Origin of the sequence: Paenibacillus sp. 2KB_22 (assembly GCF_052115745.1) — a bacterium.
GTDB lineage: Bacteria > Bacillota > Bacilli > Paenibacillales > Paenibacillaceae > Paenibacillus.
The window spans coordinates 922,742-1,038,084 of sequence record NZ_JBFRHG010000001.1; the positions used below are offsets into that span (position 1 = coordinate 922,742).

99 protein-coding genes (2 of these 99 running past the window's edge) are annotated in these 115,343 nt (G+C 46.2%); 19 read left to right on the top strand and 80 right to left on the bottom strand.

Going from position 1 to position 115,343, the window contains the following annotated elements:
* The 10 genes from treP to AB4111_RS03785 form a co-directional block, all read right to left on the bottom strand.
* A protein-coding gene (treP, locus tag AB4111_RS03740; protein WP_253434519.1) for a PTS system trehalose-specific EIIBC component crosses the window boundary here: on the bottom strand, nt 1-1,864 show its 5' portion. It extends 158 nt beyond the left edge of the window; only the first 1,864 of its 2,022 coding nucleotides appear in the window; it begins with the start codon at nt 1,862-1,864; the stop codon falls past the left edge of the window.
* 28 nt (nt 1,865-1,892) lie between these two features.
* Nucleotides 1,893-3,614, bottom strand: coding sequence for an alpha,alpha-phosphotrehalase (treC, locus tag AB4111_RS03745; RefSeq protein WP_442030524.1), 1,722 nt, complete (start codon nt 3,612-3,614; stop codon nt 1,893-1,895).
* Between the two features lie 324 nt (nt 3,615-3,938).
* Nucleotides 3,939-5,294 (bottom strand): C4-dicarboxylate transporter DctA, encoded by a 1,356-nt coding sequence (gene dctA / locus AB4111_RS03750; protein ID WP_339260736.1) that lies wholly within the window; start codon nt 5,292-5,294, stop codon nt 3,939-3,941.
* Nucleotides 5,295-5,532: 238 nt separating this feature from the next.
* Nucleotides 5,533-6,225, bottom strand: a complete 693-nt coding sequence (locus AB4111_RS03755; protein WP_339242027.1) for a metal-dependent hydrolase — start codon at nt 6,223-6,225, stop codon at nt 5,533-5,535.
* Between the two features lie 93 nt (nt 6,226-6,318).
* Nucleotides 6,319-8,010, bottom strand: a complete 1,692-nt coding sequence (locus AB4111_RS03760; RefSeq protein ID WP_442030525.1) for a glycoside hydrolase family 13 protein — start codon at nt 8,008-8,010, stop codon at nt 6,319-6,321.
* A gap of 366 nt (nt 8,011-8,376) precedes the next feature.
* Nucleotides 8,377-8,835, bottom strand: coding sequence for a VanZ family protein (locus tag AB4111_RS03765; protein ID WP_442030526.1), 459 nt, complete (start codon nt 8,833-8,835; stop codon nt 8,377-8,379).
* Nucleotides 8,836-8,876: 41 nt separating this feature from the next.
* A complete protein-coding gene (locus tag AB4111_RS03770) occupies nt 8,877-9,746 on the bottom strand; it encodes an effector binding domain-containing protein (RefSeq protein ID WP_442030527.1) in 870 nt (289 codons plus the stop codon).
* Between the two features lie 265 nt (nt 9,747-10,011).
* Nucleotides 10,012-12,444 (bottom strand): glycogen/starch/alpha-glucan phosphorylase, encoded by a 2,433-nt coding sequence (locus tag AB4111_RS03775; protein ID WP_442030528.1) that lies wholly within the window; start codon nt 12,442-12,444, stop codon nt 10,012-10,014.
* Nucleotides 12,445-12,758: 314 nt separating this feature from the next.
* A complete protein-coding gene (glgD, locus tag AB4111_RS03780) occupies nt 12,759-13,862 on the bottom strand; it encodes a glucose-1-phosphate adenylyltransferase subunit GlgD (protein WP_339242018.1) in 1,104 nt (367 codons plus the stop codon).
* Between the two features lie 26 nt (nt 13,863-13,888).
* Entirely contained in the window at nt 13,889-15,058 is a 1,170-nt protein-coding gene (locus AB4111_RS03785; protein ID WP_442031569.1) for a glucose-1-phosphate adenylyltransferase, read from the bottom strand.
* 626 nt (nt 15,059-15,684) lie between these two features.
* Between AB4111_RS03785 and AB4111_RS03790 the strand changes: the two genes are divergently transcribed.
* A complete protein-coding gene (locus tag AB4111_RS03790; protein ID WP_442030529.1) occupies nt 15,685-17,133 on the top strand; it encodes a pentapeptide repeat-containing protein in 1,449 nt (482 codons plus the stop codon).
* Here AB4111_RS03790 and AB4111_RS03795 read toward each other — a convergent pair.
* The 4 genes from AB4111_RS03795 to AB4111_RS03810 form a co-directional block, all read right to left on the bottom strand.
* Nucleotides 17,112-18,332 (bottom strand): aminotransferase class I/II-fold pyridoxal phosphate-dependent enzyme, encoded by a 1,221-nt coding sequence (locus AB4111_RS03795; RefSeq protein WP_442030530.1) that lies wholly within the window; start codon nt 18,330-18,332, stop codon nt 17,112-17,114. The two genes, AB4111_RS03790 and AB4111_RS03795, sit on opposite strands and share 22 nt — an antisense overlap.
* 43 nt (nt 18,333-18,375) lie before the next feature.
* The gene (locus tag AB4111_RS03800) at nt 18,376-19,314 is read right to left on the bottom strand and encodes a tyrosine-type recombinase/integrase (protein WP_442030531.1); all 939 of its coding nucleotides are present in this window, start codon (nt 19,312-19,314) and stop codon (nt 18,376-18,378) included.
* Nucleotides 19,315-19,475: 161 nt separating this feature from the next.
* A complete protein-coding gene (locus AB4111_RS03805) occupies nt 19,476-20,627 on the bottom strand; it encodes an iron-containing alcohol dehydrogenase (RefSeq protein WP_442030532.1) in 1,152 nt (383 codons plus the stop codon).
* 249 nt (nt 20,628-20,876) lie between these two features.
* A complete protein-coding gene (locus AB4111_RS03810) occupies nt 20,877-22,571 on the bottom strand; it encodes a M3 family oligoendopeptidase (RefSeq protein ID WP_442030533.1) in 1,695 nt (564 codons plus the stop codon).
* 606 nt (nt 22,572-23,177) lie between these two features.
* Between AB4111_RS03810 and AB4111_RS03815 the strand changes: the two genes are divergently transcribed.
* Nucleotides 23,178-23,933, top strand: a complete 756-nt coding sequence (locus AB4111_RS03815) for a hypothetical protein (protein ID WP_442030534.1) — start codon at nt 23,178-23,180, stop codon at nt 23,931-23,933.
* Nucleotides 23,934-24,052: 119 nt separating this feature from the next.
* Entirely contained in the window at nt 24,053-24,265 is a 213-nt protein-coding gene (locus tag AB4111_RS03820; RefSeq protein WP_017688899.1) for a hypothetical protein, read from the top strand.
* 50 nt (nt 24,266-24,315) lie between these two features.
* Here the strand turns inward: AB4111_RS03820 and AB4111_RS03825 are convergent, their stop codons facing one another.
* Entirely contained in the window at nt 24,316-27,063 is a 2,748-nt protein-coding gene (locus AB4111_RS03825) for a PAS domain S-box protein (protein WP_442030535.1), read from the bottom strand.
* Nucleotides 27,064-27,334: 271 nt separating this feature from the next.
* Between AB4111_RS03825 and AB4111_RS03830 the strand changes: the two genes are divergently transcribed.
* On the top strand, nt 27,335-28,159 hold the full coding sequence (locus AB4111_RS03830) for a protein-glutamine gamma-glutamyltransferase (protein WP_442030536.1): 825 nt from the start codon (nt 27,335-27,337) through the stop codon (nt 28,157-28,159).
* Between the two features lie 187 nt (nt 28,160-28,346).
* On the opposite strand, the gene infC is transcribed toward AB4111_RS03830, so the two are convergent.
* The 18 genes from infC to AB4111_RS03920 all read right to left on the bottom strand — a co-directional run bounded on the left by infC (nt 28,347) and on the right by AB4111_RS03920 (nt 47,452).
* Complete coding sequence (gene infC, locus AB4111_RS03835) at nt 28,347-28,838, bottom strand: translation initiation factor IF-3 (protein WP_442030537.1); 492 nt, start codon at nt 28,836-28,838, stop codon at nt 28,347-28,349.
* Between the two features lie 119 nt (nt 28,839-28,957).
* Entirely contained in the window at nt 28,958-29,890 is a 933-nt protein-coding gene (locus AB4111_RS03840; protein ID WP_442030538.1) for a manganese-dependent inorganic pyrophosphatase, read from the bottom strand.
* Between the two features lie 170 nt (nt 29,891-30,060).
* Nucleotides 30,061-30,384: a (2Fe-2S) ferredoxin domain-containing protein gene (locus tag AB4111_RS03845; RefSeq protein ID WP_253434464.1), complete on the bottom strand. Its 324-nt coding sequence runs from the start codon at nt 30,382-30,384 to the stop codon at nt 30,061-30,063.
* A gap of 125 nt (nt 30,385-30,509) precedes the next feature.
* Complete coding sequence (locus AB4111_RS03850) at nt 30,510-31,238, bottom strand: metallophosphoesterase family protein (protein ID WP_442030539.1); 729 nt, start codon at nt 31,236-31,238, stop codon at nt 30,510-30,512.
* Nucleotides 31,239-31,337: 99 nt separating this feature from the next.
* A complete protein-coding gene (locus AB4111_RS03855) occupies nt 31,338-32,345 on the bottom strand; it encodes an LLM class flavin-dependent oxidoreductase (protein WP_442030540.1) in 1,008 nt (335 codons plus the stop codon).
* Between the two features lie 248 nt (nt 32,346-32,593).
* On the bottom strand, nt 32,594-34,531 hold the full coding sequence (locus AB4111_RS03860) for an LTA synthase family protein (RefSeq protein WP_442030541.1): 1,938 nt from the start codon (nt 34,529-34,531) through the stop codon (nt 32,594-32,596).
* Between the two features lie 115 nt (nt 34,532-34,646).
* The gene (locus AB4111_RS03865; protein WP_442030542.1) at nt 34,647-37,013 is read right to left on the bottom strand and encodes a putative PEP-binding protein; all 2,367 of its coding nucleotides are present in this window, start codon (nt 37,011-37,013) and stop codon (nt 34,647-34,649) included.
* A gap of 292 nt (nt 37,014-37,305) precedes the next feature.
* The gene (locus AB4111_RS03870; RefSeq protein WP_442030543.1) at nt 37,306-37,623 is read right to left on the bottom strand and encodes a hypothetical protein; all 318 of its coding nucleotides are present in this window, start codon (nt 37,621-37,623) and stop codon (nt 37,306-37,308) included.
* Between the two features lie 132 nt (nt 37,624-37,755).
* The gene (locus AB4111_RS03875) at nt 37,756-39,222 is read right to left on the bottom strand and encodes a helix-turn-helix domain-containing protein (protein WP_442030544.1); all 1,467 of its coding nucleotides are present in this window, start codon (nt 39,220-39,222) and stop codon (nt 37,756-37,758) included.
* A 306-nt stretch (nt 39,223-39,528) separates the two neighbouring features.
* Complete coding sequence (locus tag AB4111_RS03880) at nt 39,529-40,527, bottom strand: ABC transporter substrate-binding protein (RefSeq protein ID WP_442030545.1); 999 nt, start codon at nt 40,525-40,527, stop codon at nt 39,529-39,531.
* A gap of 186 nt (nt 40,528-40,713) precedes the next feature.
* The gene (locus AB4111_RS03885) at nt 40,714-41,088 is read right to left on the bottom strand and encodes a hypothetical protein (RefSeq protein WP_442030546.1); all 375 of its coding nucleotides are present in this window, start codon (nt 41,086-41,088) and stop codon (nt 40,714-40,716) included.
* Nucleotides 41,089-41,110: 22 nt separating this feature from the next.
* Nucleotides 41,111-41,773 carry a 3'-5' exonuclease gene (locus AB4111_RS03890; RefSeq protein WP_442030547.1) on the bottom strand — a complete coding sequence of 221 codons (663 nt, stop codon included), beginning with the start codon at nt 41,771-41,773 and terminating at the stop codon, nt 41,111-41,113.
* 61 nt (nt 41,774-41,834) lie between these two features.
* A complete protein-coding gene (locus AB4111_RS03895) occupies nt 41,835-42,413 on the bottom strand; it encodes a histidine phosphatase family protein (protein ID WP_442030548.1) in 579 nt (192 codons plus the stop codon).
* Nucleotides 42,410-44,632 (bottom strand): class I SAM-dependent methyltransferase, encoded by a 2,223-nt coding sequence (locus AB4111_RS03900; RefSeq protein ID WP_442030549.1) that lies wholly within the window; start codon nt 44,630-44,632, stop codon nt 42,410-42,412. The genes AB4111_RS03895 and AB4111_RS03900 overlap by 4 nt, the downstream gene beginning before the upstream one ends.
* A 42-nt stretch (nt 44,633-44,674) precedes the next feature.
* Nucleotides 44,675-45,493 carry a phosphotransferase family protein gene (locus AB4111_RS03905; RefSeq protein WP_442030550.1) on the bottom strand — a complete coding sequence of 273 codons (819 nt, stop codon included), beginning with the start codon at nt 45,491-45,493 and terminating at the stop codon, nt 44,675-44,677.
* A 14-nt stretch (nt 45,494-45,507) separates the two neighbouring features.
* On the bottom strand, nt 45,508-46,098 hold the full coding sequence (locus AB4111_RS03910; protein WP_442030551.1) for a GNAT family N-acetyltransferase: 591 nt from the start codon (nt 46,096-46,098) through the stop codon (nt 45,508-45,510).
* 8 nt (nt 46,099-46,106) lie between these two features.
* Nucleotides 46,107-46,553 carry a RidA family protein gene (locus tag AB4111_RS03915; protein WP_442030552.1) on the bottom strand — a complete coding sequence of 149 codons (447 nt, stop codon included), beginning with the start codon at nt 46,551-46,553 and terminating at the stop codon, nt 46,107-46,109.
* Nucleotides 46,550-47,452 carry a helix-turn-helix domain-containing protein gene (locus AB4111_RS03920; protein ID WP_442030553.1) on the bottom strand — a complete coding sequence of 301 codons (903 nt, stop codon included), beginning with the start codon at nt 47,450-47,452 and terminating at the stop codon, nt 46,550-46,552. The genes AB4111_RS03915 and AB4111_RS03920 overlap by 4 nt, the downstream gene beginning before the upstream one ends.
* Nucleotides 47,453-47,579: 127 nt before the next feature.
* On the opposite strand from AB4111_RS03920, the gene AB4111_RS03925 reads away from it, so the two are divergent.
* From AB4111_RS03925 to AB4111_RS03955, 7 genes are all read left to right on the top strand, one after another.
* Complete coding sequence (locus AB4111_RS03925; RefSeq protein ID WP_442030554.1) at nt 47,580-48,869, top strand: Gfo/Idh/MocA family oxidoreductase; 1,290 nt, start codon at nt 47,580-47,582, stop codon at nt 48,867-48,869.
* 120 nt (nt 48,870-48,989) lie between these two features.
* Nucleotides 48,990-50,807, top strand: a complete 1,818-nt coding sequence (locus AB4111_RS03930) for a sensor histidine kinase (protein WP_442030555.1) — start codon at nt 48,990-48,992, stop codon at nt 50,805-50,807.
* Nucleotides 50,782-52,338, top strand: coding sequence for a response regulator transcription factor (locus AB4111_RS03935; RefSeq protein WP_442030556.1), 1,557 nt, complete (start codon nt 50,782-50,784; stop codon nt 52,336-52,338). Before AB4111_RS03930 ends, AB4111_RS03935 begins: the two co-directional genes overlap by 26 nt.
* A gap of 116 nt (nt 52,339-52,454) precedes the next feature.
* On the top strand, nt 52,455-53,369 hold the full coding sequence (locus tag AB4111_RS03940) for a carbohydrate ABC transporter permease (protein ID WP_091016954.1): 915 nt from the start codon (nt 52,455-52,457) through the stop codon (nt 53,367-53,369).
* A 5-nt stretch (nt 53,370-53,374) separates the two neighbouring features.
* The gene (locus tag AB4111_RS03945; RefSeq protein ID WP_442030557.1) at nt 53,375-54,214 is read left to right on the top strand and encodes a carbohydrate ABC transporter permease; all 840 of its coding nucleotides are present in this window, start codon (nt 53,375-53,377) and stop codon (nt 54,212-54,214) included.
* Nucleotides 54,215-54,253: 39 nt separating this feature from the next.
* Nucleotides 54,254-55,582 (top strand): ABC transporter substrate-binding protein, encoded by a 1,329-nt coding sequence (locus AB4111_RS03950; protein WP_442030558.1) that lies wholly within the window; start codon nt 54,254-54,256, stop codon nt 55,580-55,582.
* A gap of 23 nt (nt 55,583-55,605) precedes the next feature.
* Entirely contained in the window at nt 55,606-57,261 is a 1,656-nt protein-coding gene (locus AB4111_RS03955) for an MGH1-like glycoside hydrolase domain-containing protein (protein WP_442030559.1), read from the top strand.
* Nucleotides 57,262-57,333: 72 nt separating this feature from the next.
* Here AB4111_RS03955 and AB4111_RS03960 read toward each other — a convergent pair whose 3' ends face one another.
* A complete protein-coding gene (locus AB4111_RS03960; RefSeq protein ID WP_442030560.1) occupies nt 57,334-57,678 on the bottom strand; it encodes a hypothetical protein in 345 nt (114 codons plus the stop codon).
* A 124-nt stretch (nt 57,679-57,802) separates the two neighbouring features.
* Between AB4111_RS03960 and AB4111_RS03965 the strand changes: the two genes are divergently transcribed.
* Nucleotides 57,803-58,225, top strand: a complete 423-nt coding sequence (locus AB4111_RS03965; RefSeq protein ID WP_442030561.1) for a hypothetical protein — start codon at nt 57,803-57,805, stop codon at nt 58,223-58,225.
* Nucleotides 58,226-58,424: 199 nt separating this feature from the next.
* On the opposite strand, the gene AB4111_RS03970 is transcribed toward AB4111_RS03965, so the two are convergent.
* The 13 genes from AB4111_RS03970 to AB4111_RS04030 all read right to left on the bottom strand — a co-directional run bounded on the left by AB4111_RS03970 (nt 58,425) and on the right by AB4111_RS04030 (nt 74,424).
* Complete coding sequence (locus AB4111_RS03970; RefSeq protein WP_442030562.1) at nt 58,425-61,598, bottom strand: bifunctional cytochrome P450/NADPH--P450 reductase; 3,174 nt, start codon at nt 61,596-61,598, stop codon at nt 58,425-58,427.
* Nucleotides 61,599-61,898: 300 nt separating this feature from the next.
* Complete coding sequence (locus AB4111_RS03975; RefSeq protein ID WP_442030563.1) at nt 61,899-62,453, bottom strand: glutathione peroxidase; 555 nt, start codon at nt 62,451-62,453, stop codon at nt 61,899-61,901.
* A 212-nt stretch (nt 62,454-62,665) separates the two neighbouring features.
* Nucleotides 62,666-63,391 (bottom strand): LutC/YkgG family protein, encoded by a 726-nt coding sequence (locus AB4111_RS03980; RefSeq protein WP_442030564.1) that lies wholly within the window; start codon nt 63,389-63,391, stop codon nt 62,666-62,668.
* Nucleotides 63,381-64,901: a LutB/LldF family L-lactate oxidation iron-sulfur protein gene (locus AB4111_RS03985; protein ID WP_442030565.1), complete on the bottom strand. Its 1,521-nt coding sequence runs from the start codon at nt 64,899-64,901 to the stop codon at nt 63,381-63,383. Before AB4111_RS03985 ends, AB4111_RS03980 begins: the two co-directional genes overlap by 11 nt.
* The gene (locus AB4111_RS03990; RefSeq protein ID WP_091031478.1) at nt 64,898-65,626 is read right to left on the bottom strand and encodes a (Fe-S)-binding protein; all 729 of its coding nucleotides are present in this window, start codon (nt 65,624-65,626) and stop codon (nt 64,898-64,900) included. Before AB4111_RS03990 ends, AB4111_RS03985 begins: the two co-directional genes overlap by 4 nt.
* Before the next feature lie 93 nt (nt 65,627-65,719).
* The gene (locus tag AB4111_RS03995; protein WP_442030566.1) at nt 65,720-66,481 is read right to left on the bottom strand and encodes a DeoR/GlpR family DNA-binding transcription regulator; all 762 of its coding nucleotides are present in this window, start codon (nt 66,479-66,481) and stop codon (nt 65,720-65,722) included.
* A gap of 1 nt (nt 66,482) precedes the next feature.
* Nucleotides 66,483-67,976: a rhamnulokinase gene (locus tag AB4111_RS04000; protein ID WP_442030567.1), complete on the bottom strand. Its 1,494-nt coding sequence runs from the start codon at nt 67,974-67,976 to the stop codon at nt 66,483-66,485.
* A 235-nt stretch (nt 67,977-68,211) separates the two neighbouring features.
* Nucleotides 68,212-68,727: a DUF2500 family protein gene (locus AB4111_RS04005; RefSeq protein WP_442030568.1), complete on the bottom strand. Its 516-nt coding sequence runs from the start codon at nt 68,725-68,727 to the stop codon at nt 68,212-68,214.
* A gap of 109 nt (nt 68,728-68,836) precedes the next feature.
* On the bottom strand, nt 68,837-70,639 hold the full coding sequence (gene pepF / locus AB4111_RS04010; RefSeq protein WP_442030569.1) for an oligoendopeptidase F: 1,803 nt from the start codon (nt 70,637-70,639) through the stop codon (nt 68,837-68,839).
* Between the two features lie 501 nt (nt 70,640-71,140).
* Nucleotides 71,141-71,500, bottom strand: coding sequence for a winged helix-turn-helix transcriptional regulator (locus AB4111_RS04015; RefSeq protein ID WP_062833989.1), 360 nt, complete (start codon nt 71,498-71,500; stop codon nt 71,141-71,143).
* Nucleotides 71,501-71,766: 266 nt separating this feature from the next.
* Complete coding sequence (gene hxlB / locus AB4111_RS04020; RefSeq protein WP_339241951.1) at nt 71,767-72,330, bottom strand: 6-phospho-3-hexuloisomerase; 564 nt, start codon at nt 72,328-72,330, stop codon at nt 71,767-71,769.
* Nucleotides 72,331-72,334: 4 nt separating this feature from the next.
* The gene (gene hxlA / locus AB4111_RS04025) at nt 72,335-72,967 is read right to left on the bottom strand and encodes a 3-hexulose-6-phosphate synthase (RefSeq protein ID WP_036670570.1); all 633 of its coding nucleotides are present in this window, start codon (nt 72,965-72,967) and stop codon (nt 72,335-72,337) included.
* A gap of 374 nt (nt 72,968-73,341) precedes the next feature.
* The gene (locus AB4111_RS04030) at nt 73,342-74,424 is read right to left on the bottom strand and encodes a lactonase family protein (protein ID WP_442030570.1); all 1,083 of its coding nucleotides are present in this window, start codon (nt 74,422-74,424) and stop codon (nt 73,342-73,344) included.
* Between the two features lie 217 nt (nt 74,425-74,641).
* Here AB4111_RS04030 and AB4111_RS04035 point away from each other — a divergent pair, with 217 nt between their 5' ends.
* Nucleotides 74,642-75,571 (top strand): AEC family transporter, encoded by a 930-nt coding sequence (locus tag AB4111_RS04035; RefSeq protein WP_442030571.1) that lies wholly within the window; start codon nt 74,642-74,644, stop codon nt 75,569-75,571.
* Here AB4111_RS04035 and AB4111_RS04040 read toward each other — a convergent pair.
* The 5 genes from AB4111_RS04040 to AB4111_RS04060 all read right to left on the bottom strand — a co-directional run bounded on the left by AB4111_RS04040 (nt 75,549) and on the right by AB4111_RS04060 (nt 79,596).
* Nucleotides 75,549-76,139 carry a DUF2062 domain-containing protein gene (locus AB4111_RS04040; RefSeq protein WP_442030572.1) on the bottom strand — a complete coding sequence of 197 codons (591 nt, stop codon included), beginning with the start codon at nt 76,137-76,139 and terminating at the stop codon, nt 75,549-75,551. The genes AB4111_RS04035 and AB4111_RS04040 overlap by 23 nt on opposite strands.
* A 58-nt stretch (nt 76,140-76,197) precedes the next feature.
* Nucleotides 76,198-76,656: an OsmC family protein gene (locus tag AB4111_RS04045; protein ID WP_342572702.1), complete on the bottom strand. Its 459-nt coding sequence runs from the start codon at nt 76,654-76,656 to the stop codon at nt 76,198-76,200.
* A gap of 21 nt (nt 76,657-76,677) precedes the next feature.
* Complete coding sequence (locus AB4111_RS04050) at nt 76,678-77,445, bottom strand: DeoR/GlpR family DNA-binding transcription regulator (protein WP_442030573.1); 768 nt, start codon at nt 77,443-77,445, stop codon at nt 76,678-76,680.
* Nucleotides 77,446-77,582: 137 nt separating this feature from the next.
* Entirely contained in the window at nt 77,583-78,713 is a 1,131-nt protein-coding gene (locus tag AB4111_RS04055; protein WP_442030574.1) for an NADH-dependent flavin oxidoreductase, read from the bottom strand.
* Between the two features lie 205 nt (nt 78,714-78,918).
* A complete protein-coding gene (locus AB4111_RS04060; protein WP_091016984.1) occupies nt 78,919-79,596 on the bottom strand; it encodes an SOS response-associated peptidase in 678 nt (225 codons plus the stop codon).
* A 228-nt stretch (nt 79,597-79,824) separates the two neighbouring features.
* Here AB4111_RS04060 and AB4111_RS04065 point away from each other — a divergent pair, with 228 nt between their 5' ends.
* On the top strand, nt 79,825-80,346 hold the full coding sequence (locus AB4111_RS04065) for a hypothetical protein (protein WP_442030575.1): 522 nt from the start codon (nt 79,825-79,827) through the stop codon (nt 80,344-80,346).
* A gap of 43 nt (nt 80,347-80,389) precedes the next feature.
* Nucleotides 80,390-81,061, top strand: coding sequence for a hypothetical protein (locus AB4111_RS04070; protein ID WP_442030576.1), 672 nt, complete (start codon nt 80,390-80,392; stop codon nt 81,059-81,061).
* Between the two features lie 137 nt (nt 81,062-81,198).
* Here AB4111_RS04070 and AB4111_RS04075 read toward each other — a convergent pair whose 3' ends face one another.
* Entirely contained in the window at nt 81,199-82,062 is an 864-nt protein-coding gene (locus AB4111_RS04075) for an AraC family transcriptional regulator (protein WP_442030577.1), read from the bottom strand.
* 170 nt (nt 82,063-82,232) lie between these two features.
* Here AB4111_RS04075 and AB4111_RS04080 point away from each other — a divergent pair, with 170 nt between their 5' ends.
* A complete protein-coding gene (locus tag AB4111_RS04080) occupies nt 82,233-84,227 on the top strand; it encodes a beta-galactosidase (RefSeq protein WP_442030578.1) in 1,995 nt (664 codons plus the stop codon).
* 122 nt (nt 84,228-84,349) lie between these two features.
* Here the strand turns inward: AB4111_RS04080 and AB4111_RS04085 are convergent, their stop codons facing one another.
* From AB4111_RS04085 to AB4111_RS04130, 10 genes are all read right to left on the bottom strand, one after another.
* A complete protein-coding gene (locus tag AB4111_RS04085; RefSeq protein WP_442030579.1) occupies nt 84,350-86,260 on the bottom strand; it encodes an AraC family transcriptional regulator in 1,911 nt (636 codons plus the stop codon).
* Between the two features lie 287 nt (nt 86,261-86,547).
* The gene (gene msrB, locus AB4111_RS04090; protein WP_442030580.1) at nt 86,548-87,636 is read right to left on the bottom strand and encodes a peptide-methionine (R)-S-oxide reductase MsrB; all 1,089 of its coding nucleotides are present in this window, start codon (nt 87,634-87,636) and stop codon (nt 86,548-86,550) included.
* Between the two features lie 16 nt (nt 87,637-87,652).
* Complete coding sequence (locus AB4111_RS04095; RefSeq protein WP_442031570.1) at nt 87,653-88,228, bottom strand: redoxin family protein; 576 nt, start codon at nt 88,226-88,228, stop codon at nt 87,653-87,655.
* 24 nt (nt 88,229-88,252) lie between these two features.
* Nucleotides 88,253-88,978, bottom strand: coding sequence for a cytochrome c biogenesis CcdA family protein (locus AB4111_RS04100; RefSeq protein ID WP_442031571.1), 726 nt, complete (start codon nt 88,976-88,978; stop codon nt 88,253-88,255).
* A 33-nt stretch (nt 88,979-89,011) separates the two neighbouring features.
* Nucleotides 89,012-90,052 carry a HAMP domain-containing sensor histidine kinase gene (locus AB4111_RS04105; protein ID WP_442030581.1) on the bottom strand — a complete coding sequence of 347 codons (1,041 nt, stop codon included), beginning with the start codon at nt 90,050-90,052 and terminating at the stop codon, nt 89,012-89,014.
* On the bottom strand, nt 90,049-90,753 hold the full coding sequence (locus tag AB4111_RS04110) for a response regulator transcription factor (protein ID WP_442030582.1): 705 nt from the start codon (nt 90,751-90,753) through the stop codon (nt 90,049-90,051). The genes AB4111_RS04105 and AB4111_RS04110 overlap by 4 nt, the downstream gene beginning before the upstream one ends.
* 77 nt (nt 90,754-90,830) lie before the next feature.
* A complete protein-coding gene (locus AB4111_RS04115; protein ID WP_442030583.1) occupies nt 90,831-91,313 on the bottom strand; it encodes a hypothetical protein in 483 nt (160 codons plus the stop codon).
* A gap of 167 nt (nt 91,314-91,480) precedes the next feature.
* Entirely contained in the window at nt 91,481-94,030 is a 2,550-nt protein-coding gene (locus AB4111_RS04120) for a beta-mannosidase (protein ID WP_442030584.1), read from the bottom strand.
* Nucleotides 94,031-94,276: 246 nt separating this feature from the next.
* Nucleotides 94,277-95,308: a LacI family DNA-binding transcriptional regulator gene (locus AB4111_RS04125; protein WP_442030585.1), complete on the bottom strand. Its 1,032-nt coding sequence runs from the start codon at nt 95,306-95,308 to the stop codon at nt 94,277-94,279.
* Nucleotides 95,309-95,497: 189 nt separating this feature from the next.
* On the bottom strand, nt 95,498-96,445 hold the full coding sequence (locus AB4111_RS04130; protein WP_442030586.1) for a DMT family transporter: 948 nt from the start codon (nt 96,443-96,445) through the stop codon (nt 95,498-95,500).
* A 165-nt stretch (nt 96,446-96,610) separates the two neighbouring features.
* Here AB4111_RS04130 and AB4111_RS04135 point away from each other — a divergent pair, with 165 nt between their 5' ends.
* Complete coding sequence (locus AB4111_RS04135) at nt 96,611-97,486, top strand: LysR family transcriptional regulator (RefSeq protein ID WP_442030587.1); 876 nt, start codon at nt 96,611-96,613, stop codon at nt 97,484-97,486.
* A 40-nt stretch (nt 97,487-97,526) separates the two neighbouring features.
* Here AB4111_RS04135 and AB4111_RS04140 read toward each other — a convergent pair whose 3' ends face one another.
* The 5 genes from AB4111_RS04140 to AB4111_RS04160 all read right to left on the bottom strand — a co-directional run bounded on the left by AB4111_RS04140 (nt 97,527) and on the right by AB4111_RS04160 (nt 100,664).
* A complete protein-coding gene (locus AB4111_RS04140; protein ID WP_442030588.1) occupies nt 97,527-97,733 on the bottom strand; it encodes a hypothetical protein in 207 nt (68 codons plus the stop codon).
* Between the two features lie 31 nt (nt 97,734-97,764).
* Complete coding sequence (locus AB4111_RS04145) at nt 97,765-98,247, bottom strand: tetratricopeptide repeat protein (RefSeq protein WP_442030589.1); 483 nt, start codon at nt 98,245-98,247, stop codon at nt 97,765-97,767.
* A gap of 189 nt (nt 98,248-98,436) precedes the next feature.
* Nucleotides 98,437-99,294, bottom strand: a complete 858-nt coding sequence (cyoE, locus tag AB4111_RS04150; protein WP_442030590.1) for a heme o synthase — start codon at nt 99,292-99,294, stop codon at nt 98,437-98,439.
* 157 nt (nt 99,295-99,451) lie between these two features.
* On the bottom strand, nt 99,452-100,018 hold the full coding sequence (locus AB4111_RS04155) for a hypothetical protein (protein WP_442030591.1): 567 nt from the start codon (nt 100,016-100,018) through the stop codon (nt 99,452-99,454).
* 292 nt (nt 100,019-100,310) lie between these two features.
* Nucleotides 100,311-100,664 carry a DUF3243 domain-containing protein gene (locus AB4111_RS04160; protein ID WP_310334611.1) on the bottom strand — a complete coding sequence of 118 codons (354 nt, stop codon included), beginning with the start codon at nt 100,662-100,664 and terminating at the stop codon, nt 100,311-100,313.
* Between the two features lie 253 nt (nt 100,665-100,917).
* On the opposite strand from AB4111_RS04160, the gene AB4111_RS04165 reads away from it, so the two are divergent.
* On the top strand, nt 100,918-101,127 hold the full coding sequence (locus AB4111_RS04165; protein ID WP_442030592.1) for a hypothetical protein: 210 nt from the start codon (nt 100,918-100,920) through the stop codon (nt 101,125-101,127).
* 132 nt (nt 101,128-101,259) lie between these two features.
* On the opposite strand, the gene AB4111_RS04170 is transcribed toward AB4111_RS04165, so the two are convergent.
* From AB4111_RS04170 to AB4111_RS04225, 12 genes are all read right to left on the bottom strand, one after another.
* Nucleotides 101,260-102,171, bottom strand: a complete 912-nt coding sequence (locus tag AB4111_RS04170) for an NAD(P)/FAD-dependent oxidoreductase (RefSeq protein WP_442030593.1) — start codon at nt 102,169-102,171, stop codon at nt 101,260-101,262.
* Nucleotides 102,172-102,336: 165 nt separating this feature from the next.
* The gene (locus AB4111_RS04175; protein ID WP_442030594.1) at nt 102,337-103,968 is read right to left on the bottom strand and encodes an S-layer homology domain-containing protein; all 1,632 of its coding nucleotides are present in this window, start codon (nt 103,966-103,968) and stop codon (nt 102,337-102,339) included.
* Between the two features lie 94 nt (nt 103,969-104,062).
* Nucleotides 104,063-104,662, bottom strand: a complete 600-nt coding sequence (locus AB4111_RS04180; RefSeq protein ID WP_442030595.1) for a nitroreductase family protein — start codon at nt 104,660-104,662, stop codon at nt 104,063-104,065.
* A 152-nt stretch (nt 104,663-104,814) separates the two neighbouring features.
* Nucleotides 104,815-105,063, bottom strand: coding sequence for a hypothetical protein (locus tag AB4111_RS04185; protein WP_339260642.1), 249 nt, complete (start codon nt 105,061-105,063; stop codon nt 104,815-104,817).
* A 136-nt stretch (nt 105,064-105,199) separates the two neighbouring features.
* The gene (locus AB4111_RS04190) at nt 105,200-106,048 is read right to left on the bottom strand and encodes an AraC family transcriptional regulator (protein ID WP_442031572.1); all 849 of its coding nucleotides are present in this window, start codon (nt 106,046-106,048) and stop codon (nt 105,200-105,202) included.
* An 80-nt stretch (nt 106,049-106,128) separates the two neighbouring features.
* A complete protein-coding gene (locus AB4111_RS04195; RefSeq protein ID WP_091017021.1) occupies nt 106,129-106,677 on the bottom strand; it encodes a glutathione peroxidase in 549 nt (182 codons plus the stop codon).
* 186 nt (nt 106,678-106,863) lie between these two features.
* Nucleotides 106,864-107,760 (bottom strand): carbohydrate ABC transporter permease, encoded by an 897-nt coding sequence (locus AB4111_RS04200; protein WP_339241901.1) that lies wholly within the window; start codon nt 107,758-107,760, stop codon nt 106,864-106,866.
* Between the two features lie 17 nt (nt 107,761-107,777).
* The gene (locus AB4111_RS04205) at nt 107,778-108,659 is read right to left on the bottom strand and encodes a carbohydrate ABC transporter permease (RefSeq protein ID WP_442030596.1); all 882 of its coding nucleotides are present in this window, start codon (nt 108,657-108,659) and stop codon (nt 107,778-107,780) included.
* A 273-nt stretch (nt 108,660-108,932) separates the two neighbouring features.
* Nucleotides 108,933-110,249, bottom strand: a complete 1,317-nt coding sequence (locus AB4111_RS04210; RefSeq protein ID WP_442030597.1) for an ABC transporter substrate-binding protein — start codon at nt 110,247-110,249, stop codon at nt 108,933-108,935.
* Nucleotides 110,250-110,417: 168 nt separating this feature from the next.
* Entirely contained in the window at nt 110,418-111,260 is an 843-nt protein-coding gene (locus tag AB4111_RS04215) for a response regulator transcription factor (protein ID WP_442030598.1), read from the bottom strand.
* A 23-nt stretch (nt 111,261-111,283) separates the two neighbouring features.
* Nucleotides 111,284-113,104: a histidine kinase gene (locus AB4111_RS04220; RefSeq protein ID WP_442030599.1), complete on the bottom strand. Its 1,821-nt coding sequence runs from the start codon at nt 113,102-113,104 to the stop codon at nt 111,284-111,286.
* Nucleotides 113,105-113,294: 190 nt separating this feature from the next.
* Nucleotides 113,295-114,062, bottom strand: a complete 768-nt coding sequence (locus tag AB4111_RS04225; RefSeq protein WP_442030600.1) for a helix-turn-helix domain-containing protein — start codon at nt 114,060-114,062, stop codon at nt 113,295-113,297.
* Between the two features lie 152 nt (nt 114,063-114,214).
* On the opposite strand from AB4111_RS04225, the gene AB4111_RS04230 reads away from it, so the two are divergent.
* Nucleotides 114,215-115,343: the beginning of an FAD-dependent oxidoreductase gene (locus AB4111_RS04230; RefSeq protein ID WP_442030601.1), read on the top strand. 1,148 nt of this gene lie beyond the right edge of the window; the window shows 1,129 of its 2,277 coding nt (coding positions 1-1,129); it begins with the start codon at nt 114,215-114,217; the stop codon falls past the right edge of the window.

Here is a 115,343-nt window from a genome sequence, read left to right on the forward strand (position 1 = left end):
ACAGCTTTTGCCCAGCCTTAACATGCTCGCCAGCTTCGACATGCATATTGAAACCTTCACCCTTGAGGGATACCGTATTAATCCCGACATGGATCAGAACTTGTAGTCCACTCGCGTGTTCAAGAATTACCGCATGTTTACTTTTAATCACATGAGCTACCTGAGCATCAAACGGGGCAACAACAACGTTGCCGGAAGGCTCAATGGCTACACCCTCACCCATCTGTTTCTCGGCAAAAGCCGGATCAGGTACTTGCTCCAGTGACACGGCCTGGCCTGTTAATGGCGCCATGATTTCAAGCGTATTTACTGCTTCGTCCCCTACTTGAGCTGCACTACGTGTGCGCTGGTTTGGATCTGTTTTGCCAGTCGAAGAGGTAACACCCGAAGCAGCAGATTGCGATGTAGCCGCTGTAGGCTCAGCATCCGTTCCGTTGCTTGCACTCCGATCTTCTTTTCTCAGTTTGGCTCTGCCAAAAAGGACCGTCAATACAAACGGTACAACCAAGACGATCGCCATGCCGATGAAGAAGACGCCCCACTTGTTAGGGAAAATCGACAGGAATCCCGGTACGCCACCTACACCGATGGAGGTTGCCTGAACATTATTTATCGTCAGCAGCACACCACCAATTGCGGAACCGACCATACCGAAGATAAACGGATAACGGTAACGGATATTCACTCCGAAGATCGCCGGCTCAGTTACCCCGAGGAATGCTGATACCGAGGACGTTGCCGCAAGTCCTCTCATTTTCTTCTCACGCAGGACAAGCATCATCGCAAGTGCCGCTGAACCCTGTGCGATATTGGACAATGCCAGCATCGGCCACAGGAACGTACCGCCCTGACTACCAATGAGCTGAACATCCACCGCGAGGAATGTGTGATGCATACCGGTGATAACGAGCAGAGCATATAGACCACCGTATATCAGACCGCCCAGCGCCGCGTATGAATCGTATACATAGATCAAGCCGGATGTTATTGCATTCGCAATGGCGAATGTAACCGGTCCAATAATCGTAAATGCCAGGAATCCGGTAATCAGCAACGTGACTGGTGCAACGACCAGCAGTTTAATGGAATCATGAACTCTTTTGTTCAGGAAAATTTCCATCTTCGCAAGCAGATAGGCTGATACCAGTACCGGCAGTACCTGCCCTTGGTAACCGATCTTCTCAATCTCCCAGCCAAACAAATTCCATGTTGGTACTGTGCCATTATTCACGGCATCAGCATAACCGTATGCACTCAGCAGATCGGGATGTACCAGAATGAGACCAAGCACGATCCCGAGCAGCGGACTGCCGCCAAACCTTTTTACAGCTGCCCAACCAATTAGAGCTGGCAGGAACGTAAAGGCTGTACTCGCAATTGTATTAATAATGGACGCAAGATCCTTCCAGGCTGGGTAGACATCCACCAGTGATTTTCCATCAAAGAAAATGCCTGGACCTGTCAGAATATTGTTAATCCCGAGCAAAAGACCTGCAGTAATGATCGCTGGCAAGATTGGAATGAAAATATCCGAGAGTGTTTTAATCGCTCGCTGAATTGGATTTTGCTTTTTACCAGCGACCGCCTTCACATCATCCTTGGAAGAACGATCTCCCCCGGTAATCTGAATCATCTCATCATAGACCTTATCCACCAGACCAGGCCCAATAACGACCTGGAATTGTCCCTGGGAAGAGAACTGTCCTTTAACCAGGTCATTCTGATCCAGGCTTTCGGTATCCACTTTACTCTCATCATACAAGGCAAACCGGAGTCGTGTAACACAGTGTGTTGCAGCTTCAATATTCTCTTTGCCGCCGACTGCCCGGACGATCTCCTCAACCTGTTTTTTATCAATTGCCATAGTGTCACTTCCTATTTATAAAATATGATTAGTCCTGTTGTGGTACAAGCCACATATAGGATGCATACGGACTGAGGGAGATTTCCTGCGTCAGAGCAGGGGCCGCCTCTGTATTACCAATGAGTAATTCAGCTGATTTGCCTGCAATATGATCATTCCAGACTACTTCAGGAAGCGAGAATGTGACGTCCCGTTTACTGAAGTTGGATACCACAATCAGGGTTTCACTTCCATTGGTCCGTGCGTACGCAAATACATCCGGGTGTGCATCATCCAAGCGTTCATACAGACCGTCGATCAGCACGTTTACCTGTTTACGCAGGGCAATCAATCTGCGGTAATGGTAGTAGATCGAATCCGGGTCAGCCAGCTGCTGTTCCACGTGAATGGAAGGATACCGCTCATCCACCTTCAGCCAAGGTGTTCCCGTAGTGAAGCCGGCGTTCTGACTTCCATTCCACTGCATCGGTGTGCGGGAGTTATCCCGGGAACGCTCCTTCACGATTTCGAACGCTTCCTCCGCTGATTTCCCTCGTTCTTCCTGAAGCAAGCGGTACATGTTCGTCGATTCGATATCGCGGAACTCGCTAACGTCATTCCAGACTGGATTCGGCATTCCGATCTCTTCACCCTGATACACATAAGGCGTACCTTGCATTCCGTGTATCGTTGTCGCGAGCATCTTGGCACTCTCGGCACGATAGTCACCATCATCGGCGAATCGGGACAGTGCTCGCGGCTGATCGTGGTTATTCAGGAACAGTGCGTTCCAGCCTCCACCGGCCTGCATGCCTGTCTGCCACTCACTGAAGAGCTGCTTCATCGCTTCAAAATCATACGGCATCAGTTCCCACTTCTGACCATTCGGATAATCCACTTTCAGGTGATGGAAGTTAAACGTCATTGAAAACTCCCGGGAAGCCGGGTTCGAATATTGGATACAATGTTCCAGTGTTGTGGAGGACATTTCTCCTACGGTCACCATGTTGTACGGTCCGAATACTTCGTCGTACATCTCGGTGATATATTCATGTACACGCGGTCCATCTGTGTAGTACTTGCGTCCATCACCAGGCGATACGCTGCCATCGTCATCCGGGAAACGCTGATCTTTGGAGATTAGGTTGATCACGTCCATACGGAAACCGTCTACACCCTTTTCGGCCCAAAACTTAATCATATCCCGTACAGCTTTGCGTACTTCCTCATTCTCCCAATTCAGATCTGCCTGCGTTTTATCAAATAAAGTCAGGAAATATTGTCCCGTCTGTTCATCATACTGCCAAGCAGGTCCACCGAACTTGGATTGCCAGTTGTTCGGCACACCGCCATCCGGGGCAGGATCTTTCCAAATATAATAATCTCGATACGGATTATCCTTGGAAGAGCGGGATTGCTGGAACCACTCATGATCGGTCGAGGAGTGATTTACCACGATATCAATCATCAGTTTCATATCGCGAGCCTTCAGACCTTTCAACAGCTCGTCAAAATCCTCCATCGTCCCATAATCCGGATTAATCCGGTAATAGTCCGCTACGTCATATCCATTATCATGTTGCGGGGATACATATACCGGCTGCAACCACACAATATCGATACCCAGATGCTGCAAATAATCAAGCTTCTCGGTTAATCCACGAATATCTCCGGTACCCGATCCGGTTGTATCATTAAAACTCTTCGGATATACCTGATACACCGTTGATGTCTTCCACCAAGATGACGGAGTTGTATTGTTAGAACTCATGTTAACGCCTCCAATAAATTGTAATGCTCTCATGTGATGTTCTCGGTTAACTTCATATCTATATTACATAACTAAACATGTATATACAAGTTGAAACTATAATATGTATATTCTTCGCCTCTTCTACTCATTCCCCATAAACCTTTCCTCTGTAACATTTATTTTGGAATCAGCGTTCGTGAACTCCATGATATCTGTATTGGTACAACAAAAAACCGTCTGTTCTCCCCACAAGTGGTGTGGGCAACAGACGGTCTATCTTGGTTATACTTGGTTGGATATAATTAAATGGTTGTTGTACTGGTTTGTGGTAGGCACATCCTCTTATGACATCTCTGGTGAAACGGAAGCTTTCCCCTGTTTGTCCTGCAGATTCAACTTCAGTAAGGAGAGCGCAGCTTGTTCTTCCCTTTCCAGTTCAGCAGCACTGATCTCACCAGAGAGTACGGCACGCATTCTTTTCTGATCCAGCAAACCTTCCCATTTTGCAACCACAAATGCTGCAACACAGTTGCCCATCAGGTTTGTGAAAACACGCATTGTATCCATGAAACGGTCTGCACCAAGCAGCAGAGCAACCGCTGCTACCGGAAAAGCATTGACGGCTACTGCCGTTGCGGACAGGGCCAGAAATGCGGAGCCAGGTACTCCTGCCATACCTTTGGAACTTAACATCAACACCAGCAGAATCGTAATCTGCTGCATCAATGTCAGTTCAATCCCTACGGCTTGAGCAACAAATACCGTTGCCAATGATAAATAGATTGAAGCACCATCCAGATTGAACGAGTACCCCGTCGGCACCACAAGACCCACAACCGCACGATCGCATCCCGCCTTGGTTAGTTTGTCCATCATGCGTGGCATCACCACTTCCGATGATCCTGTTCCAATCGCCAGCATAACTTCAGCACGAGTATACTTCACAAATTGCAGGAAATTCAGCCCTGTGATCCACCAGGCAGCGAGTGCCAACATGATGAGAAACAACAGTGCTGCGCCGTAACAGGCCAGAATCAACAGACCAAAGGACGACAATGTGGAAGCCCCATAGGCACCTACCGTGTAGGCCATGGCTCCAAATGCACCAATCGGTGCAAGTTTCATGATATAACCGATGATGCGGAACACAATGCCGAGCAAGTTCTCAATCAGCGTCAGTACATTTTCTTTCGCCTTACTCTCCGTTGCTGCCAACGCAACCCCGAACAGGCAGGCTACGAGCAGTACTTGCAGAAGTGCATTCTGTGCGAAGGCATCCACAACACTTGTCGGAATAATATTCATGATAAAGTCTACCGTGTGCGGTAACTCGGAACCATTCGTTTTCGCTTCAATGCCACTTGCGTCTATGGTTGAAGGGTCTACGTTCATTCCGGCACCTGGGCGAAGCAGATTGGCTGTCCCCAGTCCAAGCACCAGCGCCACTGTAGTTGCAATCTCGAACCATACGATGGCTTTCAGTCCAATGCGACCTACCGACTTCAGATCCCCGATCTTGGCAATGCCTGTCACAATCACCATGAAAATCAGTGGTGCGATGATCATTTTGATCAATTTGATGAAACCTGTTCCGAGCGGCTGCAGCAAGCTACCCAGATCCGGCCACAGTATGCCTACCCCAATCCCGATGATTACCGCGACAATAATTTGAAAAAATAGTGATTTCACAAATGACATGAACGCTCCCCCTGTTTGCGGTCAATTCGGATTTCCGTTTGGTTTCCGTGTAACTTTTTATATCATTCCAGACGAGCGTTCAACAATGGAATTTCAATGTTTTTGTCATTTGTACCAAGTCTAACGGTGAAAATTGAACCTGAAACCGAAAAAAGACGAATATCGCGTCAGTTATCTTGACGTGATATTCGTCTTTATCCAAAAATACATTTATTATTGAACAGGGGTTAAATGTGGTTTATAGGGTAAGAGAATCTCCCGGAGCCAGCACACGCCCTTCCAACCCTTTTGCAGCCAGCTGTTGCACGAAATGTTCCGCATCCTGACGAATCACCGGGAATGTATCATAATGAACTGGAATTGTCAGTTTGGCATTGAACCATTCGGCCGCTTGCAGTGCATCCTCTGGTCCCATGGTGAAATGTCCACCGATCGGCAAGAAAGCTACATCAATATCATGACGATCACCAATCATTTTCATATCCCCGAAGAGACTCGTGTCTCCAGCATGCAAAATCGTTTTACCACCAATTGTAATGATATATCCAGCAGGCAAACCCGCATACATAATCCGTTGTTCTTCTTCCAACACAATCCCGGAAGTATGGAACGCCTGAATCATTTTGGCTTGAGCAAAGCCAAGATCCACCGTTCCGCCCATATTCATGCCGAGCGTATCCAGACCCTTCCAGGACATATATGTAGCCAATTCCACAATAGCCACAACTTTGGCGTTATTCGCTTTGGCAATAGGTTCAGCATCGAGGATGTGATCCATATGTGCATGTGTCAGCAACACAACATCGGTCTTGATATCTTCAGGCTTCGTGACGGCAAGCTCGTTGCCACGCAGGAAGGGATCAATGATCAGTGACTTTTCTTCTGTGCCCAGCTGTACACTGGAGTGACCATGGAACGTAATATTCAACAACTCGGATTCCTCCCGACATGTTTTATTATTTTGAAACCAATATTGATTATAAATCATAACTCTTCACCAACGCAAAATTGGATATCTTCCGCCTCACTGCTTCCTACGATATACCCTTGCTTCATACGGTTGAAGCTGAATGGCACCTTCATCGGTAGAATAACGTCTGCTTACATTGCTGATGATCAGCTTGGCATGCTCCGCATCCCACCCTTCAGGCCACTCCATCTCAGGCTCATGCCCACGGAAATTCAGAATGACCAACATCTTCTCATCATCCAGCGTTCGTGTATAGGCATAGATATCCGGATCATCCGGCAGCAGTAGTTCATACGCGCCATAGATAAGCACTTTATGTTGTTTGCGAAGCGCAATCAGCTTCCTGTAATAATGCAAAATGGATTGCGGATCACTTTCGGCATCAGCTACATTAATCTCGGGATAATTATCATTCACCTGTATCCAAGGCTGACCTTGGGTAAATCCAGCGTGTTCCGTATCATCCCATTGCATCGGCGTGCGGGCATTATCGCGACTCTTCAACCAAATCGCCTGCATGACTTCATGCTTCGACTTACCTTGACCAATGTAATGATTATAATAATTTTTCGTCTCAATATCCCGATATTGCTCGATATCCGGGAAAGCGACATTGGTCATGCCGATCTCTTCTCCCTGATAGATGTAGGGTGTTCCTTCAAGTGTAAGCATCCACGTCGCCAGCATCTGAGCAGAACGCACCCGATATTTACCATCATCACCAAAACGGGAAACCGGGCGTGGCTGATCATGGTTACCCATATAATTAGCGTTCCAACCTCTACCATGCAAAACCGTTTGCCACCGGCTCATGATTTCTTTGAGATCGGTCAATTTCCATTCCTTATAGTTCCACTTACCGATTCCGGAAGATTTGGCATCGATGAACATATGCTCAAACTGGAATACCATATTAAGCTCGTCACGATCCGTTCCCACATAAGCCAGCGCTTGCTCAGGCCCAAGTCCCGAAGTTTCGCCAACTGTCATGGGGCCGTAAGGTTTCAGGATCATGTTATTCAGCTTCTTCAGGATTGAGTGTACCTGTTCCAGGTTGGAAAAGAGCTGATAGGCTGGAACCACTGGCAGATTATTCGGATTGTGGGCACTTGGCAGACCCTCTGCCTTGGCGATATGCGCCACTGCATCGAAACGGAATCCGTCTACCCCTTTTTCCAGCCACCAATGCACCATCTCATACATTTCTTCTGCCATCTGTTCATTGTTCCAGTTGAGATCGGGCTGCTGTTCCGAATACAGATGCAGATAATATTCATTCGTCTCGGGATCATGCTTCCATACTGAACCTCCAAAATAGGATTCCCAATTATTTGGCACCTGCCCATTTTTGCCTGAACGCCAAATATAATAATCCCGCTTCGGATTCATCTTTGATGAACGCGATTCGGCAAACCACGCATGTTCATCCGACGTATGATTTAACACCAGATCCATCATGATCTTAAGACCACGTTTGTGTGCCTCTGCCAATAAGCGATCAAAATCCTCCATCGTGCCATACTTGCGCAGAATGGCGTAATAATCACGTATATCGTATCCGTTATCATGTCCTGGTGAATCATATATGGGACAGAGCCAGATCACATCCACGCCCAAATTCTCTAAATAATCGAGCTTCTCACAGATCCCCTGCAAGTCGCCATATCCGTCTCCGTCCGAATCCTTGAAGCTGTTCGGGTAAATCTGGTATACCACACTCTCTTTCCACCAAACTATATCGCCCACCTCGCTTTCATCTTTGTACTATATATAAATTGAACTAAAGGATATTTACACTGGACACTCCGATGACAGAACAACCTTCCAATCGCTGTTATCCCCAGATTTTATGAATTCCCCCTATAAGGGGAAAATCCGGTGATAGCCTATGCTTCCGATGCAGCTTTCTTTCAGAAAGCTTTTAGGCGAACGCGTTCGCTTCTTCAGGTTATTTCTGTCCTCTCCGTTTCGTGTAAATGTTTAGTTAAATTTATATATGATCTCTGTTCACTATATTAAGCCGTTAATATGTTTTATCCGAAATGATTCCCTTGTAAACATTAGTAAGGGTTCTTATGCAAAAAGACCCGGTCATGGACCGCGATCTGCGGCTCATTTACGAGTCTTTCTTGGTGAGAATAAGAATAGTTTAAATCCGGCGTAACCAATCCAGGCACCGACTGTGTTCAGAATAATGTCATCCACATCGAACGAACCTACACGTGTAATCAATTGGGTGACTTCAACACCAAGCAGAAGCAAAACAACTGTGGATGTAAAGGTCAGGAACGAACGACACCTCCGAAACAACCACGGAATCCAGATGCCCAGTGGAATGAACAATACGATATTGCCGAACAAATTCTTGACCCAGGCATCTGTATGGTACCTCTCCCTCTCCAATAGAAGTGGCCGAATGGTCTCAAAGGGGACGAGATTATATTGATAATACATGCCTGGTGTTCGTCCACTGACAAACAGTAAATTGCCCATGATCAATACGTATAACACTGCCATGAAACCAACCGTTGCAAGTATCCACTTGGAGTGGAGCCACGACTTTTCGTTCATTCCCTCTATCCTCCGACCTTGTTTTCCGCGAAGCGGTAGGTCTATTTTAACGGGATATAGATCTTCATGTCCAATTGTTCAGGAGTTGATTTCCAGACATCCGTCACTTCAAAGTCCGGTCCTTCCCTCCGTTCATAGTTCGACTGTGGCAGCCAACTGCCATAGATCATTTTCCTGATATCCTGCCCTGAGCCTTCCACGGTGAACTCTGCATACAAGCCTCCCGGAATTTCAATCGAGGTAAAACCGGGTTCAAGCACCTGAGATGCTCCACTGCTCTCTTCACCCACAATAAAAGAAAATGCTCCATCCTCTTCGAAATGACAAGCCACACCATAAGCCATATCAGGGCGTGTCCTCTCCGGGATCGCCATGAATCTCTGTTCCACACCAAAATCGTGATAAAATCCAGGTATTTCAGCATAATGCTGATTGTCATTCAGGTTGGTCTTATATTCATAGCCGGCAATCCAGTTCGGTTCCCGTGTGACCAGACGGGGTGTGTTCATATGGAATGTTCCATTAAGCGAAGTTCGATAATCATTAAAATCAATGCTCTGTTGCATCTTCAAAAGAGACAACTGATCCGCTTCCAACTTGCGCAGCTTCGCGGGTGTCTTTCCAAAGTAGGCTGAAAATGCACGGGTAAACGCCTCCTGGGATTGATAGCCAAAGTTCATCGCAATATCCAATATGCCTTCCGATGAGCCCCGCAGCATCCTGGCAGCCTCCGTTAATCTTCGTCTGCGCACATATTCCAGTACAGTGAATCCGGTGATCGCCTGAAATAAACGTTGAAAATGAAACGCCGAAAAGCTCGCAGCAGCAGACGTCTCTCTGATATTAAAATCATCCTGCAAATGCTGCTCCAGATACTCAATCGCAAGCTGAATTCGTGTGTAATGATCCATAACATCGTGTCCCCTATCTCATTCGAAATATCAAACGATTTCTTATGTAGTATGACTGAGATCCGTAACATTTTTTTGATTTTGTGTGCGAACTTGTATGAGTTAGGATAAGTGAAATCCGTTTCTCTTCATTCTGAATGTCACTATAATAAAATGTATGCCAAAATCCCCTTGTTCCACAAGGAGATGTTTATCTCTGCTGATTGATTAACCAGTAGAGATAACTCTTGTGAACAAGGGGACCTATTTGTCTAGAAATCTATGCTTAACCTTTCCAATTTCCGGACACGGGATGAATACCCCAGATATCTGTGGCATACTCACTAATGGTACGGTCACTGGAGAATATACCGGAATGCGCCGTATTTAATATCGCTTTTCGAGTCCAGCCAGGAATATCCCGATACGCTTGGTCAATGGCAGCATGCGCATCTGCATAAGCAGCAAAATCACGCAATACAAAGTATTCGTCACCATGAGCTAACAACGAGTCGTAAATATCCCAGAACTCCCCGTCACGATAACAGAATGCACCTGGATGCACCAGTTGCTCCACGACCTCGCGAATGCGTTCATCGTGCTGCACAATCTCATTCGGACGATAGCTGCCGGAACGATAATATTCCAGCACTTCGTCTGCACGCAGACCATAGATGAACATATTTTCTTCTCCGACTTGCTCTGCCATCTCCACGTTGGCTCCATCCATCGTGCCAATCGTTAAAGCACCGTTCATCATAAACTTCATGTTGCCCGTACCGGACGCTTCCTTACCTGCGGTTGAGATCTGTTCACTAACATCCGCAGCAGGAATGATTTTCTCTGCAAGAGAGACGGAATAGTTCTCGAGGAAAAATACCTTTAAGCGGTCATTCACGGCCGCATCCCGATTCACCGTATCAGCCACGGTATTGATCAGCTTGATAATTTTCTTGGCAAAATAATAACTCGGTGCTGCCTTGGCACCAAAGATGAATGTACGTGGTACCATATCAAACGAAGCATCATTCTTAAGCCGGTTATACAGATGCATGACATGCAGAATGTTCAACAGCTGCCTTTTGTACCCATGCAGCCTCTTCACCTGTACATCAAAAATGGAATCCGGATTCACTGATGTCCCGGTATGGTCCAGAATATACGCAGCAAGCCGCTCTTTGTTATCCCGCTTAATCAAACGGAACTGCTCCTGGAATGATGCATTATCCGCAAAGCCAGCCAACTGGTCCAGCTTGCCCGGCTCTGTTATCCATTCGTTACCGATGGTATCCGTAATCAGATCCGACAGTTTCGGATTGGCATGCATCAGCCAGCGGCGATGGGTAATACCATTGGTTTTGTTATTGAAACGCTCTGGATACAGTGCATAGAACGGAGCCATCTCGCGTTCTTTCAAAATCTCGGTATGCAATGCAGCAACACCATTCACGCTATGACTGCCTACAATCGCCAGATGCGCCATCCGTACCTGATCGTTCGCAACAATCGCCAGATGCCCTATACGATCCTGATCTCCCGGATACCGATCCAGCAGCATGCCACAGAAGCGTTTATTGATCTCTTCAATGATCATGTAGATCCGCGGCAGCAGCTTGCTGATCATGGCTACAGGCCATTTCTCAAGCGCCTCACTCAGCGTTGTATGATTGGTATACGATACAGTACGAGTTGTGATATCCCATGCTTCATCCCAGCCATAACCCTTCACATCAATCAGGATGCGCATCAGTTCTGGAATAACCAAGGTTGGATGCGTGTCGTTAATGTGGAAGGCCACTTTGTCAGGCAAACGATCATACGGCAGCTCCAGCTTGTTGAACGTGCGCAAGGCGCTCTGTACGCCTGCTGAACACATGAAGTATTGCTGCTTCAATCGCAGCAGCTTTCCTTCATACTGGGAGTCGTCCGGATACAGGAATTCGGAGATCGATTCAACGGAACGGCTATAATCCAGATAACCGTAGTAGTTCGATGGCGTGTCAAGTGAAGTCTCACGCTTCGGCTCGGCACTCCATAGGCGCAGTGTGTTCACATGAGTTTGACCATAACCGATGACAGGCACGTCATAGGGAATGGCTACAACCGATTCGGCATCTTTTGTAACAAACTGATATTCCCCATCTTGCTCGTGAGCTTCTACCCGGCCCCAGAACTGGACTTCCACTTTTTTGTCTGGACGGCGGACTTCCCATTCATTGCCCTTATCCAGCCAATTGTCGGGTAACTCTACCTGATTGCCATTGATGATTTTTTGCTCAAACAACCCGTATTTATATCGAATGCCACAACCATGTCCTGCATATCCGAGTGATGCGAGTGAATCCAGGAAACAGGCAGCGAGTCGTCCCAGACCTCCGTTACCGAGTCCTGCATCCGCCTCCTGTTCTTCTACCTCTTCCAAGGAGAAGCCCAGCTCAGCCAAACTATCCCGGACGAGTTCCAATTCATTTACATTCAGCAGATTGTTGCCGAGCAGACGTCCAATCAGGAATTCCAGCGAGAAGTAATAGACCTGTTTATCCTGGCGCTGCTTGAACCCCTGATTCGACGCTGCCCAATCCTGTCCTGCATATTCACGAATCATGCTTCCCAGTACGTGGTACACGTCTTCCTGTGTGGCTTCTTCAATCGGTTTGCCCAATTTGCTGACCAGATTCCGTGTAAAGATACTCTTGAACGTTTCTTTGTTGTCAAACAAAAGTAGGTTCCTCCCGGGGAAATCCTGCAGGATGATGGCGGTTCATACACTCAACATTTTGGTTTGAGCATGCGCACGTTACGGTTACGAATCGTTCTTTTGATCGCTGTTATCCCTGTATTTTCTTGAATTTATTATTTAGATGTGAAAATACAGGGATAAAGGCGACCGCTACGCTTCTTCAGAATCGATTTCGTCCCCTTCACTTACTACTACGCTCTTTACCAAACAACTTTCGTCTACGAACCTTAAATCCATCCTACAGGATTTTTATTTTATATATATTTATAGAAGATATCGGTTACGTGTGGGCTTTAGATAATAGTGCTTTTCGCTAAAATGTATGGATTTGACCGGTCACCGATCAACGTCTGTCCTCCGGTCAGCTTCACGTCTTTATCCAAAATGACGTTCTCAAGTACCGTCCCTTCACCAATGTAACATTTCTGCATGATGATGGAACCTTTGATTTTGGCACCTTTCGCCACCTGTACACCACGGAACAGAATACTGTCCTCCACCTCTCCACCCACAATGCAGCCATTGGCAAGGAGGGAGTGTTTAACATTCGCGGTATCCAGATATTTGGCGGGAGCTTCATATTTGATTTTGGTTTGGATCGGATCTTCCTTGAACAGTTGTTCATATTGCCCTGTGTTGAGCAGATCCATACTGTTGCGATAATAACTGTCAATGGAATTGATGACTGCGTGATAGCCATCATATGCGTACGCAGCGATATTCAATCCATCCGGATTTTTTTGAATCACATCCCGGAAGAAATGGCTCTCGCCATGATCAATGCAGCGCTGCACCTGGCGCAAGAACAATTCTTTTTCCATGATGAAAATTTCTGTATATATATTCGGGTGATTAGCGCTTTGGTGAATGTCCACCACGTTACCGTCCCCGTCATGGTCAACTTTGACACAGGCGTCATGCTCAGGCAGCAACTGATCTACTTTTTTGCAGACCAGTGTAACGTCCGCTCCTTTGCTGATGTGATACCTGTAGACATCCTGGAGGTCTGCTTTGGTCACATGGCGACTACCCGCATGCACAACATATTGCCCTGCACCTCTGTGGAAAAAGTCCAAATTGTTATGGAAATGCTGCAAGTCCCCCTGTGATGTGTCTGTTGGATCGTTCCAGTCTGGTGGCAAAATGAACATGCCCCCATGCTTGCGATCCAAATCCCAAGGTTTGCCGTCACCGAGATGGTCCATCAACGAGCGATATTTTCGCCTAACAAATACACCAATACTCTCAATTCCTGCATTCATCATGTTGGATAGAACAAAATCGATCAGACGGTAACGCCCGGCATAAGGCACCGCGGCTCCGCAGCGAAAGTACGTCAATTCCTTCAATTCCTCAAGTTCATGGTCAAGGTTAATAACTCCAATCAATTGTTTCATCGCATGCACCGTCCTTTTGACTTCAATTAGGCCTTGCTGGTTATTCCTTGGCGAAGCAGACGTTCCAGTTCTTCCTGATCCACGAGCAATATATCACTCTCATCTTCCGGTGCAGGCGAAATCTGTGTTCCATCGGGAATAACCAATCCTTCTGCGATAATAGCTCGGTAAATGCGCACATTCTGCCCGATTTTCACTCTTGGCATGATGACCGAATCGATAACAGCACTGTTCTCCCCAACTTCTACCCCGTAGAAGAGGACGGAATGGTTGACCTCGCCGTGCACAATACTACCTTCACTAATAATACAATTGCGAACCTTCGCCGAAGGCGAGATGTATTGTGCAGGTTGGTTCGGATTACGTGTAAAGATACGCCAGTCCGGATCATTCAGATTAAACGGTGTGTCTTCGTCCAACAGGTCCATATTGGATTCCCACAGACTGCGAATGGTACCTACGTCTTTCCAGTAACCTTCGAATGGATACGCATATAAGGATTTTTCGTTTTCAAGCAACAAAGGAATAATATCTTTACCAAAATCATAGGAGGTGGATGCCTGTTGTTCATCCTGGATCAGGAAACGTTTCAGTACATCCCACTTGAAGAGATAGATACCCATGGAAGCGAGTGTGCTCTTGGGCTCGGGAGGTTTTTCTTCAAATTCATAGATACTATAGTCCTCGTTGGTGTTCAGCACGCCGAATCGGCTGGCTTCTTCCAATGAGACATCAATGACCGATATGGTGCAATCCGCATCTTTATCTTTGTGATACTGGAGCATTTTTTCGTAGTCCATCTTATAGATATGATCCCCTGACAGAATGAGCACGTGCTCAGGATCGAATTGTTCAATAAAGTTCAGGTTACGGAAGATGGCATCTGCTGTACCACGGTACCAGTTGCTTCCGTCTTCACGTTCATGGGGAGGAAGTACGTATACTCCGCCATTTTTACGGTCCAGATCCCAGTCACTGCCAATACCAATATAGGAGTGCAGGACAAGTGGCTCATATTGAGTTAATACGCCCACTGTATCAATACCCGAATTAGAGCAATTACTCAGCGGAAAATCAATGATTCGGTACGTGCCGCCAAAATATACCGCTGGCTTAGCCAGTGATTTCGTTAATCCTTTTAACCTCTTCCCTTGCCCTCCGGCAAGTAGCATCGCTACAACTTCTTTTTTCGCCATCATTACAGCCTCCTCCACGTGCATTCGTTCTGATTCATTTCAGAGCCCATAATCGATATTCTGTTGTGTGGACACTGTTGTCATGATTAGGAGCATGCTGTACAGATGTGTAACTGGATGAGTTTTATTGCAGTAGAACTTGTTTGATTGTGAAGCCTGAAATAGAGATGATGCGGTGTAGAATTGCCTTGATTGTCTTACAGAGGTGAATGTTAAATGCAGAACTTAAGGTGTAGCTCGTGAACAATGTAATAGACTACTCCTATTTAACATTAAACACGAAACGGACTGGGGAATCTTACTGGAAAACATCGACATCAAGTTGCGGGTAAGATTACCCTTTCTCGTGCCGCTGTTATTCATATTGTATTCGATAATAGTTAATGAAACTCCTTTTGGAAAATTCATGGTAAAAGTGTGACACTACTAGACCCATAAACCTATAAAATCAACAATACAGGTCTTACGAATCAGAAAATGGCAATTTATTTGTAAATTTTTAGAGGATTATATAGAAATGTGTCGAATAGAGAGATGTAGTATGAAAGTAGTGTTTGAATTTCCTTTAAGCATGCAGTCTATCAAGGAGTTACATACTAATAACTATAAATTATTTGGAGGTCTCTATGAGTCGTATTATTAAGTATAACAGGTTTACTGATAACGGAAGTTTGTCACGTGAAAAGGAAGATCTAACATATACATTGTTTGAAAAGTTAGATTTTATTAATGAACTGCCTAAAATCTCATTTTTCAGAAGTGATTTTAGAGGATCAAGATTTGTAAATGTATCTTTTTATGAGAATAATTTTGATCGTGCAGATTTTATTTCAGCGATATTTGAAAAATGTTTATTCACTGAGATTGATATTGCAGCCTCTGAAATTAAAAATTGTTACTTTAATGAATGTAATTTCACTCTAAATAATTATGCAAACACGTCGATACAAGAATGTACTTTTGAAAACTGCACTTTTGAAGATGAAAAATTTTTAGTGAACATGAAAAATTGTAAGTTTATAAATTGCACTATGAGAAATTGTGATTTTGAACGTTCTACAACTGAAAAATTGGAGTTTAATGAATGCGAAATCTATAATACCGATTTGGCCACAATGCATGCTGAAAATTTTATTTTTAAATCATGTGTTTTAGAAAATGTGAGTTTAGGAAAAAGTTATATTTTCGGTTATTTATTTTATAAGACAGATATTTCGAGACTCGATGTGCTTTACAGAGGAAACACCGTGAAAATGAATGTTGATAACTTCTCAGAATATATCATTTCATTATTAACGCAACAAAGATTTTCTGAATTTATAAATGCAAATATATTCTTGTTTAGAAATTTTGAAGGAGTACCTGATCAAATCAGTAATGCATTAAGTGAATTATCAAAAATAAATAATACAACTCGCAAATTAGAAATGACCAATTTATTTGACATGTTTACATTCTATATCTTAAATAATCAATTACCCTATAAGCTTGTCTCCAAGGTATTAAATATTTTAGATGATTTTGATTGGACAGCATTCCCGTTTGAAGAGCAACTTGTGTATATTTCCATGCATAAAAAAATCGAAATGATAATGAATACTTTTCATTATGATGACAGTTTCATTGAGAGTGCGGCAGGAGAAACTCTTTTTGTAACGTTCAGATGCAAAACAGATGATTATCAGGAAGCTCTAAAATTAACCAGTGACCTATTGGATGACCTTCATTTGAAATTGGGATTAGATAAAAATTATAAATTAATACAAAAAGAAAAAGGCTCATGGATTTTAACTTTTGCAGTTGTTGGTGTAGTAGCATTGATGATGCCAAAAATGTTAAATGACTACTCCAAAACTTTCTTTGATTTTTCCTTAAAACGAAAAAAATTAAAAATTTTAGGAGTGTTGCTTGACAATATTCGTATAGACCCTGAAAACATACCTAAATCTTTAGAACAATTCAACTTAATTTTAGACACCTCTGAAAAATCAGGTCTGACAAATCCAACGTTTGATAATATTATTGTGACTGAAGCTTTCAAAGAAATAGTTAATCAAATAGATATTGGTGCATAAGGAGTTTTAGATCTACTATAGAACTCTACAATTTTTCTTAAAGCAGGTATTAGTATAGACTGTTCAATCGAAAGATTGACTCTGAAATAATAATGGGTTTGACTTTCAAAGAGATATCTATCATGGGGTATTGTTAGTATGTTAATATTCTCTATTAATTTGCTAGCAATATCCATGTTGTTTTTAGTACCTATTTCGCTATAAGGTACCCCTATTAAACAGAAGTATCCACTTTCACAAGCACTAATAACATATTCCGTGTCCATTAATAATGTTTTAATCAACTCAAAATTATTCATTGCAAATAAAATATTACTTTTAATTGTATTTAATACTGTGGATCTATTGTTGCTATCATAAAGTTGTTTAAATAGCGTGACCTGTGAGTAGACTAAAGAACCAAGGGAATGAACGGAAACTCTTTCAAATAGGCTTATATTTTCTTTACTACCATAAACTAAACAATTCTTGATTCCATTTAAGAACAGTCTCTTAGATATGGATTCAATGATAATAATTTCTGGATATATATCGAATAAACTAAGTAAAAATTCATCTATAACATTTAAATTCCCCAAATTCCACTCCATACCGCCATACATAAAATCAATCAACAATGTAACATCATGCTTTTTGCAAATGTTAACAATATCAATATACATATCTTTTGTAATTTTAATACCGCTTCCCAATAAAGGATCATTCATTATTAGTAAATTAATTCCATATTCAATAATGATGTCTTCTAATTTATGAAAATTTATAGTTACTTTTCCTTCCTCTAAAACCTCAATATAATATGTATCAACTTTTAAATCTTGCAAAACTTTTATATAAGTAAAATAAATTGGTGTAATTAACAATGCCTTCAGTTTCTTTTTCATATGAAATAGATTAATTAATAAATATGCACTCGAAGTTCCATTTGAAGATATTGAGAAGTCGAAATTATTTGAATTAACATTGGTATTGTCTAAAGCCTCGTGGATGAACCATTTCTTTGCTTCCTGTAACTCATCTAAAAAAAAGTAATTATTTTGACTTTGATCAAGGCTGCTGTTCACAGCATTTTTAATGATTTCAAGGGGAAAGTTTAGACTATTGTTTTCTTTATTCCAATTGGATAAGAAACATGTTTCACTATTAATTTTATGTAAAAGTGGTTCTATATTTGTATCATGATATAACGGCAATTTCATTACAAGACCTCCAAATAATTTATAGTTATTTGGAGGTTTTTCTCTACACGTTTAGGTTATTCCTCGGATTAAACCTCGACAGCACATCCTTCTTCCGTTCAACAGACACTTCTGTGTATATTTGCGTTGTGCTGACATTGGTATGTCCAAGAATCTCTTGCACTGAACGCAAATCTGCACCATTGTTCAAAAGATGTGTAGCAAAGCTATGCCTCAGATAGTGCGGTGTTGATTTTTTGCTAACCTTAGATAAGTCCCTGTATTTAGAGTAAATATCCTCAATGGAGTAGATGGAGAGTCGATCACCGTATTTATTGAGGAACAAGGCATCGGATTGAGGATCGAAATGTTCGCGGGCATGCAACCATGTTTTAATTTTATGGATGACCTCGCTACTTGAGATGTAGAGCAGACGTTCCTTACGACCTTTTCCAAAAATCAACACGGTTTTCTCTTCGAGATCGATGTGCTCCATATCAATATTCACCAGTTCACCAATACGAATTCCAATAACATAGAGAAGTTCAATAATTGCATCGTTGCGAAGATTAATTCTTCTTCTAAAACTCGTGTGTAATTGTTTCATGTGCTCTTGTGGTGCATTTAATAACTTTTCAACCTCACTTACAGAGAGTGTCTTAGGAATACGTCTTGCCGTTTTAAATTTTTTTCCGAAACCAATAATTGGGGACTCGACTATATCACCGTTTTGAACCAAATAATTAAAAAATGCTTTGAAACATATGTACTTTCTTTTAATAGTCGAATCTTTAAGTGTGTGTTCACTGTTTAATTGTTCAAGATACATACGCAAATTTTCTCTGGTCACATCATGGATATGTTTAGCATCAAGCCACTCTACAAGTCTGTTGAGATCAGACAGATAGGCTTTAATGGATTTAAGGGATAGATTCCGCTCTACGCTTAAATAAGTCTCGTATTGCTTAATATAGCTGTTTAGGTTACTTGTACTAAGTCTCATGATGCCTCCTGATGTCGATGTCATATGTTGCCAATGGCCCGACCTACATTATTACGCATTGAACTCCATTTGTGAAGATGCTCAAAGGCATATATACAATATTCGAGATTTGTGAAAAACAAAAAAAGAGCCGGATTCCCTCCGACTCGATACGTTCGCACTTATATAATTTTGCGGAACAGCTCCATCACTTCATCCTTGGACGGTTGATAGGGATTGCCTGGTGCACAGGCATCTTTCATTGCGTTATCCGCAAGCAATTCCACATCCGGATCTTCCACACCCAGTTCAGACAATTTCTCAGGGATCCCAACTTCCTTCGATAGCTGACGTATGGCCTCAATGACGTAATCGGAGCACTCCTCATCACTTCTACCCTTCACATCCATACCAATCGCTTTGGCAATATGACGGAATTTGCCGGGTACATGCTTGGCGTTTAACTCCTCCACATAAGGGAGTAACATTGCGTTGCACACACCGTGCGGCAGATCATATACGCCACCCAGTTGATGCGCCATCGCGTGGACATAACCTAGACCCGCATTATTAAATGCAATCCCGCCAAGGAAACATGCGTACGTCATATGTTCCCGCGCTTCCAGATCACTGCCGTCTCTCACGGCTCTTGGCAAATATTCAAAGATCAGTTCAACAGCTGCTGCAGCTGTCGCGCTTGTCACAGTGAACCCTCCAGGCGTCACCATCGCTTCCACGGCATGAGTCAGGGCATCCATTCCCGTGGCCGCTGTGAGACTTGCTGGCTTGCTGAGCATTAACTCCGGATCATTAACCGACAGGGAGACCAGACTATTACGGTCCACCATTACCATCTTCACTTTACGTTCCTCATCTGTAATCACGTAGTTCATTGTCACCTCACTCGATGTGCCAGCCGTTGTGTTAAAAGCAACAAGTGGCGCGGACTTATGTTTCGATTGATGCAATCCTTCATATTCACGGATATGCCCACCGTTGGTAGCCACAATGCCAATACCTTTGGCAGCATCCTGCGGTGAACCTCCGCCTATCGATATAATGGCGTCACAGCCATGATCCTGGAATAATTGAAGTCCGTCATGTACATTCTGACATGTTGGATTAGGCTGAACCTCATCATATACGACATAGTCTAACCCTGATTTTCTTAATATAGACAGTACCTGCTCTGCAACGCCTGAAGCAATCAATTGACGATCACTTACGACCAATGCTTTGCGGATCCCCATCTGTTCAATCATCTGGCCTGCTTCCTGTAAACACCCTCTACCCATCAAGTTCACGGGCGGAACATAATATGCATGTGTTGCCATCTGAACCAGCCTCCTGTAACCCCTGATTTACTATCTACATTGTAACTGAATCCGTTTTCAGATATAGTGAAATAAATCACAATGAACACGATAAATGTTACACTGAGGTTGATTTTTACCCGTAATGAAAAAGACGACCCAGACACCCGAAGGTCTCCAAGCCGTCTATCCTATCTATCTTAAAGCTATGTCCACTACTTATACCTTACAATGGTACTTTCATTAAAACATCCTTATCCTTACGAAGGCTTACAGCGCCTTATCGTTCACGCCGTCAAGCCATGCCTCAATATCTCCAATTACAGAGGAAACACAACCGTCCTCAAATGGTGAGTTCAATCCAGCCAGTTCAACCAATCCGGTGAAGGATAGGCTTCCTCCCGCTTTGCACAATGTCAGATAATCGGCCCATGCGGACTTCATATCTTCGTTACTGCGTTTCCAGAACTGGAATGCACAGATTTGTGCCAGCGTATAGTCAATGTAATAGAATGGCGAGGAGAAAATGTGACCCTGCTTATGCCAGAAACCACCCTGCTCCAGATAAGCATTATCTTTGTAATTGATGTGTGGCAGATAGGTCTTCTCAATGTTGCGCCATGCCTGCTTACGCTCCGTTGGTGTCGCATCCGGGTTCCCATACACAAAATGCTGGAATTCATCCACAGCTACACCATAAGGAATGAACAACAGACCGGAAGACAGGTGATCAAATTTGTACTTGTCCGTATCTTCCTTGAAGAACAACTGCATCCACGGCCATGTGAAAAACTCCATACTCATGGAATGAATCTCAGCGGATTCATATGTCGGCCAATTGTATTCAGGCACTGCAAAATCACGGCTCTCATACACCTGGAAAGCATGACCTGCTTCATGTGTCAATACATCGATATCACCGGATGTACCGTTGAAGTTGGAGAAGATAAACGGCACTTTGTAGTCGTTCAGGAACGTACAATATCCGCCGCCCTGCTTACCTTTTTTGCTTACCAGATCCATAAGCTCGTTGTCGGTCATCATCTGGAAAAATGCATCCGTCTCTGGCGATAATTCAGCGTACATTTTTTTACCATTTTCAATAATCCAGTCCGCGTCACCCTTAGGTGTCGGGTTACCCGTCTTGAAGCTGAAGCCCTGATCGTAATAATACAGTGTATCCACATCAATCCGATTACGCTGGCGCTCTCTGAGCTTCGTCGCTACAGGTACAATATAATCGCGAACTTGTGCCCGGAAGTTGGCTACCATCTCCGCGTTGTAATCCGTACGGTTCATACGATCATAGCCGAGTTCCACATAACTTGGATATCCCAGTTTCTTCGCAATCTGTGTACGTACTTTAACCAGTTCATCGTAAATGCGATCGAATTCAGCCTCATGCTCAGCCATGAACGTGTATCTGGCTTCCGAAGCCCGCTCACGCATGGAACGATCCGTGGACAGTTCAAATGGATGCAGTTGTGGCAACGTGCGCTCTTCACCTTCGAACGGAATTTTGGCCGAAGCGATCAGCTGATTGTATTCTGTGGAAAGTTTGTTCTCCTTCTGGAGTTCTTCAATAATTTCAGGGCTGAATGTTTTCAGTGAAAGATCCGCCAGCTGGAACAGCTGTGAACCCCATTTTTGCTCCAATTCATTGCGGAATTTCGAGTTAACCAGTGCACGGTAAAAATCCGTAATATATTCCTGCACAATCGGTGCATTTTCATCCAGAAATTCGTTCTCTGCTTTGTAAAACTCATCATTGGTATCAATGGAATGACGGATGTAGACCAATTGGGCTTGCGTCTCAAAGTCACTGCGCAGCGCATTAATCTGATCCATGAACCCACTCTGTTCCTCAACCGTTGTCGCAGCTTCAAAACCGCTCAACAGCTCACGGAAAGATGTCTTGATGTGTTCCAGATTCGGACGTGTATACGTATACTCACTAAATTTCATTTATGTACACCCTTTCCTGTTTGGCAGAATCTCGGGAGTACCCCGAGTTAAACTACCCCCTATTATACAAAAGAGTAGCTAAAAAATCCCATCTTTACGAAAAATATTTGTCCATCGGTCAAATTTATATAGCATTATTAGTTACATATATTACATGATAATGTAAGGTCAGTTCTTCAAAAATTTTCGCCACACAAATAAGCCCGCCTCGCATTAGCGAAGCCAGCTTATAGGTTGTCTCTCTTCTTTTCACATTTAAACAATACTAGCTTTGGTCTTTATCCATAATCTGATAGAACCAGCCCATTCCGACCATGCCCACGACCATAATAACAGCCATAATAATGATATATGTCATGAATGTAACCTCCCTGCTTCCGTATATTCATCACACTACTACTAGTGTACACGGTGAAGCGCCGTTTGAATTGACCGAACATTGACAAAAATACGAAATCTTTAATTTTAATATATTGATTATTCCCCAAGCACACTAAATCATACATACCTCACTGCACGGTTCAAAGTTTCATCCGCCATGCTTACGGTGTATACTATACTTCTATGAAATGGAATTTGGATTTTTACGCAGAAAGGTTGAAAGACATGTCGACTCGCATCCCCTTACGTCAGCTATTTCTTACTATTTTACTAGCCCTTATGTTATCTGTTTTAACCGCCTGTGCGGATGGAGAAGCCCATTTAACGGTGAATATGGACGGATCAACGGATCTGGATCTCAATCTCAACGTAAAGAACTCCGCTCTTGGAAAGATTGGACAAGACAATCTCATGCCTCTGATCGCAGATGCATTGAATCGAAATAACTTCCAGGCAGAGGTTTCGGAACAGGGCGATCAGAAGCAACTCACAGCGACCACTCATTATGAAAAAAACAATACGACCAGCTTTGATACATCCGAGTTACCTCAAGGGATCAAAGTTGAACAATCAACTACGCCCGGCTTCTTCACTTCCAAGATGCACCTTACAGCAGAAGCCGACCTCATGGAGTCCATGCCGGATGGTGAGATCAAAAATCAGATTAACAAAGTACCTAGCTTTCTTAAGAACCTCTTGTTAAAAGATGTTAACTTTGACTTCAAGTTGTCTTTGCCTATCAAAGCAGCCGATTCCAATGCGGATCAGGTAGAGGATGGCGGAAAAACGCTCATTTGGCACGTTTCACCCCTCCAGATGAATAAACTGGATCTGACTGTACAGGTTCCTAATATTCGGAACATCATCATCATCGCAGTCATTGGTCTATTACTCATCATTGCTCTGCTCATTTGGTTTTTTGTTCGTCGCAGACGGGCCAGACAGGTCCATAGTGCAAGATCACATCGCGGAAAAAATTAATTTCTTTCACACCAATTTTATTTGTGACTTGCCAAACGGTGTTATGGATAGTAGAATACATCCGTACTGTGTGAACGGTTAATTTTTTATTAAGCAAAGCTAAAGAGGTGACAGGTTTCATGAATATCCGCGAATGCCCACTACCTGGTATCGGAGTTAAGTACCAGTTTGATACAAAGGGCGGCCATCAGTTAGTCATTATTGTACATGAGGACGGACGCCGTGAATTATTCTCCGTTGATCCACAAGACAACGAAGAACTCACTCTGATTGCAGATTTGGAAGATGACGAATGCGTAACCCTTTCCGGGTTAATCGGAGGCTGGTCGTAAATGACAGAATAACCTGTACCTTGGATTCCAAGGCACAGGTTATTTTTCTGTTACGTCACCCTTTGAGAGCGAATATATGGAACCCATGTATTGAGTACGCGGCTAATCTCCGTAGAATGGAACGGTTTGCTAATAAAGTCTTGCATCCCGCATTTCAGACACTCCTCACGGTCACCAGCGCCTGCAAAAGCTGTAATCGCTGCAATAACCGGTATTTCCGGGTGGGTCTGTCTGATTCGACAGGTCGCTTCAATCCCATCCATAACTGGCATTTGAATATCCATAAACACGAGGTCATATTGAACCTTGTTCAATGAATCGACGGCCTGTGCCCCATTCTCAACGATATCACATACTCCGCCAAACTTGCGCAGCATCTCCTCCAACAGATGACTGTTGACCGCTTGATCTTCAGCAATCAAAATTTTGATGTCACTGGCCAGACTAGCACGATCCAATTGCAGTTCATCAGTCGCAGTGATTTCGATCGGGTCACTACTTTCCTCTTGCCAACGCTCAACCACGAGGGTGAACTGGAATTCTGCTCCCTCACCGATCTCACTCTGCACGCCAATCGCTCCGCCCATTAATTCCACCAGTTTCTTGCTGATCGCAAGCCCTAGACCTGTTCCGCCAAACTTGCGATTGATGGCCGGATCAAGCTGTGAGAAGGATTGGAACAACTGATGCTGCTTTTCTATTGGAATACCGATTCCTGTATCTCTCACCTTAAAGGTCAACATCAGGTTGTCCCGACCATGCTCATCTGAGAAATCAGCACCTACGCTCACCTGAATACGTCCCTGCTCTGTGAATTTAACAGCGTTACCCACGAGATTAATCAAAATCTGCCGGATTCGTGTCTCATCCCCCCGAATGCGCTCAGGAATGTGATCCGACACTTCACAATAGAGTTCAATATTTTTCTCTGAGGCCTTCAGTGCAAACAGCTCGATTACCCCACCCAGCATCGCCTTAATATCCACTGGTGCTCGCTCAAGATCCATTTTGCCTGCTTCGATTTTGCTGAAATCCAAAATTTCGTTCAAAATGTACAAAAGGGATTCGCCACTTTCAATCATGATCTCCGCAAAGCCTTTCTGTTCATCATCCAGTTCGGTTTCCATTAACAGATGGGCCATGCCCATAATGCCGTTCAGTGGCGTACGAAGCTCATGACTCATAATGGCTAGAAACTCGGACTTCGCTCGGTCTGCATGTTCTGCTGCTTCCTTGGCACGTATGATGTCCTTAACAGATGTCATATCACGGAAAACCAAAACTGCCCCGCGGGTTCTACCCTGATCCATAATCGGCTTCAATTGGAACTCCGCCAGAAAACTGGACCCATCCTGTCTCCAGAAAACGGATTCGGTACGCGGCAGACCTCGTCCCTCACGAACAGCCTGTAGAATTGGTGTATCCTTGGATGGATAAGGGATGCCTTCGCTCTGCATTTGGATCATCAATTGCTCTAGTGCTTTGCCATTCATTTCACTTGGACAGAAGTTCATGATCTCCGCAGCGGCCGGATTGGCAAAGTTCAGATTCCCTTCCAGGTCCAGTCCGATAACACCCTCAGACATGCCATTCAAAATCAATGCCCGTTCATAACTAAGATTCTCGATTTCCTCGACGTAACGTTTGGACTCTGTAATGTCACTGGTAATCCCGTACACTCCAACAACTTTGTCCTCAAGTAAAATAGGAACATTAATCACATTTGTTTCAATTCGCTGCCCATTTTTGTGAATTAAGCCTATCTCGTAGCTCTGTGCAGTGCCCTTCACCGTTTCCTCAAAATGATGTCGAGTCTTCTCCAGATCCACAGGATCAATGAGGTGATCAAAAGATCGACTCAGCAGCTCCTCCTTGGTGTGTCCTGTCAATTGTTCCTGACCCACATTGGCTTTCAGTAGATTGCCTTCCAGATCAAGAGAAGCCACACCCAGGGGATTACAGTCAAATAATGATCTGTACTCCTGCATGCTTAACTGTTGTTGCTGGCTGGCTGTGATATCCCGGGTTACAGCGACGAGTTCTAACAATTCACCTGCGCTGTCATAGACATAATGTGTAATGGTATCTGCCCATACCGTAGATCCGTCCTTATGTTGCAGGCGATAACTGAGCCGTTTGGGAGCCAGACCCCTTCTCTGCTCTTCCATATACGCTTCAACCAAAGGCACATCCTCCGGACAGATAACGAATGTTCCCGGCTTACCTATAACTTCTTCCAATTCATAGCCGAGCATGCTCTTGCATGCATTCGATACATATTTAAATGTACGACTGGAATCAACATCATGTATTGCAATCAGGTCCAGTGAAGACTCTGCCAGCAGCCGCGAGATGCGACTGCTCTCTTCCAATTGCTTACGTTGCACAATAAGGATTTTCTCTGCATCTTTTTGTTTTGTAATATCAGCAGCTTGTACGAGCAAATACAAGGGTTCACCACTCGTTTCATCCCTCACGATGCAAGCTCTAATGGTTGCCCATAATAACGAACCGTCCTTTCGTTTCAGACGAACCTCTGTCTCGTACATCGGACTTGTTTCATGGGTCATTTCCCAGAACTTGCTGCGGAATTCCTCCATGTGCAGATCTTCTTCGTAGATCATATGTATGACCGAAGTATCGATCAGTTCATCTTCACTGTATGCAAGCATCTCGCAAAATGCAGGATTAAGTTGCAGCCACCGTCCGTTTACATGCGATGCGACAGCAATGCCGATTGGTGCGTGCGTATACAATTGTTCGAACAGAGATCGGCTCTCTGTAATGGATTTCGACATTACATGTCCTCCTTTGTGAGAATCTGAATGTATTCCGTATGAATAGATCCACCTGAACATAACTTCATCTATAGAGTACTACCCCAAATGCCATGATTTATAAACGAGATCAGACAAAATGTCCTTATGAATTGCATTTTTAATCTTGGAAGCTGAGAACGTTCAATGTGTACATACCAATTCGAACACATCACGTCATATACTACACAATACTCGTGCTCTCCTGATTATACAATGTTGAATATTCGAATAGGAACGGAGGTTATGGATTATGATCATTGTCGCAAATCAACCCGCCCTGCTAAACCGCTCGGAATGGTCTGATTTTGAATGGTATTGGTTACAGCAACTTCAGAATCGTCCAACGAGATATGTTTACCAATCCATGGATCATCTTCGATTTGAATGGGACTTGAGAGGCTCGCTCGTAGATGCAGCAGAAGGACTGGATCGAAGCGGGGTGAGTTTTGCTTCCTTTGAAAAATCCAGATGTAATCCTGCCTACTGGAATCGAAATGCAGAGGGTGGGTTCGAGCTAAAATCGAACGTGACACCCGCCGACGGCATCCGGGATATCTGGAGGAATGGACACTTATATGCCTTTGAATGTGCAACAGCCACTGTCATTGTGCTGTATGGTGGCGTGCTGGGAAGCATTCGCGAAGATGCTTTTAATTCGCTGTTTCGAAATCTGTTACTCTTTGACTGGCATTATGACAGCGACCTGCGACTGACTGAAAAAAACGGTAGTGAAACCGCGCTTCCAGGAGATGTGCTGTATTTCAAAAATCCGGATGTTTCTCCCGAAACTCCCGAATGGCAGGGAGAGAATACGATTATGCTGCGCGAGAACTGGTATTATGGACACGGCATTGGCATTGCACGCGGCGAAGAAATTATACGTACCCTGAATCAGTTCCGCGTTCCAGGTAGCCGGGTCTCCGCCTACTTAATGGATATGGTTATCTATCCGGACTTCTTTTATTTATCTCGATTCGCCAAGAACAGCGAGAATAATGTTGCCGCTGGTTCTACACCTGTATTACCCGGACAGTTATATGTACGCCTTGGTGGCAGTCGTTATTTACGCAGCTGAATTACTGGAACGGAAACGGCCTACGCATTTAATTGCATCCATGATATCTCAATCTGAGTGACGACAAACAAGCCCAATGGTGCAGCAGTTACCCCGCCATCTCATTGGGCTTTCCTCACATTCAAATAATCATTACTTTATCCACCTTGGCCTTACCCATGTGCTACCTCAATAATCGTCTGGCAATTTACGCGTTCGGGTCCAGTTGCACAACAACCTGTTTACCACTTACCTGAACACCCGTCGTTTTACTACCGAATTCAGCCAGCGATTTGCTTAGTTGTTCTGCCCATTCCTTGCCAGCAGCTCCCTCTTTGGCTCCATGCACCTGGATGACGAGTTTTACAGAATCACCCTTCTTCAGAATGCGTTCCGCCTGAGACTGCTTGGTATCCCGGTCATGATCCTCCATCGCAAGGTTCAATCGAATTTCTTTTACTTTTCGTTTATCAGGGGATTTACTCTCTTTTTTCTTCGCCTGCTGCGCTTCCGCTTTGGCTGCTCCTGCGCCGATCAGCTTGCATGGAGGCGGACTGGTCATCAAGGACAAGCACACCAGATCTACTTTATGCTGCTTCGCAAGTAGAAGAGCTTCCTGCGTGGACATCACGCCCAGATCTTCACCGTTCAATCCGGTAAGCTGCACTTCGGCTGCTTTGATTTTTTCATTTTTGATCATGATTCTTCCTCCTCTACATCAAAAGCCTGTCCTGACCATTTAAGGATCAGAGCAGGCTAGGATGGTGTTGCTACTATTTGTAATACATATCAGCGTATGAATAAGCCAATCCGTCCGATTTATAGCGTGTTGAATGCTTCCGTCAGAACCGGAACAATTTGTGATTTGCGTGATACTACGCCTTTCAAGAGTGCTCTGCTATCAGACAGCGTCACATTGTAGGCTTTCTCCACAGCTTTGGTGGATGCGCCATATGCCAGAGCTACGGAATCGTTATTCAGAATGTCTGTTACGACAAATACAAACAGGTCGAGACCTTTGCTGGAAATGATCGCTTCAATGGCTGCTTCAAGCTCAGGTTGCTTCACGAGAACATCATTCACGTCAACGGCATTAACCTGTGCAATTTCCACTTTGGATTGACCCATTACGAATTCTTTGGCATCCAGGGAAATCAGTTCAGCAATTGTTTTTTGGCTCAGATCCGCGCCGGCTTTCAGCATGTCCAGACCGTAGCTGTCTGCATCTACACCAGCAATGGCAGCCAGTTCACGTGCAGCGGCAACGTCCTGCTCTGTGCAAGTCGGAGATTTGAACAACAGGGAATCGGAGATAATGGCAGACAGCATCAGGCCAGCAATTGGTGCACTCACTTCGATGCCATTTTCCTTGTACATTTTATTCAAAATGGTTGCTGTACAACCTACAGGCTCTGCACGGAAATACAGAGGTCCGCTTGTCTCAAAGTTAGCAATACGGTGATGGTCGATAACTTCAACGACTGTCACTTCCTCAATATCGCTTACACTTTGCTGACGCTCGTTGTGGTCAACCAGAATAACCTTGTTTACTTCATTTGCAGCTGTTTTAATCAGACGTGGTGCTGCAATTTTGAATTGATCCAGTGCAAACTGGGTTTCACCATTGACTTCGCCGAGACGAACAGCTTCAACGTCCTGACCCAATTTTGTTTTGAGATCCGCATAGGCGATTGCCGAACAGATCGTATCCGTGTCGGGATTTTTGTGACCGAAGATTAACGCTTTTTCCATATTTATAGCCCTCCGTCAATTCTCATTTAGAATAATACATGTCATATTTTAATCATACCCTACTGATTATAGCGCTTATAAGGCTTAATTCCAATCCCGTTACAGCGAATTAATTGCAAATCATTCTCAGGTAAGTCATCTTAGAAAAAAATAATATCCTCTCTGTAATTCTAATTTACAGAGGTCTTGGCCACATTAGCAATCAGGTGTTTCTCCAATTTTTCGCCTTCACACAAGGCCTGTACCAGCGCTCTGCCTGAATCCGGTGTCATTTGTCCATACCAGTCACCCTGTGGATACACAATCGTCACGCATGCATCGTCACACTGACCATTACATTTGGTACGAGTCGTATGGATGAATCCTCCCGCCTGCTGTTTAACAATCTCGTCCCGTACCGCCTGAGTTACTTCTTCCCCATCGTTACGCATGCATGTTCCACCATTACAGAGTAAAATGTGATGTTGCAGTTGATCCAGATTATAGATAGCCAAACTTGGTTCATTCCCCTCAAGTCGATATGATATGTATCCTATTTATTCCATCGTACAACCTTATAAATTAGCATATGAATTCCTGATACGCAACGAAAATATTAAATCTCGGGCTCTTCAACGCTCTACCCTTGCCGTACAAAAAAGGTCTGTAGACTGCCATCCTCGCTAATCTCCAGCAAGTTCAATTGTGCTCCGTAGGCACAACCACCATCAATGCCAATTTTGTCTCCGCTTGGGTCAAACCAAATCCCAGTCTCCTCATGCAAATGCTTTACGGGTGTGTGTCCAAATACGACCGTCTCTCTAATCGTCGTTGGTCTGGAATAGAATGATTCCCGAATCCAAATGAAGTCCCGCTCGGACTGGTTTCTCCAATCCTCGATCTCCGGGTTGATTCCGGCATGCACAAAAATATAACCCGGGATCTCGTACACCAGCGGAAGCTGATCCAGAAAACGAAGATGATGTTCATAGTGTGTACGTATCCACTGTTTGGCTTCAGCATAAGCTTCCCAATCTATCTGTTGCTCATCATAAGTAAGCTCCAGATCCAGATAACTGGCCATCGTCTTTAATCCACCATTACGAATCCAGTGTTGATCATATTGTTCAACATCCTGGGTCAGCGCCTTGACCATCATCGCATCGTGATTGCCTTTGATCACTATAATATTGTGCTGTTGCTGAAGCTGCATAATCTGTTCGATGACCTGTTTGCTGCTTGGACCGCGATCCACATAATCACCCAGCAAAATCAACTCATCTTGCAAAGGATTATAATCTGCAAGCTTAAGCAGTGCATTCAATTCATCGTAACAGCCATGAATATCACTAATGACACATCTGCGCATGTGAATCTCTCCTCTCCCTGATCACGCAAGAGTATAACCGGAACCTTGCAAGAGCAAGATTCCAGTCTGTTCAGAGTAGTTATTCCCGCTTGCTCACCATTAGTCCTGCTTGAGTCCAAAGGCATCTGCAATCAAGCCGAATGAGCGCAGACGTGCTTCAAACGAATGGACCGCTGACGCGATAATGACTTCATCCGCTTCATGACGTTCAGCCATAGCGGTAATTTTGTCTCTCACCTGATCCGGTGTACCCACGATGGAAAAAGAACGACGTTGACGGATCTGTTCCATCTCCATCGCTGTGAATGGATAGTTGTTCACCGTCTCCAGGGATGGGAAGGAACTTTGTTCAAGACCTCGTCCGAGGCGCAGGAAGAAAAGTTCATTGCTGCGTGCCAGTTCAGCCGCTTCTTCCTCTGTCTCTGCACAGAATGCCGAGACAGCAATCATGGAATGTGGTTTGTCATTCAGGATGGACGGCTTAAAATGTCTACGGTAATGTTTCATTGCTTCTTCGCCGCCTGGTGTCCCGAAGAATTGGGCAAACGCATACGACGTCCCTTGCGCAGCTGCAATTCTGGCACCTTCGGAGCTGGAACCCAGCAACCACACTTCGGGTACCGTTGGAACCGATGGTCCGGCTACCAGTGATGCAAACCGATGATCCTCAGGCAATTGCTCGTGGAAGTATCCGCCCAGATCCGCAATCTGCTGTGGGAAGAATTGTACATTCGATGATTTGCCTTCGTTCAGCGCTCTGCTGGCAATCGGCATTCCGCCTGGTGCTCTGCCAATTCCAAGGTCAATCCGCCCCGGATGCAACGCTTCCAGCAGACGGAAATTCTCTGCAACCTTATAGGCACTATAATGAGGTAACATGACTCCACCGGAACCTACCCGAATGTGATCCGTATGTGCAGCCACATGTGCAATCATCACTTCAGGACTGGAAAAAGACAGCGCACCACTACCGTGATGCTCCGACATCCAAAAACGGGAATATCCCAATTGATCCGCATGTTGCGCGAGTTTCACCGTTTCCTGCAGCGTATCCTGCACACTACGGCCTTCATTGATATGTCCATGTTCAAGTACACTCAGTTTCATATATATTCAATCCTCTCATCTGTTAGGTTCTTGATTTCTGTGAATATGAGTTCTTGCGGATGTTACACGCTATTGCTCACTTCATTCTTGCTTGTTCCATTGTAACATTAATTATTACAGTTTCAAACTTTAGTTATCCTCTTTTATTACCACACTTCTGCAAGAAACATGCAAAAAACGCCACCAGCTTTTGAACTGGTGACGTTTGGATCTAGTGTTGAGATATAACCTATTGCAGAAAAAATCAGTTATGGCGCACGTTTCGGTAACAACTTCACATACTCGTCAGACAGTTTCATCAGGCTGAGCACATGTTCATAGTCGGCACGATAAGGTTCCAAATCCGTTACCGGTTCATACGTTTTAAGTGAGTAGGCTGTTCCATCATCAAACCCTGCACCCGGAATAAACATGATGTCATTGTTGACAAATGAACCCGTCGGCAAGTAATACCGGATACCGAAGGCATTATGGTCCATGTTGAGCAGATCATGTCCGAAGGCCGTGAATTTCTGATTCTGGAGCGAAACGCCCATCAGATTCATGATTGTTGGCAACATATCCAACTGACCGCCTGGCTGCTCAATGACTTGCCCTTTGGTCTGTTTGGGCGTGTGGATCATTAACGGAATGTTGAATCGACTAACTTTACCGTCATAAGGGACGCCCAGATTAGCCTGAATCTGCTGTGTAATCTCTTCGTCAGCAGGCAGACCGAAGTGGTCTCCGTAGAGCACTAAGGTTGTGTTATCCCATAATCCATTCGCCTTCAACTCATTAATGAGTTGACCAATGGCATAGTCCGTATAGTTGATCGCTTGCAGATAATCGTGAAGCAGTTTGTTCGTGATGGTTGCAGGAATCGTGATTCGTGCACGATCAGCGGGGATCGTAAACGGCGAGTGGCTTGATGCCGTAATGAACTGAGCATAGAACGGCTGATTTGCCGCCTGATGCGCAGTCATTTTTTCCACGCCTACACGGTACAACTCTTCATCTGATGGTCCAAAATCATTAAACTTGTCGTTCTCGAAGCTCGGCTTGTCGAAGTAACGAGTGAATCCGAGAGCAGGATACATTTTGTTCCGGTTCCAGAAGGTAACGTCATTGACGTGGTACGTCTCGGACTCATATCCTTCTTTACCCAGTAACTTTGGAAGACTCGGCAGTTCACGGTCACTATACCCTGCCGACATGGGAACAACGCCGGTTGGATAGATAGACGTGTTCGACATGAACTCAGCGTCTGATGTGTTTCCCTGTCCAATCTGTTGGAAGAAATGAGAGAAATAATAGCTTTCTTTCGCCAGATCATTCAATACCGGCGTTAACTCCTGACCGTCCAATGAAGCATTAATCGGAAAATTCTGAAAGGACTCCAGTTGCAATACAATCAGATTACTGCCTTTGGCCTGACCAAAATATTTGGCCTTCAAAGCTGTGCCGTCACTCGGTTTATCCTGATACGGATACTTGCTAACCAAGTCATTGATCTTGGCAATCGTTTCGTTAATGTTGCCATTCGCAATGGCCTCATTCTCTTTGCTTGTCATAATGGCAGACGAGACCTGGTAGTTCAGGAAACCGAGATTCTCGGCGCGAACCAGTTCGTTATCAATCGTTTCACCTTTGACAATAAAACTGCCTGACAGCACGATGCAGAATGCAGCGGTAAGCGCAACACCGAGTTTTCCCCAGTAACGTTTGCGAATTCTGCCAAACGTCAGACCGCTATCGCGGTAACTGCTGCGGTTACGCCCACCGGTACGTCTGCGCATAATGAACCATATTGGCAGTGCCAATATGATGTCTGCAAAAAATAGAAAGTGCTCCGGTCGTACCAGAGGTCCGATACTGCCCCGCACTTGCGCAACCTGACCTAACTCACTTAGCACGGTATATGTGGGTACCGAACTGAAATGAACGTTATACAGCGTTGCCGCGAACAGAAGTAGAGAAAACAGAATATTGAATCCTCCATAAATGGCTCGCTTCCAGCCTTTGGGCACGATCAAATCCAGTAGGCATACCAACGTTAACGCACCTAATGCGTCGGTCAACAGACCGATGCCGGACAGACCCTGGAAAAAGAAATACCGCAACAGTGATAGCTTCAACAACATAAGAATGAATAACACGGCGAATAAGGTCCGTGATGAAGTTCGTTCATTTTTGGAATTATACATGGTCGCTTTCAACCCTTACCCTGAAATTTTACGTTCATTTTACAAAACGCATATTTCAGTATAACAGTTTTCTGGTTGCTATTCCATGGAAGTTCCGTGTAGGACAGGGTAAGCGTTACGCAATTGTAGAAATATCTGCATTCTGTGTGTTCGCGACCTCTCTCTGTCCCTTAATGGCTGCTTGTGCAGCTGCAATTCGTGCATAAGGGATCTGTTCAGGCAAGCAGCTAACGTAATCCATGCCAATACGGTGGCAGAACGTAATCGACTCCAGATCAACCACGTTCTCTCCGCAGATCCCTGTTTTCAGATGAGGTTTTCGAATTCGACCTTGGACTACCGCCATCTCTATCAGCTGTCCGACTCCTTCAATATCGAGCACATCAAATGGATTATTCGTTACTATACGAGAATCCGTATCACGTTGAAGGAATCGCTTCTCGGCTTCTTGGCGACTATATCCAAACGTCATCTCTGTCAGCTCATCCGTGCCAAATGTGAAAAAGTCTGCCTGGCGAGCAATGTGAGTCGCCGTCAGCGCCGCTCTCGGAGCTTCGATCATCGCCCCAACTCTATACAGACAATGCCGCTTCTCCTCACCAAGCACTTGGTCAGCCACATGATCCACCAGATCTCTCATCACTTGAAGTTCATGCACATGACCGATCTGCGGGATCATAATCTCGGGGCGTACCCACCAGCCTTGACGGATGCCTTTCACTGCTGCACGGAATATTGCTTCAAGCTGCATATCCATAATTTCAGGGAACACGGTACTCAGACGACAAGACTGTTGCCCAAGTGTAGGATTGTGTTCGTGCAATTCACTGACTCTGCGAATGACGCGCTCCAGTTCCTCCAGTTCAATCTGACCGTCTCCTTGTTCCTGCGGCTCCTCTGATTGTAACCATTCACGTCGTTTCTCCAACACGCCCAGATCCGGTAGCAGTTCATGCAACGGCAAATCGAGCAAACGTATCGTTACCGGGTATCCATCCATCGCTTCGAATATCTGTTCAAAGTCCGACTGCTGCATCGGCAACAGTCGCTCCAACCCACGCCTGCGTTCGAATTCACTGTCTGCCAGAATCATTTTCTGTACAAAAGGTAGCCTCGCAGGTGACAACAGCATGTGTTCCGTCCTGCATAATCCGATTCCCTCAGCCCCCAGTATCCGTGCTGTTATGGCATCCTGCGGTCGATCAGCATTGGAAAGTATCGTCAACTCTTTCTTTTCATTAGCCCATTCGAGCAGCAGTTGCAGATCGGATGATGAAGGTGAAGCTGAGTTATTCTTAGAGGCTGCACGCTCATCATTCGTTACTGGCTGGAACTGTGTGGGAAGATTTCCGATGCTCTCTTCTCTGCCCGAATCTGTATAATGCTTCCGCACTTCCGTGATATGCCCAGGTTGGATGCGCAACAGTGCTTCCTCCTTGGTGATGAGTCCTTCATGGACAAAATCAACAGCACTCCTCAGTAAGGCTGTAGAAGATAATCGGGCGGGCTGGGTGTACACAACATACAAAGCGCCGGAATCAATTACAAAGGTAATCTCCTGCACTTCTCCCTGACGCGTCTCCAACTGGCTACCTATCTCCAACAAACGTGTATATAGCTCAGGTTCGTCATCTCTTAACCGCTCCAGACCGTGATCCGTTTGATCGGCGTTCCCCGTTGAGACATACTGTCCAATAATTCCCTTTTCTCCTGTAAGTGGGTTGCGCGTATATATTGTTCCGGTCCCGCTTGAGTCTCCACATTTCCCATGCATCATGGTCTGTATAAGAACAGGAGCGCCTTGCTCCGAAGAAATGTAATATGGTTTACGCATGCTCTCATCCTGAGATCTGGATGCTTTAACACGCTGAGAATGATATACCGCACGTACTGCTTCTTTGAATTGAAGTTGGACATCCTGTGGAAATGGGATACGCCCCTTTGCTTCAATTAAATATTTAAATTCAGTGATGATTAATTCAAGCTCCGCTTCATCCCTACCCTTGACGTGGTTCGATATTTCTGTGAAAAATTCAAACGGAATTCCATGGATCAGCTGTCCATATGCCTTTAAGTAATTGAGGTAACATTGAAGTGCATACAACCGATTACCGGTTTGACGTGCGAGTCCTTCCACGGTAACATCATTTAAACCAACATTTAGCAGTGAATGTATGGCCGCTTCTGATGATCGATCCTGTTCAGTACGTACCGCGAGCAGAAGCGGATTCTCCGAATGTCCGAAGAATTTTCCGGTTTGCTGTTCCAGGTGCCGGATCGCGGTCACAATCTCTTCCTCTCCTTCACCGGAAAGATGTCCAAGACGGGTACAGAACTCGCGACAGCATTCCGTTGTGACTACAAATCCGGCTGGGACAGACCAACCTGCATGCTTTAGCTCCGCAAGATCAGCCCCTATACTGCCCATTAGCCCCTTCATCTCTGCCGTACCTTCTTCCAACAGAATTACCCGTTTTGTCATTACAGCTCTCCCATCCGCCATTCATGGCTATGCTTGAAGACTTCAACTTGCCTTACAGATCAGCCTTCACTCTAATGGTATGTCGTAATCTTTCAGTCAAGGACATTCCGCTTTGCATTTTGTGCTCGTTATCCTGTTTTTTTGTAAACGCTACACTAAAATGAGATGAATCTAGGCTATTCTGGCAATTGCATTCGCTCATTTATCAAATTGAACAAAAAAGAAGCCCCTTCAGCTAGGCTGAAGGAACTTCACATTGGTTAGTATTCACTTACCTCAAACGTCAAATGTTTTATTCCCATTCACCTTTTTTGACGTAAATCGCTTCATAAGCAACAATTACATTCGTTTTGTCTGTTACCTTTTGTAAATCATCGATCACAACTTCTTCTTCGCTGTAATCTACTAAACTCGAATCAACTTTCTCGTAGACCCCACAGTCCTTCACATAAATTACATCTGGATGATTAGAATCATATCGTAAGCTTTCCGGAAGATCTTCAGGCAAGATTTCATGCGATTCGGCAACCGTAGTCCTCGGTACCTCTGTAACAGGAGCCATCCCGATAACAGCTACTACTAAAAGCGATGCCCAGATTTTTTTCTGCATATGATGTCTATTCTCCTATTCATTTTTCCTATATCATACAGTAAATCCGATTAGTAGAATATTTTATTCATTTTTCTTCGAGTTTAACTTAATTATTGAAACCAGCTTGTTTGTAATTTTAACTCTCATCCCTCAAGCCATAAACCGCAATATATCCTCAATCTTCTTCCCATGGGATATCACACCGTAGTTCATCCAGCTCATGAAATCTACTTCATACACATTACCGTTCTTCACCGCAGGCAGGCGTTTCCATTCATCCCTGTCGAGTAGTTCGCGCTCATCTCCTGGTTCAGAAGAATCCCCAGTATCAAAAGTAATCAACAAGTGATCCGCATCAAGTTGACTTAACTGCTCCAATCCAATGGAAATCCTACGCTCCTGTCTTGTCCATTGCTGCACACGGGAATGCGGATTCAATCCAAGATCCTGATAAATTACAGGGCCTACGTATCCTTGCTGATCCCCATAGAGAGTAATTTCCGACGCAGATATGCGCAAAAACGCTACCGTCTGACCACGCATATAACGTGTTAAACGTCCTTTCGCTTCCAATGCCTTGTCCTCATACGCACCAATTACATCTTGGACCCGATCCATTTTCCCCAATACATCGGCTGTCGATCTCAAAATGGAGCGCCAATCCTCTCCCAGCTGTTCTACGTAAAACGTAGGGGCTACCTGCTCAAAGCGGTCCAGATTCCATCGATCATATCCCTTGTCCAACATGATAAAGTCAGGTACATTACCCAGATTAAACTGCGCATCCTGCTGGCTCACATCGAATTCGGGTACATCATCCAACCCCAGATAATGCTGTCTGCCCCAGGAGTGATGCGAACACTGCAATACAGGTTTTATGCCCAAGGCCAACAAAAAGTCTTCCAGATACGGAGCAAACACACGAACCTCTTGACGGTGATGACGGCGATACAACCCAGGTGAAATACCAGCATACTGCTTGAATCGGCGACCAAAATAATACTCGCTGCTGAATCCCACATTCTGAGCAATCTCATGGATGCGATCATCCGTCAGCTGCAATAGTTGCTTCGAGCGCTCCAGCCGAACCGTATTCACATAATCAAGCGGAAGCTTGCCTGTAATCCTTTTGAATTGCCGAGTGTAGCTGGCTCTGGTTAGACCAATATCTGCCGCGAGCTCATCCACAGTTATCGTCTGATCATAGTGGTCGTCAATATAACGAATTGAACTTTGAAGACGGGCACGGTCATCTGGTGCATCTGTTTCCGGATCACTCTGGCGAAGCAAGGCGCGAAACCACTCCTGGAAACGAAGCTGTACCTCCCAGTGCTCCATCCAATCGCTAGTGATCTGTTGACGCAGTATTTGTTCCAAGGCTTCCAGACATGAACTCCACGGACTGTAACTCAGCTGAATAAGAGGGAGCGCTTCTTGAGCCTCAATCCCTTTAAGAAACTCTTGCTGCTCAGTCGTGATTATCGTAGACGGATGGTCTGAAATATCTTCTTTCACCTCAGCCACCAACAGATCAAGCTTATAATATTGCAAATCACTTTCTGTCCAAGGAGAGCCTTCTATCTTAATGGGTGTTCCCGCTGGAACAAACATAATCATTCCTTTTTCCAAATGATGAGATTTCCGATCCGAGTAAAGCATCGAACCCTTTCCAGACGTAACTACAAATATGGAGGGTGAAGACGACATTTTATGTAGCAAACGTTTAGCGATATCAGATTTATTATGATTTATGTATTCCATATGCTGAAGCGTACACAGCCAGGGCTTGGGGATCCATTGTATTATCGTGGGGCACATGTTCATCGTCCTTAACTGAGAATTGTTATCATTTAAAATAGTGTATACGAAAAAAGAAAGCTCTTCAACCCTGACTGAAGAACTTTCTTTCTTATGGAGTTATTCTTATGGAGTCATTTTTTCCAACAAGTCATCAATTTTCATGGAATTCGCTGTAATCGCACCTGATTGCCAATGTGCTCTTTCCATGATGTACACCTGATTGTTCTTAACCGCCGGAAGGGATTGCCACAACTTACTGTCAAGTACCTTCAAGGCTTCCTTGTTCTCGGGGGATGACCATTCTCCATTGGAAGGGAAAATGATAAGATGATCCGCATCAAGCTGCGGGATGGCCTCCTCAGACAGAATTTCCTGATATTCCTCCATCTTGCTAACCAGAGGATGAGGTGTTAGGCCAAGCTCTGAATAAATAAATCCGGTAAATCGATTTTTCACACCGAACAGTGCCAGTGTGTCATCGTTAACATTCAACCGGACAACTGCAACGGTCTCGTCCCCGACCGCTTCCTGCAGCTTCGCCTTCGCATCTGCAACCTTGGCCCCGAATGAGGCAGCAACTTCTTCACCCTTGTCTGGCTTACCTACAACATCGGCAATGGTTTTTAGAATTTGATTGGAATCCTGCAGTACGCTCTCAGGCAAGCGATACGTCGGTGCCACCTTGGAATACATCTCATATTTCTCCATATCCACGCCACCATCTACAATGATGAGATCCGGATCATTTTCCAACAAAGCTTCAATACTGCCCGTAGTATCAAATTGCGGAACATCCAGTCCTAAATAATCCTGCACACCCCACAAAGGATGATACCACTGTACTACAGGTGTAATATCGAGTGCCTTCAGATAATCTTCTACATATATTCCAGCAATCCGCTGTGGTTGAATCGGAATCGTCACATCTCCAAATTCATCCTGAACAACTCGTGTCGCAGGCTCTGTCTCGGTTCCGGAAGTATTTTCTCCAGAAGCTGCACTTTCAGTTGCAGGAGTCTGTTCCGCATTCGTAGCGGTATTTGTACTACATCCTGAAATCACGAGACCCATGAGAAGTAATGTGATTGTCCACCCTTTTATACCTTTAATAAAACCTACCATGATACCCTTCACCCCTATATGATCTGTTGATGTAATCGTGAGAATGTAATACATATAACGTATAATGATTATCATTCTCATCTATTGCTTAGGTGAATTGTAACTCATGCTTCAACCGACTCACAATGTACATTTGATGCTATTTTTTTATACAAACGAAAAGAGCCAACGTGGCTCTACCCCCGCTTATCCCAGGGGCAACCTACCTTGACGATAACTTTCCAGCAGCTTGTTCACAAAGATATCATTCACCATATCATGTAACAGTGCAGCGCCAATTAAACCCAGATCATCACTCACATACCCGGCTAACTCAGGTTCGCCAGTGAGAGCTAACGTTTGTTTGAACGCCTGTTCCCTGCATGCGCGCAGCACCTCTTCTTCAGCCACAGCAGTAGCTTGAGCCCATCGTTCAAAGGATTGCATCCACTCGTCAGCAAACGTTGAGGCATCCCTATCATCCAGATAAACCTCCACATCCAATCCTTCGAATGTCTGCTGAGTCAGAATCCGTCCTTCGTTAAGTTCCGACAGCAGCTTCTCCACATCTGTTCTGCTCATCGATCTCCCCTCCAGTTCCTCATCATGTCAGATACATCTCAGGTATAACAAAACGCTTCATCATGCGCTTGGGATCGGCTGTAAAATGATTCAATTGAAGTTCCTCATATTCACTAAGGATACGTTCAAAGATATCAGCGATCACACCACAATCTGCCAAAGCATTGTGCCTGTGAATCCCATCTGTATTCAGATCGTAATATCGAATCAGAAAATCCGTAGAGACGACCTCGGTAATCTCAGGATGAATGTACGTGAACATCGCTTTTGTATCCAATACCAGGTTAGTCAACATCGGGAGTCCATACTCATCGCAATGTCGCTTCAAGATGGGCAGATCATATTCATATCCTGCTTGTGTCACAAGAACGTTATCTCCAATGAATTCCTGAAAGGACTGAAATGCTTCTACAAACGACGGAGCCTCTACCATATCCTCATTCGAAATGCCTGTTAATTTCGCCACAGCTTCTGGTATAGGTTTGTTCGCCCGTGTAAGTGAAGAAAATGTTGTATTACATTGTTGACCTCTTTGGTAATGCATCGCACCAAATTGTGTCACACTCTCCACCACAGGATTAATGCCCGTGCCTTCGAGATCAAATATACAGTACATTCTATCCTGTAATGAAGATACGCTTAGATTTTCAATAAAGTATGTATCAGGTAACAGCGTCATTTTCATCCGTTCAACTCACACCTCTCTGCTCTCATCAGGGTTAATGCATTTCTCATATATTATCCTGTCACTCCCACAGTCGTGTCACCTTGACCAACTTGTGCGTTCCGTTAAACTCCAACTTATAGATATCCGGCATCGTAGTACTTTCCCAGAAATCGTAACCGTAGGAAGAATCATAATGTTGAAAAATAAGCGTCATTACATCTCCATGGGTTCCGATGACCACCTTGTGACCCGCATGTTTATCCAGAATTCTATCGATCACCGCTACTGCCCTAGAACGAGCCTGTTCACCAGACTCTCCACCAGGATACGCATACGTAGGATCACGGTACAATCGTCGCTTGGCATCACAAAAATTATCATGCCTCACATCCGAACTCGACAACTGGCGTTCACGCAGATCTTCCTCTGTCACCACAATTCCACCTGAACGATCTGCCAGAATCTGAATTGTATCCACCGCTCGCCTGTAAGGGCTGGAATAGAACTGTTGAATCTGCTCCCCATGGAGCAGACTGGCAACCGTTCCCGCATCTTGATGACCTTGCTCTGTCAGTCCACGCTCGCGTTCTCTTCCTTCAACATATCGAGACTCCGCATGTCTAACAAAATACAAAACCGTAATGGTCTCGCTCATCATGCGTCCGCTAATCCTTTCTTCTTCTCAATGACAATCAGGCAGGTACTATCTGGCAAAGGCGCAGGTTCACCTTCTTCGTCCATGAAGATAATTCGTTCTCCAAGTGCTTCTGTGTACCCCTCCTGAAGGAAATGTTCAAAGGTGAACATCTCGGCTTGTTCGCCTAGCGCTTCTAAAATACAGTTCTTATAGTCGGTCGGTGTAAAAATACCGAACTGTTCCTGAATCTCATGCACATATGCCTCTTCACCCCACGTATAGGTGTAGAGAAATTCCATCGCATCGTTGATTGGCAATACAACCTCATTGTCGGAGAGCCGTTCATATTGAATTGCACGTCCCTGAAAATCCGCTGCATACCGCTCCAGCCAGCGCATCCCATCCGGTTCCAGAAAACGAATCCGGCGCTTCTGCGCCTCGGGTTCACTCATGATGCCATCCCGAATCAGAATTCTTCCTCCAGGTGATAGTACACGGAACGAACTTCTCAGCGCTGCCACAACCGTATCGGAATTAAATCTTCGACCGTCCAGTTCAATATATGAATATAATTCATGCAGAATGGATGAGAAAATAACCGTATCCACGGTGCCTGGCTGCACATATTGCTCCAGTTGCAGGGCATCGCCCTTCATGACTTGCCAGTGATGTCCTTCGCGCTGTTTTTTGCGCTCCAGCGCTTCAATGACATTGGCTGAGATATCGATACCAATCGGCTCCACTTCCGGTTTTTCCTGCTCAATCAGATCCAGCAGAATCCCTCCACCTGGACCGATATCAAGTACCCGTTTACCGACGATATAGTCTAGCAGTACTTTTTTGTAATCACCGGAGCTGTTCATATCGGACAAATACGTCTCTTCGTTGTGGAACCGGTCATAGGCATCCCGGCGTAATCCGAACAGGTCAAATAACAGCAGCACAGCCTTTTCATATAACGGTGACTTTTCCGCTTCAATACAGAATGCAATCAGCTTCTCGGCAGCGGGGGAAAATTCGAAGGTCACGAACAATGTATCCGGCAGATCCGTATGACGCTCCATGCGATGGGTTAGATGGGGATAGACGATCTGCTCCCCTACCGCAATCTGTTCCCATGCGTATTGTTCCAAATATTTTTCAATCATTCGTTTCTTGTAAATGTTGAGCTTCTTGACCCCTTTGTAGTCGTAATACATCGTATTCATCAATGGTTCGAAGCTGATATGGCGAACGATTTCAGATCGACCCTCCATGGATGTTGGAGTCATACTCTCGCTGCGCAGCGTCAACAGGAACACTTTCACCATCTCCTGCAACGAGAAATCCTGCATGGCCGACTCTACATACCACAGCGTACGATGAGCCAGCGGAGCCAGTGCCTGTTCTACATCCAGTTCCTTCTGGAGCTTGGCGTAAGCCGTATCCATAGCTTCTCCCTGCCGAATGGATGAACTTCTTAAGCGGGATAACCGTTCCTTCACGCTCCAGTCCTCATGATCCGGTCCAGTGATAATCCAGCCTACAATTCGCTGTACTTCAGCCTGCACCTGATTCCATAACGCTGGATCAACGCCTGCAATAATGCACTCATTTAAAGCTATCAGGATGGTGTGCAGTTCACCTGTAGTAAGCCATCCTTTGACGATCAAGGCGTGAAGCGGAGCATTCTCGGCAAATGGAATCTCGCCGCGTATGTATTGACCAATAAGTCCATGCGTAGCAATTAGAGTGCGTATAATCTCATGCCTTGGTGTGTGTGAAGTCAACGTATCATGCTCGCTTATACCTGTACTCTTACTTTGGGCACCAACCGGAGATCCAGGTTGATTGATACTCGTCTCCTTGGTCTTACTGATGTCATGATCCAGATGCGCTGCCCCTGCAAATAGATCATATAACTGGGCGGACCCCACATTGTGCACAAACAGGTTGACGCCTTGCTTTTGCCATACCCGCCGCTGCTCAAGTGATCCGGCCTTCGCCGTCTCTGACCAGATTAATACGTCCTCCAGAATTTCTCGCACCCAAAAAGAAACCTGAAGCTTCTCCAGCACATGCAGTGTACGCTCGGTGTAATCCAGCACCGGATTCGTACCCTCAAGTTCGGCAATGGAATGAATGCGTTCGAGATTAATATGGGGCTTCTCTGCTGCTGCCAGCAGTTGCAGCCATGGCTGCTGGGCTTCCGGCGTGTTACCTGACTTATATGATTGTATGGCCATTAATGAATGCAGCATGAATATATCCCCTCTCGTTCTCTACCCTTAAATATTATATCGTTAGTCGTCCAACAGACGAAGTCGTTCCTGAACAAACTTAAGCAGATGTTCCACCTCTTGAGCGGGCAGATCCTCGTCAAGACGCGCGGCAGCAACGGGCAGCATCCAGCATTCAATTGCTTCACGTGTAATGCCGGAAAGTTGCATATAATGATGGATGTAATATTCGATCAGCGATTCACGAGCCGTTTCAAACCCCTTTCGTATAGCAGGCTCTGTATCCTCCGGCAAAGTGCCGCTCATTAATATTACCCAGCTACGAGCCGCATCACCCCCTGGATCTCCTGACATACCAGTCATCCAATCGATAACCCAGTATTGATCGCCGGCATCACTGAGCATAACATTATCGGGGTGAAAGTCGCCATGACAGATTTGCTGTTGATCCGGCAATGTTGTTAAGTAAGAAAGGATTCGCGCTTGATCACCCTCTGATAATAATCGAACATTGCGAATCGCTCTGGATAGAATCTGCTTCTGTGAGGGGAGTGTTCCTTCATCATCTCGCTCGCAATGAAGTCTATAATGAAATTCAGCCATTTTAAATGCCAACTGCTCTAGTAGCTCAGGTTGCTGAATGATAAGGGACAACAGGGTATTTCCCTGAAGTCGTTCAAAGACAATGCCTGCACGCCGCGTAGTATGTTCTATTAAAGATATTGCGTGTGGGACGGGGAGTCCTTTTTTGTATGCCAACTCACTTATTCTAAATTCATTCTGTACTGCTTCGAGTGGAAAATCCATTCGATATAACTTCATAATGTGCTCGTTCGAATACGCATAGATTTCCGCAGTTCTTCCCTGACCAATTCGCTCCATATCTATCCGCCCTTTTATTCGAACTCACTTCCTCTGACTTTAGAGAAAATCATACAATCGACCAGCGTAACTGTACTGTTCCGCCGCATCTTGCGTAGTGTGCCTTCCAGCGTATAACCCGCCCTTTCAGCTACTTTGGCACTTCGCACGTTCCGGGCATCACAGCGGATTTCAAGTCGGTTTGCCTCCAGATGCGTAATGGCGAATTGCTCAATACCTTTCACCGCTTCCGTCATCAAACCCTCACCAGCTCGCGATGTTCTAATCCAGTAACCGATCTCGAAACAGCGTGCATTCCAGTCGATGCGATGTAACCCGCTGCTACCTACGAATTCATCCGTATGTCTATCCCGTAAATGTAACATCATGTCGGTACGCTCCAGATATCGCAGCCTTGCTTTGCGAACCGTCACTTCAGACTCTTCCAATGAAGGGATCTTCTCGGCAAAAGGCAACCACAACCTCAGCTGCTCCGCACTCTCACGGACCGCTTCATTCACAGCCTGGCCATCCCCCCACTGCGGTGCACGAATCGTGAGACGTTCCGTATGAAAGCTCTCGGGGATCGTTAACATCATCGGATTAAATGAAGACGACTCTGTCATGGTTATACCTACTCCTCCACCTGAAATATGGAATCAATGATCAGGGGCAAGTTGTCCCTCACGGACACTGCACCGAATACTGAACGGGCGTGCACGCCTTGTTCCCCGAATACCTCCATCATCAGATCCGAGAATCCATTCAGCACTTTATGATGCTCCTGATACGAAGCGGACGCATTGATAAAGCCCTGTACTTTAACTACTCTCTTCACCCGATCCAGCGAACCCAACACATCCCGAACGACAGCAAGCACCTCCAGTCCAGCGTTCCGGGCAAAATCATATCCCTGCTCTGTTGTGAAGTCTGATCCCAGTTTGCCACGTTCGGAGGTATCTGGTCCTTTCCCGGATACATACATGATTCCATTGACAATAACGGCATTCGCATATTTTGCTGCGGGGGCGCTGGCCTGTGGCAAAATGATCCCCAGTTCATTTAATCTCGTTTCAATCATCGTATATTCTCTCCTTCTTTTAGGGTTCTAACGGAACCTGACTCCTTATATTCCTGCCTGTAGACTCTTGGTGCTACCTGAACAGTACGCTTGAACATTTTGCCAAAATGAGAGAAGTTACTGAATCCGGCAAGCCATGCAATATCCGTAATGGATTCCTCACTTTCTCGCAGCAAACGCTGTGCTTCCTTCACCCGTAACAGATTCAGATAATCACTGAAGGTAAACCCCGTCGTTTGTTTGAACAATCGACTCAGATAATGCGGACTAATGCGAAACATACCCGCCACCTCTGGTAATGTCAATGGCTTCTGATAGTTCTCATTCAGGTAACGCACGACGGCCTGTGTCTTGGGATGAAGAACCGGCTCACGATCATCGGAGCATAACCTGCCCAGATGCTGATTACGATAGGCTTGCAGCAACACTTCAATAGCCCGGTGACGAAGCAACAGGTTACTTCCCGGCTGGGGACGAAGCATTTCATCCACCATTTCGCTTACCATCCGCTCCAAAACCTCCGTGACCTGTGAAGGAAACCTTATAATAGGGATCTCCCAGCAGAAGGGCTCTTTCAAGGCTTCAACTAACTCCGTTGAAATAGCCATGGCTGCAAAAAGCTCAGGCTTCAAATACAGCACCATTCGCTCATGGTCGGGCATGCCACTCTCCAAGGTCTTATGCACCGTATTCCGGTCAACAAACACCAAATCACCAGCCTTTACCCGGTAGGTCCGATCCCTAATGAAATAGATACGCTCGCCAGACAACAGGTAATACAACTCATAGTGATCATGCAGGTGGTCATCCGTCATCGAGAAATATCCAATGCGACGATCATATTCAATATGTAATAAATCCGTGGGATCATGAAAATCTGCACTGAAAGGTTCTGTCATGTCGGCCTCTCTCCTTTCCATAAATTATAGCAAAATATGCGGCATTTGAAAGCGGTTACGCATAAAATGCGGCGAAAGAAGTACTCCCTTGTTATAGTCTAAAGCTATATTCAAGGAGGCGATAGACATGAGTAACAAGAAACGTTATGTATTAGTCGGAACCGGCGGCCGCGCGGAATTCTTTTATGGTGCATTAACCCGGGATTACAGGGATACTTCCGAGCTTGTCGGCTTTTGTGATATAAATCAAGTCCGCATGAATTACGCAAATCAACTGTTGAAGGAAAAGTACAATTATCCCGAAGTACCCACTTATCCTGCAGATCAGTTTGATCAGATGATTGAAAACGAGAAGCCTGACTATGTCATCGTAACCAGCGTTGACCGCACCCATCACAAGTACATCATTCGCGCGATGGAACTGGGTTGTGACGTTGTCACCGAGAAACCAATGACGATCGATGAGGAGAAATGCCAGGACATTCTGGATGCAGTCAAGCGGACTGGCCAGAATGTCAGAGTTACCTTTAACTACCGTTATGCGCCGCACCATACGAAGATTCGGGAACTTATTCTGAATGGTACCATCGGAAAAGTCACGTCCGTTCACTTTGAATGGCTGCTGAATACCCGCCATGGGGCAGATTATTTCCGCCGTTGGCATCGGGACAAGCGTAACAGCGGCGGACTGCTCGTTCACAAATCCACCCATCACTTCGATTTGGTGAATTTCTGGATCGGCTCGCAACCGGAGACCGTGTTTGCATTCGGTGATCTGATGTTTTACGGCAGAGAAAACGCAGAAGAACGCGGTGTAACGCAGTTCTACAATCGAGCAACTGGTAACCCGATCGCGAAGGAAGATCCTTTTGCACTGCATTTGGATTCGGATGCTCATATGAAGTCCATGTATCTGGATGCCGAATCAGAAGATGGTTATCAGCGGGATCAGAGCGTATTTGGGGATGGTATCAACATTGAGGATACAATGGGTGTTCTTGTGAAGTATCGGAGCAAAGCCATTCTGACGTACTCCCTCGTTGCCTATCAGCCATGGGAAGGTTACCGCATTGCCATTAACGGCACCAAAGGCCGGATTGAGATGAACATTGTGGAGCAATCCTATGTCAATTCATTAGGTGACAAAAGTAAGGAAGGTGCTCTGATCGGTAAAACGTTGCGGGTCCTTCCGATGTTCGGTGCGCCATATGAGGTTGAAGTGGAGGAAAAAGCAGGTGGGCACGGCGGTGGTGACCCGGTGCTGCTGAATGATCTGTTCGGAGAGCCTGTAGAAGATCCGTTCCATCGCGCAGCTAATCACGTGGACGGTGCAAGATCCATTCTGACGGGCATTGCAGCCAATCGTGCCATCGCCACGGGTTTGCCTGTCAACGTCAATAATCTGGTTCGTTTCTAAGTCTCCCAGATCTGCACTACATTATTAATTTCATTATAAAGGCTGCGCATATTACGCAGTCTTTTTTATATTTTTATAATTACTCTGCACGCAAGTCGACTCGGTAGAAGGAGGAAATCCATGTTCTTCTCTTTAAAAAACCGCCTGATTGCCTTTATCGTTGTCCTGTTTGTCCTCGCTTTTGGTACCCTCTCCTACCTGCTCTTTAAGGAATCACGCACGGTCATTCGTTCTTACATCGAATCCTCTGCTCTTGAAAAAATGGAGGAATATGGGTCATACGTAGACATGGTGCAGATGCAGATCTATGATGTCGCCTCACTTGTTTTCAACAGTGATATGGGCAAGAACTGGGATAACGCGATCAGTGATCCTAACCTTCCGGAAGGAGAAAAGATGCTGGCCAACCTCGCGATGAGCCGCTTCCTCACTCAGGCAACCAACAGTTACACCAGTATCTCGGATGTATCCATCTATCGACGGAATGGACTGCGAATTGGCAGCGAGAATCAGGTAGCGTATGACCCTGCCTTTGTACAAGAATCCTGGTACACCAATTTCTACACATTGGGGGAACGCTGGTTACCTGCACACACCGATCAACATGAACGTGTCAGAGATCATGGCAATCCGGTGGTCAGTCTGCTGATGCCTATTGGTACCTTTCATCATGCTACAGCGCAAAATGTCATGAAGGTGAATGTCAGTGAATCCTATTTTCTGGAACCGCTCCGGCGCATCCATCTGGCGGAGAATAGCACTATTTTTCTACTGGGTGAGCAAGGGAATCCCATTCTGTCACAGCAGGTAAACGCGTTAGGTGCTGTAGCTACCGCAGAGATCGATCGGTTTCGAAACAGCCCGCTCAAATCCGGTGTGGCATACCTCACCAACCATGAAGGACAGCGAGACATCCTTGTTTTCAAGAAACTGGGGCGTACCGGCTGGATGTTGGCAGGTCTGGCACCTGAAAAGGAAATGTATCTCTCTCTCCATAAGCTCCAAAGCACGATTGTGGTGGTGACAATTGTCCTGATTCTGGTCTCCCTCTTGGCGGCTGCATGGTTATCCCACGGTGTAACCAAACCTTTGACCAGACTGGTGCTGGCGATGAGACAGGTTCAACGAGGTGCTTTTGACCAAGCGGATTCACTTCTGCCTCCAGATAAAAATGTAAAGAGTGAGATCAGTTATGTCATCTTTACCTTCCGTTATATGATCAGTCAGCTGCGGCAGCATATCCAGAATGAATTCGAGCTGAAGCTGCTTCGCCAGCAAGCTGAGTATAAAGCACTTCTCATACAGATTAATCCGCATTTTATGTTTAATACCTTGGAGCTGGTAAGCAGTCTTGCCATTCAGCGTAGAACGGATGATACGGTTCAGGTCATTGAGGATTTGGGTAAAATGATGCGCTTTTCCATTAACACCAATGACGATCTTGTTCCCCTAACGGAAGAGCTAGATTATGTGCAGCGTTATATCTCCATTTTGCAGACCCGTTTCGGTCATAAGCTCGACATTTCGATAACAAAGGATGGCACCCTGAACTCCATGGTCATCATCAAGTTTATTCTTCAGCCACTTATTGAAAATGCAGTGAAATACAGCTTCCAGCATCAGACAACAGCTCAGGTCCATATACGGATCAACCGACTGTATGATCGTCTGCATATCCGCGTTTCAGACAACGGACCAGGTATTCCAGCAGAGATAATCCATAGAATGCATCACCCTGATGCTTCCCCCTCATTGGAATCCATATTGCTTAATGAAAGCTGGCATATTGGACTTGGCAATGTGATTGCTCGTTGCCGCCTGCATTATGGTGCCTTGTTCACGGTTCATATGAAGAACGATGAGAGCAGTGGCGCATGTATAGAACTGATTTTACCCGTACAGGAGGAATATGATGTACAACGTATTAATCGCAGATGACGAGATTGAAGTTCGCGAAGGATTGAAATTGAAAGTCGATTGGCATGGCATGGGCTTTGCCATAACAGGAGAAGCGTCTAACGGAATCGAAGCGGATGAACTTTTACAATCTGAACATTTTGACTTGCTGATTACCGATATGAATATGCCTGTTATGGATGGCGTCCGATTATTGGATGTCTGCCGCAGTTATAATCCTTCCATTCAGATTGTTATTATCACGGGTTATGAAGATTTTCAATATGCCAGAGCAGGTGTCCGTAGCCAGGTCATGGATTATTTACTGAAGCCTGTAACCCGGGATGAACTAAAAGCCACTTTAGGCAAAATCAAAGCGGATCTGGATGAACAACGTAAAGTGCGAGGCGATTCCGAATTGCTGCAATGGCGACTCTCTCAGTATTACCGGGAAATGAAGGAACGTTTCCTTCTTGATCTCGTCAAAGGCAATCGCCTACCGCCTTCCTCCATGCCAGAACGGCTGAGATTGTTCCATCTCGAATCATGGCAGGATCAGAAGGTCTGTTTCATCACCGCGAGTATAAGTCAATCGGACAAGCAGGATCTTCGAGAAGATCGCTTACACGAGCAGATGCATCTTCCTTTCGAGATGGTATGTTATGAAATCGCCCAGTCTGATTCAGACAATGTCCAGGTATTTCATGATTCGGCACACGCAGGGATCATGCATTTCATCACAGCAGACGGTGTACAACACGAGTTCATCCAACAGCTCGCGGGACATACGGCATCCGTTTTTTCCATGAATATTAGGGTTGGGATTGGACGATCTGTATCTGGACTTGAGCACTGGAAAGAAGGTTATATCCATTCCCTTCTGGCTTGGAATTCAGCTGAACGGGCTGTCAGCGGGCTGAACCCTCAGGCAGGAACAGACTATAGTCCATTACTGCCTGAAGAAACGACACGCATGCTGCATCGCTGCCTCATTCGTGGGGAACTGGACTCCTTCCGCAGCATCATCCACAAGGAAATTCACGAGGCATTCCAGCTCTCTCCCTCCCGAATGACACGAAGTATTTTTCAAATTTCACTGTTGATGGATTTTCCTATGGCCCCGGAATGGATACTGTGGCTTAAGACGCCAGATCAAGCAGAACGCTTATTAATGCAATGGGCTCAAGACTTCCTGAGTCGACAACTTCCTTCGGAAAATGGGGATGGGACGGTTATAGAGTTAGCCAAGCGATATATCGAAGAGAACTACATGCAGGAGCTCACATTGACGTTACTCGCTGAACGATTCAACTATTACCCTACCTATTTCTCCGAATTGTTTAAGGAAGGGGCAGGTACCTCTTTTGTTCAATATGTGACGGGCGTTCGGATGAAACATGCCTTGCAACTGCTGAAGGATACTCAATTAACGGTATGGGATATTACTGAGCTGACAGGTTTCAGTTCGCCAAGTTATTTCAGCTCGAAATTCAAAAGAATGTTCAACATGAGTCCTTCAGACTATCGCTTGCAGCATTCCGAAAAAATCGATAACCATGATCCGAAGAAATAAGATTCAAGCTTCTCCCCTTCCCCGGTATGATGTGGTTACCAAGAGAACGCCGCATGTTGTAAGCGGATTCACAATGGGTAACCATGAATTTTATCCATGCAGAAGGGAGGCACATGATGAAAAAACAGACCAAGCCGTTATACGGTCAGCAGAATACCACAGCCTACTTGTTTCTTCTGCCCTGGCTGATCGGACTCTTCTGTCTGACACTGGGACCGATGATTGCGTCCCTATACTTATCCATGACCAAATTCAATCTGCTGTCATCACCGACTTGGACTGGACTTAGCAACTATGTTCACATCTTTACCGAGGATGATACCTTTCGCAGGTCCCTGGGGCTGACATTTTATTATGTCTTTTTATCCGTTCCTCTAAGGCTTGCCTTTGCTCTACTGGTGGCAATGGCGCTGAACAAAGGAATTCGAGCCCTCGGCATCTACCGGACCGTATATTACATCCCTTCACTCTTGGGTGGCAGCGTCGCGATTGCAATCGTCTGGCGGCAACTTTTTGAGGGGAATGGATTGGTCAACCAGTTTCTAAGCTGGTTTGGTATCTCGGGACCATCCTGGATTGCGCATCCGGACTATGTGGTCTATACCATCATCACCCTATCCGTGTGGCAATTTGGGTCTGCCATGGTCATCTTTCTTGCGGGTCTGAAACAGATCCCGGCAGACTTGTATGAAGCTTCCGATGTCGATGGAGCGGGAAAGATACGTCAATTTTTCGGAATCACCCTGCCCATGCTCTCCCCCGTTATCTTTTTTAACCTGATCATGAGCATGATCAATTCATTCCAGGCGTTTACACCCGCTTACGTGATCGGAGATGGCCGCGGGGGTCCACTCGATGCAACAATGTTCTATACCTTGTACCTGTATCTGAAAGGTTTCTCGTTCTTTGATATGGGTTATGCTTCGGCTCTGGCTTGGATCATGTTGGTCATTATCGGGGTATTCACCGCAATCGTTTTTGTTACATCCCGATTTTGGGTGTTCTACGGGGATAATCAGGAGGGGAGGTAATGCACATGCCAATCAAACGACAACTGGTTCAGGCCGGGAGGCATGCCGCCATTATACTTTTCGGTCTGCTGATGTTATATCCTGTACTATGGTTAATTCTCAGTTCGTTTAAACCGAACCATCTCATTTTCACCAGTGGCAGTCTTTTCCCAACCAGCTTCACGCTGGAGCACTATATTAATGGCTGGAAAGGTCTGCAGGGCATCTCCTTTGGCCGTTTCTTCGGCAACTCCGTTCTGATCTCGGTCATGAGTGTGCTGGGTAATGTGATCTCCTGTTCCCTTGCAGCCTTTGCTTTCTCCAGATTGAAGTTCAGATTCAAAGGCCTGTGGTTCAGCATGATGTTGATCACGATTATGTTGCCTTACCATGTTACTCTGGTGCCCCAGTACATTCTCTATAATGTACTTCAATGGATTAATACGTATTTCCCGCTGATTCTGCCCAAGTGGCTCGCGCAGGATTCCTTCTTCATCTTGCTCATGGTTCAATTCATACGCGGTATACCGCGGGAACTGGACGAGAGTGCAACCATTGACGGTTGTGGGCAATCACAGATCTTTTTCAGAATCGTAGTGCCTCTGCTCGTTCCGGCACTGATTACAACAGCGATCTTCACCTTCCTGTGGAGCTGGGATGACTTTTTCAGCCAGATGATCTATCTGAGCAAAATTGATTTGTTCACCGTGCAGCTGGGCATCCGGTCTCTCTTTGATCCCTCAGGACAATCCGATTGGGGCGCATTGCTCGCCATGTCTACTCTGTCACTGCTTCCCGTGACCATCATCTTTTTACTGTTTCAGCGATATTTCCTTGAAGGCATTGCGACAACAGGTCTGAAGTAACAACACGTTTCTCATTATCCATAGTCAGGGGGATTCACCATGTTCAAACGTTTCATAATCGGTATAATCACTTCACTTTTGTTATTCGTAACAGCTTGCTCTGGAACAGACCATACGGGTGCTACTGATAATACGGGCGATGGTAATAACAATGGAACTACCGAGGGCGGACAGGTCGAACTTCGCATCATGTGGTGGGGTGACCAGAAACGGGCAGATATTACGAATGAAGCCCTGAAGATCTTTCAGGCGAAACATCCGGATATTAAAATTTCAGGTGAATTTGCACCCTCCTCTGGATATTTCGACAAGCTGAATACCCAGTTGGCATCAGGCACAGCACCGGATATCTTTTTCCTCGGTGGAAATGTCGTTGATTATGCCAAAAAAGATGTCCTGCTCAACCTGGACCCATATGTTGGCAACGAACTGAATCTGGATGGTATGGATGAAACTATGATCGAATACGGACGTCTCGACGGGAAGCTGCAACATATTTCTGCAGGTGCCAACGCACGAGGAATTGTTGTTAACAAGGCACTCTTTGAGAAAGCCGGCGTGCCTTTGCCAGCTTCGGATTGGGACTGGGCGGACTATGCCACCGTCAGCAAGGAGTTATCCGACAAACTCGGGGACGGCTTCTATGGAACCTATAATTTCACCGTCGACGGGATGGATATTTTTCTAAAACAAAGGGGTAAACAACTGTATGACATGAAAAACGGTACACTCGGATTCGCCAAGGAAGACATTCTGGAATGGTTCCAGTATTGGGAGAAGACTTCGGCATCCGGCGGTGTAGTCACACCGGAATTGCAGGTTTCCAACCCGCATGATGATACCAGTAAATCCCTGTTGATCACAGGCAAAGCAGCCATGACTCTACTGCCATCCAACCAGCTCGCTGCATTCCAGAGCTTGACGGAAGACCCTTTGGTTCTTCTCCCTGTACCACGAGGTCCTAAGGGAACGGGTGTTGTATTTGAGTCGAGTCAGGGATTATCCGGGTATGCCAATACCAAACATCCGAAGGAAGTGGCAATGTTAATGGACTTCTGGATTCATGATCCTGAGGCAGCCAAAATCCTCGGTAATGACCGTGGCGTGCCCGTTACGGAAGCCAATCGTAATCTTCTTCAGGAAGGTGCAGGCCCTGTGGAGGAGATTGTCTATAACTATACGAGCCTTGTCTCCGAAGCTACGAAGACTGAACCTTTTGACGTAAGCTACAACCCGCCGGGATTTGCAGAGTTCTCCAAGTTAGCTCAGACGACGAATCAGGAGATCGGATTTGGACGAAAAAGTGTGGAGCAGGCTGTCTCGGACTTCTATAACGGGACCGTTCGCATCTTTGAGTCGAATCAATAACCAGAAGCTGTGAGGAGGAACATATGACAGAAGAGATACTGAATCGTCTACGCAACATGTCGATCATGGATCAAGTTCAGCCTGTTAAACCGGAAGATCAGCAGTTATTACAGGAATGGCATGCGTCGGGTGTCCGGTTTGCAGCATCGGGCGGACGAATGGAAGCTACGTATTATGCGGCAGTTGAAAAATTGCTTGCTTGCATCCTGCCCATGGGAGACAGCGATCCCATTTTACAAGAAGGTGGCATCTATCTGGGATGTTGGTTAGAGAGCACAGGTACCATCAATGCGGAGCTGCTGTCTCGCCTGCTGCCTTCCGTATCCGAAACAACGTACCTCGCATTTGCCAAGCAGCAAAGAGATGATGGATTGCTTCCGTATAAACTTACGGCAAACGGACCCTCTTTCCGGCAAATCCAGTTGGTCACTCCACTGGCACGCAGTGTATGGAACCACTATCAGCTTCATGACAATCATGGCAAGCAGTCACCTTTCCTGAGCACCATGTACAAGGCTATGGTTCGTTACGATGAATGGATTGCACGAAACCGTAATACCCGAGGGACCGGCTGTGTAGAAGCTTTCAGTACGTTTGACACTGGACATGACTTATCCCCCCGATTCTGGCATGTTCCGGATACACCTTATATGAATGATGCTTCTGCCTACCACCTGGATTCTCCGATTCTGCCTTTTCTGGCACCGGATCTGACTGCCAATATCTATTGTCAGCGCATGTATCTGTCCCGCATAGCTGAGGAGTTGGGGGAGTCGGGAACGGATTGGAAAGGCAAAGCCGAGTCCAGCCTGGAATGTCTATTTCGTTATTGTTACGACGAACAGGATATGTTCTTCTATGATCGGGATCGCAATGACGAATTCGTCAGAGTGCAATCCGATGTGCTGCTCCGCGTGATGGCCTGCGAGGTGGGCGAGCGTGAATTGTTCGATAATCTACTGCGTCGGTATCTGTTGAATACAAGCAAGTTTTTCGCAAAATATCCTTTTACATCAATCTCAATGGATGATCCCCGATTCGATCCCTTTTCCTCCTATAACAGTTGGGGAGGCGCATCCAATTTTCTGAGTCTGATTCGGGCACCACACGCATTTGAGTACCATCATCGATATGTGGAGCTAACCTGGGTAATGCAGCCTATCTTGTCTGCTCTGTCCAAAGATAAGCGTTTGGGTCAGGTACTCAGCCCATGGACCGGAGAACAAGGTTTTACCGAGACTTACTCACCTACTATCCTTTGTCTTCTTGATTATGTGGAGCGTTTATGCGGAATTATGCCTGTTGGATCGAATCAGCTCTGGTTTACCGGACTGCTCCCCATCGATATGGATCATGGTGAGGTCGTATCTGGCAACACGGCTTATAGCCGTAAGGTCCTTGGAATAGGATATGAATTGGTGAACACCCCGGATCGAATGACGGTATATATGGAGGGCAATGTTCATCTGGACGGCCCGTCAGGGATTCGGCTTGTAACGGATCGTCGTGGACATCTGGAAGCCGTCATCGGAATGACCGTTCGCACTGTCGAGGGAGAGCTCTTCTACCAAGGAGAGTGCATCCCAATTCGGATCAAAGGAAATGAAATGCAGCGTTACGCTGACGGAGGTTTCAGAACCGAGCGCGATATTGGCATCATCCATCCTGCGTATCGTTAATGGTTTGTATGCAAAAAGCGCAAGTTGCGGAGGCTTACTGCCCTGCACTTGCGCTCTTGTATTTTTTTATTTCTACACTTTCCGGTTCCACGCCGGGTGACGATAAAATTCTATCGTATCAATATAATTTACCGTGAAATGCTGTTCTACATCCGACAGGTTCAACAGTTTGCGGTCGATTTGCTTCATCCCCATGACCACATCATGCCTTAGCAGGTCCATCGCAATTTTGCCTACAAATCCGCCTTCCATCTCCTTATGCTTGGCACGAAACTCTTCATTGTAGATCAGTTCAGGTGTGAATGCCGCTTCAACGAATGCATTAACGAGCGTAAGCTCATTGCCGTTCATCTGTACTGCCAGATAATAATTGCCACGCTCATCCTGAATGAGATCTTTATACATCTCTATGATCACTTGAATCACTCCACTATTATAAAATGAAACCCCGTTAGCCTTAACGAACATGGGCTATTAAACGTACACCTTCCTACCCCGTGCCTTCATATACTAGGTACAAATGGCGAACGGAGGAATACTTATGAGCTGGCAGCATCTCCATACTGGAAAAACAGTTCAACAGCGTCTGGCAGAACTCCAGGGGCACCTTGCAGAACTGAATACTCCACTCTCCGGGTTGGAACCGGGACGTATTCGTCGTGTCTATCCAAGGCAGTTTATCAAAGTAAACCGTCAGTTATTCATACCACTCAGTCTGAATTCCATTCGGGTATTCGATATTCCTCGAACACGGCGAGGCGTCAGAGTGGGAATCCGCACGACTTTCCCTTCCTGGAATGCATTTAACAATATCAGATTGGTGGGCGTGGGACTGGATTATCTTGAACTTCAGGGAAAAGGCAGAGTCCCTTCCCGTATTCTTTTTCCTCTCTCCAGCGTCGAGTCGATCTATCGGCCAACCACCGGAAGAAAGAACCTGAAACGACCTTGTAGGCGGAAGTAAAGCTGGTACTTCTCGAAAGCCATACAATGGTTCCCGAATGTCTATATGCGGGTGCCCCCTTCCAATATATAATTATAACCCATGCGACCACTCATCTGCTGAAGAATCATTTCATGTCAAAAAGCGGTGAGAACAGAACTGCTTCTGTATCTCACCGCTCAGCCAGTTACGGATCAAGCTGACCCTTCACATGTGTACATCAGATGCCTGTCCATACGTCCTTGGCATAACGACCTTCCTGCTGAAGCTGATTAAGCCAGTCTTCTGCTTCCTTCACGGATTTGCCATGAAGTTCAGCGTATGCCTGCTGAAGTGTGGCTTCCACATCAGGTGCCATCTTGCTGCCATCACCGCAGATATACAGATGCGCACCCTTTTCAAGTAATGGAATCAGATGACGGGCATCGTCTCTCATCAGATGCTGTACATAACATTTCTCTTCCCCGTTCACTCGGGAGAACGCCGTATGAAGCACGACAAGCCCTTCTTGCTGGGCTGCTTCCAGCTCGTTTTTGTACAGATAATCATGCTCGGGATTCCGACATCCAAAGTACAGATGGGCTTCGCCAACCTCTTGACCTTGTTCCTTCAACACATGTCTTGCTTGTATAAAACCACGGAATGGGGCAACGCCTGTACCCGGCCCTACCATGATGACGGGAACCTGTGCATCTTCCGGCAGTTGGAAACCGGATTCCGGTGTCCGTGTGAACATGACGATCTCGTCACCCGGTTTCAGGTTAGCCAGATAGTTGGACGCAATGCCTTTGTATTCTCCCTGTCCACTCCATGCCGGAGCACGCACCACACTCACCGTAATACTCGCTTGATCAGGCTGAACACGCGGTGAACTGGAGATCGAATAATATCTGGCTTTCAGTGAAGGCAGTAATTCAAGGAAGCGCTCGAACGGCAGTTCACATGCCTCATATTTCACCAGATAATCCAGCATGGAGATCCGTTTATTCCGAACTTCATCCATATACACAGATTCATCAAGCAGCGCTTCAAGCTCCTTCTTATGCGGTGGACATACCGTGTATGCTGCCATTTCTCTCAGCTGAGCACGAGTGGCAGCTTCTTGAAGCTCAACGCTATGACTAAGCAGATCATACAAGTTAACCGGTTGATGCAGCGGCAGATGTGCGGCACTTCGACCCGATGCATCGAGAACCAGATGCTCCGTTCCCGTGAATCCATACCGACGAAGTACACGTTCCACCAGCTCCGGTGGGTTCTGTGGCAGAATGCCCAGATGATCCCCTTCCTTGTAGGTTATGCCTTCAGGCAATTTGATCTCGAGGTGACGTGTACTCCGTTCACTGCCCGCGTCGTGAAGCTCTCTGTTCTCGAGCACTTCTGCCACATGGGCATCATACGTATCCGCAAGCGGTGTTACGGCGAGTCCGCTGACAAACTGTACAGATAGTGAACTGCGTTCGCTGTTGGAGCTTGTATTTAGCTTCAGTCCCATCGTTCGTGCGAGATCTGGCCATAATTGCTCTGTCCAATCCCCTACCTGCTTCTCGAAATCACCGCTAGCATCTGACTCACCCAGCGGCGACAACCGCTCTGCTCCTCTGGAAGATAACTGTTCATCGATTAAACGCGGAATACGCTGATAGGTACTGGCCCAGTTGTGGTCACCGCATCCAAGAACAGCGAAACGCACCCCTTTGAATTCATTGGCATCCGCGTGTTCAATCCACTCGACAAACATCTTGGCATTGCTTGGCGGCTGACCGTTATAGGATGCACTGACAATAATAACGGCGCCATCCTTCGGCAGTTTGCCAACACGATCATCCAGCGCAGCGACCTCACTCCGGAAACCCTGATATCTGGCAGTATCCGCAATCTCACGTGCTATGCCTTCCGCCGTCCCCAGATTGGAACCGTATAGAACAAGCATCGGTGTATGGTGGGCATTCGCTGCATCCGGCTCTGTTCTTTTGGCAACCGGCTTTGGTTCTTCGACCGCTACACCTGGAACCGCCATGACGGGCTGGCCTCCACGCGCACGTACCCGAATGGTGAAGTTATCCGGTTTGAGCGTCAGCGTTTCTTTCACCTTTAACTGATAATCGGAATGATCGATGAAGTCAAAATGCTTCAACACCATGCCCAATACCAGCGTTGCTTCCTGAAGTGCAAACTGCTGGCCAATGCAGGCCCGTTGACCGTTACCAAAAGGTTTGTAGGCATCATGCGGCACTTTGCTCGGATCTTCGAACCGTTCTGGGCGGAATTCCTCTACGTCGTCTCCCCATGCTTCGCGGTCGCGATGCAGCTTGGGAATTAGCACACTGACGCTATCGCCTTTTTGCAAAGGATATTTACCCGCAAGTACGGTGTCCTCTTTGGCATATAGGGAAAATGCCGGGGCCGTCGGCCATAACCGCAATGCTTCATTCAAAACCATGCGAACGTACTTCAAATTGCGAACCTGGTTGTACGTTGGAACCGGATCTTTCAGAATCTGATCCACTTCTGCTTGCGCTTTAGCCAGCGTATCCGGATTCTTCATCAGATAATAAACGGCGAAGGATAACAGACCACTTGTGGTCTCATGTCCAGCAATCAGGAACGTAATAATCTGATAACGGATGTTCTCATCATCCAGTGTTTCTCCCGTTTCCGGGTCCTTGCCACTGAGCATGTGGGACAACAGATCGTCTGCGCCTTCCTGTGGTTTCTCTTTGCGCTCGGCAATAATGTGATCCACCAACGAGAACATCGAACGGATATCCTGTTCAAACTGTTTCTTTTTGGTGATCATCAGCTTGTCTTGCAGACGCAGTCGCTGCAATGAACTCATGGATTCGTCCAGTGCACGAACCATGCTCGTAATGAATGGATGTGGTTCTTCCCGGTAGAAGCTGTTAAACCGGTAGTTGAAACCACAGAGTCCAATCGTGTCGAGCGTAAGACGTGTCATATCATCCGGAACGTTAACCGTCTCATCCGGATTCAATCGTGACCATTTCTGAACCAGCTGCACCGCCAGATCAATCATTTTGTTGTGATAACCCTGCATGGCACGTTGACTAAAACTTGGCAACAGAACGTTATGGGCTTTTTTCCAATTCGGCTCCTCAGTCCAACTCGTGAATAATCCATCTCCTGCAAAAGCACGAACCTTCGCAAGGGGTGCCCACACACGTTTGTCGAATTTGGATTCATCCGTTACCTCAGCGACCAGTTCGTGACCTGAAATATACAATTCTTTTCGCCCGGGGTACTCCATACGAAAGATCGGTCCATATTCCTCAGCTAGTTTCACCAGAGATTGCACCGGCTCTTCAAAGTTTAATTGCGGCAAATTGCCCAGTGGGCCAAATGTTTTTGGTTGAGGCACTGAAATTGGTGACATGGCGCTCACTCCTTCTTTCCAAGTTAAGAGTTCTACAACTAATAAATAATGACTTGATTACAGACGCGATTACACATACCCTTCAGTTCAACAGTCTCAAGTTATTTTTTGCACAATTTCATATTTCATCCAGATAACTGTTAAACCAAAAAAAAGAACTGACTGACCGGAATGGTATATTGGTCATTTTTGATTAAAAAAAATGGATGAACTCGTTATCTCCTTTTACCCTAACATTTCCAGTTCCAATCTTCAACCGTCCCAAAGTCATAGGACCTCAGGACAGGGATTACGGTATAACTAGGAATTCTTCAACAGAATCTGGATCGCCGGCTCTATCTCCAATGGAGCAACTGTCGTTTCATAACGGCCCTGGACATTCCCGCTGCGGTCAATCAGGAATTTAGTAAAATTCCATTTAACTCCATTTCCTTGGTACAATTCTGGATGCTTTTCCTTCACAAAGTTGTCCATCCACTGCCCTTGCTCCGTGTCCAGATCATATCCTTGAAATGGCGCTTCTTCAATCAGGTAATGGAACAATGGATGAATCGATTGCCCAATGACCTCAACCTTCTCCAAGATCGGAAAGGATACCTGAAATTCACGCCTGCAATACTGGACTACCTCAGCGCTACTGCCAGGTTCTTTCTCGTTAAACTGATTACATGGGAACGCCAGAATCTCCAGCCCCTGTTCACGATATTTCTCATACATCTGCTGAAGTTCACTGAATTGCCGGGAGTAGCTACACCGACTTGCTGTATTCACAATAAGCAGTACTTTCCCTTTAAAAGCAGACAAATCAACCTCGTGGCCATCCATAAACGGAACCTGGTAAGAAAATATACTCATTCACAACGCCTCCTCTTTCTCTCTCATATCTCATATCAATTCTCTCTTGAGAAAAATTATACACCCACCACATTAATAGGGGAAATATATAATAAGTATATTATTAATAGTTTTTAACTATATAAACTAAACAAAAAACTGTCCTCAGCAGCCACATGCTACATCTCGGACAGTCTTCCAAATCATGTTGCGCCATCACGCTCAACTCACCGTTAACCCATAATCAAACCATATACAATACCTGGTCCGTGTACCCCAATGGTTAGATCATTTTCGATATCGGAAGATCGGCTTGGGCCTGAAATAAAGTGGATTCCTGCGGGAAGATTCTCTCTTCCCACTTCGTCAAATCGATCCAGCGTCTCACCCAGTCTGGTGTACAGCCGATCTACTGGAATAATGATGATGAGTACCGTAGGCAGCAGACTGACTGAACGACCTTTTTCCGGTGAAGAAAGTACAGTAACCGAGCCTGTGTATGCAGTTGCATAATCCGCCATGACCACACCGATATCAGCCTCAGCTGCCCGAGCCCTCCAGTTCTCATCCGCCTGACTATTCCAGACTGAGATCTGTACATCGGGTAACTGTTCTTCCAATCGGAGATCTTTTAGCGCCTGTTCATTCTGACGAATGATATATCTGGCACTCAGTTCATGAGATTTGTTAGCAATGAATTGAGATACTTCTTCCATGTTCTGAACCCGGGCAATGTGTGCGCCTACACTTACAAAGTTATCCGTAAATGCTTGAATACGCTTCTCTTCATCCCATTCCAATTCAGTCCAAAAGTCGGGTGCGCCCCGAAAGGGTTGGGTCGGCGCATGGCGTTGCCTTGGTCTCCTCAATTTCGAAGCAATGTCATTCATGAACTGCTCCTGTTTCTCAATGGACTTCTTCTCCAATTGTGCAAGCCATTGCTGATGTTCAGTGACCATGCTTCTTCCCCTCCCCTTCTTCTCGTTCACGAATAATCTGTTCCATACGGCTGCGAACGGAAGAATCCATGGCTTGTTGCTCCTCGTTCAGTTCCTGATCCAGCTTGTTCCATTGTTGCCGGAAGGATTTCTTGGCGAGACTTGGCGCAACCCGATAATTGTTCCAGCCTTTAAGTGGACCCAGCTTGAGAGAAATACCGTTGTTGCGCACAACTACCTTCTGCCCGATCTGTCCCAGACGTATGGCCGCACTGAAGCGTTTGGAATTGGAAACAACGGCAGCAAAGCCCTTCATGCCCATGCTCTCCATTTTGTTTCCATGACCATCTTCCACTTTACGCCTGCGTAGATAAACGAGCATATCATGTAGCGGAATTTTAACTGGACATGCTTCATAACAGGCTCCACACAGACTCGAAGCACCCGCAATATCATTCCATTCATCAATATTGCCATTGAGTGCAGGTGTCAGTACCGCGCCAATCGGACCACTATAGGTGCCACCATAGGCATGGCCCCCAATATGGCGATATACTGGGCAAGCATTCAGACAAGCACCACAGCGAATACAATTCAGCAATTCCTGGAATTCAGGATCACCGAGTTGAAGAGATCGACCATTGTCCACGATAATAATGTGCATTTCATCCGGTCCATCCGCATCCGCTGTACGGCGAGGACCTGTGATGCCTGACATGTACATCGTCAGTTTCTGACCAGTTGCGGAGCGTGGCAACAAGGTTGCCATGACCTCCAGATCCGTCCACGACGGGATGATCCGCTCCATGCCCATCAGTGTAATCTGCGTTTTGGGAACAGTGGATACCATACGGGCGTTGCCTTCATTTTCGAACAAAACTATGGAACCTGTCTCTGCAATCGCAAAATTGCAGCCCGTCATGCCGATATCCGCCTCAAGGAACTTCTCGCGCAGCTTTTTGCGAACAAATCCGGCAAGTACCGTTGTGTCCGGCTCCAGAATTTCACCCGCTTCCTTCGATAACAACTCTGCAATCTGATAGCGGTTCTTATGGATGGCTGGAATGACAATATGAGAAGGGGCTTCGCCTGCCAACTGAATAATGTATTCACCCAGATCGGTCTCGATGGCTTCAATGCCCGCTGACTCCAACACATGATTCAGATGCACTTCCTCCGACACCATCGATTTGGACTTTACCACCGTAGACGCCTGCTTGTGAGCCGCAATATCCAGCGAAATGGCCGCTGCTTCCACCGATGTATCTGCAAAATGAATATGAACCCCGTTCGCACGGGCGTTATTCACGAATTCATTCAGATAATAATCCAGATGTGCAATGGTATGCAGACGAATCTGACGTCCACGTTCCCGCCATTCATCCCAGTTTCCATGTTCTTCTGAGGCCGACTTCTTCCCGTTACGCAATCGTTCTGTTGTGAATTTGACCGCCTTACGCAGAAAATCATCATTCAAGGCCAGTCCGGCACGTTCTTTGACCGTCGTATCCATAACTCCCGGTTGGCTCATCCAGTTCGCACCCCCTCATACAATAGTTCCGCCAGATGCATCACACGCACCGGTTCATTCCGATAACGCAGATTACCTGCGATATTCATTAGACAGGCCATGTCCAGCCCCACCAGCACTTCGGCTTGGGTCTCTTTGACATGATCGACCTTCTCCGTCACCATCGCTCCAGAAATATCGGACATTTTGATGGCAAAGGTACCCCCAAACCCGCAGCAATCCTCAGCAAACGGCAGTGGAACCAATTCCAGTCCCTTTACTTGGGATAGCAATGCCATCGGCTCATCCTTTACACCCAGCAGACGACTGCCGTGGCAGGATGGATGATAGGTTACTTTGTGTGGAAAATGTGCGCCCAGATCGGTTATCCCGAGTACCTGAACGAGGAATTGAGTGAATTCATAGGCTTTGGCTTCCAATCGTTTTGCCTTCTCCAACCACACCGGTTCATCCGCGAACAGTTCGGGATAATGATGAATCATATACGTACACGATCCCGAAGGACAGACTACAAAATCACTGTCGTCAAACGCTTCAAGAATCGTTTTGGCCGCTACCCGAGTCTCATCCCAGTACCCGCTATTATAGGATGGCTGACCACAGCAGGTCTGAATTGGCGGAAAATCCAGCCGAACGCCATGAGCGGCGAGCAACCTAACCATGGCCTCCCCCACTCGGGGATAGATGGCATCGCTGAGGCAGGTAATGAATAAGGAGACCTTCATAATTACACGCTCCTATTAACTGTTTAGTAGATGGATAACTAAAGAATATTTACACTGGACACTCCGATGACAGAATAACCTTCCGATCGCTGTTTAAACTGTAATAATCCCTATGTCGTATCCGCTCAAACGGTCTGTCTGTTCAGCCTCCAATGGCTGATCGGTAACGATCGTATGGACTGCATCTAACCCGGATACACGAGCAAAAGCACGGACACCAAATTTACTGGCATCGGCAAGTAAGATGACCTGATCGGATATGCCAACCATCTTTTGCTTCAGCCTTGCCTGGAGTTCGTTGGATTCACTGATTCCGCCGCCTTCAAGATGTACGCCTTTGCAAGACAAAAACAATTTGTCCACATGATACATCTCCAGAGAACGCTCCGCGAGTGGCCCTACAAAAGACAACGAGCGAGATGCCAACTGGCCTCCCGTTGAGATGACCTCCACCTTGTCACGACTACTAAGTTCAGTCGCTACCTGAATCGAATTAGTTAAGACTGTCAGCGGAAAATCAGGCATGTTCGCTGCCATATAACCTGCCGTTGTGCTGGCATCCAACAGAATGCGATCACCCGGATTAATCATCACCAGCGCCGCATGTGCAATCCGCTTTTTCTCTTCCGCATGGGTTGTCTCCCTAATCCTGTAAGGGATCTCCGGCTGATCTTCCTTCACACTCACGGCACCACCGTGAGAGCGACGCAGTCGTCCTGCCTGTTCCAGACGATCCAGATCTCGCCGGATGGTTTCCTCCGTCACCCGGCAGCGCTCACTAAGCTCGGATACACGCATACTGCCCTTAACATTCACCATCTCCACAATCCGGTCATACCGCTCGGCTGCCAACATGTTACATCTCACTCCCCGCTTGTGAAGTGGATGAAGCCGTCATACGCAGAAATCTGCCGTAAGCCTCTTCCCAGATTGACCCGTCCTGCGGCTCATACGCAGTTACCGGAAATGAATCACGAATAGCCTTGCGAGCTTCCCAGATATCCTTAAAAGCTCCGCTCGCCATCCATTGCACAGCCATATTCCCGATAGCACTTCCCTCTGCTGGACCCGCCCATACCGGCTTGCCAATGGAATTCGTAGTCCACTGACATAACAGGCGGTTCTGGATACCTCCACCGACCATATGCAATCCGTTGAACGACTGTCCCGATAATTGTTCCGTCCATCCCAGAACTCTTCTATACTTCAATGCCAGACTCTCCAGAATTGCCCGGGCAATAGCCCCCTGATCCGTGGGTACCACTTGCCCTGTATCACGGCAATACTGGCGTATTCGGGTTGTCATATCTCCTGCTGGCATGAACAGTTCATCATCCGGATCAAACAAACTGGCAAATTGAGGTGCCTGTTCCGCCTTTGCCAATAACGCATCGTAGCTAATTCCCTGCCCCTGACGCTCCCACTCCCGCATGCTTTCCTGCAAAATCCATAGACCCATAATGTTCTTAAGCAGACGGAATGTTCCGCCCGCCCCGCCTTCATTCGTGAAGTTCAATGCCAAACTCTCGGTACTAATAGCAGGATGATCTATCTCCGTACCCATCAGGGACCAGGTTCCACAGCTCAAGTAAGCAAATGAACGTTCCGTTGCAGGAACAGCCACAACGGCTGAACCTGTATCATGCTCCGCAACGGCGATCACAGGTATAGAAGAAAGACCAAGGTCGTTACAGATGCTACTGCGCAATTGTCCAACACGGGTGCCTGGCATCACCGCTTCGCCGAAGAGTTTCCCCGAAATGCGAATATGCGCAAGCAACTCACCGTCCCACTGGCCCTCCGATGGATTGTATAATTGTGTTGTCGTGGCATTGGTGAACTCATTCACCGCTTCTCCCGTCAGGAAATATCGAAGCAAATCCGGAATCATGAGAAACCGCTCTGCTTCATGAAGAAGCGGAGAACCGCTACGTTGAAGCGTTGCCAACTGATACAGGGTATTAAAGCTAAGAAACTGAATCCCTGTACGTTCAAAGATTCGCTGAGAGCTCAACTCTTGGCGTACCTGATCCATCATTCCGTTAAACTGTGTATCACGGTAATGATACGGGTTACCCAGCAGCTCACCATTACTGCCAAGCAAACCAAAATCAACGCCCCAGGAATCGATCCCGAGGCTCTCCGGCTTTTCTCCCTGCTGTTTCACAAGAGTAAGCCCTTGCAACAATTCATGATGCAATCGCAGAATATCCCAGTGCATCCGCTCGCCAACCTTCACGGGTTCATTCTTGAACCGATGAATTTCGCTTGTTTCGATCCCATGATCATTCAGATGCCCCAGTAGCGCTCTTCCGCTGCCAGCCCCCAAATCATAAGCCAGAACACTCACCGCGCTTCACCAACCTTTCGAGCCAATTCTATTTTCCAAACGGTATCTCTTGATTCAGTCCGCAACCCTGTACTTTAATCTGTATTTGTTGTTTGTTTGTTTTTGTTTAATACTGTTTTACTTTATTTTACGAGTATATCACCATTGTAAGCGTTTGAATACCCTTCGATTCTTCTTTCTTTTGGGTATACCAAAAACGACTCTCTCCCAATTAGGAGGAGCCGCATTTCTTGTTTTACGTATAAAACTGGCCTTTGTTTACGCCCGACTGGGGCTGCACGTCTCTTTCAAAATGCTTGAACCGTGTCCCCTGATACGTCAGCATCCCTCGATCATGTTCAACCAGCATGCCATAATGGTTTCCACCAACAATCAGTTCAATGCGCTCCCCATTGTCAAATTCAAATGTAACATAATAACGGGTCGTCGCACTGCTATCCCCGCTACCACCTGAGACTTCCGTTCGTTTGGCCATCACCGTTGAATGCAGGGTTAACAATGTTGCAGCGTTATTCGATGACCACGTGCGTACCCCTGAGATGATGGCATATACAATCACACCGGCAACAATAAGAAATACGGCACCAATAAAAATGGAAACAAACGCACCCATGGCACCAAACTCATTTAATCCCGAAAAGAAACCACCCTGATTGCCTTCAAAACCTGGTACTCCATTCATGTCATCAAACACACCAAAGCCGTCCACGCTTAATCGGCCCATCGATGAGGACACGCTCGCTAACGCCATTCATCATCGTTCCTTTCCCCTTGCAAAATAAGATGCACCGCCCCCACGCAAGGAAGGCGGTGCATGCAGACAACCCGTTCTGCCTTGTCCGTATACTATATGAACCAGATCAGGAATACAGACGTTCAAGTTCGTCGACCAGGCTGCCGACATAAGCAACTGCAGAACGAATCGGCTCAGGTCCGGACATATCCACACCGGCGAGCTTCATTAACTCCTGCGGTGTGAGACTTCCACCGGCTTTGAGTGCTTCGAGCCAGCGATCTACCGCAGGCTGCCCTTCTTCCCGAATCTGCTGTGCAGCCGCTGTGGAAGCTGTCAAACCTGCCGCATAGGTATATGGATATAGACCCATATAATAATGAGGTTGTCTCATCCACGTGAGCTTGGCCCCTTCATCAATGACCAGATCAGGTCCCCAGAATTCGGAAAGGATGTCTCCTTTGAGCTGACTTAACGTCTTCGCCGTAATGGGCTCATCATTGGTTGCGCGTGCATACACCCTGCGCTGCAATTCACCTTCCAGCAGATGTGTAACGAAGTTATGGTAATACGTGTTTAAGAGTTGCAAAATGACCCAGCGACGCATTCTCGGATTATCGGAACGTTTCAATAGATGATCTGCCAGCAGCATTTCATTCATGGTCGATGGTGCCTCAATGAAATAAAGAGATGGTCTTGTATTTGTGAGCCGTTGGTAACGTCCCGCAAGCATAAAGTGGCCTGCATGTCCCACTTCATGGGCAAGCGTAAATGCTCCGCGCATATTATTCGCCCATGAAATTAAGATATAGGAGTGCGAACCGTATATAGAGGAGCAAAATGCCCCTGTAGATTTGCCTGCATTATCTGCGTAATCCACCCAGCGATCACTAAATGCACGCTCTACGATCTCGCCATACTCCGGCCCAAGCACATCAAGTGCTTCTCGAATGAGTGTGCACGCCTCATCATATGTAATGGCAGGGCTAAATTCAGGATCAAGCGGAGCCTTCAGATCACAAAACATCAGTTTGTCCAGACCCAGCTCACGTTTCTTGAGAGCCGCCAGTCTGCGCATATGAGGTGCGAGTTCCTGCTGGATAATATCCAGAATATTATTGTACATCTCTTTGCTTACTTGCTGCGGGCTGAGAAGCATATCTGTAACATCGTCGTAACCACGCAGCCTGGATAACACAACCTGCTTCTTCACTTCGGTTGCATAACCTTCTGCAAACGTATTTTTGTAATCATTTAAAGTCGAGCTGAATGCAGCATAAGCAGAACGACGCAGCTTGGTATCGGACGACATCTCATAATTATTCTCATAGAATGACCAGGACAGTGGCCGATTATTGTCTTCTCCATCAAGAGCATCGTCAAACGTCATGTCTGCCAGTTTACCGCGCAGATAGATACGGTATGGTGAATCCAGTACCTCTCCTAGTGAAGCCAGTACCTTCTCGGTCTCTGGCGTAAGCCGATGTGCTTTTTCTCGAATTAAACGCTCCAAGCTCCGCGCATACGGCTGCAATCCCGGAAGTTCTTCAAGGTAACGTTCAACGGTTCCCTCCGGCAGATCAACGATCTCCGAATTAACAAAAGACAAGGACGACGACAGATTCGATAGGATATCTCCTGCTTTAGCTGAATTCTCAATATTGACCGGATTGGTGCTGTCCTCTGACTGCTTCAAGCGGGCATAAGAAGCCGTCTTGCCGATACGCTCCTGCAAAGCTTCACGAGCATCCAGACAAGCCAGCAATTGTTCAGCGCCTTCGCCCAGACGTCCTTTGAACGTTTCAATCTGGGCAGCAGCCTCAGGAAGTGATCGAAGCTCCTGCTCCCACTCTACATCGGTTACAAACAAGTCTCTCAGATCCCAAGTGGTTTCCGGGTTTACCTCAGCACGTGTACGTATTTTTTCCATCTTTAGTTGTCATCCTCCTTGCATTTTCCAATATATCTCATCGTATCATAATCGGTTTATGTATACATGACATCTGCAAATAATGAGACTTTTGGTTCAGGGGAGTATAGGTTGGACTAAAGAATATTCACACTTACCACTCCGATGACAGAACAACCTTCCAATCGCTGTTATCCCCGGATTTTTTGATTCAATTTTATAAAGGTGAAAATCCGGTGATAAAGGCGAACGCTCCGCTTCTTCAGGTTCTTTCTGTCCTCTACGTTCTCGTGTGAATGTTTAGTTCAATCTATATAAAAGGGGCATCTGAAAAAAAGGCAAAGTGCATGCTTTAATGTAGCTTTCTTTCGGAAAGCTTTTAACTTCGCTTCTTCTAGCTATTTCTGTCCTCTACGTTTCGTATAAACTTTTGTTCCACTGACCATGGTTTGAAAGTAACTAAAAAAAACGCTAGGAGATGGAAAAACTCCATACACCAAGCGTTTTAATGAATATAACTAATTAGCTTTCTTTCCAGATTACATTTTCACCGTAATTTTTACCCCAGTTATACATTGCGTGCAGGACAGGCATCAGGCTCTGGCCGTGATCTGTCAACGTATATTCTACCCGAGGAGGGACTTCTGCATAAACCTTACGCTCAATCAGCTTGTCTTCCTCGAGCTCACGCAACTGGTTGGTCAGCATCTTCTGGGTAATATGAGGGATTAAGCGTTTCAGCTCACTAAAACGTTTGGTGCCTTCCAGACCCAAATGCCACAAAATGATCAGTTTCCATTTGCCACCGATCACCGCAAGGGTCAATTCCTTCTCACAGTTGATTTCTTTCAGATTAATCCGTTCCTTGACTTCGGCTGCCATGGCTCCGAGCCCCCTCATCTTCAATCTTATATCGCGTATATTACGCATATCACGGGGACACTTCACATAAGGTAAGCTTTCCGCTCCATGCATGATGTAATAAGTACATTCATTCGATACAGCTTTCTATTAATTCTACTACAGCCTGGTCGGGATGCAAAGTTTAACTCAAAATTACGGATAAATCTAAACAAATGAATGCCTATGCATCGCAGAAAAGACCAGAACCCTTCATAATCAAAGGATTCCGGTCTTCCATCTATTCACTATTCCAGGTTAGCGTGGCGGCCAAACATATCCGCTCCGGTCATACCCTTCATTTCCATCATCGTAAGGATGAGAGCATCCATGCCGATTAACAGTCCCTGTTCAAACAGCGAGCCCATTGGCTGGATGGTTACTTCCGCTCCGGAAGTCGCTGTGTCCTCTTTGGCTGAAGCCGGAAGGCGCACTACCGTAGTTGCCAATTGACCAATCGTGGACTCTGGCTTGATCGTAATCAGGCCGACAGGTGCTCCTGCTTGACTAGCCTTCTTAGCCATCGCTACGAGACTGCCTGTCTCTCCTGAGCCAGAGCACAGCAAGAGGAAGTCTTTCGAGCTGATCCCGGGTGTAACGGTCTCGCCCACCACATATACACGAAGCCCCATCTGCATCAATCTCATGGCAAAAGCCTTTCCCATCAGACCTGACCGACCTGCTCCTGCTACAAAAATCTGTTCTGCAGCCAGAATATGTTCAGCCATCGCTTGCATTTCTGCATCATCGATCTGGCTCAGGGTACGTTCCAGCTCCTTCAAGATGTCAGCTGCGTACTGTGTTTTGCTCATCTGCTTACCCTTGTTTAACAAGACGTTGCATTTCAGCTGCAACTGCGGCTTTGTCAGCTTGTCCTGTGATACCGCCACCTACAATAACCAGATCCGGTTGTGCTTTGATTACTTCTGGCAATGTTTCCAGCTTGATTCCACCAGCGACAGCCGTTTTAGCGTTTTTCACAGCAGCTTTGATTGTTTGCAGATCTTCGAACGGGCTTTGTCCTTCAGCTTGCAAGTCATAACCTGTGTGTACACAGATGTAATCTACGCCAAGCGCATCAATTTCACGAGCACGTTGTTCAAGGTTAGGCACGTTGATCATGTCTACAAGAACTTGTTTGTTTTGTTTCTTCGCTTCTGCTACTGCACCTTTGATCGTGCTATCGTTGGTTGCCCCAAGCACAGTGATCAGATCCGCACCAGCCTCAGCAGCTTTCATGATTTCATAACCGCCTGCGTCCATGATTTTAAGGTCTGCAAGAACTTGCAGATTAGGGAATGCTTCTTTCATCGCTTTTACCGCGTGCAAACCTTCATTAATAACAATTGGTGTACCAATCTCAACGATATCAATATATTGTTCAACCTCTTTAACCAGTGCGATACCTTCAGGGATGTTTACCAAGTCGAGTGCCAATTGCAATTTCATCATTTATTTCTCCTTTGTTGTTCAAATATGGGCCGTTCCTGTAAAAATAATAATTAGATATTTAGCCTGCACCAATTTGTCTGTAGAGATGCATGCAGTGTTTGTTTTGGCTACTCACTCATTGTAGACCCTGACTATCCATTCAGGAAGTACGCACTTTGAAGTGGGGTAGTTACTTGGGCGATACTATTGATAATCATTCGTTGTTAAACGAATTACATAACAAGATTAATCCTCTGTTCAGATCCGTTTACAGCAGAACAGCAACCTAATTATCACGTTGGATGTTCAATATAAAAGACCCCGCCACATGGCAGGGTCGTTATCATTTCAATCCAGCCAAGGCTGGTATTAGAAATTTATCATTTTACATTTTACAGATATACAGGTTTCACGCATACCGGCTTGGATACACCCGTGCTGTGACCTGTGTATTTCAGACGTCCGCTCTCCTGATCCACTGTGAATGTCACAAGGTTGTTGGTGTCGCGGTTAGCAGCGATTAGCAATTTGCCGTTAGGTGTCAGAGCAAAATGACGCGGGTGCTCACCTTCAGCAGAGACATGCTCAACCAGTGTGAGGTGACCTTTGTCTGCATCTACTGCAAATACAACGATGCTGTCATGTCCACGGTTAGAACCATATACATAACGTCCATCATTGGAAACGGTGATTTCTGCTGTTGTATTCTCTTTGCCATCATATCCATCAGGCAATGTGGATACGGTAGACAATTCAGTCAACGTACCCGCTGCTGCATCATATTGGAACGAAGTAATCGAAGAATCCACTTCGTTGATCACATAAGCGAATTGACCATTCGGGTGGAACGCCAAGTGACGTGGACCTGCTCCCGGATGCGTTTTGGTTTCACTGTGCAGCACAAGTTCATTCTTGTCTGCGTCGATGGAATAGATCGCGATTTTGTCCGCACCCAGATCCTGTACTATCATGTATTTGCCATCCGGGCTGAAGAATGCGGAGTGCACGTGTGGCTTGTCCTGACGCTCAGGATGCGCACCTTTGCCTTCATGTTTCTTCTCATCCAGAAGCGCTCCAACTTCACCGTTATCCGTCAAGGCTTGCAGACCTACCAGACCACCGTGGTAGCTGGAAAGAATCAAGTATTTGCCGGAAGGATCACGCTGGATATGACATGGTGGAGCTGAAATGGAGTCATTCCGGTTCAGCAACGTTAATTTTCCTGTAGAAGGATCAATGCTCAGAGCTACAGCTTCAGACATTTTGTTGCCTTCAGCTGACGCTGTTTCACCAATCGCGTACAATTTGTTTCCTTCAGCATCCACGTTGACAAACGTTGGGTTTTTCACGCCAGCGATGCCATCAAGCTTGGACAAGCTACCTGTATCCTCATTCAATTCATATGCGTAAATGCCCTCATTTTCCGCTTCGGCGTAAGAGCCGGCCAGTACGAGCAAGCGTTTTGATTCACTCATTACAGTTTCCTCCTCTATGTGTATGTAATCTTGTTGCACCTCTTCTATAATAAATCTGCCATATCAAAATAGCAATCCGCTGTCGCTGCACATTAGGGAAATCCTCTCAGTTAAGCAAGGCGATTACTACAACATGATCATCCTGAAATCCATGTATATGGAGTTCATCTTCTGCTATGATAAGATAGGTTTTTCATCGAGAAAGGACTGAACTGCATTGCTTCACTCATTTTTACTCACGTTATACCATGTATTTTTGCCGATATCACTTCCCGTGATCGGTGGTATTCTGTTAAAACGCTTCAAGAATTGGGATACCCGGTCGCTCTCGACCTTTTCCCTTTATATTTTGAGCCCTGCGCTCATCTTCAATACATTGCTGCATGCAGAGATTACCTGGACGGACGTAACCAGCACGTTCTGGTTCTCCCTCATAAATCTGATTGCCCTTTGGGCACTCGCCGAGCTGTTAAGCCGGATTTTCCGTCTGGGTGCAAGCGAAAAAGCGGGTCTCACCCTTGTCTCCACGTTTACGAACTGCGTGAATTACGGGCTCCCGCTTGTACTGCTTGCCTTTGATCAGCTTGGATTGGACAAGGCTTCCGTCTACGTTATTGGACAGATGATCATTGTTAACACGGTAGGTATCTTTTTTGCCGCGAGATCCGAATTCACCGTAAAAAATGCGATTCTGTCCGTTTTCCGCATGCCATCCATTTATGCTGCTGGCATCGCCATTGCGCTGCGTGCGTCCAATCTGAACCTGCCTGAAGCACTGGATGGAGGGATTGCCATGCTGGCTATGGGTTACTCTCCTGTCGTTCTCGCCATTCTGGGAGCACAGATGCTCAGACCCAAAGGGGCAACGGTGCCTTGGTTGCCCAATGTACGCCGAGCCTTCTGGACCGGACTTGTGGTGCGTCTCGCAGCTGCGCCAATCCTCTCCTGGCTGATTCTGACCGCTCTTCAGGTCGAAGGTACGTTGTTCAGTGTGCTGCTGATCCTCGCATCCATGCCCACCGCAGTGAACGCCGTTATTTTGGCTGAACAGTTCAATGCTTCACCGCAGTTTGTATCTCGTTGCATTCTGTGGACAACTGCTGCATCCATGTTCATGCTGCCCATTATGATTGTGATGGCTTCCTGATTAACACCGGAGGTGATACCGAAGCGATATCCGCTTGTCGGCGTTTCTCCAGCCGGCGTTCATAACGCCGGTTGAGCGCTCTGACGTAGAAAAATTTCACGACAAAGTACGATATCACACCAAAAATGACACCAAACACGGACATACCCGCCAGAATATCCAGTCCACCAAGCAACAATTCGCTCACGGCCGACCAGTTTCCACGAAACAGCTCCATGAATGCACTCTCATGTACCAGTCCCTGTCCCATGCTGTGAGCCGGCAAAATCCATGAACCAATCTGTTTCGCAAGTGGCATCAGAATAATAGGTAAGAACGTAAGTTTACCAATCACATTACCAACAATCGCTGCTGGCATCGAACCACCAGACAGTCGCACAATGGGATAGAATGCGAGATAGATCAGGGAAGCAGTTGAGATGACGATCAACTCGAGCCCGAACCCTATGGCAAATCCGGTGGATACTTTATGGGCACCTCCGGGAGCACGTAACAATTTGAGAAAATTCAGCTTCATAGCACGTGTTAAACGTACCCAGCGGTTAGTTTTGCGCTTCTGTGTGTTCATACCGAATGACTCCTTATTTTACACAAATGACAACTTGAATCGTCTATTCTTCAGTATATCACACCGCGTTAGCTCCTGTTGTAATAATGACCGGTTGTGTCTCCATCTGGACATTACCTGCCACCGCTCGGGAGATCATGCAGGATGATTCAGCCTTGTGCGCTAAACGCTCAGCCTTGGTAATATCCGCCTCTGAAGCATCCTGGCTGAGTACAATCCGGGGTCTATGTACGATCCGTTCGTACGTAAATACGTTATTCGTAACATCTACCGTTGCTTCCGATTCAAGCGTCAATTCATCCGGCGTAATATCCGAACGCTCCAGCATTGCTGCCAGCGTGATCAGGTAACAGGTGGAAGCTGCACCCAGCAGCATTTCGTCCGGGTTGGTTCCCGTACCGGGTCCGCCCATCTCCTGCGGAATCGATATGACCGTTTTTAATCCACCCGCATCGATTGTTCCCTCACTGTTACGTCCCCCATTCCATACCGCTTTCAGATGAAAAGGATGTTTCATGACACTTCATTCCTTTCTGATTTACACACGTATACACGTAATATTTTGCTCGATCAATGCGTTAACTTGCTCTTCATCTACACCCTGATCTGTAATCACTTTCGCCACACTGCTCATCTCAGCGACTCTGGTAAATGCCTGTATATTAAATTTGCTGGAATCGGCAAGTAATATGACTTCATCCGCAATCTGGATCATTTTCTGCTTCACCAAGGCCTGTAATTCATTCGATTCACTGATGCCTTTAGTCAGATGCACCCCTTTACAAGACAAAAACACTTTATCGACATGATACGCATCAAGCGAACGTTCTGCCAGCGGTCCTACAAAAGACAGTGACTTCGAAGCCAACTGCCCACCTGTGGCAATCACACGAATCTGCTCCTTGTTACTCAGCTCTGCGGCGACCTTAATCGAGTTGGTTAATACCGTCAGTGGAATATTCGGCAATCCTGCCGCCATATACCAAGCCGTTGTACTTGCATCCAGGGCGATCCGGTCGCCGGATTCAACCATTTTCACCGCTTCGCTTGCAATTCTGCGCTTCTCTTCTGCATGGGCTACAGCCCGTTCCGGATACGGAATCTCCGACTGTAACTCTTCCTTGTATTTTACGCTGACTGCCCCGCCATGGGACCTTCTGAGCCTGCCCGACTGTTCGAGCTTGTCCAGATCACGACGAATCGTCTCTTCCGTCACCCCGCAACGCTCACTAAGTTCGGTCACACGCATGCTGCCTTGCGTATCCACCCATTCTACTATTTTCTCATACCGTTCAGCTACGAGCATATTCCTTCACTCCAAACCGTTGATTATCCAGTTGATCCTGTTCATCCATCATACCACAGAGCGATGACAAGGAGAATTTGGACCATGTGCAAAAAGAGGGGGCTTTCGCCCCCTCCGTTCCAGTTCTGAAGTGTATATTATTTATCTTCTGCCATAGGGAACCAACCCGGTGTGTGGATGATTGCATTCCACAACCCGTCCGGGATAACCAGACGTTCCTGATCGGATTTGGTCAGAATCGTTTCAATGTCTTCTTCACGTCCGCTCTCGATCTTCTCGACCCAATCCGGCTCGATAATCAATTCACGTCCAATGGCTAGCAGAGGTACTCCCGTTTGGAGCGCCTCAGCGGCCTGATCAGCGGTATGAATCGAACCTACACCGATCACAGGCATTTTGCCGTTCACACGATCCAGGATGAACTCCATTCTTGAACGTGTATCTGCTTCGCCACGTCTTGGCTTGGACCAGAATTCGTTCAGGGAAACGTGCAGGTAGTCAAGATTTTTATCTTTTAATGCATCCACCAATGCATACGTATCTTCCATTGTGAGTCCCGGTGTTTCCGGTTCTTCCGGAGAGAAACGGTAACCAATGATGAACGGCAGTTTGGTATGTTCAGCAACCACTTTCTGAACCTCATCCACGACAGCAAGCGGGAATGTCAGACGTTTCTGCGTACTTCCGCCCCAACGGTCTTCACGTCGGTTGGAATGCGGGGAGAAGAATTGCTGGATCAGATAACCATTAGCACCGTGAATCTCAACACCATCAAATCCGGCTTCGATTGCACGACGTGTCGCTTCACCAAAGTCTTTGATAATGGAAGTAATCTCGGCATCCGTCAATTCTCTTGGTTCAGGCGATCCTGGACGCTCACTCGCAACCGCACTAGGAGCAACCACTTGACCCGCAGGTACAGCTTGTTCAGGCGTCAGACGGCCGGCATGGAAAATTTGCAATATGGCAACGGAGCCCTGTTGTTTCATGGTTTCAGCCAGTTTCTTCAGACCAGGAATGAAGCGATCATCATAGACACCAAATTGAGCGGGGAAGCCAATGCCATGCTCGGTTACATGCCCTACAGCCGTAATCGACATGCCAGCACCACCGGTGCGTCGTGCATAATAAGCGAGTTCAGCGTCGGATATGGTACCATCAGCATTCGAGGACATATGAGTCATGGGAGCGAGCACGATACGGTTTTTCAGTGTAATACCAGTCGGCAGTGAAACTTGTTCAAACATCTGGTTAAACTTTGGATTCATTCGTGGTTCCCTCCTGATTATAAATATCTCTTTTAATAGATATATGAATATATGCGTTCACTTACTGTAATGATTATAGTTACGTTTCTTTGCAATTGCAACTCTTCATTTTCAGAAAGGAAAAAAAGAGCAGAGTGTCTCCAGACTCTCAGCCCCTTCATCTTCTTCATACTACCCCAAGTCCTTCACTCTATTCAAAGGATTCTTAGAAACTCCGAACGTAAGCCAGCTTCTGATCCATCTCTTCTACGCACTCGTAACAGTCGTGTTCATCGTTGGCGACCATAGGGGTGACTGGATACAGATTCATCTCTGTACTGTTATACGATTTCAATAGCGGTAACAATTGAGTCACCCGTGTATTAGCCGGGTCAAGCCAAGTGTTGATCTCTTCTTCGGAGAGGATCGCCGGCATTTTACTGCCAAACTCGCGTGTAACCATGTTCGCGCCTGTCATAAGCATCGTGCAGGTACGAAGCGGCTCTTTCCGTGTATCTCTCCATACTTCGTATAACCCAGCTATGCCGAACAGACCGCGATCTGGCATGACAACACGAACCGCATAACTTTTCTTGCCTTCTTGCCGCCAGTAATATAATCCATTGCAAGGAATGACGCAGCGCTTGGTCTCTACCAGTTTGTAATAGGAAGGATTCTCATGTACCGTCATGAGATTCGCGTTAACGGCATCACGACCCCAGAATGGAATGAACCCCCACCGGAACTCATCCAATACACGCTCACCATCCTGATGCAAAATAATCGGCGTATGCTGGGTTGGGCTGATATTGTATCGGTTTTTGTAATAATACATCACTCGCTGAATCTTGAAATGATCTCTGACTTCGTCCAAATCGGCTGCCAATGAAAAACGGTTGCACATGCTCTAGCACTACCTTTCCCTGTGTATGTTGGATGTATTGTTTGTAACTTCAGGGAAATTATGCATTGCATATTGAACAGAAAATGACTTATTTTGACACGATTATGGTCTGATCAAGAGTTATTTCATTTTTTTCACGACAAAAACAATGACCTCGGACTCATTTCAACTCAACTATTCCTTGTTACTATAATAGAGATTAAAATACATTTATTGGAGGTTTTAAGTATGAAAAGGAAGTTTTTAATGAGCATCATGTTGTTCTCGGCAATTGCGATGTTCGGCAGTACCATCTATGCAGCGACCTTCCTGACCTACGGTTATCCCAGCACTACCATCCCCATTCGCACGTATAATTACACCTCCGCATGGCAAACCCCTATGGACTCTTCCCTTGCTAACTGGAACAATGCCGGTGCCAAAGTTCAATTCACCAAAACAAGTAATTCCCCTAACACCATCACCGTAGGAAACTTCAATAACACAGCGTATGGTGTCAACTACGCCTCTGTATCCGGCAGTCAAGTCGTTAGCTTCCGCATTGAACTCAATGCATCCACCATCACCCCTGACGCGACCAACTTATCCAACTTCATTCAAAGCGTATTCGTCCACGAACTCGGTCACTCCATCTGGCTTGGTGACAACCCAACAACAACGAGTCCTTCGATTATGTCATACTCCCGCAACCGCAATTCCATGACCAAACCTCAAACCTTTGATATCAATAACGTAAGATCCAAGTACTAATCCGCTTCGAACTCATCTCAAAATCCAAGGAGGATTCCTGTCCATGAACAAAAATCGAGTATTAACACTGCTTCTCTCTTCCATTTTCATTCTATCTGCTGTTGGATGTTCTTCTGTTACACCTACTGCTTCCTCGTCGAATGCACCCATGACCATTATTGCTTCTGAAGATTACCCGAGTTATGCCAGCATTGGCGACCTGTCCGAGAGAGCAAACACCATTGTTAAGGGTAGTGTTATTGAGACTCGTGTTGAGGCTGTAAATGATATCGTACAAGTTACCGATGCTGCCAATGAAAACGAGTTGACCCCCGCCTCCGATCCGGGTGGAGATCCGTCTTCTTTTGACAAAATCTATACGATCCATACCATTCAGGTCGCTGAATCCTATAAGGGAGGTTACACTGCCGGGGAACACATTGAAGTGAAGCAACTTGGCGGACAATTAGGCAACACCGAGATTATTAATGATGACAACCTCAAGCTGATCCCTGCCAAAGACTATGTACTTTTCTTAGAAACGTATGAAGACACCCCCGCCAGCCTGCTCAACTCCGTTCAGAGTCTCTACGTGATCAAACCTGCCGACAAGTCGAATCAACCCGGCCAGCAACAATCTCAGTCAGAAGTCATTGTGAGCGCAAACCCCGAGAATGACCTTTCACTACAACTTACGGATCTGCAAGAAATTCAGAATGAACAAAAGAACCAATAACTCTTATACGGCAAACACACCGCTATTTCATCTCCGTACAGACAGCTGATCCCCTCTACTGTTCAGTCATACATAAGCATATGAGAACCGTGCTGCTCAGCATACTGGGCAGCACGGTTCTTGAGTTTAATGTGGATTCAATCCTCTGTTGATATGGAGTCTGCTTCTCCACTACCTGAGCTATAGAGCAGCCTGAATTGCTGCGGCGTCATTCCGATGTAAGTCCGAAACATGCGAATAAAATAACTGCTGTGTGTGAAGCCACATTGGGAAGCAATCTGCTTCACAGTCAGATCTGAATCTGCCAGACTTTTCTTCGCCGCCAGCATACGGCAATCCAGCAGATAACGGCCTGGGGGAACCCCCATGATGCTTTTGAACATGCGATTAAAATAATACATGCTGTATCCCGCTGTATTTGCCATGTCGGCAAGACTTAGCGGCTGCGTACAATGACGACGGATGTAATCGGCGGTTGAACGAATCGTATCCTGATGACTCAGTAAAGACGTGCCCGCCAGCGACTCGGAGTTCCTCGTAAGTTCCACCAGTAACTCGTATAGCACGGCAGATAATCTGGGTTCGTGTACACTCTCATAATGTCTACCAAGCTGGCATAATTGTTCATGCAGCGCCTCGAAGCGTTCGAATCCCGAATATGTAAACAGCCAAACCTTATCGGGACTACGGAGGTCCAGCAACCGCTCCAGATCATAGGCTTGTAGATGTATCCATCTGACATCCCAAGGGTTGGAGGGATCAGCATAGTAATGTTGAGCCTGTCCTGGTGCATATAGAAAACCTTGCCCAGCCACCAACCGCACGTTTCCTTGTTCTGTTCTGACATATCCCTGTCCACTGAAAATCAGATGTAAATTGTATTCCCGTATCCCGTCTGGACGATGCTCCCCATGCTCTGGATCGATATATCTTCCATAGGCCAGCGGATAACAGGTGTACCCGGCGAATCCCGGCTCAGGCATAAACCAATGTGTTCGCATATGTTCAACCTCCTGTTTACGTATAGGATATGGAGACTAGGAATAGCAAGATCATGATATCCTGTCGCAACATGTTGTTATATTCCCTTGTAATTATCCAGTATACAATGAAATAGACTCGTACAAAATTCACAAGATCATGATGCTTATACTAAAGGAGAACAACCGATATGAATACATACCGTCCCGTGCAAATGGGCGTCGATTATTATCCAGAACATTGGGACCCTTCCCTGTGGGAACAGGATGCCCGTTTAATGGCTGACAGCGGAGTGCGCATTGTGCGTGTGGGTGAGTTCGCCTGGAGCCGAATGGAGCCCACAGATGGACAATTTGAATGGGCATGGCTTGATCAAGCGATCGATACCTTACATCGTCATGGACTGCAAATTGTAATCGGTACACCCACCATGACACCACCACGCTGGCTTACGGAAAAATGTCCTGATGTCCTGCCTGTGCTTCCAAATGGTCAACCGTATCACGAAGGCATTCGAGGTCATCGCTGTTATAACAGTCCCAGTATGCGAACGTACAGTGCAAGAATTGTGCAAAAACTGACTGAGCGCTATGCCGAACATGCGGCAATCATCGGCTGGCAGACCGACAATGAATTCAGCTTCACGGATTGTCAGTGCGCCGCTTGTGCGGATGCTTTGCGTGTATGGGTTCGTGCTCGCTACCACAGTCTGGATCAGCTAAACCAAGCTTGGGGGACTGTGGTCTGGAGTGGCGAATATGGCGATTGGGAACAGGTTACGCCGCCGTATGGAGGCTCCTCGTTCCAGAACCCTTCATTCCTGCTGGACTACTCCCGTTTTCAATCGGATTCCATTGTGGATTTTCAACATATTCAGGTTGAGATTATTCGCCGCAATTGTCCTACGCATTTTGTCACCCATAATTTTCACAGTTATCCGCAAAAGGCAGATCAATATAAAATCGGTCAGGAGCTGGACTTCGCTTCTTTTGATTATTATCCGAACCCTTCACCGAACAAAACAGATACCGCCCCCTACAGCGGCGCACTCTCTTTGGATCTGACACGCGGCATTAAACGCCGCAACTTCTGGATCATGGAGCAGCTGAGCGGCCCTCCGGGATGCTGGTTCCCAATGTGGCGTACACCGCAGCCCGGCTTCCTGCGTGCTTACGCTTGGCAGACGATTGCTCGTGGAGCTGATGCGGTTGTGCATTTCCGCTGGCGGAGTGCAACTGTGGGAGCGGAGCAGTTCTGGCACGGGCTGATTGATCACAGCAACGTTCCAGGGAGACGTTTCAAGGAGTTTCAACAGCTATGTAACGAAGTGAACAGACTCAGTGAGCGACTACAGGGTTCAACATTGCATAATGAAGTCGCGATTCTGCATTCGCATGATCAATTGAACGCCCTTCGGATTCAGCCGCAAGCCGAAGGACTGGAATACTACGAAAATATGAAGGCCTGGCATCGCGCGTTGACCAAATTGGGCATCAGTCCGGATGTTATACACACTTTGGAGCCACTGGATGGCTATAAAATCATCATTGCTCCGCATCTGTACCTGCTGGATGAGACTACAGCAGAACGTCTGCAAGCTTTTGCAGCAGCCGGAGGCATCTTGGTCTTAACCCATCGCACGGGTGTCAAGAACGACAATAATGTCTGTGTCATGGCACCGCTCCCAGGTCTGTTATCTGCCTGTAGTGGTGTGCGGGTTACCGAGTATGATCCCGTCGGCGGGGATACCGTTCAGATTCGTGACGAACAAGGCCGTCTATATAACGCTACCCAGTGGGTGGATGTACTGGAACTGGACACGGCGCAGCCGGTCGCAGTGTATGCCGATCAATTTTATGCCGAAAGTGCCGCTGTCACCCGGAATCACTGGGGTAAAGGTGAGGTCTATTATGTGGCAACCCAGCCGGAAGAAGCGTACTTGAGCCAGTTATTGCGAAGCATCGCAGAAGGCTGTGACCTCTCCGGGATTCAGACTTTGCCACATGGTGTACAGGTGACCACCCGCTCTGGTCCGAATGGAACGTTCCGTTTTATTCTCAATCTGAGCCCGGAACCTACCTCCATTGAACTCCATGCTTCATATACCAGTGCACTTGACGGGAAACCGAAAGGACCTCATCTGGAACTGGACGGTTATGCGATCGAGATCCTGGAAATTCACTAACGATAACGATAAGATAAGGATAAGCATCACTAATAAAATTACATGGTTTCAAAAAACGAAAAAGGCCCGCTGTGCATTTCGATGCACTCGGGCCTTTAACTGTGGGCAAGAACTCCCATTCCTTATTTGGTCGGTGTATGAAGTTCAATAATCCATTCAGCCAGATCCTGTGTCTGTTTCAGCAAGGCGATGGGATCACGGAACCAGGATTGTTCCTCTGTCCATATGTACACTCTTCCATTTTTGACAGCAGGTAATGAACCCCAGACTGGATCTGCCTGAAGGTCTTTCAGTTGAGAATTGCTGGTCAGAACAATGTAATCTCCCGCGTATTTGGAGAGCAGTTCTATGGAAAATTCATGATAGGCGCCCTGCATCAACTCGGATGGAATGTTCTTCGGGGCTTGCAAACCAAGCAATTCATAGATGTTACGTCCTCCACGGCCTGACTGATTGCCAAAAATGAAAACTTGGCGATCATATTCCTGCATAACAGAGAATGTAGCGTCAGGTGGGACAACGTTCTGGACCTCCAGCTTGATTTTGGCAATCTCCTCATCGAAATCAGCCAGCCATTTCTCTGCTTCCGCTTCTTTGCCAAGGACTTCACCGAAATAGTTTACTTCGTCCTTCAGTGTGGGGAAAGTGATGGATGCAATTGAAACCGTTGGTGCAATCTTGCTGTATTTCTCATAAGCCGCCTTGTCCGGATTCAATGTAATAATGAGATCCGGGTCCAGTTCCATCAATTGTTCAACGGAATCCCCTATCGTTGCAAGACCATCCATGTGTCCTTCCAGATAAGGACTATTCATCAGAAATTGCCCCCCACCGATCGGTTTGACACCAAGAGCAAGCACAGTTCCCAGATAATCGATAGCAGCCACTCGCTCTGGATGTGCAGGGATCTCTACCTCACCAAAGGTCGTTTTGACCATTTTGGTTTCTACTACTGCCGGTTGTTCAGGTTCAGCCGCGACCTCGGATGTTTCTGCCCCCTGCTGGGCTGTTCCACAAGCACTCAATGTGAGTACAAGCGCAAGCGACATAATCGCTGATTTGAAATGGTTAAACATGTTGAGTTCCTCATCTCCAGTATATTGATAATGATTATCATCATCAATTAAAGGATACCGTTCCTCCCGGCCTGTTACAATGGATTCATTTGTTGCATATATTGCACTTTTTGAAACTGATTTCGAGTTTGCCTGCTGCTTCAACCGATATTGCCCCGGTGTAATGCCGGTCTCTTTTTTGAATATACGGTTGAAATAGAACGGGTCCGTATAACCCACATACGCAGCAATCTCCTGTAATGAAGCTTCCGTAGATGCAAGCAAACTCCTTGCCTCACCCATTCGTAACCGAATCACATATTCTGTCGGAGTACACCCCGTCTGTTCCTTGAATTTGCGAGATACATATTGCGGACTGTAACTCAAGGACTGGGCAAGCGAATCAAGTGAGATCGATTCCCGATAATGAGCTTTGATATATCGCAAAACCTGATCGGTAAGCGAAAGCTGCTGAACTTCGTTAATCATGCGACTCCGCTGTAACAATACAATCTGTACCAGTTGAAAGAAGTACACTTTGACCTGAATTTTGCCCACTTGCTCCTGCCCTGACCAGCATTCATGTATATTCCGCACCAGCTCACGCAGCTCAAGTGCATGATCCGGCGCTGTCGCCCAGGACTCTTCGAACGGATTGCGCTGGTTCAGCATCATTCGGTACTCCACCAGCACGTTGGATGGCAGCGTTGATTTGTACAAAATCAGATACACCTCTGTCACCCCAGTCGCATCAAGGGTCAGACGCCTTCCTTTACCCCCGTGCAGCAGCAAGAACTGGCTTGCAGTCCATACCTCTTCATCCAGCCAAACCTGTCCCCTGCCTTGAACATACACAAATGCACTGGTCGGTAACACATAATTACGTATGGACTCGTTGGTTTCCAGTGATATAAAACGCACATCAAGCACGCGAACCTGTACCTGATCCCACAGATTGATGTCATCCTGAATAGCCATATAGACTCCCTTTCCTAAGTGCCCCGCCATGTACAATACATAGCATTGTGACTACAGACCCACTTATTAATTGATAATGATTATCAATTATAGCAATGATGGTACCATCTTTGAAGCCTACCTCCGTTTTTGTTGGATGCCGCAAAATAAAAACGGTCGAAATCCCTCTTATGAGAGATCTCAACCGTCCTGATGTTAAGCCTTATTATCGTTTGATAAAGTCAGCCATGGAACGAACCTGAATGAGTCCTGTATTGGAAGCCGCATCGGCAGATTGCAGCCCTTCTCTACTCGACAAATGACAATAAATACCCGTATCGTTCTTCCTCCATCTTGTCTAACGGAATAAACCGTATAGAAGCACTGTTAATGCAGTAACGTTTGCCGCCACGATCTTCGGGACCATCATCGAACACATGCCCAAGGTGGATATCTCCTGCCCGGCTTCGTACCTCCGTGCGCTCCATACTAAAGCTCGTATCCGTTGTATAGGTAACAACCTCAGGTACAATCGGTTTTGTAAAACTCGGCCACCCACAACCAGAATCGTACTTATCCCGGCTGGTGAACAATGGCTCTCCCGTTGCAATATCAACATACAGACCGGGCTCCTCATTATCCCAGTATTCGTTACTGAACGCATGCTCCGTATCATTGTTTACCGCAACTGCATACTGTTCGTCTGTTAATCGTTCCTTTAATTGCTCATCTGTTGGACGTGCATATTGAGCGGGATCAATCGCAATCTCCAGGTCATCCAGGACAGTCATATCAATGTGACAATATCCGTTCGGATTTTTTTTCAAATAATCCTGATGGTACTCCTCCGCCAAATAATAATTCTGCAGAGGCATTACCTCCGTTACGATGGGTTGGTCATATTTTGCTTGCTCTGCCTCTACAGCCTGTTCTATAATTTTGGCATCTTCAGGCAACGTATAATATATTCCAGTCCGATACTGAATACCACGATCATTGCCCTGTTTATTCAAGCTGGTAGGATCAATAACTCGAAAATAAGATTCAAGCAATTTCTGCAAAGATACTTGCTGCGGATCATATTTTACATGAACAGTCTCCGCAAACCCCTGGTCCCCGCGAATAACATCCTCATAGGTTGGATTCTCTCCTTCACCGTTGGCATAACCGGAAGTCACATTCTGGACCCCCGGAATACGAGCCATATATGCCTCCACACCCCAGAAACAGCCTCCTGCCAAGTACAGGTTACTCAGATTTTCCTCGGAGACACTCGATGCCTTGACAGGTTGAGTAGATATCGAAGATGAAGCTGAATGATTCTCAACCCTGTTTCCACAAGCAGACACAACTATCGCTATAACAAGGAGGCACAAGCCGAGCAGCGTCCTCTTCATGACACTTCCTCCCTTCTCACAAAATCTCTTGTAATGATTCCATGATCTGTTCATTGGATGCATGCCCTGGCTGCGATTTCGCTAAAATACCATCAGAGCCAATATAAAAGGAACTAGGATATGCTCTGACACCAAATTTCTTGGCCCATACACCTTTCTCATCCAAAAGAACAGTTATGTTATCATACGGCTGTTGGTCAAACCATTCGGTAAACGCTTGGGAGGACTTCTCTCCTTTGTAGTCTGGCGTCACAATCGTAATGACTTGAAAATCATTGTTTTGACCAGCCAGATTGTTCAGGTCTTCCAAACCCGCAAGGCAGATGGAACACCAGGAAGCCCAGTATTTCACATACACTTTCTTGCCTTGAATATCAGAAAGTCCAACCGTGTTTCCTTTCAGATCAACCAATGAAAATTCAGGAGCCGTCTCTCCCTTGTTCATCATGGTTGACGAACTGATATCGGATGTTGATGCTGGGGCTGATGATGACCCCGTTTGTTTTGATTCAGTTTGCTGTGATACACATGCGCTCAAGATCAACAGTACTCCAGCGAATACGATTACAGATACCATCCATTTCCGTGCCATTTTCACACCAAATTCCTCCAATGATTATTGAAACCAGGTCACCAAGCTGTTTAGCCGGTCTGTCATTAACAATAGTCCCATGACAATAAGAATACAGCCGGAAGTTATTTTGATGACACCCATGTACCTGTATAAACGACGTATCCGCTTCATAACATATTCCGAAAAAACGGACAGAATCAGGAAAGGAATCGCCAACCCAAGGGTATAAAGGAACATGAGAAACCCGCCATACAGTGGAGAGCCTTCTCCTGCGGCGATACCAAGAATGGCCGCCAGCACAGGCCCGATACAAGGAGTCCAGCCGAAACTAAACGTCAGACCCAGCAGGAACGCTCCGATATATCCCCCTCGGCTGGCATGATCGCTTGACAGCTTTCTCTCCCGCTCCAGCCAGGATAGTCGTATTAACCCGGTTTGATAAATCCCGAAAATCACCACGATGGCTCCGCAGAAGAAAATAAACACAGGACTTGAGATCACATTACCAACGATGCCGGAACCAAAACCGAGTAGAACAAATACCAAAGACAGTCCAAGAACAAATAAAAATGTCCGCAAAACAAGTGTACTCCGCAGCCGAACCGAATTGGTGTTGGGCTCCTGCTGATTCGTACCGTTGACCATGCTTCCAGACAGATAAGACACATATACCGGGATCAGCGGCAGAATACATGGCGCAAAAAACGATAACAACCCTGCACCAAAAACACCGAAAAGGAATACCAAATCACTGGTCAAGTCATTCACCACCTAAAGAAATACTGCGCAGATAAACCAAGGTTAGCGATTGACATAGATCGGAAGTGTGAACCAGAAGCAGCTTCCTTCACCTTTCGTACTCTGAACCCCGATCTCGCCTCCATGGAGTTCCACAATCGATTGAGCGATGGCAAGGCCGAGCCCGGCACCTCCATTGCTCTTGCTGCGTGATTTGTCAATTCGATAAAAGCGTTCAAATATACGCGAAGTTTCCTCCGCTTCAATGCCTTCTCCTTCATCTGTAACTGAAATTCGTATAAACGGCCTCTTCTCTTCGGCAGCCAGAATGATTTTCCCTTCAAAAGGAGAGTATTGAATGGCATTTTGCAGCAAATTGGAAAGGACCCGCTTCATTTGTGCAGGCATCATGACCGCGGCTGGTAATTTATCGGGCAAATCGATTTCAACGTTCAGCGTTTTCTCGGCGAGATGAAACGAAAAACTCTCCAACGTACTGAGCAGCAACTCATCGACGTGACAAGGCTGAGGCTCAAATACCTCCCCTTGCGCTTCCAGGCTGGATAATTCGAACAAATCTTGAATAAGCCCTCCCAAACGCTTCGTTTCAAGTCGTATCGTGTTCAGGTAACGTTGAAAGGTTTCTTTATCCTTAATGACATCATCCTCCAACGCTTCGACGAATGACTGAATGGATGCCAAAGGAGTCCGTAAATCATGGGAAACATTGGCGACCAACTCTCGTCTGGCGTTTTCTGAAAGATGCAGATGGTCAAAGCTTTCCTGCAACTTGGAACTCATTTCATTAAATTGCTGTGCCAGGAGCTTAAATTCCTGTGGACCAATGAGAGGGACTTCCGTATGGAAATCCCCTTCAGCAATTCTCATCGTCTTCTCTGTAATTCGCGCAATCGATTTCTCTAATGGCTTGGTCAGCAAATATTGAAGAATAAACGAAAGCAAGCCTACCCCTGCCGTTATAGCCGATAACCAGTACAGTTGTTCAATCGTAAGCAGCATTTTGGAATAACTGACAAACAAACAAATTAATAACACGCCAATACCCGTGAGACTGGACAACACCAAGTACGTACGAAGTTTCATGAACTGCCACCCGCAAACTTATACCCTATACCCCAAACCGTTTTAATATATTTTGGATCAGAAGGGTTCTGTTCAATCTTCTCTCGTAATCTCCTTACATGTACGGTCACCGTTGTTGTGTCTCCCTCATAGCTAAAATCCCAAATCTTGCTTAACATCTGGTTACGGGAGAACACCTGACCCGGGTGACTTGCAAGCAAATACAACATTTCAAACTCCGTAACTGTCAATTCAATTTCCTGCCCGCTGATGTGCACTTCGCGCTTGGTAAAATCAATGGTAAGCCCTTCATAACTGATCATATAATCAGATGTTGTAACAGGCGTTGCCTGGGCAGTTCGCATTCTCCGGAGAATTGCCTTCACACGCAAGACGAGTTCTCTCGGACTGAAAGGTTTGGTCAGATAATCATCCGCCCCCATCGTCAGTCCCATCAAACGATCCTGTTCCTCACCCCGGGCTGTGAGCATTACGATGGGCACATCCTCGGTTTGCCGAATTTCGTTGCAGACTTCCCATCCATTCTTATGTGGCATCATCAGGTCGAGCACAATCAAGCTTGGCGTTTGGCTGTGCCACAGCTCAATAGCCTCCAAACCGTCCTTGGCCGTCACAACAAGATAACCTTCCCGTTCCAGATACCTGCGACAAACGTCCGTAATATTTGTATCATCATCAGCAACAAGTACACATTCATTCAAACGAACCCACCCCATATTCCAGAAAATACATTTGAGCCAATCATATCATATGGTGATGGCGATGCTTAGCCCTTAAATTACTTCATTCCCATGGCTGGCATCATGTATTGTTTAATTACAGACTCAGCCGCATACGAATTCCCTTCATGGATGACAGACATCGATTTCAAGTTAACTTGCTTACCGTCTACCATGATTTTTTTCGATCCAATCCACAATTTAATCGTTTTTCCCACAGGCATCATCATGTCATCTTTCATCATTTTGTCGTCTTCCATCATTTTGTCATCTTTCATCTTCATTTCGTCTTCCATCATGTTGTCGTCTTTCATCATCTTGTCGTCCATTTTGCCCATATGCATCAAAGTTACAGATCTGTCCTTGCTGTCCCACATAATGCTGTAATCATACATTTTCGCCGCCTGTCTCAATTGAACAAGCTCCATGCCATCCTTTTTAATCGTTTTCATATCTGCAGCACTTGCCAATCCAGAAAAGGCCATAGACATCATCAATACCGCTGCTACCATCACTTTTTTGCTCTTATTCGTTTTCATCATTCTTATCACTCTCCATTCGTTTATTACTTACATGGATTACAATAAGCAAGACAGCTTACGATTCTCTAAGCGAAGTATTACGAAACCATTACGATATATAAATGGAGTCAGGTTTCAATAAAAAAAACGGTTGAAATCTCTCTTACGAGAGACTCCAACCGTTTCTTCTAGGTCAAACGAATAAAATCAATCATGGATCGAACCTCGATCGGTCCCGGATTTGATATCACATCATTAGACTGCAATCCCTTTCTAGAAGTGAACTGCACCTTCACCGGAATGCCAGGAATCAAGTCGAAGAAGTTATCTGAGAAGACACCCTCCACATCCGAAGATAGCCATACCTGTTTAGCAAGCACATCACTTTCCAGTACCAGATGAACGCCGTTCTCATCCGCTCCTCCGCTTACATTGATGTTTGCAGGCTGCAGAGCAAGGTCTTTGGACGGTACAAAATAGTGTTCCTGTACGATATTCGCCGCACCTTCCTGTTTCAAATCCAGGCGCAGCAGCGTGTTAGCTGTATCATGACCTTCAAGCCATTCTGTGTTACGTAATGACAGCACTCGATCACCTGTATTAGGTGCCAAGGACACGTCATGTGTTTCATCACGATGCACCGTTCCATCGAACCCGAGTAAACAAATCTGTAACTGCCCTTTTACAGGTTGTAATTGATCTGAGATGATGTATATATCTGTCGTATCTTCCTTAGTTCCATCTACGGATACCAACACATCGCTGAAACTGCGTTTCGCATAATATTGCAATGCTTTCCAACGACCCAGGTAGTCCATTCCTGCCCATGAAGCCACCGGCCAACAGTCATTCATTTGCCAGTAAAGTGTACCCATACAGAATGGTTTACGGCGACGATGCGCCTCAATCGCTGTCTTCATTGCTTCCGCTTGAAGCACCTGGCTCATATACAGGAACGATGGGAAGTCCTTCGATTCATGCATGTACATATCCATGTACTGTTTGATCAGACGATTGCCTGCCCCATTCTTTTGATGAGCCAGCATGACTTCCGATTCCAGAGCCAGATCCTCTTCTTCCGCGTAAGTGCGTACTGACTTGTACTCCGGGAAAGACTGGAATCCGTATTCACTCATGAAACGACCCACATGCACATTATAGTTTTCGAATGGTTCTACATTGTGCCACACGCCCCAGTAGTGGATATCCCCTTCGGCTGTGGACGGGTGCGCATGTTGCTTCTCATCCCCTGTCAGTGATACAAGTGGTGAAGAAGGCCAGTAATCCACACCTGGAGCATACGCTTCAACGACTTCTGGCAGCAGATCATGGAAGATGGCTTCGTAATCGGCCCAGATGCTCTCACGCTGCTCGGCAGTAAATTCCTTTTTCCAACCCCAGCCACCATTCTCAACATAGTGAGCCCAAGCCGAATCAATCTCGTTGTTCCCACACCAGAGTGCAATACTTGGATGGTTGCGCAGACGTTTCACATTATCAATGGCTTCATGTCTCACACTGTTCAGAAACGCTTCATCTCCTGGATACATGCTGCAAGCAAACATGAAGTCTTGCCATACCAGGATTCCATATTCATCACATAGTTCGTAGAACACATCCTGCTCATAGATTCCGCCACCCCACACGCGGAGCATATTCATATTGGACTCGGCTGCGGATACGATCTCATGACGATAACGTTCATGAGTAATTTCAGTGATGAAGCTATCATTCGGAATGTGATTGGCCCCTTTGGCAAAGACCGCAACACCATTTAGTTCAAAGTAAAAGGATGCTCCTGCTTCATCTTTGTCACGTACCAAGCGAATGGAACGAAGCCCAGTCTTCACTGTAGATTCAGCCACAGCCCGTTCACCTTGAAGAACTTCGGCAAGGAAAGTATACAGATGCGGATCACCAAGCCCACGGCTCCACCACAATTTCGGTTCATTAATGGAGATTGGAATCTCCACAGTCTGAGTTCCGGGCTGAAGCGATACGGATCGCTCCCATCTCTGTCCATCTGCACCGATACGAATGACTGTATCTACCGCTTGTGATGTCTCGACTTCCACAACAGCTGTTAATGAAGCTGAGGTAGCGCTTACTTCATTTTGCTGGACGTACACATCATTGATTCGTACCTGTGTCCAACCTTCAAGACGTGCTTCACGCCAGATTCCACTCGTTACAAAACGCGGACCCCAATCCCAACCATAGTGATACGGCGCTTTACGGGCAAAAATACTTACTCTCTTATCGCCAAGTCCGCCAACATCGGACTGATCATTGGATGCAGGCAACGCATATCCGAGCTTCTCCAGCTTCGGCAGGTCTTCCTGAATCGGAGACCGAAAACGTATTCGAAGGATATTGCCGTTCTCCTTTAATACAGCCTTTACATCTGCCTTCCATACTCGGAACATATTATCTGCGGATAACACATGCACATCATTCACATACACATCCGCATATGTATCCAGGCCATCAAACACCAGTTCCAGATGTTCCTGGGAGAACAACGCTTCGGCAACGTCAAATTCCGTCTGATATTCCCAATCTATCTTATCAATCCATTGTACTTCCTTCTCGTTTGTTCCATAAAAAGGATCTGGAATCTTGCCTAGTTTCAGCAAATCTGTATGCACACAGCCGGGTACCTGGGCCGGCATCCACTCTTGATCTTCGCAAGCCTTGAACGTCCAATTCTGAAAAACCTGTGATTGTATTGTGCTCATGACAGCCTCCATTGTTGTTAGAGTTGGTATCAATATTTTGTTAGGTTTTGTTATTATAAAAACAAATAACTTACAAAACAAAATTAACACGATATGCTTCTTCTAGTCAATCTGTTTTGTAATTTAATTTGTTAAACAATTGCTGCATATCAAAAAGACATGAAGCTCTAATCTCTCCATGTCTTTTAACTTAACTTATTTACCAAGATGCTTGTCGTTACAATGATCCAATACGTTTCTACCATATCACTCTAAACTGGCGTTATATTCATCTCGAATAATTAATTCCGAATAGATCAACTTGCGTTCATAAGGTTCATCCGGATGCTGAATCCGCCACAACAGCTGATCTACCGCTCTCGTGCCCAGATTATCTTTGTTAATGTGCACCGAAGCAAGAATGTGCTCATCCGTCTGCGTATTGTCAAACCCGGTTACGGCACAGCGTTCAGGTACCTGAATGCCTCGGTTTCGGAGTGCCTCAAGCACGATAACAGCCGTATGATCATTCGCACACACAATGACTTCAGGGATGTCCTCCAGCTTCATTTCGGCAATGGATCTCCGAATCTGTTCGTACTCCGCTCCCAGCAAACCTTCTTGCTGTTCCCCTGCCAGCTGCTTCTCTTCCAGCACCGTACGATATCCAAGCCAGCGTTCTCGAAAACTTGCCGCATCAGGCAGTTGCCCAGCAAACTGGAACCTTCTGTAGCCTTTTCCAACAAGCATGAGAACGAGTTCTTTCATACATTTCATATTGTCCGTAAAAACCGAGTCTGCGTATACGGCGGGGTCTTCATGATCTACCATGACCAGTGGAATACGCAGTCTGTAAATTTCCAGCAATACCGATGTCGAGATGGTGCCCACGGTAATGACTCCACTGATTGCTTCGGGATTAAGAACCGAGAACATTCGATCTGAAGAGGGCTCCGTCAGTGTTAAAATATCCATTCCCTTCTCATTCAACCTCTCAGAAATGCCGTCAAACACAGGCCCCCAGTACAAGGAGGATCGATTCTGAGAACGAATGTTGGGAAACAAAATCAATATGGTACCTTGTCGCTCTGCTTCTGGCTTCATCTCCGTTGATATCTGCGTCTCCCCCGGATAACGCTTCGGTTCGGTTCTAAAATATCCAAGCTGTCCCGCCGTTCTGACAATCATCTCGCGTGTATGCTCACTCACACCAGGCTTGCCCGTCAGTGCACGGGAAACTGCGAATTTGGACACCCCCGCAGCATCCGCAATTTGCTGCATGGTAACTCTTTTAGCCATCCTACTCACCCGTTTTTCCTAATTTTCCATTCAGTGTAGCATAAAAAACAAAAATCAACAAAACAAGGTTATGTTATTCTGATTTTGTTAGGTAGTCGATTATCTCTGTTACACTAGCTGTACGACATAACCAAAAAAGGCCCTTTCCCCACCTTCCATAGAAGATGACGAAAGGGCCTTGTCCCCTGATTATACGCCTGGTGCTCCCTGATCCCCGAGTTCGGACTGTAAAACCGGGCGTTTTCTGCGCCAGAAGATAGGCTGTGGAAGTTTGATCTCTGTGATCAGAACACCGACCAACATCATCGCTGCTCCTGCATATCCTTGCACCGTTAGCGATTCCCCTTGAAAGGTAAATGCAAAGGCCGCTGCAAACAGTGGTTCGAGTGAAAAAATCAGACTTGTTCTTGTGGGAGAAGCATGCCGCTGCGCGAGCGTCTGCAAAATGTACCCCAAGCCACTACATAATACACCTAAGCCGAGAATCGCTGCCCAGGATTCAGCTGTATCGGGCATACGTGGCGTTTCTAGCATGAATGTAGCTGCAATTCCCCACATCGCTGCAACGCCCAATTGGACCGTTCCCAATGTTAGCGGATCATGCTTCGGTGTGTACTTGCCAGCAATCATAATATAGATGGCATACACCAGTGCTGCTAGTATACACAGAATATCTCCCGTGTGAAGACTCAGCTCATGTTGAAGCGTCAGCAAGCCAAGCCCGGTAACTGCAACGAGGATACTGAGCGTCAATCGTTTGTCCGGCATACGACGATGCTGGATCGTTGTGAGAATAGGCACAAAAATAACCGCCAAACTGATCAAGAATCCCGCTTGAGATGTTGTTGTTCGTTGTACACCATAGGTGATGAATACAAATGCAGCAAATAAAGCTGTCCCCATAATAGCTCCTGCCACAAGTGTTCCACGATTCATGTTAAACAACCGCCGATGAAAAAGAAGTCCTGCCGCAATAAAGGCAATTCCAAAACGAAATGCGACCAGATTCAATTCTTGCATGGACTCCAGGCCCGATTTCATAAACAGATAGGATGATCCCCATATGACCGTTGCGAGCAGCATCTGTATGTCCGCTCTTCTTGTTGCCTGACCTTGATTAACCTGTACACCATTCATCTTGCTTCAACCTTCATTCTATGTATTCTGAGCTGTGTGATCGTGCGTCAAACTAACTCGCCTTGGCAAGTATAAACGATCTCTTTGCATTATAAAAATGAATATTTATAATAGATTATATGAAATAAACTCATGTATTCAAAATGGGAAGGAACGGAACCATTCATGTCACTGATTAAATATGAAATATTGAATACCGTTGTGGAATATGGAAGTCTTACCAAAGCAGGAGAAGCGCTGAATATCACCCAATCCGCAGTCAGCCATGCCATCGCAAGTCTCGAGACCGAATGTGGCTTTTCACTACTCCATCGCGGCCGCTCCGGTGTACGGGTTACCGCTGAAGGTGAACGCATTCTGGGATACACACGTGAGATTCTGCGCTGGACGGAACTGATGAACCAGGAAATCTCCCTCATTCGCGGCGCGGAGATTGGTACTGTGCGTATCGGCACCTTCGCGAGTGTCTCCACACAGTGGCTGCCAGGCATTTTGAAACAATTTCGCCTGCGTCATCCAGGAATTGAGATCAAGCTGTGGGAGGGCGATTATGCTGAGATTGAGGGTTGGCTGGCTGGAGGTGCCATCGACCTCGGATTTCTATCCCTGGGTGATTCCTCACCTTTTGAGACGATCCCATTACAAAAAGACAGGATGATGTGCATCCTGCCTCTGGATCATCCTCTCGCCTCAGAGGAATCTGTTTCGTTTGATATTCTACTGGAGCAACCCTTTATTCTGCCCAAGTGGGGCGGGGATAATGAGATTGAACGACTGATCCGTCAGCATGCAGCCAAGCTCAATGTCGTCTATGAAGTCGCAGAAGATCAAGCCATCATGGCGATGGTCCGTAATGGTCTCGGCATCAGCTTACTGCCGGAAATGGTACTTCAAAATCATACCGATTCGCTTGCGCTCGTGCCACTCTCTGGAGATCCTTATCGCACGATCGGCATGGCGTGCCCGTCTTTGGGCAATCTATCGCCAGCTACGCGGCGTTTCATTGAAGAAGTGCAGCAGTGGCTCGGTACGTCTATGTAAATTGGGAGATCGAACTACCAATCGTCATGATCGACTTTTTCTATCCGTTACTCACGTTACTCACAAATTGGATCACGCCGAGAGTCAGCAGCAGTACAAATATAATCGCAATCGTGATGCCAAAGCCAATCAGGAAGCGCACGCCAGGTGAGCGTTTGGTCTGCTGGCTGCCTCCCAGATTATCCAATTTCCGCTCAATTTGATCCAATCTTTCATTTACCTGTTTCAGATCTTGATTGGAGTTCACATTCATCCATCTCCTTTTCTGCGTATTCGATCTATTCCCACACCCGATCCAGCTGATCTGCGTAATAGCGGATTGCTCTGTTATAGTCATTGATTCTCTTATCACTGGATGTATCCGCAAGTTGCGTCAGCAATCGTTGCATCGCTTCTGCATGTTCCCCCAGATTGTAGAGCACCATCGCATAGAACACCTCAAATTCCCGGTACGCCGGGAATTCTTTCATCCCTTTTTCAAACCAAGCCTTTGCCTGATCGTATTGTCCAAGCGTTCTGTATGTACTGCCTAGTCCGAGTATTGCTCCTGCTCTGTCCTCACCAGGAAGTCCAAGACTCAGTGCCTTCTCATAATGCGGGACAGCCTCCCGCTCCAATCCAAGCGAATCATGTGCCCAAGCCAGCTGATACCAGGCATTCGCATTCTCGGGTTCCTGAACTGTAATCTCTTGCAGAACCTCAATTGCTTCCTGCACCTTGCCTTCTTGTCTCCATCGTACGGCCTGTTCCAAATCACTCATGCTGTCACTTCCCAACTTGCATTATAATTTCCACATATATAATTCAATTGTTTTATTATACCAAAAAAGCACACTAAAGAATATGTTTCAACAACTTAAGGTTGTCCAAACCCTATTCCATCGTGTGCTTTTTCATCCGGTGCAGGCTGTTAAAGCAGCCTCTCTCAAAATGATCTGTTCATCACTTGATTAAGACCAAGTCGTGTTCGCGACCATCACAATAAATACAAGCATGAGATAGTTCACCGAGATTAGAAAGTTCACTTTTGCCCACTTTTCATCATCCTGTGTCTTCAATCCGCTAAGTGTATGCACGAACCAGATCAGTCCACCGAGCAGAGATACAATCAGAAATACCAGACCAACGTAGTCGTAGTAATACAACAGGAATACAGCAGGAAGCAGCAGAAAAACATAAGGAATCATCTGAAACTTGGTGCGTTTCACCCCTTTAACCACAGGCAACAAGGGGAACCCCGCAGCACGATATTCCTCTACCCGGCGAATACCCAATGACCAGAAATGTGGTGGTTGCCAGAGGAACAATAGCGCGAACAGTAACCAGGCTCCCGCATCAATTTCATTGGTTACAGATGTATAACCAATGACAGGCGGCATCGCTCCCGCAATTCCACCGAGCGATGTGCTCCACGTTGAACTGCGTTTCAACCACATCGTGTAAATCACGATGTAAGCGAACCATCCAAGCAATGCCATCCAGCCTGATAACGGATTCACCAGGAGATACAGTACTGCTAGTCCCACTACACCAAGGATAATGCCATAGCCAAGTACAAACCCTGGCTTCAGATGGTTAATGTAATCCATCCTTTTTTTGGTGCGCTCCATCTTTTGGTCCAATTCACGGTCCCAATAATTGTTGATTACACAAGCTGAAGCAATAACCAAGGTTGATCCAATCACGACCAAGAGCAGAGTTAACCATGCGATATCCCATTTCGAAGCTACCCAGAACCCTACCGCCACCGCAAACACATTTAGCCGTAGAAGTCCGGGTTTAGTTAATGCAATCATGTCTTTAAGCATGAGGCTCCTCCTGAACTATGTAAAAACGCCATTCCAATAATGATACATGTACCTACCATTAATTACAATCGCTTTCATGAATTTGTCATAACCAAAAAGCATCCCTCACCGTTCCAATGAACCGGAGGAATGCTTGAATGATGAATTTCTTCTCATTTTATGGGATGTACTGCTGCACAATTTTGGTAACTTTTCCGTCCTGCACCGTCAGATGATATGGGAATACGGACAGGTCAAGAATACGGGTATTCTCATACAACGATTCGAACTTGGATAATGTCACAGGTTCATTCCACTGAATGTCTGCACCCTGCATCGTACCATCTCGATCATACAACTGCATCAACACTTCAGCATTGGCACTAACCTCAACCTGTTCCTGCTCTTTGCTGTCATTAACAATATAGTAACCATCTGGAGCACCGTCTATACCAGCTTCCGGATTGCGCTGTGCAAAAATCGCATCGGCTTCTTCACCCTGATACCAACCAATCTTGTCCACTGTCATAAACAATTTGCCGTCTTCCATGTGCATACCTTCAACATAGGCTGTAAACATCTCGGAGTTCGCAACCTGTGCTTCTTTGGCAGAAGGCTGTTGGGCATCCGCACTTTCTTGAGCATTCGCAGGGGTAAGCAAATATGTAGTCAGCACAATCATGCCAAGTAAAGCAACAACTGCACCGATCATTCGTAGTTTCCATTGTTTTGCCGCGTTCTTCATAGGTAACATCTCTCCTTAATATGAACGTTACTATTCCTTAACCGGAAGTCTTCCTTATCAAACGCTCAGGTGAACTATTAATTTCAACGTTCTCTCTTTTCCTATCATACTTGGAACAGCGAATATAAAAGTATCAGCCAGATTAAAAATAGTTACAATGAACGTCATTACTCCTGTCTGTCGTTTCCGTAAATGACAAGAACCCCTGAAAATCTCTCATTCAGGGGTTCTTGACTAGCATAAGATTCTTATGTTTGTTCATGAATCTTATGCTTATGCATACATGTTCATTTTAATGATTGGTTGTGGAGTCTTGAGCCAAACGAACGAGCATATGAGCCAGCATGTGACGTTCATCTTCCTTGCCGACATTCCACAGTTCCTGAAGCAATTTTTCTTCACGGTTACGAGGCTCTTCGTTCGCAGCCAAATGGTCAGCTACTTTCTGGGCAATTTTAGCCATCTGCTCTTCGCTTAATCCGATAGACTCGCCCATCGCAATTCGTTTACCCAGGTATTCTTTGAATGCATCAAAGTTCTGTAAAATCTGTTCTCTCTCTTCCGGTGCAATCTTCTCGATTGCATTGTCCACCTTGTCCGTTGAAACCTGACCATCTTTATGGATTACATGATTTTGTTCATTCATCTGAATAACCTCCTGTATATTAGTTGTTTATTGGTTTTAACCTTAGACTTAATAATCAATTGGTTATCTATAATATAAACGTATTGCAGAAGTTTAATCAGCACGTTCAATTCTGTATATATCTTCTATGGTATGAGCAAGTACACGTTTCAAAAGAACTACAGCGGTTAATCGTTTACATATGTGTAACGGTGTTTGGATATGTTAATGAACACCTTACACCTTATACAATACGAACCAGGAGGGATTTCCCATGCGTGATAAAACCAAACCTGAGAAGACAAAGGATGAACTTGAACCAGGCGTGAATACCGTTATCCATCCAGACAAAAATAATCCCGGACCAACCGATATGATCGAAGGTGTGGTTGGCGATATCGTGGAAAATATTCGGAAGGATTTCTCCCATGACTCGAAGTACAAAAATTCTTCTTCTCATTCGTCTGAGTCATCGGATAAATAATTGTCCTTTTTCCAGATGAAGTTAGCCCAAAAAGACCTCCAGTCATATTCATGGCTTGGGAGTTCTTTTTGGATTAAGGAAAAGTAGTATTCTAATTGTTCTAACTCAAAATTTTGATCATGAAATCCACATTTAATCCTTTGTCATCTGCTGTAACGCCTTATGAATCCAGATCGCGGCAATGGAACCTTCCCCCATCGCAACGGTTGCTTGTTCTGCGTGCAGTCCCAGATCCCCGGCTATCCACACATTCGTCGCTGCCTGCAAGCTGCGCGGATTAGCTTCTACATGTTTATTATCAGCGATCACAGCTCCAAGCTGCTCCGCCAGTTCATAGTGTACCCGATTGCCTCCAAAAGCGATAAAACCTCGCTCAGACTCAAAGATCTGTCCATCTTCGGTCAGAATACCGGTGATATGGCCATCCTCAATCTGTTGCACTTCCTGAACAGCCGCTTCCAGATAACGAACGCCCGCCTCTTTCATGCTGCGGTGAAGCTCTGCAGAGATGGGGGCCTGCTCATGATTGATATATAACAGATCATTCGTACGCTGAATTAAAATCATCGCCATATTGGCACCTGCTTCGCCAGATCCCAATAGTACCGTACGTTGATCCTGAATCTCATAACCATCACAATCGGGGCAGACATAGACTGTTCGGCCAAGCGTCGGGGTTAATCCCGGAATATCCGGAACTCGATCCGATAGACCCGTTGCCAATAACACAGTTTTGCTCCTATATTCAACTCCGGAAGTACCGAACAATTGAATCTTCTCTCCATGACGGCCTGCTTGCACAATACGGTCTTTCTCAAAAGATACACCGGTCCGCTCTGCCTGCATCCTGCCTCGGGCTCTGAGCTCTTCACCGGATACCCCATCGGGGAACCCAAGGATATTATGATACGTCCGGCACAGGGTTGATCTGCCTTCTCCCGCGTCGATTACCAACACCTGATGAGCTGAATAACGTCCAAGCTGAATGGCTGCCTGAAGCCCTGCGAGCCCCCCACCTACAATTATGCAATCAACCTCTCGCATGCTTCTTCTCCTCCTAAACACTATATATATTTTGTCCTTATATACATTAAACCGTTCAGCCAAGCTTAAACGATTCCTCATATTGCTTATCTTATACCAAAACAAACAGACCCAAACCATCCGGCTGTATCCCGGTTCGCTTGAGTCTATCCAAATCATGAATATTTAGAAGTTATACGATTCAAATCGCGAAGCATTCGAAATGGCGTTCCATACATCGGCTGTTTCGCCGCCCATATACCAGTAAGCCAGACCGGCAATCTGCCGTTGCTCACTCATCAACACTTTGGCCGATAACGAACGACTGTCCTCTGCCCATATATATCTTGTCATACCGTTACTGTTGTACCCAATCATATATTGAACCAGACTTGCATCCCATCGTCTTACAGATCCTGCGGCATGCGCGCGCGTTCCCTGTTCTGACAATGTAATGTCCCAAGAACTACTTGCCGGATTCACTGAAGACCAGTCTCGTGTATACAACGGAAGGGCCAAAATGGTTTTGGGACGTACCACCTCGGAGAGCATAGTATCCAATGCCCTTTCCACCCATGGAAGAGACGCCACGGATCCCGCTATCGGATCACCGTTCCAGTGTTCCTCGTATCCCATCAGCACCATATAATCCGACACAGCGCCCAGTTTGGCATAATCAAATGCATCCGTCCAATCTGTACCCAGATCTGGTGATACATCCACAGACACAACTGCACCCAGCGCGTGCAACGTAGCCGTCAAGGAGGTCACAAATGCCGTTAACCCTTCACGATCCGCAGGATCAACATTCTCGAAGTCCACATTAATACCGTCCAGTTTATATGTTTTGACATAAGCGGCTACCTGTGAGATGACAGCCGCTCGGTTGGATGAGCTGGATAACATCTGATGCGTAAGTGCCGAATCGGAACGATTCCCAAGCAATGGCCATAACTGCCTATCTGTGGCGGATGCCCAGGAGATCAGTGCCGGGTCCGCGTGATCCGTTACTTTCATACTGCTGTTCAGGAAAAACCAGCGCGGGACGAGCGTATTCACTTCAGATTGTTCCACCTGCTTCTTGAATTCAGCGGTAGTGGAATTATATTGCCAGCCCAACTGAACGCCGAGTTCATCTCCACGTTGTAACTGTTCAGACCATGTTTTCTTTTGTAAAATGGCATCAAGCATTACGGCTGCTTCTTCTCGCGTTACCTGATCATGCGGTCGGAACATGCCTCCGCTTCCCCGCATTAGTCCAAGCTGGTATACCGTCTGCACATAAGGGCGTGCCCAAGCCGATATATCTGCTGCATCGAAATACGTTGAAGACAAAAGCGCTGTCTCTGACGGTTGCTGTTTCAACATCCGAACAAGCAGCGCTGCCGCTTCTTCACGCGTAATGGACGCATTCGGCTGGAACGTTCCCTGACCCTTGCCTTCCAGAATGAAAAGATTCGTCATGGCCGCAACGTTGCCGTAATACCAGGCATTCATACTGATATCCTGATAAGGATTGATATTATTTTTTACTGGCTTCAAACCTAGCAATCTCACCGCAAATGTCGCAAATTCTGCACGAGTGACGGCTTTCTTCGGTTCAAATGTAGTCTCTGACGTACCGGCAGCAATGCCTTTGTTCACCAAATGTGTAATGGCATCCTTGGCATAGCTGGTACGGGTATCCTGAAACTGTTGCTGCACAGTGGCAGCCTTAACGGTTGTGCTATAACCACACATCGATCCAAGTACTACTAGCCCGCATAAAGCCGCTTTCCACACATGTTGGCTCGTAATATCTTTTAATCTATTATTCACATCAAAAAGCCTCGCTTCATTGGATTACGATCAACTATCATCGTATCAAATTGAAGCGAGGCCGTATGTGGTTAAATGTTGGGAAATGCGAAGCTTACTTGTGTACTTTTACGCGCTCTTCAATCGGTTGGAATTCTTTCTCACCCGGTGTTGCCGTTGGTTTACCAAATGGCATCTGAGCGATCAATCTCCAGTTCTCTGGAATGTTCCATTCTTGTTTCACTTTTTCGTCAATCAACGGATTATAATGCTGCAAAGATGCACCCAGACCTTCTTGTTCCAGAGCCGTCCAGATTACCAGTTGCAACATACCGTTGGATTGGTTAGCCCAGATCGGGAAATTATCTGCATAAGCTGCAAAGTTCTGTTGAAGCTGTGCGATTGCATTGTTATCTTCAAAGAAGAGAACCGTACCGTATCCACTACGGAATCCGGTCATTTTTTCAGCTGTGGATTTAAATGCTTCTTCATTGCCTACCACTTCACGCAAAATTTCTTCTGTGTGATTCCACAATTTATCATGTTGTTCGCCGAGCAGTACTACAGCACGGGATGTTTGTGAGTTAAAGGAAGTTGGTGTATATTTCACCGCTTCTTCTACGATTTCCTGGATTTTAGCATCCGAAATTGTAGATTCCTTGCTGATTCCATAATAAGATCTTCTGTTTTTCAACGCATCAAAAAAAGTAGTCATTCTTATTCGCCTCCCAAATTTTTTTCATTTGCCAACATAGTAACTATAATATAGTAACATACATTAGTCAACAAACTAATTTATTTTCACTAAATATACATTCACCGAAAATACTTCATCATTTTTCCTCAAACAGCCATTAACGTAATCCTTCACTCGCCTTTTTTGCGATAATCCGCCCGGTATTTCTCTTCGGTAGACGAGTTGCTTTTTGTTTGATCCTTGTTCTTCTCTTCCTGAGCCTCCATATTCAGATCTTCCATCGGAATTGGATCTACAGTCTGTTCTTCTTCATAACGATCAAGCAGACTTTCGTGCTCTGTCTTATATTGTTCAGGATTGTCATGGGATTGTTCCTGACGGGTATCGTTGTTATTCTGATCCGGTGTGCGCTGTTTCATTCATATTCGCCTCCTCTGGTTTCATTACCTTTCTTTACCTGTTCTGCGTGTGCTCTAAACACAGTAATACGCATTCTCCGAACGAAAATCAACAAAAAAAGCCAACCAGACAAGCTGGTCAGCTTATAGAAGACTTCTATGATTGGCGATGCAATTGGGTACGGTACAGATCAGGCGAACATCCCACACTTTGTTTGAACATCCGACTAAAATGCGAAAGGCGTTTGAAACCGGACAATCGACTTGCCTCTGTCACCGTGATCTCTGGTTGGAACTGAAACAAAAGCTTGGCCTGATTGATACGACGGTCATACAGGTATTTGAATATCGTCAAACCTGTCATTTCCTTAAACATGCCTGCCAGATATGGTTTGGAAAGATGTAATTCCAGTGCCAAATCATCCAGACCAATATCCTTCATATAATGTGTATCCACATAACGAATAATATGCTGGACATGGCGCTCCTTCTCCGATGAGGGAAGTTGTTCTTCGACATCACCCTGGCAGATCTCTGCTACAAAATATAACAGATCACATAGTCTGACATTCATGCGCTCTTGTCTGAAATGGCTCTGACTCTGAGATAGACGATGAAGATCATGCAATAGAGCTTCAAATTCAGAGCGGCTATCCCCCGTCAGATTGACCCGGCAATTTCTGAGTTCTTCAAATGGCCTCAGGACCTCAACTATACGGTCAGCATGCAGGCTGCTGCGTATGGCAGACGGATCAAAATGCAATGTGCTTCGCTCATAAGTACTGCCAGGCTTCGGATGTGGTCGATGAAGAGTCAAGCCATGCATTAACACCAGATCACCCGGCTTCAGGTTGTATACCCGGTCTCCTATAATGTAAGTACATTCTCCATCATGAAAATAATAAATCTCATAATGTGGATGTGAATGGAATCCATCTGACTTGCCCGGGTTATATACAGTGGTGGAACGGTAACTATACTCTAGTGAAGCACTAAATTGCATCATGCTCGGCACATTCATGCACCTCCTGTTCGGAAGAGGGAAACGATTTGTGTCATGCCCCTGTAGGATATATGAAAGTGAAATTATAGAAGCTGCTTAATACTCTCTTGAATCTCGTCAATGGAGTCGATAGGTTCGAAGCGTCTAACCACACGACCTTCTGCATCAATCAGGAATTTCGTGAAATTCCATTTGATTGCATCTCCATGTAACCATTCTGGTGCTTTATCGGACACCATCAATTTCAATAGTTTGGCCTGTATATCGGTTTCATCAAAGCCAGCAAAAGGCCCTGATTTTTTCAAAAAGTCGTAGAGGGGGTGCGCCCCTTCTCCATTCACGTCCAATTTGGAGAACATCGGAAATTTCACACCATAGTTAATCTGGCAGAAGGATTCTGCTTCCGAACTGCTTCCAGGCTCTTGCTCTGCAAACTGGTTGCATGGGAAACCAATAATCTGAAGTCCTTGATCCTTGTACTGGTCATACAGCTTCTGCATGTCATCAAACTGGTGCGTATATTTACATTTACTTGCCGTGTTTACGATGAGCACAGGTTTTCCTTCATATTGATAGAGTGGGAAACGCTCTCCACTGGTTCTGGTTACGGTAAAGTCGTAGATGGTTGGCATAAGTCTAGTGCACCTCGCGATAGTTATGTAGTCATACAGCATCATATGATTTTATATTATATACGAAGTTTGAACTATTGTATTGCGGAAAGATCGTTATTCTCCCTTTCAACAGAAAACCCTTCTGCCGCGAAAATTTCTTCGTTCAGCAAAAGGGGTATATGATGGATTGCAGTGGTAGCAGCTTCAGCCCTTCACGGCACTTCCTGCCACGCCCTGAATAATATAATGCTGCCCCACCAGAAAAACGATGATCATCGGAATAATGCCTGCCGTGGCAGCGGCCATCATGCCGTTGTAATCCACATTGTTCTCCAGAATAAAGTTCTGCAGACCAAGCGGCACGGTATACAGGTCTTTGTCGATGAGGAACACAAGCGCATTCTCATAGTCATTCCAGTGCCAGGAGAAATCAATGATCGCAAGTGTAGCCAGCGCTGGCTTCGCCAAGGGCAGAATCAGTCTGAAGAATATACGCAGGTGACCCGCACCATCGATAAACGCCGCTTCTGAGATCTCGGATGGCACCGACAGGAAGAATTGCCGAAGCATAAACACCCCAAAGATCGTGAACATTCCAGGCAGGATCAGGGCCCAATGCGTATTATAGATGCCGACCCATTCGAACATGAGAAACTTGGGTACAAAGAGCACCTGCGGGGGCACCATCATCATCGAGAGATAGATGAGGAACAGTGTCTCCCGTCCTTTGAATTGAATTCGTGCAAAGCCATAGGCTGCAAACGCCGAAAGAAATACAGCTCCAATGGTGCTAATTAGCGATATTTTCAACGAGTTCAGATAATATGTGGCAAAGGTATCCGCTCCGCTCCAGACTTTAATGTGATGCTCCCAGTTCAGGCTGGAGGGTATCCATTGGATGGGATAGGTGAATACGTCCGCAGGAGATTTGAACGACGTGCTAATCATCCAGATGAACGGCATAATCATCAGCAAAGCAAACCCGGACATCAGAAGTGTCAGTATGATTCTTCGAATCTGGGTTAAGGACTCCATGCGGAATTTACCTTTAGGTGCATGCGGAGCTGTGGGCTTCGCGTTTGCGGCAATTGATTTCTCCATAACGATCCCTTCCCTCCTTAATAGTGAACCCAACGTTTCTGTCCAACCCACTGCAATACTGTGAAGACCATGATGATGGCAAAGAGCGCCCAGCTAATGGCAGCAGCGTATCCCATCTCGTAATAGCGGAAGGCATTCTGGTAGATAAAAAGCGACAACACTGTTGTACTGTTTCCCGGCCCACCCTGAGTAATCGCCTGAATAATGCCAAAGTTTTTGATCGTCATAATCAGTCCTGTTATCAGCAGTAAAAAGGTCGTTGGGCTCACAAGCGGCCAGATCACTTGACGAATGGTCTGCCAAGGGCGGGCTCCATCAATCTTAGCAGCCTCAACTAATTCCTCCGGGATCTCTTGCAGAGCTGCTAAATAAATAATCATGTTGTACCCCAGCATGAACCAAATCCAGATGATATCAATCGCATACATGGACCATTCCGTTGTCGATAACCAGCCAGGTGGATTTGTAATACCGATCCCCCGCAAAAAACCGTTAATCGGTCCCGACGTTGGCTGGAACAGCAGCATCCAGACAAAGGCGATCGCAACGCCGCTAGTGATATAGGGCATGAAATAGAGGGCACGCAGTGTTTTTTGCCAGTACACCGACTTGTTCAATGCTACAGCCACGATAAATGCCAAACCCATCGATATTGGAACCGCTAACAGAAATACAATTGTATTTCGCAGCGCTACCCCAAACAGATCATCATTCAACATTCGGCGGATATTGTCCAGCCCCACGAAATGTGTCTCCGGGCTCATGAATTTGTAATCGGTGAACATGAGATAGAATGAATAGACAGCCGGTATAATAAAAAACAACAGCACGCCAATCATATTGGGCCCAATAAACAAATACCCGAGCCTGCTCTGTCGTTTCATCCAGGATTTATGCATATGCTCCCCCACTCCTTAACATCTGTTCTGGAATTAAGCATAACAAGATGTCCTCCAGTATTTAAGGAACAAAACCCTGTACCTGATATCACAGATATATGTATTTTGTCAGTCCCTTACGGGAGGATAACAACATGGAATTGTTCTATTTTCTTTAGGCCGGATAACCTGGCTAATGTCATACCTATAATGCTTTTTTTCGTCTATTGTTTATATTGAGAAGAAAAAAACCGCCCCCTTGGGGACGGTCTTCGGACTCATTGCTTTTGCATTCTATTGATTCTGCTTCAGCCAGTCATTATGGCGTTTGACCATGTTCTGTACAGTAACTTCGGCAGTCTGGTTACCAAGGAAGAACTTTTCATACTCCTGTGCACGCAGATCGACCACCTCTTGCGCAATGCTGCGGACAAACGTAGGTGTCTTGTCACCGTACAACACAAATTCCAGTGACTCTTTGTCATAAGAATCGGCATAATCACCGAGCAAATGATCAATGGCAGTCTGTTGATCAACCGCATTCGAGGAAGGCAGACGTCCACCGGCAGCCATCGGCATCATTCCCCCATCTGCGTACCATTTCAAGAACTCCCATGCGGCTTCTTTATTTTTCGACTTGGAATTGATCGCGATAAAGTCACCAAGTCCTCCGCTCTTCACCATATCTGCTTCCTGTGCAGCCAGTCTCGGTACCGGAGCAAAGGCGATTTTCCAATCCCGTGGGAACTCGGTCATGTTGTTCGACGTGCGAATCAGCCATTCCCCGATGTTAATCATGGCAGACTCACCACCAAGGAACATGTTCTCCACCGGCATTTTGGAAGTCAACTGTTCGCCGAGTGGAGGTGTGGTTGCATCCTCTTTCATCATTCCGTTCAATGTCTCCAGCCATTTGGTGACGAGCGGATCGTCGAGATTGGAAGTACCGTCCGCCTTAACATAGCCGTTCTTGACCAGTACAGAATCGAGCGGGTCCACATAGGAAGCGGTATGCTGCACCAAACCGTACTTGAAACCGGTTTTCTTCAGCTTGAGCGCATATTCACGGGCTTCATCCCAAGTCCAGGCTGTGGGTACACTCAGTCCGGCCTGATCAAGCGCTTTCATATTTAAAGCGAAGAAGGCAGCGTTTTTCTTGGTGGGCATACCGTAATATTTGCCTTCTACTTTCCACGAAGCCGCGTCTTCTCCCATTTTCTCGTCAATGTTGTAGTCCGTGAACTCACCAAGATCCAGTGCCGTCCCACCCTTGATGCGTTTATCGAGATTCGTCAGGGTGTAATTGACATATAAGTCAACGTTCTGTCCGGTGGACAGCGCCGTATCCAGCTTCAGGTTACCGTCGTCGTCATTCACAAACCGCACATATTCCACCTGAATGTCAGGATGCTCTGCATTCCAGGTATCCACGACTTCCTGCGGACCATTCTCCGGCGGCACTGCGCCCCACATGGTAAGCTTCACTTTTCCCGCTGCTGCTCCACCACCGTTATCTCCACCGTTCGTCTCATTTTTACCAACACAGCCGGCAAGTAAGCCCAGCATCAGCGCACCAACGATGAACCCCGTTAATCCTTTTTTGATTCTCATCTGGTCACATGACCTCCCTGAATTGAAGTGGTACCTTCCATAACATCGTAGCAGGGACCTTGCTGGGTTCATAAGATACATATCCATGATTCGAATTGAACAAAAATACGGATTTCGCTTCCTTGCCTGAGCACTCGGTACACATATTCCTTCTACTCATCCTGTAAGTCATGAGCGATGGCGATATTGACTGGGCGTGCAACCGGTCCAGCGCTTGAATATTTTGATGAAATAATTATCGCTTCCGAACCCTACCCGGTAACCAATCTCCTGTACGGGAAGATCCGTCTCACGCAAGTATTCCGCCGCTTTCTCCATCCGTACCCCATGCAGGTAATGAATCAGGGTATGGCCGGTTTTCTTTTTGAACAAAGCACTCACATAATTCTCACCCATCATCACATACCGTGACATCGATTTGACGGTAATGTCCTGATCGTAATGCTGACCGATATACTCAATTATTTTGCTAATCTCCGGATGCTTCACAATCGGCTCACGAACAGGTGTAAATGGAAGATCAGTCTCAGACGGGGGTGCAGAAGAGACCGTAAGGGACGCCGGCGTTGATGTGAGCTCCGAGGCAGGAGGCGCCACTTCATGATGATTTGTCTCTGTCTGTGTCTCCGTGTAAGCTCCCAATTCCGCGCTTACCTTCCGTAATGTATCACGCAATGAATTCACACTCATCGACAGCTTCAGAATATAATTGGAAGCCCCGTACTCCATTGCACGGCGTACATATTCAAACTCCCCCATACAGGTTAGCATCACAAACTTGGTTTTTAACCCGGCCTGACGCGTCTGTTTGAGTAATTCCAGACCATCCATACCCGGCATGACAATATCGGTCAGTACCAGATCAGGTGCATCCTGTATAATCATCGCCAGCGCTTCGGTCCCGTTACCGGATTCTCCGATGACCGTGAAGCCTAGCTCCTCCCAGGAAATAATCTCTCGCACCGACTCCCGTACAAATACCTCATCCTCTACAAGTAATACTTTCCACATGCCCGATTCCCCTCTCCAGTCGGCTAGTCTGATCGCTTCTGTACATAAGGCGTCGACAATAAAAAAGGAATGCTGAACCTGACCAATGTCCCCGGCTTGGTATCGATCACTTCAAGTTCACTTTGGCCTTTGAACAATAATCGCAGTCGTTCTTTAAGGTTGGACAGGCCAATCCCCGGGCGCGTGCGGGTCATCTGCTGACGTTTCGATTCCTCCATGCCAATTCCATTGTCTGCTACCTCCAGCATCAGCATTCCTGTGTCTTGCCTATATATCCCGATGCGGATCTGTCCAAGTTGCTCCATTGGTCCCACACCATGATGAATGGCATTCTCCACAAGTGGCTGCAAGCTCAGCTTGGGTACCAGCGCATACTCCAGCTTATCGTCAAAGTCACAAGTCACCTCAAAGCTATCGCGGTAACGAATCCGCTGGATATGAAGATAGGCTTGAACCAGCTCAATCTCGTCCTTCAGGTATACCAATTCGACCTGTGAATTCAGGCTGACCTCCAGTAATTTTCCCAAGGAAACACACATCTCGGAGATCTCCTCATTCCCGCTTCGTATCGCACTCCATTTCATTGTATTCAATGTATTCAGGAGAAAGTGCGGATTCATCTGGGCGAGGAGCATATGAAAATGTACCGCTTCCTTCTGGCGTTCTTCTGCTTTGAGTCTGTTAATCATCTGATTGGCATCATCCAGCATCGTATTGAAGGTACGCGTCAGCTCCAGTACTTCCCCACGACTGCGGCCTTCGGGAATACGAATCTTGAGGTTTTTGCGGACAACCTCCCTCATCTTATTCTGTAAGTGCGACAAGGGGCGCGTGAACGTTGCCGAGATCATAAAAGCCATCACTACAAATGCGCCTGTGAAGCCAAAAAAGGTCAGAAAGTACCGCTGTTTAAGCTCGGATATCTCTGTAAACAGGATGGACAGCGGAATACGATTCACCATATACCAGTCCAGTGATTCGATGTACACGTAGTTAATCAGCGTATCCGAGGCTGGATCAGTCAGATAAGCCTGTGCCGGATGCAGAGCTATTTCACGTGTAACTTCCGGGGACAGCGCCGCTGTTTTGGATGATCTGGCTATGGTCTCTCCACTTCCTGTAATAAGGTAATACTCCTGATTAGTTTGTGAATCCTTCAACATCGTTTGGAACCAGTACGAGTAATCAATGCTGATTCGAGCCAATCCGTACCGCTTGCCGCTGCTATCTTTCATATAGGCATACAGCGACAATAGATACGGGCTGGAAGATAACTCCCGCAGCACATGGTTGGTATCCCGGGCATCCCAGCGATAGAAGAGTTCTTCCGATTGAAGCGGGTGCGAATCTGCACTGCCTTTTGGAATGGTTATTTCTCCAAGACGTTCGCGGAATTGCTCCAGATAAGGGCCATAAGCCAGTGCTGTTTTTGGCAAATACGAAGTGTAAACGCTATCATAAAAATCCAGCAAGGTGAAATACACCGAGGGATTATATAGAAAGAAACTGTTGTTAATCATCTTGAACTTTTCTTCCACCAGTGACTTGTTCTCCAGCGGCGTACGACTGTCCGGGGAAGTTAGCACACTTCTTACCGCCGAATCCTGCTCCAAAAAAATAAGCGTTTTGAAGGCAATGCTCATCTGATCCTCCAGAGAGCGGTACATCTGCACCAGCTGCTCATGGCTCTGTTCACTGATTTTCTGCTCAACAAGGGATTCAATCTGCTGATAATTGTAAACATTCAATGCACTGAACGGCAAGAGAATCAACACCACAAATGCACCAAACAGACGGTACCTGAGCCGCTGTGGCAACCAACGCTTCCAGTTTGGCTTCTTCATTCTTATGTGCTCGCTCCCCTGCAATTAATGACCCCATTATAGCACCACCCTGCCATTTACAGCCGCAGTTGATTGATTTGCATGGATTTGTGATATTCGTTGCCTGCATCCATGTGAAATGCACAGATATGTTCTATTGGTGAAAGAAATGAATGAATCGATGGTTGGTTGGTTCGTTGGGACCCTCATCTCACACTTGATGTCTTCTCCGATACTCCGAGGGGCTAATTCCTATGGTGGACGAAAATACACGGCTCAGATAAAATCCGTTCTCATATCCACATCTCTCGGCGATCTGCGTAAGGGTCAGACGGCTATCTGCCAGCAAGGCTTTTGCTTTTTTGAGACGAATCGCCTTCAGATAATCGGATGGTGTTTCTTGAAAGGCCTCCCGGAACCTTCGGGTGAGCTGGACTGGACTCAATGCCAAATGTTCAGCCAACGTTCGCAGACTCACCGCCTCTCCTGCCCACTCCTCCAACAAAATCGCTGCTTCTGCCATCAGAGCATCTTCCGTGAATTTTCGTTCCATTAGCCTGCTCTGCCTACGCTCCCATTGATACAGCCGCCACAATTCCAGCATCAGATGGGTTTTCCATCCCGTTGCTGCCTCATCATTCTCTTCGCTTGCCTGACGCAGATAAGCATATGTTGAAGTCAGCCGTTTCGTATCATTAATCAGAGATTTTCCGATTGGCGGCAGAAGCTTCTCCCCCTCTGCGGTGTTACAAGAGAACTGCATATAGTGAAACGTCAGCGGGGTTACCGTCTCTCTGCGAAAAGGAACTTGAGGTGGACACAACACCAGATCAGCGAAACCCGCTTCACCGCTCTGCCCTCCAATTTCATACCGAAACATCCCTTCTTCAACGGCAAAAACCACCCAAGCGTCGTAGATATCTTCTGCGAGCGCAAATGCAGCTTTCTTCTTCCAGTAGATGTGGTTAAGGAGGTCCATGATACACCTGCCTTTGTTATGAAATAAAGTATATGCTCGATGATAATATAGTGTATTTGAAAAGTAAATATATAGAACTAATATGAAATTATAGATATGAAATATGAAATCTAAGCTTAGACTCATCCATATTCAATGAGAGAGGTGTTTGTATGAAGCACGAACTCGTTAAACCGGATATCACCGTCATCGGCGGCGGGCTTGCTGGCGTATGTGCTGCGATATCTGCTGCCCGGCTGGGCCAACAGGTCGCGCTGGTACAGAATCGACCCGTGCTCGGCGGTAATTCCAGCAGCGAAGTACGGGTGTGGGTCTGTGGCGCTACCGCCCACGGAATTAATCGCTATGCTCGCGAGACAGGCATCATGGGGGAACTATTTGTAGAGAATCAATATCGTAATCCGGAGGGTAATCCCTATCTATGGGACTTGGTCATTCTGGAAGCCGTTCGAGCCGAACCCAACATCCGTCTATATCTGAATACCGATGTCCATGAAGTCGAGGCCACGGGGGATGCAGAGGAACGCACGATCACCTCTGTAACCGGGTGGATGATGGGGTCTGAACGCAAAATCCGATTTGAGAGCCAGATCTATCTGGACTGTACGGGCGATGGACTGGTTGGCTTTTTGGCTGGTGCCAAGTTTGCACTCGGCCGGGAAGCCCGCAGCGAATACGGTGAAGAATGGGCGCCGGAGGTTGCCGATCAGATCACGCTGGGCAGTACACTACTCTTTTATACCAAGGATACGGGTGCACCCGTCCGTTATATCCCGCCTTCTTTTGCCAAAGATATCACGCAGACGAGTATTCCAATTCGCCGGGTCATTCGCAGCGGGGATTCCGGTTGTCATTACTGGTGGATTGAATGGGGCGGTGAACATGACACCGTACACGACAATGAGCTGATCCGTGATGAACTATGGTCCGTGATCTACGGGATCTGGGATTATATCAAAAATTCCGGTAAATTCGAAGCCGACCATATGACGTTGGAGTGGATCGGTTCCCTGCCCGGCAAAAGGGAGTACCGCCGCTTCACGGGTGACTATGTGCTCACTCAGAACGATATTATCAGCCAGCGGGAGTTCCCGGATGCCGTTGCCTTTGGCGGCTGGTCCATTGACCTGCATCCCCCGCAGGGCATGTATGCCGAAGCGAGCGGCTCGAAGCATATGCATGCCGATGGCGTGTATCACGTGCCGTTCCGCTCGTTGTATTCCGCCAATGTGTGGAATATGCTCATGGCCGGACGCGACATCAGCGCATCACATGTCGCCT

Excerpts from the sequence above, each read along its gene's own strand:
- AB4111_RS03860 (WP_442030541.1), bottom strand. The coding sequence starts at position 34,531 with ATGTATAATTCCAAAAATGAACGAACTTCATCACGGACCTTATTCGCC.
- AB4111_RS04190 (WP_442031572.1), bottom strand. The coding sequence starts at position 106,048 with ATGATGCAATTTAGTGCTTCACTAGAGTATAGTTACCGTTCCACCACT.
- AB4111_RS03925 (WP_442030554.1), top strand. The coding sequence starts at position 47,580 with ATGAGTAACAAGAAACGTTATGTATTAGTCGGAACCGGCGGCCGCGCG.
- AB4111_RS03895 (WP_442030548.1), bottom strand. The coding sequence starts at position 42,413 with ATGATGAGCGAGACCATTACGGTTTTGTATTTTGTTAGACATGCGGAG.
- AB4111_RS03920 (WP_442030553.1), bottom strand. The coding sequence starts at position 47,452 with ATGACAGAACCTTTCAGTGCAGATTTTCATGATCCCACGGATTTATTA.
- AB4111_RS03885 (WP_442030546.1), bottom strand. The coding sequence starts at position 41,088 with ATGAGCAGAACAGATGTGGAGAAGCTGCTGTCGGAACTTAACGAAGGA.
- AB4111_RS04135 (WP_442030587.1), top strand. The coding sequence starts at position 96,611 with ATGTCACTGATTAAATATGAAATATTGAATACCGTTGTGGAATATGGA.
- AB4111_RS03915 (WP_442030552.1), bottom strand. The coding sequence starts at position 46,553 with ATGATTGAAACGAGATTAAATGAACTGGGGATCATTTTGCCACAGGCC.
- AB4111_RS03830 (WP_442030536.1), top strand. The coding sequence starts at position 27,335 with ATGATCATTGTCGCAAATCAACCCGCCCTGCTAAACCGCTCGGAATGG.
- AB4111_RS04155 (WP_442030591.1), bottom strand. The coding sequence starts at position 100,018 with ATGAAGAACGCGGCAAAACAATGGAAACTACGAATGATCGGTGCAGTT.
- AB4111_RS03810 (WP_442030533.1), bottom strand. The coding sequence starts at position 22,571 with ATGAAATTTAGTGAGTATACGTATACACGTCCGAATCTGGAACACATC.
- AB4111_RS04075 (WP_442030577.1), bottom strand. The coding sequence starts at position 82,062 with ATGCGAACACATTGGTTTATGCCTGAGCCGGGATTCGCCGGGTACACC.
- AB4111_RS04200 (WP_339241901.1), bottom strand. The coding sequence starts at position 107,760 with ATGGAGAAATCAATTGCCGCAAACGCGAAGCCCACAGCTCCGCATGCA.
- dctA (WP_339260736.1), bottom strand. The coding sequence starts at position 5,294 with ATGTCATTTGTGAAATCACTATTTTTTCAAATTATTGTCGCGGTAATC.
- AB4111_RS04085 (WP_442030579.1), bottom strand. The coding sequence starts at position 86,260 with ATGGCTATTCAGGATGACATCAATCTGTGGGATCAGGTACAGGTTCGC.
- infC (WP_442030537.1), bottom strand. The coding sequence starts at position 28,838 with ATGATCAAAAATGAAAAAATCAAAGCAGCCGAAGTGCAGCTTACCGGA.
- AB4111_RS04080 (WP_442030578.1), top strand. The coding sequence starts at position 82,233 with ATGAATACATACCGTCCCGTGCAAATGGGCGTCGATTATTATCCAGAA.
- AB4111_RS03890 (WP_442030547.1), bottom strand. The coding sequence starts at position 41,773 with ATGAAAATGACGCTGTTACCTGATACATACTTTATTGAAAATCTAAGC.
- AB4111_RS03940 (WP_091016954.1), top strand. The coding sequence starts at position 52,455 with ATGAAAAAACAGACCAAGCCGTTATACGGTCAGCAGAATACCACAGCC.
- AB4111_RS03905 (WP_442030550.1), bottom strand. The coding sequence starts at position 45,493 with ATGGAGCGAATTGGTCAGGGAAGAACTGCGGAAATCTATGCGTATTCG.
- AB4111_RS03850 (WP_442030539.1), bottom strand. The coding sequence starts at position 31,238 with ATGCGCAGATGTGTCATTAGTGATATTCATGGCTGTTACGATGAATTG.
- treC (WP_442030524.1), bottom strand. The coding sequence starts at position 3,614 with ATGAGTTCTAACAATACAACTCCGTCATCTTGGTGGAAGACATCAACG.
- AB4111_RS04180 (WP_442030595.1), bottom strand. The coding sequence starts at position 104,662 with ATGACTACTTTTTTTGATGCGTTGAAAAACAGAAGATCTTATTATGGA.
- AB4111_RS04120 (WP_442030584.1), bottom strand. The coding sequence starts at position 94,030 with ATGAGCACAATACAATCACAGGTTTTTCAGAATTGGACGTTCAAGGCT.
- AB4111_RS03910 (WP_442030551.1), bottom strand. The coding sequence starts at position 46,098 with ATGACAGAGTCGTCTTCATTTAATCCGATGATGTTAACGATCCCCGAG.
- cyoE (WP_442030590.1), bottom strand. The coding sequence starts at position 99,294 with ATGCTTAAAGACATGATTGCATTAACTAAACCCGGACTTCTACGGCTA.
- AB4111_RS04195 (WP_091017021.1), bottom strand. The coding sequence starts at position 106,677 with ATGCCAACCATCTACGACTTTACCGTAACCAGAACCAGTGGAGAGCGT.
- AB4111_RS04015 (WP_062833989.1), bottom strand. The coding sequence starts at position 71,500 with ATGGCAGCCGAAGTCAAGGAACGGATTAATCTGAAAGAAATCAACTGT.
- AB4111_RS03865 (WP_442030542.1), bottom strand. The coding sequence starts at position 37,013 with ATGACAAAACGGGTAATTCTGTTGGAAGAAGGTACGGCAGAGATGAAG.
- AB4111_RS04125 (WP_442030585.1), bottom strand. The coding sequence starts at position 95,308 with ATGGCTAAAAGAGTTACCATGCAGCAAATTGCGGATGCTGCGGGGGTG.
- AB4111_RS04215 (WP_442030598.1), bottom strand. The coding sequence starts at position 111,260 with ATGTGGAAAGTATTACTTGTAGAGGATGAGGTATTTGTACGGGAGTCG.
- AB4111_RS04005 (WP_442030568.1), bottom strand. The coding sequence starts at position 68,727 with ATGGCGTTAGCGAGCGTGTCCTCATCGATGGGCCGATTAAGCGTGGAC.
- AB4111_RS03815 (WP_442030534.1), top strand. The coding sequence starts at position 23,178 with ATGTCGACTCGCATCCCCTTACGTCAGCTATTTCTTACTATTTTACTA.
- AB4111_RS03955 (WP_442030559.1), top strand. The coding sequence starts at position 55,606 with ATGACAGAAGAGATACTGAATCGTCTACGCAACATGTCGATCATGGAT.
- AB4111_RS04210 (WP_442030597.1), bottom strand. The coding sequence starts at position 110,249 with ATGAGAATCAAAAAAGGATTAACGGGGTTCATCGTTGGTGCGCTGATG.
- AB4111_RS03875 (WP_442030544.1), bottom strand. The coding sequence starts at position 39,222 with ATGATTATGTTTGTTCCAGCGGGAACACCCATTAAGATAGAAGGCTCT.
- AB4111_RS03975 (WP_442030563.1), bottom strand. The coding sequence starts at position 62,453 with ATGAGTATATTTTCTTACCAGGTTCCGTTTATGGATGGCCACGAGGTT.
- AB4111_RS03945 (WP_442030557.1), top strand. The coding sequence starts at position 53,375 with ATGCCAATCAAACGACAACTGGTTCAGGCCGGGAGGCATGCCGCCATT.
- AB4111_RS03950 (WP_442030558.1), top strand. The coding sequence starts at position 54,254 with ATGTTCAAACGTTTCATAATCGGTATAATCACTTCACTTTTGTTATTC.
- glgD (WP_339242018.1), bottom strand. The coding sequence starts at position 13,862 with ATGAAACAATTGATTGGAGTTATTAACCTTGACCATGAACTTGAGGAA.
- AB4111_RS04170 (WP_442030593.1), bottom strand. The coding sequence starts at position 102,171 with ATGCGAGAGGTTGATTGCATAATTGTAGGTGGGGGGCTCGCAGGGCTT.
- pepF (WP_442030569.1), bottom strand. The coding sequence starts at position 70,639 with ATGGAAAAAATACGTACACGTGCTGAGGTAAACCCGGAAACCACTTGG.
- AB4111_RS03930 (WP_442030555.1), top strand. The coding sequence starts at position 48,990 with ATGTTCTTCTCTTTAAAAAACCGCCTGATTGCCTTTATCGTTGTCCTG.
- AB4111_RS04030 (WP_442030570.1), bottom strand. The coding sequence starts at position 74,424 with ATGAGTGAATCAAAACGCTTGCTCGTACTGGCCGGCTCTTACGCCGAA.
- msrB (WP_442030580.1), bottom strand. The coding sequence starts at position 87,636 with ATGAAGAGGACGCTGCTCGGCTTGTGCCTCCTTGTTATAGCGATAGTT.
- AB4111_RS03880 (WP_442030545.1), bottom strand. The coding sequence starts at position 40,527 with ATGGTAGGTTTTATTAAAGGTATAAAAGGGTGGACAATCACATTACTT.
- AB4111_RS03785 (WP_442031569.1), bottom strand. The coding sequence starts at position 15,058 with ATGGCGAAAAAAGAAGTTGTAGCGATGCTACTTGCCGGAGGGCAAGGG.
- AB4111_RS03770 (WP_442030527.1), bottom strand. The coding sequence starts at position 9,746 with ATGGATCATTACACACGAATTCAGCTTGCGATTGAGTATCTGGAGCAG.
- AB4111_RS03840 (WP_442030538.1), bottom strand. The coding sequence starts at position 29,890 with ATGGAAAAAGCGTTAATCTTCGGTCACAAAAATCCCGACACGGATACG.
- AB4111_RS04040 (WP_442030572.1), bottom strand. The coding sequence starts at position 76,139 with ATGAACACACAGAAGCGCAAAACTAACCGCTGGGTACGTTTAACACGT.
- AB4111_RS04060 (WP_091016984.1), bottom strand. The coding sequence starts at position 79,596 with ATGTGCAACCGTTTTTCATTGGCAGCCGATTTGGACGAAGTCAGAGAT.
- AB4111_RS04115 (WP_442030583.1), bottom strand. The coding sequence starts at position 91,313 with ATGATGAAAACGAATAAGAGCAAAAAAGTGATGGTAGCAGCGGTATTG.
- AB4111_RS03980 (WP_442030564.1), bottom strand. The coding sequence starts at position 63,391 with ATGGTCACTGAACATCAGCAATGGCTTGCACAATTGGAGAAGAAGTCC.
- AB4111_RS03900 (WP_442030549.1), bottom strand. The coding sequence starts at position 44,632 with ATGCTGCATTCATTAATGGCCATACAATCATATAAGTCAGGTAACACG.
- AB4111_RS04065 (WP_442030575.1), top strand. The coding sequence starts at position 79,825 with ATGAAAAGGAAGTTTTTAATGAGCATCATGTTGTTCTCGGCAATTGCG.
- AB4111_RS03990 (WP_091031478.1), bottom strand. The coding sequence starts at position 65,626 with ATGAAGGTCTCCTTATTCATTACCTGCCTCAGCGATGCCATCTATCCC.
- AB4111_RS03795 (WP_442030530.1), bottom strand. The coding sequence starts at position 18,332 with ATGAAATTGCCGTTATATCATGATACAAATATAGAACCACTTTTACAT.
- AB4111_RS04050 (WP_442030573.1), bottom strand. The coding sequence starts at position 77,445 with ATGCTCGTAGCTGAACGGTATGAGAAAATAGTAGAATGGGTGGATACG.
- AB4111_RS03765 (WP_442030526.1), bottom strand. The coding sequence starts at position 8,835 with ATGAACGAAAAGTCGTGGCTCCACTCCAAGTGGATACTTGCAACGGTT.
- AB4111_RS04160 (WP_310334611.1), bottom strand. The coding sequence starts at position 100,664 with ATGAATGAACAAAATCATGTAATCCATAAAGATGGTCAGGTTTCAACG.
- hxlA (WP_036670570.1), bottom strand. The coding sequence starts at position 72,967 with ATGAAATTGCAATTGGCACTCGACTTGGTAAACATCCCTGAAGGTATC.
- AB4111_RS04205 (WP_442030596.1), bottom strand. The coding sequence starts at position 108,659 with ATGCATAAATCCTGGATGAAACGACAGAGCAGGCTCGGGTATTTGTTT.
- AB4111_RS03985 (WP_442030565.1), bottom strand. The coding sequence starts at position 64,901 with ATGAGCCAACCGGGAGTTATGGATACGACGGTCAAAGAACGTGCCGGA.
- AB4111_RS04220 (WP_442030599.1), bottom strand. The coding sequence starts at position 113,104 with ATGAAGAAGCCAAACTGGAAGCGTTGGTTGCCACAGCGGCTCAGGTAC.
- AB4111_RS04145 (WP_442030589.1), bottom strand. The coding sequence starts at position 98,247 with ATGAGTGATTTGGAACAGGCCGTACGATGGAGACAAGAAGGCAAGGTG.
- AB4111_RS04165 (WP_442030592.1), top strand. The coding sequence starts at position 100,918 with ATGCGTGATAAAACCAAACCTGAGAAGACAAAGGATGAACTTGAACCA.
- AB4111_RS04105 (WP_442030581.1), bottom strand. The coding sequence starts at position 90,052 with ATGAAACTTCGTACGTACTTGGTGTTGTCCAGTCTCACGGGTATTGGC.
- AB4111_RS04225 (WP_442030600.1), bottom strand. The coding sequence starts at position 114,062 with ATGGACCTCCTTAACCACATCTACTGGAAGAAGAAAGCTGCATTTGCG.
- AB4111_RS03935 (WP_442030556.1), top strand. The coding sequence starts at position 50,782 with ATGTACAACGTATTAATCGCAGATGACGAGATTGAAGTTCGCGAAGGA.
- AB4111_RS03820 (WP_017688899.1), top strand. The coding sequence starts at position 24,053 with ATGAATATCCGCGAATGCCCACTACCTGGTATCGGAGTTAAGTACCAG.
- AB4111_RS04055 (WP_442030574.1), bottom strand. The coding sequence starts at position 78,713 with ATGAATCCAAAGTTTAACCAGATGTTTGAACAAGTTTCACTGCCGACT.
- AB4111_RS03855 (WP_442030540.1), bottom strand. The coding sequence starts at position 32,345 with ATGAAACTGAGTGTACTTGAACATGGACATATCAATGAAGGCCGTAGT.
- AB4111_RS04185 (WP_339260642.1), bottom strand. The coding sequence starts at position 105,063 with ATGAAACAGCGCACACCGGATCAGAATAACAACGATACCCGTCAGGAA.
- hxlB (WP_339241951.1), bottom strand. The coding sequence starts at position 72,330 with ATGAGCAAAACACAGTACGCAGCTGACATCTTGAAGGAGCTGGAACGT.
- AB4111_RS04095 (WP_442031570.1), bottom strand. The coding sequence starts at position 88,228 with ATGGCACGGAAATGGATGGTATCTGTAATCGTATTCGCTGGAGTACTG.
- AB4111_RS03805 (WP_442030532.1), bottom strand. The coding sequence starts at position 20,627 with ATGGCAACACATGCATATTATGTTCCGCCCGTGAACTTGATGGGTAGA.
- AB4111_RS03790 (WP_442030529.1), top strand. The coding sequence starts at position 15,685 with ATGAGTCGTATTATTAAGTATAACAGGTTTACTGATAACGGAAGTTTG.
- AB4111_RS04070 (WP_442030576.1), top strand. The coding sequence starts at position 80,390 with ATGAACAAAAATCGAGTATTAACACTGCTTCTCTCTTCCATTTTCATT.
- AB4111_RS04130 (WP_442030586.1), bottom strand. The coding sequence starts at position 96,445 with ATGAATGGTGTACAGGTTAATCAAGGTCAGGCAACAAGAAGAGCGGAC.
- AB4111_RS03965 (WP_442030561.1), top strand. The coding sequence starts at position 57,803 with ATGAGCTGGCAGCATCTCCATACTGGAAAAACAGTTCAACAGCGTCTG.
- AB4111_RS03995 (WP_442030566.1), bottom strand. The coding sequence starts at position 66,481 with ATGTTGGCAGCCGAGCGGTATGACCGGATTGTGGAGATGGTGAATGTT.
- AB4111_RS03825 (WP_442030535.1), bottom strand. The coding sequence starts at position 27,063 with ATGTCGAAATCCATTACAGAGAGCCGATCTCTGTTCGAACAATTGTAT.
- AB4111_RS04045 (WP_342572702.1), bottom strand. The coding sequence starts at position 76,656 with ATGAAACATCCTTTTCATCTGAAAGCGGTATGGAATGGGGGACGTAAC.
- AB4111_RS03870 (WP_442030543.1), bottom strand. The coding sequence starts at position 37,623 with ATGCAGAAAAAAATCTGGGCATCGCTTTTAGTAGTAGCTGTTATCGGG.
- AB4111_RS03800 (WP_442030531.1), bottom strand. The coding sequence starts at position 19,314 with ATGAGACTTAGTACAAGTAACCTAAACAGCTATATTAAGCAATACGAG.
- AB4111_RS03970 (WP_442030562.1), bottom strand. The coding sequence starts at position 61,598 with ATGTCACCAATTTCAGTGCCTCAACCAAAAACATTTGGCCCACTGGGC.